We start from the raw sequence: 115,343 nt of genomic DNA on the forward strand, positions 1-115,343 counted from the left end.
GTGCGGCCGTTCCGCGCGGGCGGCTTCGCCGCGGCGTGCCGCGTCGGCGCGGAGATCGTCCCCGTCGGCCTCGCCTACGGGGGCGCGGAGTCGTCCTACCTCGACGAGTCGTTCGCGGCGCACATGGCCCGGGTGAGCCGTGCGCGACGTATCCCCGCGGCGCTCGAGGTCGGAGCGGCCATCGCCACGACGGACCGGGACGTCGACGCGGTCCGTGACGAGTCGCACCAGGCCGTCCAGGCGCTGGTCCACCGCGCCCGCGCGCGGCTCGGCCCCGACATATAGCGCGGCGCGCCTCGCTCCGGCGCCGCTGGCTTCTGCGATCGGCCCTCGCTACGATGCGGCCGGCCGTCGAGACATCATGGAGCGCGACAGCACCCCTCCCGAGACCGCCATGTCGTGGCAGGTCCTCAAGCCTCCCCGCGGCGGGGCGATCCATAATGAGCTGATGTTCCTGGCGGACGCGAGCGAACAGCTCACCGGATCGCTCGATCCACACACGATCCTCGAGCGGCTCGCGCGCCTGTCGGTCCCCTACATGGCCGACTGGTGCACGGTCGATCTGATCGAGCGCGGCGCCGCGGACACGATGGGCCTGGTCGACACGACGCCGCCCCCGCCGCCGCCGCCGTCCGTCGAAGCCGGCCAGGTGCCGCCGTTCGCGCCCGGGGTGAGCGCGCTCGACCTGACGCCCGGGCCGGCGGCGCAGCACGGGCGGCGCCAGCGATCCGCGGGCGGGTCCGCGATCGACGAGGCGCGCGCGCGCGGCGAGCGCGGTGAGACCATCTTCGGCCGCGCGGGCCAGGGGGGCGGGTCGAAGAGCACGTTCTGCCGGGTCGCGGCGAAGCACGTGAACCCCGATCGCGAGGGGCTCCTGCGGGCGATCTCGCCCGACGCGGAGGAGCGCCTCGGCATCGCGAAGGTGCTGCACAGCGGCGAGTCGGAGCTGCTGCACGAGGTCGACGGCGAGCAGAGCGACGAGGCCAAGGAGCGCGCGGCCGCGCTGGAGCAGCTCGGCACGCGCTCCGCGATGGCGGTGCCGCTCATCGCGCGGGGCCGCAAGCTCGGCGTGCTCTCGTTCGGCGTCTCCGAGTCGAACCGCGTCTACTCCGCGGACGATCTCGTGCTCGCGGCCGAGCTCGCGCACCGCGTGGCGCTGGCGCTCGACAACGCCTACCTCTACCGGAAGGCCGAGGAGGCGCGCCAGTCCGCGGAGCGGAGCGCCGACCGCGCCGCCTGGCTGTTCGCGGTGACGGCCGCGCTCTCCGACGCGATCACGCCGCCCGCGGTGCTGCGCGTGCTCGCGAGCGACGTGGTCGCGGCCGCCGGCGCGATGACGGCCATGGTGGCGCTGCGCGCCGGGCTCGGCGGCGAGCTCGAGACGGTGCGCTCGACGGGCTACCTGGAGGCGCAGATCGCGCGCTTCAAGACGTTCGATCTCCACGCCGAGCTCCCGCTCGCGCGCGCCGTCCGCGAGCGGCAGCCGATCTTCTTGGAGTCCGACGAGCGGATCCGCCGGTTCGATCCGGGCTTCGTGTCCTGCTGCGCCGCGACGGGCGAGCACGCGTACGCGGCGATCCCGCTCTTCCTGGAGGGGCGCGTGCTCGGGGCGGTGGGGTTCGGCTTCTCGGCGCCGCAGTCGTTCTCCGAGGACGACCGGGCGTTCATGCTCGCGCTGGTGCAGCAGAGCGCGCAGGCGCTCGAGCGGGCGCGCCTCTCCGCGCTGCAGACCGAGGAGGCGATGCACCTCTCGCACGAGGTGCTCAAGCAGATGCCCGAGGCCATCCTCGTCACCGACGTGGAGGGCAACATCCGGTACTGGATGGGCGAGGCCGAGTCGATCTTCGGCTACCTCTCCGAGGAGATCGTCGGCAAGAGCATGGGGCTGCTCCACCGCGAGGACGTCCGGGAGGAGTCCACGGCGAGGATCCTCCAGCAGATCGAGGCGTCGCGCACCTACGTCGGCGAGGTCCCGTGCGTGCGGCGGGACGGCTCCGAGGTGCCGATCGAGGTCACGGCGTACGCGGTCCACGACCAGGAGGGCCGGCCGCTGTTCCTGGTGGGCATCCACCGCGACATCACCGATCGCAAGCGGGCCGAGGAGGAGCGCGCGCGGCTGATCCGGGTGCAGGCGGCGCGCGCCGAGGCGGAGGAGGCGGCGCGCCGCTTCGCGTTCCTCGCCGAGGTGAGCACCGCCCTGGCGGCGTCGCTGGATTTCACGGCCACGCTCCAGTCGCTCGCGCGGCTCGTGATCCCGATGCTCGCCGATTTCTGCCTGGTCGACGTCGACGACGGGCTCGGCCTGCGCCACGTCGCGGTGGCGCACGTGAGCCCGCTGAAGGAGCCGCTGCTCCGGTGCTTCCACCCGAGCCGGCTCGACGGCGAGCCGGGCCCGGTGGCGCGCGTGCTGCGCACCGGCCGCTCCGAGCTGTACCAGGACGTGCGCGGCGACGTGCTCCAGCACGAGGCGATGACGGCCGAGGAGGCGACGGCGACCCGGGAGCTCGCGCCGCTCTCGTACCTCGTGGTGGCGCTGCGGGCGCGCGGGCGGATCCTCGGGGCGCTCTCGCTGGTGTCGTCCGAGTCCGGGCGGTTCTTCGAGCGGGCCGACGTCGCGTTCGCCGAGGAGGTCGCGCACCGCGCGGCGCTCGCGCTCGACAACGCCCGGCTCTACCGCGAGGTGCAGGACGCGAACCGGCTGAAGGACGAGTTCCTCGGGACCGTGTCGCACGAGCTGCGCACGCCGCTCAACGCGATCCTCGGCTGGGCGCGGATGATGCAGGCCGGCTCGCTCGACCGGGTCGCGGAGACGCGGGCGCTGTCGGCGATCGAGCGCAACGCAGAGCACCAGGTGACGCTGATCGACGAGCTGCTCGACGCGTCGCAGGTCGTGACGGGCACGCTGAAGATCGAGCGGCTCGCGGTGGAGCTGACGCTGCCGGTGCAGACGGCGGTCGAGTCGATCCTGCCGTCCGCCGCGGGCAAGGGCGTGGCGATCGAGACGCGGCTCGACCCGGAGGGCGTGTTCGTGGAGGGCGATCCGGCGCGGCTGCAGCAGGTCGTGTGGCACCTCCTGTCGAACGCGGTGAAGTTCGCGCGGCCCGGGGGGCTCGTCCAGGTGCAGCTGTCGCAGGACGACCGGTTCGCCGAGATCAAGGTGATCGACGACGGCGAGGGGATCTCGGCGGATCAGCTGCCGCACGTGTTCGAGCGCTTCCGGCACGAGGACCACAGCGGGGGACGCCGGCACGGCGGGCTCGGGCTGGGGCTGTCGATCGTGCGGCACGTCGTGGGGCTGCACGGGGGGACGGTGCGCATGACGAGCGCAGGGCCCGGGCGCGGGACGACGTGCACGGTGCAGCTGCCGCTGTCCACCGGGGCGGCGGCGACGGCGCTGACGAGCGCGGGGATCGCGCCGGATCCGAAGAACCCGTTCCCGAGGCTGACCGGGGTGCGCGTGCTGATCGCGGACGACGATCCCGACACGCTGGCGATGCTGTCGTCGGTGCTCCGGCGCTGCGGGGCCGAGGTCAGCACGGCGACGTCCTCGACCGAGGCGATGAAGCTGCTCGAGACGTCGGAGCCGGCGCTGCTCGTGGTCGACATCGGGATGCCCGGGGAAGACGGGTACTCGTTGATCCGGAAGGTGCGGGACCTCTTGCCGCGCAAGGTGGGGCGGACGCCGGCGCTGGCGCTGACGCCGTACGCGCGGACCGAGGACCGGGTGCGGGCGCTCGCGGCGGGGTACCAGATGCACGTGCCCAAGCCGATCGAGCCGATCGAGCTGGCGGCGGCGGTGAAGAGCCTGGCTACCGGGCTGCTGCCGTGGTCACGAGAAGAGTGACGGGGGATCCTGGGGGCGCGAGGGGCGGGGTGGGGGTGTGCGCGGCAGCGCGCGGGGGGCGCTGGCCATCCGCCTAGGCGGGCGGCGGGGAGCTTGCGCATGAGGACACCGCCCGGCATGTCTCACTTCGGGCCTTGATGACTGAGACGTTATGGTGCGCGCCACACAAGGCGCGCCTGGGGCGTCGAGACTCCTGGGACCTTATGGCACCTCGTTCGGTGCTACAGCGCGCCCCCCGCGCGCTGCCGCGCACACCCCCACCCCGCCCCTCACGCCGCCGGACGACCGTTGGATAGACAAGGGGGCGCGTCGCGGCGGCGGCGGATGGGGGTGAGAGCGACGTGAGGCGGGAAGAAGGAGCGCGGGAGCACCGCGGAAGCCCGGGGGAGCCACGGGCTTGAGGCGGTCGAGGCTTCAAACCCGGGGGGGACCCGGGGTCTGAGGCGGTTCAGGGCAGCGGTGAGGCGGTTCAGGGCAGCGGTGAGGCGGTTCGGGGCAGCGGTGAGGCGGTTCGGGGCAGCGGTGAGGCGGTTCGGGGCAGCGGTGAGGCGGTTCGGGGCAGCGGTGAGGCGGTTCGGGGCAGCGGTGAGGCGGTCAAGGCGGAGTCGATCACGCTGCGGAACTTCGACCTCGCCGAGGTGCGAGAGCTCTACGCACAGCACACGACGGAGACAGGGCAGGTGTTCCTGCCAGACGCGGCGGAGCGCGCGTTCTCGCTGACCCAGGGACAGCCGTGGCTGGTGAACGCGCTCGGACGGCAGATCACGGAGGTGCTGGCGCCGGACCGAGCGCAGCCGATCACGGCGTGATCAACGGCGGATCCGAGACCTGACCGCTTCCCTCCCGACGTGGAGTTCGTGCTCCGGTGAACAGGCATGCTTGCGGATCCGGAACTGCCATTTTACGGTGCCCGCTTGCCACTGAAGCAAGGGAGGAGAAATCAATGCCGTCTAGGAAGAAAGATTCGAATTGGAGCAGCTGGGAAGACATGCCGATCGAGGAGTTCCGGGCGCGCGCCGAGAAGGCCAAGGCGCTGGCCGCCGAGCTCGTCGAGGAGCTCGATGGCCTCTTTCCGGGGCTCGTGACGCTGACCAAGGAGCAGCGGCAGACCGCGCCGAGGCTGCGCGACGGCGAGCACGCGATGCTGAACAAGGTGCTCGACGTGGTGGACATGAAGCCTGCCCTGTTCGAGTCGCTCGCAGACCAGGACGAAGGCATGGATCCGAACCGGTTCGAGACCGCGCTGCTGCGTGAGCGGATCGAGAAGCACCTGCTCTTCAGCAAGCTCGCGGAGAGCCTCGCGCCGGTCGGCGGAGAGCTCGGCGACTCGACGCTCTACACGGCCATCAAGTTCCGCGAGACGCTCTATGCGGCCTACCGGATCGCCAAGACGCACGCGCAGACCGATCGGAAGGTCATGGACGTCCTCGCGCCGGTCATCGACTTCATGCGGAAGAACGTCGTCGCCGGGGCCGCGGCGAGGAAGAACCGCAAGCCGGCCACGAGCCCGCTCCCCGTCGCGGAAGAAGCATAACCTCGAAGAGGGCGGGGGAGCCCGCCGCGCGTTCATTCCCTCCTCGGCCCGCTCGCGGTCGAGGAGGAGATCCCGGCCATCACATCGATTCGACCGACTTGAGCATCTCCGGGACGAAGTGGAGCCTCGGCCGGAGCAGCCTGTCGCGACGCCCGGGCTGCCGGACCTGGAGCACGGCGCCGGACGCGGCGCTGTTCGAGGCATCGAGAAGGTCGTCCGTGAACGTGTAACTGTAATTCTCTTGCTTGGATGGGGTCTTGTCCTGCGCGGCGGCCTCGGGAATGGAGACGCAGAGGACCAGCAACACGGCCTTGGCCGAAAAGAGCGATCGTGACTTCATCATGCCTCCTCGCTTTTATCGGACACGAGCGAGGACCGCGCATTGGGACCCTTTTGACGAGCGCGATGTCGACGTGCAGAGCACGCCTGCGGCGGTGGCGCCCGCGGCCCGCCGGCCCGCCGGCCCGGGCCCGCTCCGGGTACCCGTCCCAGGTGCGCGATGCGCCTCTGTACGGACAGAGGCGCTCGCCGTCGTCATACGAGGTGGTACGAGGTGGCTCTGGACGGAGCGCAGGAGCCGGCGACATCGCGGGTGACATCGCCCACATTCCGCGTAGAATCAGCCCCGATGCGCATCCGCAGTCGAAGGAGCACGGCTGGCAGCCTCATCGTCGCGGTGGTCGCGGCGCTCGCCGTCGTTGTCCCAGGCGGAGCGGCCGCCGCGTCCGAGGAGGCGGCCGCGACGGCGTCGGACGGCCTCGCCGTCGGCGCGCAGCTGGAGGCGCTCGCGGACGTCAAGGTCGCCCGCGCCGAGGTCGCCCGCGGCTCCCGGGTGAGCATCACCCGGCTCATCGAGCGGCAAGGCCACGTCGCGGCCGTCGATGTCGAGCTCGCCGACGGCCACATCGCGCGCGTGGCCGTGGCGACGGTCCGCGCCTCGTTCCGCATCCTCTCCGACTAGCGCGGCGCACCCGCGCGCGGCGCACCCGGACGGCCGCCCGTTTTTCGCCTGCGCGCCCGATCGCGGCTACGGTGCCGCCATGCGGAACCCTGCCAAGACGCGCGTCGCCGTGCTGTTCGGCGGGCGCTCGGCCGAGCACGAGATCTCCCTGCTCTCCGCGCGCTTCGTCGTCGAGGCGCTCGACCGCGACCGCTTCGAGCCGGTGCTCATCGGCATCGACAAGTCCGGCCGCTGGCTGCTCCAGGAAGAAGCGCTGCTGCGGAGCGCGGCGCGCGACCCCCGCCTCGCGCGCCTCAACAACGCCATGCCCGAGATCGCCCTCGACGCCCACCCGGGCGCCGCCGGCGAGGCCACCCTGACCGCCCCCGGCGGCGCGCGGTCCACGATCGACGTCGTCTTTCCCGTGCTGCACGGACCCACGGGCGAGGACGGGTGCGTCCAGGGCCTGCTCGAGCTCGCCGGCGTCCCGTACGTCGGCTCCGGCGTGCTCGGCTCCGCCGTCGGCATGGACAAGGACGTCATGAAGCGGCTGCTCCGCGACGCGGAGATCCCGATCGTGCCCCACGTCGCCCTCCGCCGGTCCACGTGGGAGCGCGACCGCGCCGCGTGCCTCGAGCAGATCGCCGCGCTCTCGCCCGCCGGGAGCGGCGCCTTCGGGCCGATCTTCGTCAAGCCCGCGAACCTCGGCTCGTCCGTCGGCGTCCGGCGCGTGACCGCGCGCGCCGAGCTCGAGGCGGCCGTCGAGCACGCCTTCGAGTTCGACCTCAAGATCGTCTGCGAGCAGGGCATCGACGGCGTGCGCGAGATCGAGTGCGCCGTGCTCGGCGACGACGACCCCATCGCCTCCACCCCCGGCGAGATCGTCGTGGGCCACGCCGACGGCTTCTACTCCTACGCCGCCAAGTACATCGACGCGGACGGCGCCACGATCAGGATCCCCGCCGACCTCTCACCGGCCGAGCAGAACGCCGTGCAGCTGCTCGCGCTCCGCACCTTCCGCGCGCTCGAGGCCTCCGGCATGGCCCGCGTCGACCTGTTCCTCGCCCCGGACCGCTCGCTCTACGTGAACGAGATCAACACCATCCCCGGCTTCACCGCCATCTCGATGTACCCGAAGCTCTGGGAGGCGAGCGGCATCCCCGCCCGCGCCCTGATCGAGCGCCTCATCGCGCTCGCGCTCGATCGCGGCGCGCGGAAGGCCTGCCTGAGGACGAGCGCCTAGCCCGCTCGGGATCCCCGCCGCCCCGGCTCACGTCCGGCGGTCCCCGGAACCAGGGCCGCGCTCAGCCAGGCTCGCCCCGCACCCCAGGCGCCCCGAGCGCCGGCCGCCGCACGACACACGGCCCGAGCGCGTCCAGGATCCGCGCGTGCCGCTCCGCAGGCGCCCACACGAGGACGTGACCGCCGCCGCCGGCGCCGCACACCCGGAGGACCTCCACCCCGAGGCCGTCGAGCCTCTGCCCGAGCGCGAGCGCGAGCGCGCTCGCCGGCCCCGAGAGGCGCACCTTCGCCGCCGCCCCGCGGCGCATGCCCGAGAGCACCAGCGGAAGCGAGCCGATCTCGAAGCCGCGCGCGACGTCGCCCGCCGCGGACACGAGCTCGCCCCGCGCGCCTCCCGCCGCGTCGGCGTCCATCCGATCCAGGACCTCGCCGGACACGCGCCGCACCTCGGTGTCCACGAGCAGCAGCCCGGACGAGAGCGCGGACACGAGATCCGCCGAGCCGACCGGGAGCGGACTCACCCCCGAGCAGCCGCGGGCGTCGAAGGTGAGATCGAGCAACCCCCCGAACGCCGCGAACACCTGATCCTGCGCGCCGCACGCGTTGCTCAGGCGCTCGCGCTCGATCGCGACCGCCTCGCGCGAAAGCTCCTCCGGCGCGGCCGCCTCGCCGACCGACGCGCGCAGCGCGAACAGCGCGGCCACCGCGGCCGACGCGCTGCCGCCGAGGCCTCCGCCGGGCGACATCTCCGTCTCGATCCGGATCGCGACCCCGTCGCCGACGCCCGCCACGGAGAGCGCCGCCTCGATCAGGCGGAACGTGACGTCGTCGCGCGGCGGATCGCCCCGGCGCCGCGTGATCACACGCGCCGCCCCGGCGCCGGCGTCCTCGGCCGGGTGGCCGGCAGCTCGCGCGGCGCGGAAGGCCGGAGAGGCCGACTCCATCCGCACCCAGCCCCGATCGAACGGCTCCACCACCACACGCACGCGCAGATCGATCGCCGCGCCGACGACGCGCCCGCCGCCCTGGCGCGCGACGCTCGGCAGATCGCTGCCGCCTCCGGCGAACGAGACGCGCATCGGCGCGCTCGCGACCGCGCGCCGATGCGGGCTCCGCGGCGGGCGCGGGGCGGGGAAGCAGGCGGCGCAAGGGGTGGTCATGTCATCCTTCAGCGCGGGCGCGACCCGTCAGCGCGGGCGCGACCCGCCGGCATGCAAGGCAGGCCCAGGGGCCGCGACGGAGCGCCCCGCGGCGGCACGTCGTGCAGGGAGCGAGCCAGCCATGGAGAGCCCAGCGTGCACGCACGCCCGCGCAGGCCCCGGGCCGCGGCCCGCCCGCGCAGACCCGGCAGCGGCTCACCCGCGGCGCGCGCAGCAGGCGCATGCGCGCCGCGAGCCTCAGGCGCACGATGGTCCCCGCGACCTGCCCCGCGATCGACGGCGCGGACGGAGCGCGCGGAGCCGACTCCGAGGCGCGCGATCGCCGTCCGGCGCGGGCGCCTCAGTTCAGGTCCTTGCTCGCGGGCTCGCTCCGCGGCATCGGCTGCGCCCGCGCGGCGTCGAGGATCCGGTCGATCACCCTGAGCCCGGCCGTGAGCATGTCCCGCTCAGCGCGCTCGCCCCCCGAGTGCACCTCGGCCGCCTTCTCGCGCAGCGTGAGCGCGTCGCGGCGGACGACCGGGAGGCGCCCGGCGGCCGCCGCCTCGGCGATGCGCCCGGCGAGGTCGTAGACGAGGAACGCGTCCTCCTCGCTGATGCGGGGCTCCGCGCGCTCGCGGATCACGCCCGCGCGCGCCCGCAATCCGCCGCCGCGGTTCCCGCGGACGAGCGCCTCGACCTCGCCCTCGTCGTCGTCTCCGATCGACCCCGCGGAGACGCGATCGAGCAGGCACGTCAGCTCGACGCGGTAGGAGGCGAGGACCAGCGCGCAGAGCGCCCCGCGATCGCGCAGCGAGAAGAGGATCAGCTCAAGGAGCCGGTCGGACCGGGTCGCGCAATTTTGCATCGCCGCCTTTTACGGCCTTCCCCCTCGCGACCTCAATCCTGAACGCCACCGCCCGCGGCGGATCGGGCGCGGCTGCCAGGCGCGTTACACCCGGGAGGCGCCCGCGTGGCGTGGCCGCCGCGGCGAGAGCACCGCCTCGGCGGATCGACGGCGTGGGGGGGCCCACGCGGCGGTTGCGGAGCCCTGCCGGATCGGTCAATAGCTCCGGCCCTCCTGCGCCGTCGGGCCGCGATGTGGACCGCTGGCGCGCCGTCGCACGCGCTCGTGCCTGTCCCCTGAGCATCGCATCGGCATTCCCGTGACCGCGAATCGTCCTACGAGCCCCACCCTCACCGCCACGACCGCCACGACCGCCACGGCCCACCACGCGCAGCCCGCCGGGCCGACCCCGGCCGCGCCTCAGCCCGAGCCCGCGCGCGGGGACGGCGCTCCCGGCGCGCAGCTGAGCGAGGGCGGCGCGGCGATCGTCCGCGAGGAGGAGGCCCTGCTCGCCCGCGTGGCCGAGCACCTCGCCGCGGCCGCGAACAAGCCGTCGCGGCCCCCGCCGGTCGAGAACTACGAGGAGCAGCTCCTCTCGCTCCGCGATCAGATCGCGGCGGCGCGGCTCGAGGACGTGCCGGCGCTCGTGCAGCAGATGGAGCGCCTGCAAGGGATCGCGGCGCGGCGGAACGAGAACGTCGTCGAGCCCGTCGACCCGAAGTCGCCCTACTTCGGCCACCTGCGCCTCCGCGAGAAGGGCCGCCCCGAGCGCGACGTGCTCATCGGGCGGACGACGCTCATCGACGCGAGCGCGGGCGTGCGCATCGTCGACTGGCGCCACGCCCCGGTCAGCCAGATCTACTACCGCTACGAGGAAGGGGCGGAGTACGAGGAGACCTTCGGCGAGCGCGAGGTCGAGGGCACCGTGCTCGTGCGGCGCACCGTGACCATCGACGAGGGCGAGCTCTACCGCATCTCGGCGCCGCAGGGGACGTTCGTGCGCGCGCCGTCGGGGAGCTTCCGCGAGATCGCCACGCGGGCGACCGAGCTCGCCGGCGGCCAGGGCACGGCGGTGCGCCCCGAGGACATGCGCGACATCGCGCTCGCGGGGACGGCCGGGGCGCGCGGCGGCCTCGGGACCGGGGCGACGTTCCACGCGCGCGAGGACCGGCACCTGCCGGAGATCGCGGCGCTGCTCGACCCGCGCCAGTTCGAGCTCATCTCGAAGCCGGACTCGGGCATCGTCGTCATCCAGGGCGGCGCCGGCAGCGGCAAGACCACGATCGGCGTCCACCGGCTCGCCTTCCTCGCCTACAACGGCGGCCGCCGCTTCACGGCCGACAAGATGCTCGTCATCGTCGGCAGCCCCGCGCTCCGCGCGTACATCAGCGAGGCGCTCCCCGCGCTCGGCCTGGCCGGCATCGCGGTGGAGACGTTCTCCGAGTGGGCGCGCGCGGCCAGGAAGCGCGCGTTCCCCTGGCTCGAGGCGCCCGTCGAGGAGAACACGCCCTCGGTGGTCACCCGCTACAAGACCCACCCGGCGATGCTCCACCTGCTCGAGCAGCGCGCGGCGGAGCTCAAGGACGACGCGCGCGCGCGGCGCGACTCGCGCGGCACCCTCGCGTTCTGGGCGGACCTGCTCACGGATCTCGATCGGGTGATGGCCGCGTTCGAGGCGGCGGGCGACCCCGAGTTCGGCCCCGAGCAGGTGAAGCGCGCGTGGCGCTGGTGCGCGGATCGGTGCCCGGCCGTGCTCGAGCTCGACCCGGGCGACCGCGCCGAGCGCAAGGCGGCGATCGCCGACGAGCCGGCCGAGGACGACGACGAGCGCGGCGCGGACGCGCGCGAGGTCGGGGGCGACGACCGCGCGGTGCTCGATCCGGAGGACGACGCGCTCCTCCTGCGGGCGTACCAGCTCCTCCGGGGCGAGCTCCGCAAGGGGAAGAACGTGCTCGTCTACGAGCACCTCTTCGTGGACGAGGCGCAGGACCTCGCGCCGATCGATCTCGCGGTGCTGCTCGGCGTGGTCGCCGAGCCGCGCAGCGTGACGCTGGCGGGCGACACGGCGCAGCGGCTCTTCATGGACTCCGGCTTCCGCGACTGGCGCGCGACGCTGGACGACCTCGGCCTGTCGCGGGTCGACGTCGAGCCGCTGCGCATCGCGTACCGGTCGACGCGCGAGGTGCTCGCGTTCGCCCGGGCGGTGCTGGGCCCGCTGGCGGATCCGACCCCGCCCCTCGCGCCCCGCAGCGGCGCGCCGGTCGAGCACCACCATTTCCCGAGCGCCGGCGCGGCCGTCGCCTTCCTCGCCGACGCGATCCGCCCGCTCTTCGGCCGGGAGCCGCGCGCCACGCTGGCGATCCTGGCGCGCCACCCCGAGCAGGCGGACGTCTACTACGACGCCCTCAAGATGGCGGAGATCCCGAACCTCCGGCGCGTGCGCGCCTACGAGTTCGCGTTCCGCCCCGGGGTCGAGGTGACCGAGATCCGGCAGGTGAAGGGCCTGGAGTACGACTACGTGGTGCTGGTCGACGTGAACGCCTCGACCTACCCGGCGGACGACGAGTCGCGGCACCTGCTCCACATCGGGGCGACCCGCGCGGCGCACCAGCTCTGGGTGGTCTCGACGGCGGCGCCGTCGCCGCTCGTGCCCGACTGGCTGGGCTGAGGCGCCGCGGCCCGGGCGGCTCGCGCGCGGCGGGGCTCGCTCGGCCGCCCGCGGGCGCCGCCGGGCTCCGCCGAGGTGGAGCGCTCGCGGAACCGGCGCTCGACAAGATCGACATGGTGCCGTGAGAGAATCCTTGACCGGCGCGGAGCTGTGAGTAGATTCCCTCTCGCGCGGTGGAGCAGCCTGGTAGCTCGTCGGGCTCATAACCCGAAGGTCGTGGGTTCAAATCCCGCCCGCGCAACCACGACCCAAGCAGCACAAGAGGACGCGAGGACTGGCCGAATCTGGCCACCTCGCGTTTTTCGTTTCTGCTGGCCGAGGAAGGCCTGGGTTCCGGCCTGATGGGTCCTGTCCAGGACCGCTGCTGCGCCTGGCTTGCAGGGCGAGGCGCCCCCCTCACGTCATCATCGCCCGAGCACCCGGGACAGCACACTTCGATAACCGGCAACGGCATCACCTTCCGCCCGGTCCAGCTCAGCGGGGCGCGGCGCTCGGAAAGCGGCGGGCGCGACGGCCCTCATCGTATGCCTCCAAGGAGCTTTGTGTGCCCTGAGCCTGAGCGTGAGCTGCGCCGCGGCTCGGCGAACGCCGGTTCCCGGGCACGTGGTACAGGCCACCCGACGGAGCCAGTGTCGGGGCTCCGGGCGTGGTGCCGGCCAAGGCATCTTCGGCGGCGGTCATCTCTTCCACGATGTCTTCTGGCCGCTCAGGGCGACACCTGTTCTGAAGAACTCGACGGCAGCGCCGCTCGCCCGGTCTGGCGCTCGATCGCGAAGGGCAGCGGAGGCGTGGAGCCTCGACCCGCGAGGTCGGGCTAAACACGGTGAACGTCCACCCCGCTGCCTCTCCCCCGCGGGTCGCCGGCGAGAGGCGGCGAGTTGTCGAGATGAACGACCCCCGCGCGGCGGCTCCGCTCGGGATGTGTGCTCTGCGTCGTCATCGGCGCGCCGCCGGCGCGCCGCCGGGCAGCCATTCACCAGGCGGCCAGCCGCACTCGCCGCGCTGTCGACGGCCGCCGCGCTGTCGACGGCCGCTGCGCCGTCGGCGGCCGCCGCGCCATCGACGGCCGCTGCGCCATCGACGGCCGCTGCGGCGCGGGCTGCCGCCGGCGCCGCTGCCCCGGCACCCACGCCGCCGTCGGCGTGTGCCCACCGGCGCGCGCTGCCGCCGTCGGGCGCGCCCTCGCGTCGTGACGTAGGCAGGCGGCGGCCTCGTGATGTAGGATGGTGGTAGCGGCGGTTCCTGTGCCCTGAACTCGCGCGCCAGCGCGCGCATCCCACCGAAGCACTCCCCGTAACCCCCAGCGGACAAGTGACGATGGCGAAACCGAACGATCCCTTTGCGCCCCCGACGAACACGCGCGGCCCTGCGCCGGCTGGGGACGCGGCCAAGCCGCAACGCGGAATCAGCGTGCCCGCCCCACCGCGCGGCGCGTCTGCCGCAGCGGGGCCCGCCACGCAGCGAGGGCCGGGCGCCTACGGCGCGCCCGAGTTCGTGAACAAGGCGGCGCGGCCCGCCCCGGCGGCCGAGCTGCTGAGCGCGCGCACCATCGAGCTCGTGCAGTGGTCCTGGGCGAAGGTGATGCCCATCTCGGACGCCGCCGCGGCGCTCTTCTATGAGCGGCTGTTCGCGCTCGATCCGTCGGTGCGGCCGCTGTTCAAGAACGACATGGCCGAGCAGAAGAAGAAGCTCATGCAGACGCTCGCCGTGGCCGTCGACGGGCTGAACAACCTCGGCAAGCTCGTCCCCGTGCTCCAGGCGCTCGGCGTCCGGCACCACGGCTACATGGTGGCCGAGCACCACTACGACGTGGTGGGCGAGGCGCTGCTCTGGACGCTGCGCGAGGGGCTCGGCGACGCGTTCTCGAGCGACATCGAGGCGGCGTGGAAAGAGGTCTACGGCGTGGTCGCCGACGTCATGAAGAAGGCGGCCGCGGCGCACGCGGCGGTCGGCAGCACGCAGGCGCTCCCCCCGCCCGCCGCGACGCCGTCGCCCGGCGCAGGCGCAGGCGGCGGCGCCGCGCGCGGGAACGCCCCGGCGCCGGCGCGGAGCCCCTCGCCGCGCCCGACCGCCGCCGAGCCGGCGCAGCGGCCGAAGTCGGTGCCGCCGCCGTCGTCGGCCAAGATGGCCGCGAGGACGCTCGTCGGCGTGATGCCGCCCTGGCAGCAGAGCGAGCCGCCGCCGCCTCAGCCGGCCGCCGGGTCGGGCTCGCCGATCAGCCCGCGCACCATCGAGCTCGTGCAGCGGTCGTGGGCGAAGGTGATGCCCATCTCGGACGCCGCCGCGGCGCTCTTCTACGACCGCCTCTTCGAGCTCGATCCGTCGGTGCGGCCGCTGTTCAAGAACGACATGGCCGAGCAGAAGAAGAAGCTCATGCAGACGCTCGCCGTGGCCGTCGACGGGCTGAACAACCTCGGCAAGCTCGTGCCCGTGCTCAAGTCGCTCGGCGTCCGGCACCACGGCTACATGGTGGTCGATCGCCACTACGACGTGGTGGGCGAGGCGCTGCTCTGGACGCTGCGCGAAGGGCTCGGCGACGCCTACAACAGCGACGTCGAGGCGGCGTGGACCGAGGTCTACGGCCTCGTCGCCGACGTCATGAAGAAGGCGGCCGCCGAGCACGTCGCCGGCGCGCCCGGGGGCAAGGCGGACGGCAAGGCAGACGCCGCGCCCGCCCGCGAGCAACGAGCGCCCGCGCAGCGGCCGCCGCTGTCCGAGCCGGTCCCCCCGCAGAGCGTCACCGAGGTGATGAAGCAGCCGCGGCGGCGCCCGAGCCCCATCGACGAGGACGCGGACACGCTGCACTACCAGACGAACCCGGCCCACGAGGCCCTGTTAAATGCGGCGGCCGAGGAGCCGCGCCGCGACAGCGACTGGTCCCCGCGCGCCGGCGCCGGCGCCAGCGCGGCCCCGGCGCCGGCGGCCCCCCAGGGGATCGTCATCCCCTGGGCAGGCCAGGAGATGGTCGTCAACGTGCACGTCAAGCTGGACGGCCCGCTCGTGACGGTGCCCGCGGCCGCGCCCGCCGCTGCGCCCGCGCCGGTCGCCGCGCCGGCCGCGCTCGAGGCGACGGGGCCGAGCGGCCTCGCCGCCGGGCTCGCGATCGGCTTGCTCTCCATCGCCGCGTCGATGGCCACCGCCATCCTGCTCACGGTGGGCGGGGCGGACAGGGTCGCGCCCGGCGCCTCCGCGGCGGCGGACAGGGCGGCCTCGCTCAACGCGGCGTCGCTCGCGACCTACGCCGTGCCGATCATCGTCACGGTCCTCGTCCTCTCCGCGTTCACCATGGGACACATCCTGGGACGGGGCCGCTCGCGGGGCGGCGCGGGCCTGCGGTGAGGTGAGCGGCGTCGAGATCCCGGGCCGACGTGTGGGCCCGGCGAGCGCAGGGGTTGGATGACACCATGGGGAATGAGAGGCCGATGCTCGCGGATCCTGCGATGACGCTGACCCACCTGGCAGGACAGTGGCTGGGGCCATTCCAGCTGATCCAGCTGCTCGGCACCGGCGCCATGGGCGCGGTGTACCTGGCCAGGGACAGCGTCCTCCAGCGCGACGTCGCGGTGAAGCTCATCGCCAAGGGGAGCGGCGAGACCGACACCGAGCGGCGCGACCGCTTCCTGCGCGAGGCCCGCGCGGCCGCGCGGCTCCTCCACCCCAACGTGGTGCAGATCTTCCAGGTCGGCGAGGACGAGGACGTCCGCTTCATCGCGATGGAGTACGTGCACGGGCTGACCACCGCGCAGGCGGCCAAGCAGCACGGGGGCCGGCTGCCGGAGCAGTTCGGGATCGAGAAGATGCGCGAGGCCGCGGCGGCGCTCGAGCTGGCGGCCTCGTTCGGCATCACCCACCGCGACATCAAGCCTGCGAACCTGCTGCTCACCGCGTCGGGGACGCTCAAGATCGCGGACTTCGGCCTGGCGTCGCACCCGGGCGGCGGCAGCGGCGCCCTCGGGAGCAGCGCCGCCGCGCGCACGCTGGAGGGCACGCCGTTCTACATGAGCCCCGAGCAGTGGACGGGCCAGGACATCGCGCCCCCTTCGGACATCTACAGCCTCGGCTGCACCTTCTATCACCTGCTCATCGGCCGGACGCCCTACTCGGCGAGGGATCTCGCCGGCTGCTTCCAGGCGCACTGCCACGCGGCCGTCCCGGATCCGAAGCTGTCGATGCCGGACATCGATCCGCTGCTCGCGGAGCTGCTGCGCCGCTGCATGGCGAAGAAGCCCCAGGAGCGGCCGTCCGCCGCCCACATCGTGGCGTTCCTCGAGGACATGCTCATGCTCCGCCGCAGCAGCGTCCGGCCTCGGGAGCTGCCGGAGGCGAGGAGCTCGCTCCTCGGGTCGGTCGATCTCTCCGAGCGGATCAGCCAGCTCTCGCTCCCGCCGCGCGGCTCGTTGCCCACGCCGACAGGCTCGCTGGCCGCGCCGACGGGCTCGCTGGCCGCGCCGACGGGCTCGCTGGCCGCGCCGACGGGCTCGCTGCCTGCGCCGACGGGCTCGCTGGCCACGCCGACGGGCACGATCCTGGTGAGCAGCTCGAGCGCGCTCGGGGGCGCCACCGGGCAGTACGGCTACCGCGAGCACTTCGGCCTGACCGGGTATCCCTTCAGCGACATCCGGCAGCCGAGCTTCTTCTGGGACGCGGGCCCTTACGCCTGGATCCTGAGGACCCTCGCGTCGCAGATCGTCGCCGGGCAGCGACCGGCGATCCTCGTGGGCGAGCCCGGGAGCGGCCGGACCTTCGTTTGCGAGATGATCAAGAACAAGGTGCCCCGGATCCAGGTCTTCACGGTGGAGCCGCAGCTGCTCTTCGGGACGCGGCCGCTCGTGGCCCTGTGCAGGCAGGTGGGGGCGACCGGCGTCTCGCCCACCCTGAGCCAGCAGTTCCTCGTCGACGCGTTCCTCGGGCAGGCGCTCCTCCGGGCGGGGTCGGACGCGATCGCGGTCCTGGTGGTCGACGGCGTCGATCCGGAGGATCACGAGCTCGTGATGGAGCTCCACGACATCCTCCGCTGCGCCCCGCAGGGCCGGCTCTCGATGATCCTGGTGGGCGCCCCGGATCTCCCCTCGATCCTCTCGTCGAACGGCGCGCCGCGTGAGCTCTACTCCGGCGCGCAATCGCTCCTGCTCCCCGGCATGACGCAGCAGGAGATGATCGAGTACATCGACTTCAGGATGCGGTCGGTCGGAGGCAGCGGGCGAGGCCTCCGGCTCGATGTCGCGTCGCAGCAGCTGCTGCACGCGAGGAGCGGCGGCAGCCCGAAGCTCATCAACATCTTTTGCCACAACGCGTTGACGCTCGCCGCGCTCCAGGGCGAGCCCGAGGTGGGCCTCTCCTCCATCCGCCTCGGGATGAAGAGCAAGAGCTATCTCACCGCCGAAGCCGCCGCGAGCCTCCTCCGGGGCTGATCCGCGCACCCCTTCGTGAGCCGATCTGCTGCGCTGCCCGCGGACGCCGACGGCGGCGCTGCGCGCTCTCCTGTGCCGCTGCGTGCCACCCGGGCGCGACCCTGACAAAGCTGTCTCGGAGCGCGTCGCCGACATCGACCCTCACGCGCGCGCGCTCGATCCGCGGCGGCGCGATTCCCCGCGCGATCCGGCCGCGCTCCGCTGCGCGCGGCGGGCGAGGCCTCTCCCCGTGTCGCGATCGTGCCGCGTCCCCCGGCGGCACGTCGCTTGCTCGATAATACCGGTTCTCGAGTTGGGCGATCGGGTCTTTGGCAATGTCGGTTCACTACGGAGGCATGGCTGCATGAAGCTGACGAGACTTGCGGTGCTGGCGACGATGGCCTTGGCGGGGTGCTCGGGCGCGCCGGTGGGGGAGGAGGAGACGGTCGGCGAGGTCGAGCTGAACCTCCTCGGCTTCGCCCCGTCGGGCAACCAGTACCGTCTTCGCGACGCGACGGTCATGGTCCAGGGGCCCGACAGCACGTTGTTCTTCAACACCGAAGACGACCCGAACCGCTTCAGCCTGAGCGCGTCGGTGACCGCGGGCAGCTACTTCACCTGGCTGCAGGAGGGCTGGCGCCTCGAGCGGCTGAACGGCGGCGCGCCGCAGACGGTCGAGGCCGAGCTGCTCTCACCGAACCCCACCTACTTCGACGTGTTCCCGCAGCAGACCACCCCCGTCGTGCTCCGCTTCCGCGCCGGCGGCGATGACGTCAGCCTGAACCAGGGCTCGTTCGAGATCTTCATCGACGTCGAGGAGGGGCCGGCCGAGTCGACGCTCTGCCGCGACGACAGCGAGTGCGGCCCGGGGCAGACCTGCTGTCTGGCGGGCTTCCTCGGCACCTGCACGAGCCTCGAGGCGGGCGAGGCGTGCCCGCTGCCCGACCTGACGGTCTCCGCGGACGTCGCGCAGTCGAGCCTCTACATCAACCGCCAGTACTTCCCCGCGGACAGCTGCGCGATCGCGGAGAGCTGCATCGACGCCCCGGGGGAGCGCCGCCTGCTCAACTTCTCGACGCAGACGCCGAACATCGGCGAGGCCGACATGGTGCTCGGCAATCCGCTCGACGTGCAGGACTTCGAGTTCTCCTCGTGCCACGGCCATTACCATTTCGAGGGGTATGCGAGGTATGAGCTCGTCGATCTTGTCGGCAACGTCGTCGCGACCGGCCACAAGCAGGCGTTCTGCCTGCTCGACAGCTCGCCCGTGGGCATCCCGGGCTCGCCGTCCACGCCCCGTTACCACTGCGAGTTCCAGGGGATCCAGCGCGGCTGGAGCGACGTTTACGGCGCCGGCCTCGATTGCCAGTGGGTCGACATCACCGACGTCCCCAGCGGCGACTATGCGCTCCGCATCATGATCAACCCCGATCAGACGCTGCCGGAGAGCGATTACAGCAACAACATCATCGAGGTCCCGGTGTTCATCCCGGACGACGGGTCGACGGGCGGCCCGACGGGTCCGCTCTCGCCCTGCCCCCCGGGCACCAGCGGCGCCGGCCGCGACTGCGGCTGGTCCATCGCGGCGGGCGCCCAGAGCCTCGCGTGCGAGCCGGGGGCGCCGGTCACGGTGGGCTGCGGCTGCGCGACCGGCGGCGCCTGCGCCGGCGACCCGATGATCCGCGTCTGCGAGGGGGCCGAGGGGTGCACCCTGAGCACGTCCCTCGCCGACGAGGACGACACCTGCGGTCGTTGCCCGGAGACGATGTTCATCTGCCCGCCGAGCGGCTCCTATACGGTGCTCGTGGCGCCGTACAGCACGTTCTCCGCGGCCACGTGCGAGGTCGCCGTCGCCCCGTGACCCGGCGTGTGTAGAAGCGCCGGCCGCGCGGCAGGTGGCCGCGCGGCCGGCTCCGGCCGCGCGGCCACCTGCCGCGCTCAACCGATCAGTCTGTCCATTGATGGGTCTCTTCCGGCCTGCCGCCGAACGTGGCGAGCGGGACCGTCCAGGTGCGTGGCCGCCGATCGCTGCGCACGTACTCGCGCACGCCGTCCGCCGCGAAGAACGCGTTCATCGCGCGGTAGAGCTCCGGGAACTCCTTGAGGAGCCCGGTGTGCAGCGGGAGGGTGGACTCCAGGGCAAAGGCCATGGCCGCGTCGGCCATGGTGTAGCGGCCGGGGAGGACCCAGTGATCTGCGTCGGCGCGCGTGCGGAGGAAATGGCCCTCGAGGAGCTCGAGCTTCTTGCCTGTGGCGGAGCGATGGTCGGCGCGGAGCTCGTGGAAGCGCGGGTTCCAGAAGAGCATCCCGAGATCCATGGTGAGATCGTTGGCCGTATCGACCACCTCGTCGACGCGCGCGTTCTCCTCGAGCGTCTCGCCGTAGAGGCCGAGCTTGCGCGCCAGGTACCGGGTGATCGCCACGGACTGGCAAAGGGTGAACACCCCGTCCCGCAGCACGGGCAGCTGCCCGAACGGCGTACAGCTCAGGATGCGCTCCTTGCCTTCCGGCCCCATCCACTTCTCCAGGGGAACGGCCTCGATGTCATAACGCGCACCGACCATCTCCATCATGAGCCGCGCGGGCTCGATCCGGCCGCGCGCGGAGAAATAGATCAGCTTCATCATCGTCCTTTCGGTTGGCTCTCGCCGCGACTCTACAGGGCTTCGCGCCAAACGAGTACTACGATGCTAGTTCGGCCTGTCAGAAATCTTGGCAGGGATCACGGCGAGAGAAGAGAGATTTCAACGCGAGCGCGCAAGGACGCAATAATCCAGAGAAAATTCTGGTTTGCGCCTTTGCGCCTTTGCGTTGAAATCTCTCAGGATCCTTGGCCAGCTTTGTGAGGCGCGGAGCTAGCTGTCGTTTCCGGCGGGGACCGGCGCGCTCGGCGGAGCGACCGGAGCGGGCTTCTGCGCCGACGCGAGGATCTCCGCGTCCGTCATCGGCGAGCGCGCGACGCTCTGCGCGCGCCCGATGCGCGCTCGCGACAAGCGATCATTGACGATGCACCTGCCGCGCGTGTACGCGCTGAGCCGGTCGCGCGGGTCCTGCTTGCGGCACGCGCCGAAGGAGCCCTTGATCAGGCGGAGCCCCGCGCGAAAACACTTCTCGCGGTCCGACACGAGGTCCTCGTGCGTCCACCCCTCCGGCGTCTTGCCGGCGCCGACGCGGATCTGGAGCAGGCAGGAGTCGGTCCCCGAGCCGCGCGCGAGCTTCCCCAGGCCGAGATCGACGTCGCGGCGGAAGCCGCTCTCATAGGACGCGATCGCCAGGAGGAGCGCCATCGTCTCCGCGCGTCCGCGCGGGCCGCCGAAGAGCGGCTTCAATTCGGGATCATACGCCACCTTGGCCGCCGCGCGCGCGATCTCCTGGTAGCGCGCGCGGCCTTCCTCGGGTGTCTCGATCGCGTCCTTGATTAAGCTCGATCCGGGCGGGGCCCATGTCACCATGAGGCCGACAGCCCACGCGATAATGGCATCCATTGGCCTATGTAAGGTCGTAGATTCCCGCGGCGTCAAGCAATTCGGCCAGCTTGACTGGTATTATCGTCGTGTATTGTACGACCGCATGCCGCCCAGCGCGCACGATAACGTCCTCGTCAAATTGGTAATTGTGCGGAATGTGGTACGCGGTGCGTAATAATTTGCGCACTGGAGTCGTCTCGCGCGCTCCTCGCGGCGGCCCGGCGATGGATTCGATGCTTGTGCTCGTCCGGAGAGCGACTGGCCCTCTGCGGTGGAGTGGTGATGCGTCGCGGCGCGCGCGCTCACCACGGCCGCGCGCTCGCCGCGGCGGCGGCGCGCGTCACGCCGCGCTTTGGGCGCCCTCTCCGGAGGTCGCGCGCACGTCCTCGAGCCGGTCCACGGCGCGCAGCTCGGGGAACAGCCGCGACCAGAGGAGCACGACCGAGATCGTCCCGACGCCGCCGAACACCACGGCCGGCACGGTGCCGACGAGCGAGGCCAGGGTGCCCGACTCGAACTCTCCGAGCTCGTTCGACGCGCCCACGAACACCATGTTGACGGCGCTGACGCGCCCGCGCACCTCGGGGGGCGTGGCGAGCTGCTCCAGGGTCATCCGCACGACGACGCTCACCATGTCGGCGGCGCCGAGCACGGTGAGCGCGGCGAGCGAGAGGTAGAAGCTCTGCGACAGGCCGAAGGCGATCGTGGCGAGCCCGAAGACCCCGACGCTGAAGAGCATCTTCGCCCCGGCGTGGCGCGCGATCGGCCGGAACGCGAGGAGCACGGCCATGAGGCCCGCGCCCACCGAGGGGGCGGCGCGCAGGAAGCCGAGCCCGCGCGAGCCGACGTGGAGCACGTCGGCGGCGTAGGCGGGCAGCAGCGCGACCGCGCCGCCCAGGAAGACGGCCATGAAGTCGAGCGAGATGGCCCCGAGGAGGAGCTTCTTCCGGAAGACGTAGCGCAGCCCGGCGAGCGCCGTGGCCAGCGACGGCGGCCGCTTCTCCAGGCGGCCCGTGCGCACCCGCACGGCCAGGATGCCCGCGCTCGCGGCGGCCAGCGCGACGCTCGCGGTCAGGTAGACGGGCGCGGGCGCTCCCCAGGCGCCGTAGAGCAGCCCGCCGAGGCTCGGGCCGCCGATCGCGCCGACCTGCCAGAGCGTCGACTGCCACGTGGCCGCGTTCTGGAAGTGGACCGTCGGCACCAGAGAGGGCAGGAGCGACGAGCCGGCGGGCCCCTGGAAGGCGCGCGCGGTGCCGATGAGCACGAGGGCGGCGTAGATCGCCGGAAGGCTCGGGCTGGGCGAGCGGGCGATGAAGAACAGCGCGAGGGACGCGAGCGACAGCGTCAGGTAACAGAGGACGAGGATCCCGCGGCGATCGAAGCGATCCGCCGCGTGCCCGGCGACGAGGGACAGCCCCGCCACGGGGAGGAACTGCGCGAGCCCCACGTACCCGAGCGCGAGCGGGCTGCGGGTGAGGCTGTAAATTTGAAAGCCCACGGCAACCGACTGCATCTGAAACGCCACCGTGGCGAGCAGGCGGGCGGGCGCGTACACGCGAAAATCGCGTGACTTGAAGGCGTCGAAGGGCGACGGGGGCGTCTCGGCGGTCTCGGCGGGGGGAGCGGCGGTCATGAACGCGTCCGGAGAGCGTTCATGGCGCATTCCGGCGGGAGTTGCCAGGGCGCGAGTCCCTCCATCGCGGCGGAATGACAGGTTGCGCCGAGGGGCGCGGTTCCTTGACGCAGAAGCTGGCGTTCCGCCCACGATCCGTGGTAATCGGCGGCCGCCATGATGACGATCCAGGAAAACGACACGTCGCCGGGACGGGCGCGCGACCTCGCCGAGCAGGCGCGGCGCGCCTGGACGCTCTTGGGGAGCCGCTCGCGTCGCGGACGTGATGGGCGGCGCGATGACGACGACGACGACGATATGCCGCGGCCTAACGCGATCGTCACCTTGTTTCCGCTGCTGGGGCTCGGCGTCGCGCCGCTGCCTGCCTGAGGCGCGATTCGCGCCGGGCGCGCGCGGCGCGTGACGTGGCGTGTCCGCCTCGCGGCGAGAGCACGTCGCGGAGGCCGCCGACGCGAGAGAACGGCTCAGCGCGCGGCGGAGGCTGGGGGGATGCCCAGCCGAACGCGCCGGCGGGTGGGTCCGCGCTCGCCGACGTGGCGCGGGTGGGCGCTGGCCATCCGCCAAGACTGGGACACGAGCGCTTGCGCTGGGAACTCCGCCCGGCATGTCTCCCTTCGGGCCTTGAAGACTGAGACGTTATGTTGCGCGCCACACGAGGCGCGCCTGGGAGGTGTCGCCTCCTTTTAGCTTATGGCACCTCGGTCGGTGCTTGACGCGCCCACCCGCGCCACGTCGGCGAGCGCGGACCCACCCGCCGGCGCTCGCGTTGGACATGGGGAGAAGAGGGGGAGGGCGGCCAGGGATATCCTCACGGCACCGGGGTGACCCGGAGCGCGCCGTCGCGGAAGCTCACGACGCGGTCGGCCGTGGCCACGCGCGACCAGCGGAAGTCGCGGAGCAGCTCCGCGGGGGTGCACGGCTCGGGACGGTCCAGCAGGCCGACGCAGCAGGCCAGCGCGCCGCAGAGAGCGGGCGCGGCAGAGAGGAGACCGGCTGCCCGCGCCGAGCCGTGCGTCTTCGCCAGCTTGCCGCCGCGCTCCTCCAGGAGGAGCAGGTGGTGACGGTAGACGGGAGACGGGAGATCAAGCAGCGCCTGAAGCGCCGCCTGGGTGGCCGTGCTCGGCGCGATGTCGCGGCCGCGGACCACACGCGTGATCCCCGCGACGCCGTCGTCGACCACCACCGCGAGCTGGTACGAGAACGCTCCGTCGCGCCGGCGCACCACCGGGTCGCCCATCACGAGCGCTGGCTCCTGCGAGAGATCCAAACCGCCCTCGTCCACAGGACGGAACACGCCGCCGGGGAGGCGCGCCCGGATCGGCTCGGCGGTCGCGCGCCAGCCGCCCGGCGGCAACACGCGGTCGCGCTCGCGGTTGTCGTACGCCCAGCCGCCGTCCGGCGCGCGCCGGCCCGCCGCGCGCACCTCCTCGCGCGTCGCGGAGCTGGGGTACAGCGCGCCGCGCGCCTCCAGCAGGTCCATCGCCGCCTCGTGGCGGGGCCGCGACGTGTGCTGCTCGACGCGCTCGTCGAAATCGAGGCCGAGCCACGCGAGATCCTCGGCGATGGAGCGCGCGAGCTCGGGCCGACAGCGGTCAGGATCGAGATCCTCCAGCCGGAGGATGAGCCGCGCGCCGCGCGACCGCGCGTCGAGCCAGCAGAGCAGCGCCGCGGCGAGCGTGCCGAGGTGGGCCGAGCCGGTCGTCGACGGGGCGAAACGGCAGACGTCGCTCATCGCTCTCCTCGCCGCCGCGGGCCGGGCGCCGGCGCCGCCCTGCGGCGGGCGCGGCCGCGGCCCGCGCGCCGTCACGGCCGATCAGAGGAAGCGGGCGATGCGGGCCCGCACGCGCGGCTCGCCCATCACCGCCATGACCTCGGCGAGATCGGGGCTGTTCCGCGTCCCGCAGATCGCGACCCGGAGCGCCATCGAGACGTCGCCGACATGGCCCTTGAACGACTCCGGAGAGGCCTTGTACTGCTTCACCTCGCCGGCGTACCCCGAGGCCACCGCGATCTGACGGATCTTCTCGAACCAGGCCTCCTTCGAGTCCGCAGGATCGAAGACCTGGAGCATCTGCCCGAGCAGCGGCTTGCGCTCGGCCTCGGGGATGTTCTCGGGGAAATCGAACGCCTCCACGCGGGCGTAGAGCTCGTCGTAGAAGAAGAAGAGCTGGTCGCGCAGGTCCTGCCACGTGACGATGCGCTTGTTCGACTTCTTGCCGCCTCGCTCGATGCCGAGCGCGCGCTTCGTGTACTCCGGATCCCGCTCCATCAGCGCGGCGAGCTCCTTGTCGTACGCCCTCGCCCACGCGAGGCCCTGGGCATAGACGTCCTCGGCGCTCATCCGGCTCACGACCTGCTGGCTCACGCTCTTCAGCTTGACCAGATCGCTCAGGGCGCCGCCGGGGGCGAGCTTGTTCAGCTTGAGGGGGAACGCGGCGTACGGCTTGTCGAGGTTCGCCTTGCGCCAGTCCTCGAACGCGGAGTTGGCGATGTTGAGCAGGTACTCGATGGTGGCCGCCTCGGGGACGCCGATCTCCCGATAATAATCGATGTTCGCCTCGGGGTCCTTGCGCTTGCTCAGCTTGCGCCGCGCGTCGGACACCTTCGTCTCGCCCGTCTCGGGATCGGCCTCCTCGACGCGATCGAGCTTCTGGATCGGCGGGACGTGGGCGTACTCGACCGGCTTGAAGCCGAGCACGCGGAAGAGCTGCAGGTGGAGCGGCATCGACGAGATCCACTCGTCGCCGCGGATGACGTGCGTCGTGCGCATCAGGTGATCGTCGACGGCGTGGGCGAAGTGATAGGTCGGGATGCCGTCCGACTTGAGGAGGATGGTGTCGAGGTCGTTGACGGGCATCGAGATGACGCCCTTCACGCCGTCCTTCCACTCGACCCGGCCGGAGACGTCGTCCGGGGCGCGCAGCCGGAGCACGAACGGGGTGCCGGCCGCGAGCGCCTCCTTCACCCGGTCGAGCGGCGCGTCGCGCCACTTCGCCCACCGGCCGTGGTAGCCGGGCTTCACCGTGAGCGCCATCTGCTCCTGCCGGATCGCGTCGAGCTCCTCGACGGTGCAGAAGCAGGGGTAGGCGAAGCCGCGACGGATGAGGTCGATCGCGTAGTCGCGGTAGATCGCGACCCGCTCCGTCTGGACGTAGGGGCCGTAGCTGCCCTGCTGCACGAACGCGCCGCCGGGCGGCTCGGCGCCCCCGTCCCCCGCCGCCGGCGGGGCGCGGAGCACGCCCTCCTGGGGGGAGAGATCGAAGCGCGCGAGCGAGTCGACGATGGTGTCGAGCGCGCCGGGGATGGCGCGCTTCACGTCGGTGTCCTCGAGACGGAGGTAGAAGACGCCCTCGCTCTGGGCGGAGAGCCGCTTGTTGATCAGCGACACGAAGATGCCGCCGATGTGCATGAACCCGGTGGGGCTCGGCGCGTAGCGGGTGACCATCGCGCCCTTGGGCAGCGCGCGCCGGGGATAAAGCGCCTCGTACTCCTCCGGCCGCTTGGCCGACCCGGCGGCGTCGCCGAACAGGAGCCGCACGAGCTCGTCCCGGTCCTCCCCCGGGCCCGGCTCGCGGACGGTGACGGGCAGCGTCGTCTCGTTCAAGGCCTGTCTCTGCATGCGGCGCGTCGCTCCTGGTCTGGTCTGAGGCGGGGCGCAGCCATTGCACGCCCACCGGGGCTTGTCAATCGGCCGGGCGCGGGCCGCGGGGACTCGACAGGAGCCCTCGCCGGGCGCGGATGGCGCGCGGCGTCTAGGCGCGCGTCCCGCCCGGGTGGCGCGGCGCGGCGTGACTCGGCTGTCCTCGCGACGAGCAGCCGATAGGTCACCATCGCGCCCTGGCCCTTGACGGTCGCGAGGCCCCGCTCCTTTGAGGAGGGAATCGCCTGCCAGCAACGCATGAGTCGCTCGCTCACCCGGATCGGGCCGGGCCCTCGGCCCGACAGCCATGCGGCGCGCAAGGTTCGCCGAGCCGCCGTGCAGGTCCTCGCTGAGCATCCGCTCACCGCACGCCGCGCGATGAGATCGCCGTTGTCGACGCCGAGCCCGAGCCGGAGCGGCTCGCCGTGTCCACCGGGAGGCGAGGCGCGAGAGCACGTCCGTCCCCGGCAGGGCGATCCGCGCCGACAGGTCGGCCGGGTCGTCAATGCGCGTAACCCCCTGTTCTTCGGCGACGGCTATTCTACCGGAACGCCGGCCGGCGCGGAAGCGGGCGGAGCGGCCTCTGCACTTCGTCACGCAATGGCCAGCATGTGACCAGGGACGTCCCGCGTCGACTCTGACGGAAATCCGGGGCTCTGGTAACTGATCTAACTCCACGGGCGGCTGCTGCCGCCGGTGAGCCATGCTCGGGGCGCGGTGTCCGGCTCCGTCCGGATGGCTTCCTTGGACCACTTCCGCGAGAGCAGATAGAATGCATGAATGCGAACGCCCGGCCGGCTGCTCCTGCTCCCCACGCTCTGTTTGACGCTCCTCGCCTGCGCCACTGGAACCGACGACTTGTTGCCTGGCTATGAGGAACAGGTCGGCGGAGGCGGCGGTGGAGGCGAAGGCGGCGGCGGCGGTGCGGACCAGTCCGCCAGCTCGAGCTCAAGCTCGAGCTCGAGTTCGAGCTCCACTGGAACCGGCGGAGAGGGGGAGGGTGGGGGCGGCCACGGCGGCGACGGCGAGGGCGGTGGAGGAGGGAGCCCTGTCTGCGACTACGGCGCGCCGACGACCTGCACCGGGGCAGAGTCGCTCAGCGACATTTCGGGTGATTACGGATCGAGCGCTGTGACCAGGACCGGAAGTACGTCCAGATGGTTCAAGATCAATATCACGGATCACGGGAACTCGACTGACGAGATAAGCTACACCGCCAGCCTCACTTCACCGCCCGGGATGGACTTCGATCTTTTTGTTTACACCGGCGGTCGCTCAGCGCCGGACTGTCTGGCGTCGGGTGTGAAGGGAACCGGCTCGCCGGAGGAGTCGGTCACGGACGTGTGGTCCGACTTCCCCGCCTTGGAGACGAATCTCTGGCTCAGCATCGAGGTCCGCTACGTGTCGGGCACCGCGTGCGGCAGCGACGCCACCTGGACACTGAAGATCATCGGCAACACGGCGGCGAACCCTTGAGCCAGCCCACGTGACGACGCAGGACGCGATAGGCGCGGTGCTCAGGGCGACAGCCGCGCGATCACCACGCTGAGACTATTCATCTTCAGCGCCGGGTCCGTCAGGTCGAGCGCGCCGTCGCTCATGCCCGCCACGACGATCTCGCGCGTCTCCGCAAGAACGGCCGCGGACGTCGCGACCTGCGACGCCGCGCCGCTGCCGTACCGGTGACTCCAGCGGTGCGCTCCCGCGGCATCGAACTTGGCGATGAACCAGTCGGTGTCTTCCGCGGTCAGCTCCCCGCCGCCAAAGTCCACCTTGCCGCGGAAGCCGCCAGCGACGACGACCTCGCCCTCGCTGTCGAGCGCGACGCCGTGTATCGGCACGTCCCAGCTCTGGTCGGCCGCGTCCCCAATCTGTTTCGACCACGAGTGAGCGCCAGCCTCTGATAGCCGGACAACAAACAAATCTACATCGTCCGCGCCGGTCGTTTCGCGCGTGACGGCGACGCTGCCCGTGCCCCGGAACGTGACAGTCCCCGAGAAGACCCCGAGAATGCCAGCATTGCCCGAGGAATCGACGTCCACGCCGCTGATGTCGACGGTGCTGTCGTCGTGATAACCAAAGGCCGTGCTCCAGAGCAACACCCCTTCCGCGTCGTACTGAGCCACCCAGGCGGATGCTCCCGTGCTGCGGCGCACGTAGCCGGTGCCGAAGTCGACCGAGTTGAAGAACGTGCCGGCGACCACCGCACGGCCCATCGCATCGACCCCGACACCCTTGCCGAGTTGATAGCCCGGGGTATGGCCCGCGCCGTCCCCGATCCGGATACTGTAGACATGGCCGCCGTCCTCGCCACGCAACCGGACCAGAAAACCGTCCCCGTCCGATGTACTGGCGGCCTCGAGCGTCGGACCGCCGAAGCTGACGTTCCCCCTGAAAAAGCCGGTGAGCACCGGATCGCCGTCCGGCGCCATGGCGATGTCGATCGCGTCGGCTTCCCGCGTTTCCGGGCCGCCGAACTGCTTGCTCCACACGTGCCCGCCGTTCGCGCGGAGCTTGGCGACCAGAAGGTCGCTGTCTCCGCTGGACGGGAGATCGTCGCCGCCGAGGTTCACGGTACCCGTGTAGCTGGTCGCGAACAGCACATTGCTCTCGGCGTCCACCGCGGCCACAGGCCAGATGTCCCCGCTGATCGGCACGCCGCGGCTGTACACGTGGTTGCCCTCGCCATCGAACACGGCAAGGAAGGCGCCGCTCGGGTGCTCCGGCAGGGCCGTCGTGGCATCCGGGCCGAAGTTGCTCGCACCGTGGTAGATGCCCGCCACGGCGATACGATCCCCCCTCGGGCTGACCGCGACCGACGTTGCCCGTTGCTCGGATCCCGATTCGAACCTCCTGGCCCACGCGACGTCGCTGCACCCCACACCGTCGCAGTCCTCGTCGCCTCGCCTGTTGCAGTCCTCCTCCTCAGGGAGGACCTGCCCCTCGCAGCCACCCCACCTGCCATCCTCGTCGCAGCTCTGCTTGCCGGGCTTGCAGAGGCCGACGCCTTCGGTCTCGCTTTCGCCCTCGTAACACGCCCGTGCGTCTCCCGCCTCGCAAGGCGTCGCACCGCCGCCCCCGGATCCTGGGGACGCGGCGTCGGTGAAGTCGTCGAGGCCGAGCAGCGCGCCGCACCCGGAGATGAGCAGCGCGGTGAGGGCGAGGGATGAGAGGGGATGACGTGAGAGACGCACGCCGGAAAGGTACTCGAAGCCGCGTGCGTTAGGATAGAGGGGGGCAGGGACCGTGCGTCGTGCACCGCGCGCGGCGCCGTCGCCCGAGGGGCGTCGTCGGCGGCCACGGGCGCGGTGCCCCGAGCCTGCGCGTCCCACGTCAGCCCGCGCTGATCGGGATCTGACGGGGCTTGAGCGAGGCGCTCTTCGGGAGGTGGATCCGAAGGACGCCGGCCTGGAGCTCGGCGGAGATCTTCTCCGCGTCGATGCCCTGCGGGACCACGAAGCTGCGGCGGTAGTCCGGCAGGCTCTCGGCGCCCTTCTCGCGCTCGGCGGCCTCGGCGCGCCGGCCCTCGAAGGTGAGCTCGCCCTTCTCCAGGCGAATGGCCAGATGGTCCTGCGTCACGCCCGGGAGATCCGCCACGACCAGGAGCTCCTCGGCGTTCTCGTAGATGTCGACCGCCGGGGGCACGGCAGGGCGCTGCTGGATCTTCTCAGGGCTGCTCTCGTCACGGTTCGTCAGGTTGCGATCGGTGCTCATGGGTGTTGCTCCTTCCTCATTCCTCGATACATGCCGGTCCGCGTCTCGCGGCACCTCGTTGCTCTCCTGCGATGGCGCGCTCCCTCGTCACCGCGCGGTCACCGCGATCTGCCGCGGCTGCGCCTCAGCCGCTTTGTTCAGCGTCAGCGTCAGCACGCCGTTCTTGAGCACCGCCGAGGTCCTCTCGGGATCGACCTTGCTCGGCAGCGTGAAGCTCCGGCTGAAGCGCACCGCGCCCCGCTCCTTGCGGTGGACGAGGTACCCCTCCGGCGCGTCCGACCTGCGCTCGCCGCTCAGGGTCAGCACGTCCTGGTTCAGCGAGATCTGCACATCCTTCTCCGTCAGGCCCGGCAGCTCGGCCTTGACGACCAGGGCCTTGCCCGTATCGAAGAGGTGGATACGCGGGCCCGACGTGTACCGGGGCACCTGATCGAACTCGCCGCGGAGCGACGCCCGAGGCGCATCGTAGTCCTCGAACATCCGGTCCATGCGCCGGCGCAGCTCATCCATGACAGCGAACGTGCGATCGAAATCCGTGTAACGGTTGTACATGACGACTCCTCCGTGACCCCCGCGCGCGGCGCGCGCCGGGGACACCTCCCGCGGCGCCGTCACCCTGCTCGCGACGGCCGGTTTGTTGTAGGGTTACGGGACCTTGGCTCCGGGAGCCGGTCTCTTCGCACCGCCCAATCTTCGCACGGCGCCCGGGGTGTCAAGAGCAGGACCAGGACGCCTTTCCCGAAGAACGCCGGCAGGAAAGGCTGATACAACAGAACGCGCGAGCCCTCGGCCGAGTCCGCCGGGCCCCTCCCGCCGACCCCGCCGGGCGACCGCCGCTGAGCCCGTCCAGAACTGCCGCCGACCCTGACAAGTATCCATTCTCAGTAACGATCAGGCTGAACAACCCTTGGACAAAACTTAGGAAAATGTTACAAACTATGGACATGCAGAACCGTGCTTCCGTCTCGCGCCGCTCCTGGCATGCCCGCCTCCTCTCCGTCGCCTCGGCCGCAGCGCTCTCTGTCGCGCTCGTGTCGGGCGCCGCGCTCGCGCTGCCTTCCGAGGGCGACCGGGCGCCGAACGCGCGCGTCGAGGACGCCGACGGCCGCGAGCTCCAGCTCAAGGCGCTGCGGGGCAAGCCGGTCCTCATCGTCTACGAGGACAAGGACTCGGCGATGCAGAACAAGCCGCTCAAGGACGCCCTGGGGAAGCTCGCGAAGGGCGGCAAATACCGGCAGGCCATCGCGCTCGCGGCCATCGCCGACGTGAGCTCGTACGACTTCTGGCCGGTGAAAGGGTTCGTCAAGGACGCCATCCGCGAGGAGTCGAGGAAGTTCGGCACCACCATCTACTGCGACTGGGACGGCACCTTCCGCTCGACCTACCGGCTCCGCCGCGGCGTCAGCAACGTCATCCTCGTCGACAAGGGCGGTCAGGTGCTCTTCTCGGCCGAGGGCGCGCTCAAGGCCGAGGCGCAGCAGCGGCTCCTCGACCTGCTCCGCAAGCTGGTCGAGGGCTGAGCGCCGCGAGGGCCCCGGCGGACGCGCGCGCGGGTGCGCGACGCGCGCGCCGACCGCGACGCCCGCGCCCGCGGCGTCCCCCGCGCCCGCGGCGTCCGCCAACGCGCAGGCTCAGTTCGTGTCCTTGCGGCGCCGGCGCGCGAGCAGCGCGGACTCGACCTGCGCGCGGATCTCCGAGATCTCCGAGGACGCCACCAGGCCGCCGCGCGCCTCGATGAACGGGCGGAGCGCGGCCGCGGCCGCGCCGCCCACGATCCAGGCCGCGTCGCGGCAGGCGTCCGCGTAGGCGTCGATGAGCTCGCGCGCGCTCGAGGGCGGCGGAGGGATCGAGACCGACAGCGCGACGAGCTCCGGCGCGAGCGACTCGACCGCGCGCGCGATCGCGGCGGGCGGGGTCCTCGGGCCGAGCACGACCGAACGGAAGCCCCACGAGCAGAAGCGCAGGCCGATGCCGAACAGGCCGAGCACGTGATCCTCGTCGGCGAAGCTGGCGAGCAGGACCCGCCGGCCGCTCTCGCCGGGCTGCGCCAGGCGCAGGAGGTGCTGCAGCGTGGCGCCGAGGACCTGCGAGGCGAGGTGCTCCTGCGCGACCGTGATCTTGCCCTCGTGCCAGAGGTCGCCGATGCGCTCGAGCGCCGGGCCGAGCGCGCGCTCGAAGATCGTCACCGCGGGGCCGAGCGAGAGCGCGCGGTTGACCTCGGCGTCCAGCGCGTCCGGATCGAAGCGGATCGCGGCCTCGACGATGCGCTCGCTCGCGCCCGCGAACGCGTCGCCGCCGTTCGTGTGCGCCGCCGCGTGCGGCATCGCCGTCTCCAGCACCATGCGCGCCGCCTCGGCGGCGGCCACGCCGCCGTTCACGTAGTCGCGCATCTTCTTGATGATCGCGACGTCCTCCTCGCTGTAGAGGCGGTACGCAGACGCCGTGCGCGCCGGTGACGGCACGCCGTAACGGCGCTCCCACGCGCGCAGCGTCGCCGACGACACGCCACACATCTTCGAGACGGCATGGATTCTGTAGCGGCTCAACTGGACAACCCTGTTCAAGGTTCGCCGCACCGTGCGCCGTCCGCGCAGGCCCGGACCCCCGGACCGACGGACAGCGACGCGCACGCTGACCGGCATTGGAGTGCGTTTTCGCCTTTGTCAAAGGCTGCGACAAACATTATACTCGGCCTCATGCAAAACACCAGCGCTTCTTCAGCGCACGCAGGCGGGGAAAGCGGGCAGCCGGGGGCGGCGCCAGGGAGGGGGGAGCCGACGCGCGGGCCGGGGCGGCGGGCGGCGGGGGCTCGCGGGGGCAGGCCGCACGCGGTCGTGATCGGCAGCGGGTTCGGGGGGCTGGCGGCGGCCGTGCGGCTCGGGGTGCGCGGCTACGACGTCACGGTGGTCGAGAAGCTCGACGAGCCGGGCGGGCGAGCGTACGTGCACCGGCAGGACGGCTTCAGCTTCGACGCGGGGCCGACCGTCATCACCGCCCCGTTCCTCTTCGAGGAGCTGTGGAGCCTCTGCGGCCGGCGCATGGCGGACGACATCGACCTCCGGCCGGTGACGCCGTTCTACCGGATCCGCTTCCACGACGGCGCGACGTTCGACTACACGGGCGACGCCGCCGCGATGCGCGCGGAGGTCGCGCGGCTAGCCCCCGGGGACGTCGAGGGGTACGAGCGCTTCGTCCGGATGAGCGAGGCGATCTTCCGCGTGGGGTTCGAGGAGCTCGCGCACGTGCCGTTCGGGTCGTGGACCGACATGGCGCGCATCGTGCCGGACATGGTGCGGCTCGAGAGCTACCGCACGGTGTACGGGCTCGTGGCGAAGCACGTGAAGGACGACCGCCTGCGGCAGGTGCTCAGCTTCCACCCGCTGCTCGTCGGCGGGAACCCGTTCTCGACCACGTCGATCTACAGCCTCATCGCGTTCCTCGAGCGCAACTGGGGCGTGCACTTCCCGATCGGCGGCACGGGGGCGCTGGTCAAGGGGCTCGTGTCCCTCATCGAGGGGCTCGGCGGCGAGGTCCGGTGTGGCGCCGAGGTGCGGCGGATCACCGTGGAGAACGGGCGCGCGCGCGGGGTCGAGCTCGCCTCGGGGGAGCGGATCGCGGCGGACGTCGTCGTGTCGAACGCGGACTCGGCGTGGACGTACCGGCACCTCGTGGCGCCCGAGGCGCGCAAGCGCTGGACCGACCGGCGCATCGAGCGGCAGCGCTACTCGATGAGCCTCTTTGTGTGGTACTTCGGGACGCGAAGGCAGTACCCGGACGTCGCGCACCACACCATCCTCCTCGGCCCGCGGTACAAGGCGCTGCTCGAGGACATCTTCCAGCGGCACGTGCTCGCAGACGACTTCAGCCTCTACCTGCACCGCCCGACCGCGACCGATCCGGCGCTCGCGCCGCCCGGCTGCGACGCGTTCTACGTGCTGTCGCCGGTGCCGAACCTGCTCAGCGGCACGGACTGGCCGGCGGTCCAGGAGCGCTACCGGCGCTCGGTGTCGGCGCTGCTCGAGGCGACGGTCCTGCCGGGGCTCGAGGCGTCGCTCGCGACGTCGCGGCTGCTCACGCCGCAGGACTTCCAGGACCGGCTGCTGTCGTTCCGGGGGGCGGCGTTCGGGCCGGAGCCCGTGCTCACGCAGAGCGCCTTCTTCCGGCCGCACAACGCGAGCGAGGACATCGAGCACCTCTACCTCGTCGGCGCAGGGACGCACCCGGGGGCCGGGCTGCCGGGGGTGCTCTCGTCGGCGCGGGTGCTGGATCGGGTGGTGCCGGATGCATCGAAGCTCCTCTGAGGTGTCGGCGGCCGACTTCGCGGCGTGTCGGGCGCTGCTGCGGAAGGGGTCGAAGAGCTTCGCCGCGGCGGCGCTCCTGCTCCCCGCGCGGGTGCGGGAGCCGGCGGCGGCGTTCTACGCGTTCTGCCGGGTCGCGGACGACGCGGTCGACGAGCTCGGGGAGCACGCGGCGCCGACGGCGGCCGCGGCGGCGGTCGCGGCGCTCAGGGAGCGGCTCGGCCGCGCGTGCGCGGGCGCGCCCGACGACAGCCCCGTCGACCGGGCGCTCGCCCGCGTCGTCGCGGAGCACGCGCTGCCGCGCACGTTCCTCGAGGCGCTGCTCGAGGGGTTCGCGTGGGACGCGGAGGGGCGGCGCTACGAGACGCTCTCGGACCTGAACGCCTACGCGGCGCGCGTCGCCGGGACCGTGGGCGCGACGATGTCGGCGCTCATGGGGGCGCGGGGGCCGGACGCGCTCGCGCGGGCGTGTGACCTGGGCGTCGCCATGCAGCTCACGAACATCGCGCGCGACGTCGGGGAGGACGCCCGGCGCGGGCGGGTCTACCTGCCGCTCGCGTGGCTGCGCGAGGCCGGGATCGATCCGGACGGCTGGCTCGCGCGGCCCGCGTTCGACGAGCGGCTGGGGCGCGTCGTGGCGCGGCTGCTCGCCGAGGCGGAGGCGCTCTACCGCCGCGCGGGCGCCGGGATCCCGATGCTGCCGCGCGACTGCCGCGCGGCGATCCAGGCGGCGCGGCTCATCTACGCCGACATCGGGCGCGTCATCGCGCGGAGCGGGTTCGACTCGGTGTCGCGGCGCGCCGTGGTGTCGCCCGGGCGCAAGGCGTGGCTCGTGCTGCGGGCGCTCCTTCGACCTTCCGGCGCGGAGCGCGAGCACGGCGCGGCGCCCCCGCTCGACGAGGTGCGCTTCCTCGTGGAGGCGGCGCGATGAGGGCCGGGGCCGGAGGGGCGCCGGGCATCGCGGCGCGCGAGCTCGACGCGGCGCGGGCGCGCGTGCGCGAGGCGGGCGGCGAGGCGCTGCTGGCGCGGCTCGAGCACCTCGACGCGGCCCGGTGCGCGGCGCCGGGGCGCGCGCGCGATCATGCGCCCGATTGCGCGCCCGATTGCGCGCGGCCGGGCCCCGCGCTGCGGGCGCCGGATCGGGGCGCGGCCGCCGACTACGATGTGGTCATCGCCGGGGGCGGGCTGTCGCTGCTGCTCGCGCCGCTGCTCGCGGCGGCCGGGCTGCGCGTCGCGGTGCTCGACCGGGCGCGGATCGGCGCCGCGCACCGCGAGTGGAACGCCGGGACGGCGGAGGTCGCGGCCCTGTCGGCGTCGGGGCTGTTCTCGCCGGCCGAGGTCGAGCGGCTCGTTCTGGCCCGCTACGCCGAGGGGCTGTGCCGCTGGTACGGCGGCGGGACGTACCCGGTCCGCGGCGTGCTCGATCACGCGATCGACGCGGCCGGGCTGCTCGCGGCGGCGCGGGCCCGGGCCGAGGCGCTGGGCGTCGCGCTGCTCGACGGGCACGCGCTCGTCGAGCACGCGGAGGGGCCGGACGCGGTCGCGCTCGCCGTGGCCGAGGCGCGCGCGGGGGCGGCGCCGCGCGGGCTCTCCGCGCGGCTGCTCGTCGACGCGCGGGGGGCGGCGAGCCCGTACGCGACCGCGGACCTCGTGTGCCCGACGGTCGGCGGCGTGCTCACCGGCCTCGCGGAGGGCGACGGGGAGCGGCGGATCCGGCCGGACGTCGGCGAGATCCTCGCCACCACGGAGAACGTCGAGGAGGGCCGGCAGCACCTCTGGGAGGCGTTCCCGGGGCGGCCGGGCGAGACGACGGTCTACCTCTTCTACTACGCGCGCGCGCAGGACGTCGGGCCGGGGGCGCTCCTGTCGCTCTACGGGCGGTTCTTCCGGCTCCTCTCGCGTTACAAGGAGGGCGACGCGCGGCTCGTCCGGCCGACGTTCGGGTTCATCCCCGGCTGGTCGCGGCTCTCCGCGGCGCCCCGCGCGCCGGGGCGGCGGGTGCGTCTCGTCGGGGACGCGGCGGCGCGTCACTCGCCGCTGACCTTCTGCGGCTTCGGCGCCAACGTGCGCGAGCTCGCGACCACGGCCGCCGATCTGGCGCGGGCTGTGGAGGATCCGGGCGCGCCGAGCGCCGCGCGGGACGCGCCGGTGCACGCGGGCACCGGCGCGCTCGCGGCCCTCATGGCGAGGCCCGCGGGCGGCGCGAGGGCAGGGGAGATGAACGCGCTCCTCAACACGGCGTTCGCCGTGCTCCACGCGATGGGCAACGACGTGTACGCGGCGCTCCTGCGCGACGAGATGCAGCCCGCCGACTTCGTCCGTTTCCTCCGGGAGACGGCGGCGCGGCGGCCCGAGGTGTACCGCGAGGTCGTGGGCGCGCTGCCGCTCCGGGCCGTCGCCCGCTGGGGCGCGGGGCTCGCGCGGGAGCTCTACCGGGCGCGTTGAGCCGGCGCGATGCGCTCGGCCGGCGCGATGCGCTCGGCCGGCGCGATGCGCTCGGCCGGCGCGATGCGCTCGGCCGGCGCGATGCGCTCGGCCGGCGCGGCGCGCGCGGCCCGGCGAGCGAGGGCGAGGGGCCCGAGGAACAGACCGAACGGCGGGCCCCCGGTGCTGTGGTGGACGCGGTGCGCGTCGCGGACGCGCGCGAGGTACGGGATGCGCGCGAGGCCCGAGACCGGGAGCCGCCGGTGGACGAGGCCGTCGTGGACGAGGATGTAGGCGACGCCGAAGGCGGTCATGCCGAGCCCGAAGCCGAAGGCGACGTCGCGGAGCGGGCCCGGCGCGCCGGCGCAGCCGTACAGGATGAGGCCGGTCGCGATGGGGGCGTGGAGGAACGAGAGCGCGTCGTTCTGCTCGAAGCGGCCGCGTCGCTTGGCGTGGTGGGAGCGGTGGATGCGCCAGAGGGCGTGGTGCCAGACCCGGCCGTGGAGGAACGCGGCCCACCCCTCCATGGCCGCAAAGGCGGCGAGCGCCGTGGCGATCCAGATCCAGGACGAAAGCGTCATCGCGCGGTCTCCTCCGGCAACGTGTAGGCTCCCGGCCGGGAGCCAGGGTGATTCCAGCGCGCAAACATCGGTGGTTCAACGCCTGGTTCGCGGCGCACGCGCGCTCGCGGATCCAGGGCACGTTCGGCGCGGTGCTGGCGCGGGGCCTCGAGGCGGCGCGCGCGCTCTCGGCCGAGGCGCCGCTGCTGCTCGTCGTGAACCACGTGTCGTGGTGGGATCCGCTGGTGATCCTGCACGCGTCGCAGCACCTGCTCGAGGTCGACGGCCACGCGATGATGGCCGCCGACAACCTCCGCCGGCTGCCGTTCTTCGCGCTGGTCGGCGCGTTCGGCGTCGACCTCGACCAGCCCTCGGACGGCACGGCGGCCATCCGGTACGCGGCGCGGCTGCTCGATCGGCCGGGCCGCGCCGTGTGGATCTTCCCCCAGGGGCAGGAGCGGCCGTCGGACGAGCGCCCGCTCGGCTTCCGCGCCGGCGCGGCCCAGGTCGCGCGCGTGGCGCGCCGGGCCGCGGTGGTGCCGGTCGCGCTGCGCTACGAGCTCGCCGGGGAGGAGCGGCCGCGCCTCTACATGGCCTTCGGCGAGCCGGTGGCCGCGCCGCGCGACCGCGGCATCGAGGCGGCGCGGGAGGCCCAGGAGCTCGCGGTCACCGCGGAGCTCGACCGCATCCACCGGGCGATCGGCAAGGCGGCCGGGGCGCCGGGGTCGCCGCTCGACGTGGACGGCTTCCGGTGGGTCCACCGGGCGGCGCCCTCGGTCGTGGGGCAGGCGGCGGAGCGGCTTCTGGCTCACTGGACGAGGCCCCGCGCGCCGCTCACGCCCCGGCTTCCCGGAGGAGGCCGCGGCGATCGATCCTGAACCGGCCGGTCCGCCAGACGACGGTGCGCGTCGACAGCGCCCGGAGGAACGCCGCGCCGAGCACGAGGTCGGCGAGGAGCGCGTCGGCGGCCGCGGCGCGGAGCGGCGCGCGCCGGCCGGAGAGGCGCGCGGCGAGCGCGGCGACCGCGACGCGGGTGGGGACGGCGACGGCCACGGCGAGCAGCGCCGGCGCCGCGGCGATCGGGGCCGAAAGCGCGGCGAGCGCGACGATGAGCGGCGTCGCGAAGAAGAGCGCCGGGTAACTCGCGAGGAGCGCGGGCCGCTGCGCGCGGATGACGGTGATCCAGCGCGCGTAGCGGGCGATCACGTCGCGGAGCGCCCGGCCCGAGGCGAGCGACGGGGCGACGACGGCGGCCGCGCCGATGGCCCCGCGCCGGGCGAGGAGGCGGCGCGAGAGCTCCATGTCCTCGCCGAGGTGCGCGGTGAGCGCCGCGAAACCGCCCGCGCCCGCGAGCGAGCCGGCCCGGACGGCGAAGAGCTTGCCGACGAGGCCGCGCGGATCGAGCCCCGCGAGCAGGGGGAAGGCGTGCAGCGATCCGCCGAGCACCGCGGCCGAGGCGCGGTCGCCGAGCGAGCGCGCCGGGGCGACCTCGACCGGCGGCGCCCACACGGCGTCGAGCGGCGCGCCTCCGCCTGGGCGGGCCGGGCGCGCGCCGTCGGAGCGCGGGCCGAGCGGGCCGATGAGGGCGTCGAGGTCCACGCCGTCGAGGTCGACGTCGCTGTCCGCGACGAGCACGGCGTCGAACGGCGCGCTCTCCCGGGCGACGACCGCGGCGATCTGCGCCGCCTTGCGGTTCGGGCCGGCGGGCGCGGTGATCGCGACCTCGGCGGGGATGGCGGCGGCGCGGAGCCGCTCGGCCGCGGCGGTCGCCGCGGGCAGGGCGCCGTCGGCCGTGTCCGCCACGGCGAAGACACATCGCGCGGGCGCGGACAGCCGAGCCCCGGCGAGCGAGCCGAGCGTCCTCTCGAGGTGAGGCTCGGGGCCGGCGCAGGGGCGCACGACGAGGACGCGGAGGGCGCTCCCCGGGGCGCCCGGCGGGGCCGCGTCGGGCGCGCAGGCCTCTGGCGAGCGCGCGCCGGGCGAGGGGGCGCCTGGCGGGGGGGCGCCGGTAACACGCGCCCCCGGCGAGAGCCGCCGCCCCGCGCGCCGGGCGGCCTCGGCGGAGACGCTCGCGACGGCGAGCGCCCAGGCGAGGGGCAGGAAGGCGGCGGCGTGGAGCAGCGCGCTCACGCCGATCTCCTCATCCGGAACGGCAGGAGGAACTGCACCCAGGGGCTGGCGAAGCGGTCGAGCGAGAGCGCCTCGTGCACGACCGTCGCCGGCGCGCCGCCGAACGTCGCCGCCGCCAGGGAGCGCGCGTAGAACGGCGTGTCCTCGTAGGTGCGGAGCAGCCGCGGCGCCGAGCCCGGGTCGGCCGCGATCTCCCGCGCGATGCCCCAGGTGGTGTCGCCGAGCGGCCGCGGCGCGAGCGGCGGGAGCTCGCGCGCGCCGCCGGCCGCGTCGCCCGCGTTGAACGCGCGCGCGATCAGCAGGCGCGAGCCGTCGCGGCGCCGGACGTCGTAGGTGAGGGCGATGCCGTCGGCCCCGAGCGCGCGCGACCACGTCCAGCGCTCGAAGGCGCGGTCGAGCGGCTCGTCGCCGGCGTTCGTGTCGAGGTAGGCGCTGCCGGAGAAGCGCATCGCCGGGTGGGTGAGCTCGACCTCGGCGCGCGCGACCGGCGCGATCGGCGCCCAGCGGTGCCGCCCCCCGCCGTCGAGCGCGAGCTCGGCCCGGGCGCCGCGCGCGCCCGGCTCCGGCGCGCCCGCGCGGAGGCGCACCGTCCCGGAGAGCCGCGACGGCAGCGGCGCGGTGGTCTCGTCGAAGGCGACGCGGAGCTCGTCCCCGGACCAGTCCATCAGGCTCGGGCCGATGGCGAGCGACCGCGGGGACCTGAAGACGGCGCCGCGCGGGCGCTCGGTCAGCGCCCACCGGTCGGCGCGCGGCCCGTACAGCGCCACGTTCATCGCGCAGTGCATGAGCGGGTCCGCGGGGCCGCGCTCGCGCGCCCTGGCGTAGTACGGCGAGAAGACGCTGCCGAGCATCGCGATGATCGTGATCGCGTGCCGGCGGTCGTCGCTCACCGCGTCCAGGTACCACCAGGCGTAACCGCCGTTCGGGATCTCGAGGTCGAAGCGAGGTCCTCCAGCACGCTCTGCGCCGCGAGCCGCCCGCTCAGCGCCGCCATCGGGACGCCCGCCCCCGGGTGCGCGCTCCCGCCCGCGAAGTACAGGCCCCGGAGCTTCGAGCGCGACGGGGGCCGCGCGAACGGGGAGTTCCACCCGTGCGAGGCCGGCCCGTACAGCGCGCCCCCCGTCGCCGGGAACAAGCGCTCGAAGTCCGCCGGCGTGGTCACCACCGGCGAGGGGCCCGCGATCTTCAGCGAGAGGCCGGACCGCTGCAGTTGATGGAACAAGCGCTGCTCGCATGCGTGGATCTCCGTGGATGAGGGGACGTGGTTATCACCCGTCGCAGGTGCGTTGACGATGAAGAACAGGCGCTCTCCGGCGGCGCGCGCCGGCGCCGTAGCGCCTCCCCCGCCCGGCCCGGCGGCGGGCCCGCCGGGCTCGAGCGACGGATCGTTCCAGCGGTCCTCGGCGCAGACGTAGACGGTGGGGTCGCGGGGGACGGCGGAGCGCTCGAAGAGGTCGCTGAACTCGGCCTCGTAGTCGCGGGAGAAGAAGACGTTGTGCCGGACGAGGGGGAAGCCGCTGACCTCGGCGACGAGCGCCCAGGTCATCGCCGAGAGCGAGCGCGGGGCGTCGGCCGGGGCCTTGCGGGCGGCGCGCTGGCCGAAGAGGCCGCTCCGCAGCGCCGCCGGATCGGCGTTCAACACGATCGCGTCGGCCGGGAGGCGCTCGCCGTCCTCGAGCACGACGCCGGCGGCGCGGCCGCGGCCGTCCTCGATGGCGGCCACGTGGGCGCCGCAGCGGATCGTCGCGCCGGCGCGGGTCGCGGCCGCGGCGAGCGCCTCGGCGACCCGGTACATCCCGCCCTCGGGGAACCAGACGCCCTCGCGCTCGACGTGCGCGATCACGCTCAGCGTCGCCGGCGCGAGGAACGGCGAGGAGCCGCAATAGGTGGCGTACCGGCCGAACAGCTGCCGCAGGCGCTCGTCCTGGAAGAAGTCGCAGAGCGCCCGGTAGAGGGTGCGGTGCCCGTCGATCTTCATCACCCCGCCGAGGCCGAGGCTGCCGGCGGTGCTCAGGAGGGTCGTCAAGGTGGGCCGCTCCGCGCGCAGGAACGGCCCCTCCACGACGTCGAAGATCTCCCGCGCGTACCGGCAGAACCGGCGGTATCCGTCCGCCTCCCGCGGCCCCGAGAACGCGCCGATCGCGTCCGCGGTGCGCTCGACGTCGGCGAACAGGTCGAGCGTGGCGCCGTCGGGCCAGGCGTGGCGCGCGAGCGTCTCCGCCGGGCGGAGCGGCACCTCGTCCTCGAAGCGGAGCCCGAACGAGCCGAAGAGCTCGTCGAAGACCCACTTCATGGTGAGCACCGTCGGCCCCACGTCGATGCGGCGGCCGTCGAGCGACACCTCGCGCATCTTTCCGCCGACGCGAGCCGCCCGTTCGAGTAGCACGACCTCGAGCCCGCTCGACGCCAGGAGCGCCGCCGCGGTCAGCCCGCCGATGCCCCCGCCGATCACCACGACGCGCCCTCTCCTGTCCTGCATGGCTCCGGAGTGTACCCGCCGCGTTCGCTTTGTCTAGGCTTTGTTTAAAGGATGTTCAAACCATTGACGATGTCTCGAACATCATGTAAAGCTGGGTGATGGATTCCGACCGTCGGATCGAGCGTGTTCTTCTGGTCGCGATTGAGTCGCTCTCGTCCCCCGCGTCGCCGCCCGGGCTGCTGGCGGCGACGCACCACGCCGTCTTCCCCGGCGGCGCTCGCATCCGCCCGCGGCTGTGCCTGGCGGTCGCGGCGGCGTACGGCGATCCCGCGCCCGAGGTGACCGACGCCGTGGCGGCGGCGGTGGAGCTCATCCACTGCGCCTCGCTCGTCCACGACGATCTGCCGTGCTTCGACGACGCGCCGCTCCGGCGCGGGCAGCCGTCCGTGCACCGCGCCTTCGGGGAGCCGCTCGCCGTGCTCACCGGCGATCAGCTGATCGTGCTCGCCTTCGAGGCGCTCGCGCGCGGCGCCTTCCACGCGGTGGCGAGCGGCGTGATGGACGCGCGCAAGGCGGTCCGGTTCTTCGAGGTGCTCGCGGCCGGCGTGGGGATGCCGCAGGGGATCATCGCCGGGCAGGCGTGGGAGTCGGAGGGGAAGGTGCCGCTCGCGACCTACCGGCGCGCGAAGACGGGCGCGCTGTTCGAGGCGGCGGCGGTCCTCGGCGCGCTCTCGGCGGGCCAGGACGGGGGGGCCTGGGGCGCCCTGGGGCAGCGCATCGGCGAGGCGTACCAGGTCGCGGACGACGTGCTCGACCTGATCGGGCAGCCGGAGGACATGGGCAAGCCGGCCGGGCGCGACGGCGCGCTCGGGCGGCCCAACACGGCGATGGAGCTCGGGCTCTCGGGGACGACCCGGCTGCTGCAGCGGCTCATCCAGGACGCGCTCGAGTCGGTGCCGACGTGCCCGCGGGCGGACGACGTGCGGTCGTGGGCGATGGAGCTCGGGGACAGGCTCATGAGCGCTTGCCGGAGCCGGGTGGCGGGGGTGGCGGCGGCGAGCTCCGCGTAGGGAGGGGTCGCCCGGAGCGGCCCGGCCCCCGGTGAGGGTGTTCATCGCGCGGTGTGGGGCCCCGCCGAACTCGTCTGGGACACTCGCTGTCCAGCGTGCGGGGCACGCTGAACAGCGAATGTCCCAGACTCAGACACGGCCCGTCCCCACACCGCGCGATGAACACCCTCACCGGGGGCCTACGGTTGTTGAAGGGGGAGGGCGTCCGGGACTGCTGAGGTAGGGGCGGTCCGAGATTGCGCAACATCCTCGCTGGGGGCTGCGGTCGTAACGGCCGTCCGAGACTGCTGCGGTAGGGGGGCGTCGTTCGTGGGGTGGGGCGCCCTGGCTCGACGAGGGGGCCTGAGGGTGGCATTCTCGGCGGGCCTTTCCGCTCCTGTCGCGGTGGGCGTGGGACGGGGAACTGCGCGGGGGGCGGCAGCCGGTCAGAGCGGCTCGGGCCGTGATCCGCCACGGGGAGGGGGGATGAGGGCGATCCGGGAGCAGCACGCCACCATCGTGTCGCGCACACTCGAGGACGAGAGTCCAGGGGGGATGCGCGAGGCGATCTCCTCCGTCGAACAGCTCGCGCGGGTCGCGCGAGGGCGCTTGAGAGATCGGGTGGTGGACGTCGGCGCCGCGGCGAGCGCAGGGATCCGAGGGGCGCCCAGGAACGGAGGGTTCTCCAGGACGGGGAGCGGCGCGGTGCCGCTGCACGTGTCGCGGCCGCTGCTCGATCGACACCAGCTCGCAGGGCACGCGCTCGCCCACCTCTACGCGGAAATCGAGGCGTGCCGCGCGCTCGACGGGTGGGCCCGCGAGGTCGGCGGCGCCGCCAGGGCCGTGGCCGAGGCGCACGCCGGCGCGCTGCTCCTCGCGCTGCGCGGCGGCGTCGACCTCGGCGGCGGCGAGATCGCGCCGCTCGGAGAGCTCGAGCTGCGCGACGACGAGGTCGCCAAGGCGATCGGACACCCCGCCATCGCGGCGTGGGCGCGCGACGCCGGCTCGGGGGCGGCCGTCAGCGGGCTCGCGCGCCTCGCCGCCGAGCAGGGGATCCCCGAGGGGGGCGGCGTCGAGGACGAGCGCGTCGGCTGGATACGGCACAACATGCGCGACTTCGTCGAACGCCTCGTCGAGCCGCTCGCGCCGGAGATCCACCGGCGCAACGGGCTCATCCCCGAGTCGATCATCCGCCGCATGGGGGACTTCGGGGTGTTCCGGCTGGCCATCGCGCCCGACCACGGCGGCGACGGGCTCGGCGTCGCCGCCATGGTCGCCGCCGTCGAGGAGCTCGCGCGCGGCTCGCTCGGGTTCGGCGTGCTCGCCATGACCACCTGCATCGCGGCAGACCTGCTCGCCCGCGCCGGGACCGAGCTGCAGCGCCGGACCTGGATCACCCGCATCGGCGCCGGCGAAGCGCGCTGCGCCCTCGCCTTCTCGGAGCCCGCGTACGGGTCGGACCTCGCCCGCGTCGCCACGCGCGCCGAACGCCAGGGCGACGGCAGCTACGTCCTCACCGGCAAGAAGGCGTGGGTCACCGGCGCGTCCCGCGCCGACCTCGTGCTCCTCCTCGCCAAGACCACGGCGCCGAGCGGGCAGGGGCAGCAGACGCTCGGGCCCAGCCTGTTCGCGGTCGCCAAGCGGCGCGGGGCGCCGGGCGACGACTTCCCGGACCCAGGGCTCGGCGGCGCCGAGATGCGCGCCCTCGGGCAGCGCGGCATGGGCCACTACGAGCTCCGGATCGAGGGGCTGCACGTCGGGCGCGAGGCCCTGCTCGGCGAGCGCGAGGGCGAAGGGATCGCCCAGATCCACCGGGCGCTCGTGGTCGGGCGCATCTACGCGGCCGCGTGCGGGGTGGGCGTCGCGCAGGCCGCGCTGGAGCAGGCCCTCGCGCGGGCCAGGGCGCGCGTGCAGTTCGGGGCGCCGCTGCTCTCCTTCCCGCGCGTGGGGCACCGGCTCGGGGGGATCGTCGCGCGCGTCTCGGCCGCGCGGCAGCTCACGCGCGCCGCGGCGCAGGCGGCGGACGCGGGGCGGCCGTGCGAGCTCACGTCGGCGATGGCGAAGCTCTTCTCGGTCCGCGCCGCCTGGGACGCCGCCGACGCCTGCATGCAGATCCACGGGGCCAACGGGTACGCCGAGGCCTCGCCCCCGGCCCGCCTCCTGCTCGACGCCCGCGGCCTCTTCGTCCACATGGGCACGCAGGAGGTGCTCGCGCACGGCATCGCGCGCGCCCTGCTCGAGGGCGCGCACCCCTGAGCGCGCCCGCTCCGGCGGCGCGGCCAGCTCGCCGGCGCGCCGCCGGCGCGCCGGCGGCGCTGTCGCGGCGCGAGCGCGCGTGCCATGCTCGCGCTGGCCGATGGTCCGCTCTCCCCGCTACGGTCGCAAGCTCGACGACTTCACGGTCGGCGCGGTGTACGCGCACCCCTGGGACGTCACCGTCGACGAGGGCATGCTCGCGCTCTTCGCCGCCTCCTTCCAGGACGCGCTCCCGACCTACGCCAGCCGCGTCGCGGCCCGCGCGGCGGGGCTCAAGGACAGGCCGGTGAGCCCGCTGCTGCTCCTCAACCTCGGCATCTCGTTCAGCGTGCACGACGTGAGCGAGCAGGCGATCGCGCACCTCGCGTACATCGACGTCCGGTTCCCGGACGCCTGTTACCCGGGGGACACGCTGCGCGCGAGCTCGATGGTCATCGGCAAGAAGCCCGCCTCGACCGGCGACAAGGGCGTCGTGCACGTCCGGACGCAGGTGGTGAACCAGGACGGGCTGCTCGTGTGCTCGTTCGAGCGGAAGGCGCTCGTGCCGCCCGGCTGCGTCGCGGAGCGCCCCGCGGACGCGCCGCACGACGTCGCGCAGCCCGCCGCCACGCCGGCGCGCCTGCCGAAGGAGCTCGAGGGGCCGCTGCCGCCGCCGCCGCGCCGCGGCGGCTTCGCCGGCTTCTGGGACGACTTCGAGGTGGGCGACGTGTTCACCCACGAGGTCGGCCGGACCATCGGGGACAGCGAGCACATGCAGCTCGCGACGCTCCTGCGCAACTCCCACCCGCTGCACCTCGACGAGCAGTACTGCCGCTCGAGCTCCTTCGCGAAGACGCGGGTCGTGCACGGGGGGCTCGTGCTTTCCTGGGTGCTCGCGCTCACGAGCCGGGACACGGCGGGCAACGCCGTCTGGGACCTCGGCATGGACGACGGCGCCCACCCGAGCGGCGTGCTCGCGGGCGACACGCTCTTCGCCGCCTCCAAGGTGGTCGCGCGGGAAGAGGCGGGCCCGGGCGCCGGGCGCGTCACCTTCCGGATCGTCGGCGTGAAGAACACGCCGCCGCGGGCGCTGCTCGCGCAGGGGGCCGACCTGTTCACCCCCGAGCTCGGCAAGACCGACGGCAGGGTCAAGGAGAAGGTCGTGGAGATCACGCGAACGCTGCTCGTGCGCCGGCGGGGATGATCCCGGGGCGGCGGGCGCGGGCGAGAGGCGCGAAGGCGGCAGGGCGAGGCGATGCTCAAGATCAAGAAGATCGATCACGTGGCGGTGGCGGTGTCCGACGTCGACGAGGCGCTCGCGCGCTACGAGCGGCTGCTCGGCGTGGAGGGGCGCTCGCGGGAGGTCGTGGCGTCGCAGAAGACCGAGGTCGCGCTGCTCCCGCTCGGCGAGACGTCGATCGAGCTCATCTCGCCGAAGGGCAACGAGGGGCTCGCGCGGTTCCTGGAGAAGCGGGGGCCGGGGCTGCACCACATCGCCGTCGAGGTCGAGGGCATCGAGGCGGCGCTCGCCGCGCTGAAGGCGCTCGGCGTGCCGCTCATCGACGAGGCGCCGCGGATCGGCGCGCGAGGCCACAAGGTGGCGTTCGTACACCCGAAGGCGACCGGCGGCGTCCTGGTCGAGCTGGTCGAGGAAGCGCCGCCCGGCGAGGCCTGAGCCAGCGCAGGCGGCGCAAGCGCAGGACGGGTGCAGGCGCAGGACGGGCGTCCGCGCAGCCACGGACGCAGGCGCAGCACGGGCGCAGGCGCAGCACGGGCGTACGCGCAGCCACGTACGCAGGCGCAGCCGCGGACGCAACCGCGGCCAGGATCACAGCCGCGTCCGGTGTCGCAGAAGAGGCACCCCCGGGCGGCCGCCGCGGCATACAATGCGGCGCCATGAGCATCGCCGCGCCCGAGGCAGGAGCACAACGGCCATGAGCTCGGCGACGAGCCGGGAGCTGGACGCCCTCCGCGCGCGCGTCGCCGAGCTCGAGCGGGAGCTCTCCCGCCTCCGCGCGGCGGGCCCGCCGCCCATCGACGCGCCCACCGCGGGGGAGGCGCAGCGCGACGAGGGCGAGCGCGCGGCGCAGATGGGCAACTGGATCTGGGAGACCGGCCAGAACAACATCACCTGGTCGAAGCAGCTCTTCCGGATCCTGGGCTACGACCCGGAGCAGGAGCGGCCGTCGATCGCGGCCTTCATCGAGGCGGTCCACCCCGACGACCGGGAGCGGATGCGGTTCGCGCTCCAGCGCGCGCTCGACACCGGCGACGCGTCGGGCGCGATCGCGTTCCGCGTGCTCCGCCGGGACGGCGCGGTGCGGGAGTGCCTCCTGAGCAGCCTGCCCATCACCGACGGCGCGTCGCCGCCGTCCCGCTACGTCGGCGCCGTCGTCGACCTCACCGACCGCCGCCGCGCCGAGCAGGAGCTCCGCCGCAGCGAGCGGATGCTCCGGGAGGCGCAGCGCATCGCGCACGTGGGCAGCTGGTCCTACGACCTCGCCTCGCGGACCGTCCGCTGGTCCGAGCAGCTCTTCCACATCCTCGGCGTCGACCCGTCGGTGCGCCCGACGTTCGAGCTCTTCGCGGGCCTCATCCACCCCGAGGACCGCCACCGGGTCTTCGGCGGCGCCGAGAGCTCCTCGCCGCTCGGCATCGCGAGCCCCGTCGAGTGCCGCGTCGTGCGCCCGTGCGACGGCGAGCTGCGGCACGTGCAGATGGCGGCGGAGCTGCTCACCGACGAGGACGGGGCGGTCATCGGGCTGCTCGGCACGAGCCTCGACATCACCGAGCGCCGGCGCCTCGAGGAGCAGCTCCTCCACAGCCAGAAGCTCGAGGCCATCGGGCGCCTGGCGGGCGGGGTCGCGCACGACTTCAACAACATGCTCACCGCGATCTTCGGGCACCGGGAGCTCGCGGTCCGCAAGGTGCCGTCGGCCTCGCCCATCGCCGAGCACCTCGCGCAGATCGGCACCGCGGCGGAGCGCGCCGCGGCGCTCACGCGGCAGCTGCTCGCCTTCGCGCGCAAGCAGCTCATCCAGCCGACCGTGCTCGATCCGAACGGGCTGATCCTCGGGGTGGAGCCGCTCCTGCGCCCGCTCGTCGGCGAGGACGTGCAGCTCGACGTGGCGCCGGGGAACCAGATCTGGCCGATCCGGATCGATCGCGGCCAGTTCGAGCAGCTGCTCATGAACCTGGCCGTGAACGCGCGCGACGCGATGCCCGGCGGCGGCCGCCTCACGATCGAGACAGCGAACGCCACGTTCCGCGCGGAGGACGCGGAGCGGATGCCGGAGATCGAGCCGGGCGACTACGTGCAGCTCACGGTCACGGACACCGGGCAGGGCATGGAGGCGGCGATCCAGCAGTACGTGTTCGAGCCGTTCTTCACCACGAAGGAGCCGGGCAAAGGGTCGGGGCTCGGGCTCGCGACGTGCCACGGCATCGTCAAGCAGCACGGCGGCCACATCTGGTTCTCCAGCGCCTCCGGCCAGGGCACGCGCTTCACCATCTGCTTTCCGCGCGTGCGCGGCGCGCCGACCGAGCAGGCCCCGAGGATGTCGCCCGCGGTCGCCGGCGGCGGCGAGACCGTGCTCGTCGTGGAGGACGAGGAGCAGGTGCGCGAGCTCTGCGTCGCCGCGCTGCGCTCGCTCGGCTACTCGGTGCTGGCGGCGCGCAGCGGCAAGGAGGCGATCGCCCTCGCCGCGGCCTATCCCGGCCCGATCCACCTGCTCGTGAGCGACGTCGTCCTGCCGGACGAGCGCGGCCCCGAGCTCGCGGCCGCGCTGGCCCGCGTGCGCGCGCCGCTCCCCGTGCTCCACACCTCGGGCTACATGGAGGACTCCCTCTTCCAGAGCGACCTGCTCGAAGGCGCCGTGAACTTCCTCCCCAAGCCGTACACGCCCACGCAGCTCGCGAAGGCGGTGCGCGCGGTGCTCGACGCGTCCGCGCCGGGCCGCCGTCCGCAGGGGCCCGCCGACGCGGCGCCCGCCCCGGTAGCCGAGCGCCTGCCGTGACGGCACCCGCGCGCGGCGGCGGCCGCGCCCGCGAGGCGGGCGAGGCGCGCGGGTGGGACAACGACCGCCGAGGTCGGGCGTGGCGGTCTCCGCGGTCCGGGCTGGCCCCCGCCGCTGGGGTGCATCTATCCTGACCGGGCGGCTTTCGCGATGAAGATCCGGGGCTCAGCGCTCATGCACGCGAGGACCTACCTGACGACGCGGTGGGGCAGCCAGGCCATGGCGATCCTCGACGCCAAGCTGCCCGCCGCGGCCCGCGCGGTCTTCACCTCGCCCGACCTCGTGGCGCACAGCTGGTACCCGGTCGCGGTCTGGAACTCCGTCGCCGACGAGATCTCCCGGTGGCCGAACAAGTCCGGCGTCATCCGCGATCTCGCGGCCTACGTGGCCGAGCAGGACCTGACGCTCACGCACAAGGTGCTGCTCAAGCTCGGCACGCCCGCGCTCGTCATGCGGCAGGCGAGCGTGATGTGGGGGATGTACTTCAACGGCGGCCGGCTCGCCCCGTTCGCCGAGGGCGAGCGCTTCTTTCGGCTGATTCTCTACCTCGGGGTCGATCCCCTGTCCGACCCCGGGCGCCAGACGTGCCGGGAGGCCGTGCCGGGCTGGCAGGAGAACGCCCTCCGCCTCGCGGGCGCGCGCGGCGGGCAGAGCCTGCACGCGAAGTGCCGGTTCGAGGGACACCCCACCTGCGAGTACGAGGTGCGCTGGCTCCGCTGAAGCGGCCGGGCGGGACGGCGCCGCGGCCCGCGCGGCGCACAGCGCGCGGCGTGGCGCACAGCGCGCGGCGTGACGCACAGCGCGCGGCGCGGCGCACAGCGCGCGGCGTGACGCACAGCGCGCGGCGCGGCGCACAGCGCGCGGCGCGGCGCGGCGTGGCGCACAGCGCGCGGCGCGGCGGCGCTCAGGTCTTGGTGCAGAAGGCGAACAGATTCACTTGCGCCTCCTCGGCGCGCACCTCCACCGGGGTGTTCCCGAACTTCGAGCGGGCGAAGAGCGCCCGGAGATCCTCGGGGCTGCGGTGGATCAACTCCCACTCGAGGACGTGGTCCATGAAGGCCTTGTTCGGGTTGTTCACCCCGAAATTGCCCACGACCGCGGTGCCTCCGGGGAGCAGCTTGTCATACATGCAGTTGATCAGGGTCACGACGAGATCGTCCCGCAGGTAGTCCGTGAGCCCGATCGTGTAGATCAGGTGCTGGGGCTTGAGCACCGTCTTGCCGCGGCCGTGGGCGAGCCTCACCGCGTTGTCCTGGGCGAAGCTGAAGCGGTCCATCACGCCGAGGTTGTCGGCGATGCCGGCGGAGTAGGCGAGCGCCTGGTTGTCGATATCGATGCACGTCGCCTTGATGTCGGGCGGGTCGCTGCCGTCCGCGAAGAGGTCGAACAGCTCCCGGGCGGGGCCGCTCGCCAGGCTGGTGACGAGGAGCGGGCCGGGCGCGTGCGCGCGGCAGGCGTCCCGGATCGCGCGGCACATGAGGCTCCGCCGGTTCTTCACGGCGCGGCAGGCCTCGAGCTCCAGGCCCCACTGGTCGATGTAGCGGCCGAGCCGGCCGTCGCCGGCGGGCTCGTCGTTGTACATCATCTCGATGGTGTAGAAGTCGCCGGCGTAGCCGCGCGGCTTCGTGTAGCACCGGTCGACGGTGCGGCTCAGCATGAACAGCGAGAACGTCTCGCGGAAGACATAGGCGCCGATGCCCTTCTCGAGGTGGCGCTCGCGCTCGATGTGATCGCGCAGCGCCGACACGACGGTCTGGCACGCGGCGCTCACCTTGTCCTGGATCTCAGCCTCGGGGTGCTTGCCCTCCTTCACCATCCTGTCGGCGATCATCATCTCGAACTTGAACTGTTCGATCGTGTCGATGAGCTTCGGAGGGATGTTGTTGGTGCCGGCCTGGCCCGTCCTCGCGGCGTGGAACCGGTTGACCTGCGGCACGTCCTCGACGAGGAGCGGGGGCAGCATCGCCGTGTTCTCGCGCAGGCGCTGCGCGAGCATGATCGCGAGCGACTGGTAGAAGCGCGCCGCGAGGCCGGGGACGGAGGCAAGGAGGGAATGGACATACGGGCCTTCGATCACGTCGAGCGTGCACTCCTCGCGGGCGACGACCGAGGCGCTCGCGGCGGCGCTCTCCAGGAACGACATCTCCCCGAAGATGGCGCCGGGCCCGAGCTGGCGGAGCGCCACGCCGCGCCCGAGGTGGGCGACCTCGACCCCGACGAGGCCGCTGCGCACGATGAAGATGCCCTGCCTGCGCGAGCCCTCCTCGAGGATCTGCTCGCCCGGACGGTAGGTGACGCAGGTCGACTTCTCCAGCAGCAAGCGCTCGTCATCCTGGGTCAAGAACTCGAAACCTGTAGTCATGGTGCCTCCCGACCAACGTAAGCGCCTCGACGTCGCGGAGTTCCGGGTCTCCCCCCCGCCGCGGCGACAGGACGTCTACGCGTGGGCCCCTTCTACCACGGCGCATCGGGCCTTCGCTGCAGCATGGCGGGCGCCCGCGAGCGTCCGCCGGCGTTCGCGGGCGCTCGCGGGTGCACGCGAGCGTCCGCGAGCGCCGCGGCGTTCGCGGCGGAGACGCGCGCTCCGATCAACAGGTCACGGCGGCGCGCAGGCGGCGAGGCCGCCGTCGGGGGCGAGCAGCAGCACGCAGGCGCGGAGCACATCCATGCCGACGAATCCGTCGGTGGGGCAGGCCGCCCGCGGCTCGCCGGGCAAGAGGTCGATATCCGCGGCGGCGTCGAGCCCCGCGAGCTGTAGGCGCACGCCGGAGAGGACGGGCACGGTGTGCTTGCCGGAGGCGGCGTAGGCGCTCCTGCCGCCGCGGGCGCGGGGCGACAGCCTCTTCCCCGCGGCCGAGGCGGCGAGCAGCGAGCTCTGCGACGCCCCCGAGTCGACCTTCAGCGTGACCGCGAGCCCCTCGACGTTGGCCTTGGCGGTGAGCTCGAGTCCCTGGTTCGGTCCGCCGCAGCGGCCGAGCTCGACGATCGCGGCCTCCCCGAACCGCTCCCGGAGGGAGCGGGCGGCCTGGTCGCGCGGCGCCTCGGTCATCAGGCCGCTGCGGAGGTCGAGCACGACGGCGCGGCCCGGGGCCGCCAGCGCCTGCGGCGCGAGGAAGCCGCCGATCCCGATGCGCCGGAGGACATCGGGGACGGGGACGACGAGCAGCGCGGGGGTCTCCACCGTCCCCCAGCCGGAGAGCGCGACCTTCGCGTTCTCGGCCCGGGAGATCGACACGGACCTGCCGGCGTGGTCGACGCCGACGTCGCCGGCGGTGGAGAGCGGCAGATCGAGCTCTTCGGCGAGCCAGCGGGCGAGGACGTGGTGGGAAGCGCCGGTGTCGACGATCAGCGCGGTCGGCTGGCCCGAGACGACGGCGTCGACGAGCGGGGAGGGGAACGGGCGGTCGTTGAGCTCGAACTGGAGGCTTGCCCGGCGCGCGGCGGCCGCGGTCGCGGCCGGCGCCGGCGGCCCGCCCCGGGAGGGCTCGCCGGCGAGCGCCGGCCGCGCGGCGCTTCGCTCGCCGCTCTGCTCGGCCGGCCGCGGCGACCCCGGCGCCGCCGCGCCGACCGCGGCGGGCGCGGCGCAGCCGGCCGCGGCGATCGCGCCTGCTGCGAGCGCGCCTGCTGCGAGCGCGGCCGCGAGGACCCCCCGTGCACGAGCGCGCTGCCCCGGCATCACCGGCGCGAGGCGGGCTCCGGCGCGCGCTGGCCGGGGTGGCCCGCTTCGCCGTCTTCCCGTCCTTCCTCCCGAGCTGAAGAGAGCCTCCAAGGCATGTTCACCGAGCCATCATTGGCCGGCGCTCGACCTCGGTCAAGCGGCCCCTGCGGAGAGGCCCCGGGCCGCGCGGCCCGACTGTCTACTTCTGCCACACGCCGCGTTCTGCCACACGCCGCGCGCCGAACGTCCATGCGAGTCGTCGCGGCGAGGCACCTGCGGTATTCGACGTCGGCGCGCGCCTCGGCGGTTGTCAGCCGCTGCTTCCGGCGGCAAGGTGCGCCGAGGAGAGGGCAATCGCATGATGCAGATCGAGGCGAGGCACCTGATTCACTGCGGCGAGGACACCTTCTGGGAGCTCTTCTTCAGCGGCGAGGTCAACGATCGGATCTACAGCGACATCCTCAAGTTCGCCGCGTTCGAGGTGCTGGAGGAGCGCGACGACGCGCGCGCCCGGGTGCGCAAGGCGACCGGGCAGCCCCGCATTCAAGCGCTGCCCGCCGCGGTCCAGTCGCTGCTCGGCCCGAACTTCCGCTACGTCGAGGACAGCGTGTTCGACAAGGCCTCGCGGACGTGGCGCTGGACGATGACCCCGAGCCTGCTCCAGGGCCGGCTGCGCAACGAGGGCACGCTCCGGGTCGAGCCGTCGGGCCCGGGCCAGGTGACGCGCGTCGCCAGCGCGACCATCGAGGCGAAGGTCTTTGGCCTCGGCAAGATCATCGAAGGGCTCATGGAGAAGGAAATGCGCGCGGGCTGGGACAACAGCGCGGCGTTCCTCAATCGATGGATCGCGGAGCACCCGCCCGAGCGGGCGGCGAGCTGAGGCCGCACGGGCAATGGCTCGGCCGCGCCCCGGGCGACGGCGAGCCCGCGCGTCGTGGTGAATCGTTCCCCGTCCCGAACGGCCGCCGTCAATGGCAAGCTCAGCGGGCGCGGGGGTGTGCTAGCTTGCGCCCATGCGAGGACTGGTCGAGGCGCTGTGCTCCGAGGAGTGCGCGGGGAGGGCCGCTGGTTCGCCGGGGGGGCGTGTCGCGCGCGCGCATATCGTGGAGGCGCTCCGGGACGGGGGGCTGGATCCTTTCGAGCAGGACTTGCCGGCGTGCGGCGGCGCGAATGTGATGGCGGTGCTGCCCGGCGAGGTCGACCGGTACGTCCTCGTGGGCGCCCATTACGATCACCTCGGCCGTGCCGGTCGGTCCACGTATTGGGGCGCGGACGACAACGCCGCGGCGGTCGCGATCCTCGTGGAGGTCGCGCGGGCGCTCGCCGGCGCCCGCCAGCGCGGGCGCGGCGTGATCCTCGCGGCGTTCGACGCCGAGGAGCCGCCTCATTTCATGACGACCGGGATGGGCTCGAAGCGCTTCGCGGCCGAGCCGTGCGTGCCCCTCGACAAGATCGACATGGCCGTGTGCATGGACCTGGTCGGCCACGCGTTCGGCAGCCGGGATCTTCCGGCCGAGGTGCACCGGTCGCTCTTCGCGCTCGGCGCGGAGCGGAGCCGCGGTACGTCCGAGATGGTCGACAGCCTCGCGCGCGCCGAGGACGGCGTCGTGGTCCGGCGCCTCGACGCGGAGGTCATCCCCCCGCTGTCGGATTACGGGCCTTTCTGGGAGCGCGACGTCCCGTTCCTGTTCCTCACGAGCGGGATATGGCGCTACTACCATACTCCGTACGACACCCCGGAGCGCCTCGATTACGAGAAGATGGCGGGGACCGCGCGCTGGCTCGAGCGTTTCGTGCGCGAGACCTGCGCCCGTCCCGAGCCGCGCGTCGCGTTCCAGCGCGGTCGCCGGGACGACCTCTCGACGGCGCGCGCGCTCGCCGACGTGACGGCCGCGCTCGGCGCGAGCACGCCGGAGGCCGCGCAGGGGCACGCGCAGGCCAGGGCGCTGCTCGCCTCGTGCGACCGCGAAGGCCGGCTCCCCGAGGGCGCCCTGAGTGAGGCGCAGGCGCTCGTCAGCAACATCATGGCGCAGCTCGCCTGAGCGGCGGGGGGCCAGGGGCGGGTGAAGACGTGAATGGATGAAGGGAATGGGGGAGAGGAAGGGGGCAGGCGCCGGCGGCTAGGGCGCGCCGTCCTCGCCGACGCACGGCCCGGAGCTCCCCACGTCACGTGGATTGGCGAGCTGGTGTTGCCGTCCTGGCTCCTCGATTAAGGATCTGCAGAGCCCCTCATCCGACGCTCGACCTCGGCGCGCGTCGGATAGGAAGGCTGGCACCCCTCGCGCTCCACCGAGATCCCCGCGGCCGCGATCGCGAGCCGCAGCGCCCCCTCGAGCGCCATCCCGGAGGCGAGGCCGCCCGCGAGCACCCCGGTGAGGGCGTCGCCCGCGCCCGTCGTGTCGACCGCGCGAGCCGGCAGCGCGGGGAGCTCCTCGCCCGAGGGCAGCAGCACCGCGCCGCGCGCGCCCCGCGTGAGCACCACGCGCGCCGGCAGGTGGCCCCGCAGCGCCTCGTGCTCGTGCTCGTTGACCACCGCGATGTCGAAGCGGCCGACGAGCGCAGGATCGATGGCGTTGACCGGCGACGGGTTGCAGATCGACAGCGCGCCGTCGGCCCGCGCGGCCGAGAGCACGCCGGCGATCGCCTCGGTCGGGATCTCGCCCTGGCAGAGCCACACCGCGGCCCCGCACGGCGAGGGCGGCGCGACGAGCGCGTTGGCCCCGGGGATCGCGAGGATCTGGTTCTCCCCGGCCTCGTCGACGCAGATCAAGGCGACCCCCGTCGTCGCGCCGCGGTGGACCGTCACGGCGGAAATGTCCACCCCGTCGGCGGCGAGCGCCGCGGCGCAGAGCTCCCCGTGGGCGTCGTCGCCGCGCGCGCCCACGAGCCGCACGCGGGCGCCCGAGCGCGCCGCCGCGACGGCCTGGTTCGCGCCCTTGCCGCCGGGCGCCACGAGGAAGCGGCGGCCCAGCACCGACTCGCCCGGGCGCGGCAGCCGCGGGCCATAGCCGATCAGGTCGGCGGTGATCGAGCCGCAGATCGCGAGCAACCCCATGCCCCCGCATACCATGAGCGGCTCGCCGGCCGAGGGGCGCTCTTGATACGCTCGTTCTTCACGGAGGCCCCGCATGTCCAACCTGTCCGAGATCGACGAGTCGAATGTCCAGCTCCTCACCGCCTGGAAGTACTTCAGCCGCGACCTGCCTGCCCGGCGCATCGAGGAGATCGACGGCGCTTGCCTCGTCTCCTCGGGGACGCAGATGGCCATGCTCAACATCGTCGCGCTCTCCTCGCCGGCCCGCGACGCCGGCGATCTCGAGCGCCGGGCGCGCCAGGGCCTCGAGCGCGCCCGCGCGGCGGGCGTCCCCTGGTTCATGGTGGTGTCCGACGGATGGTCGCCCGGCGGCGACCCGGCGGTGACCGCCGGGGTGCTGACCAAGCTCGGCTTCCAGCCGGTGCTGGCCATGACGGGCATGGCGACCGACGCGCTCTCCCCGCCGCGGCACGAGCCTGTCGGCCTCGAGCTCCGGCGCGTGTCCGACGCCGAGACCCGCGCCGCCGTCGCCGACATCAACGCCGGCTGTTACGGCACCTCAATCCCGGACACCCGCGCCACGATCGGACACGCATCGAACTGGACCGACGCCGCGTTCGGAAGGGTGGGTTACCTCGACGGCCAGCCCGTGTGCTGCGCGGGGACGTTCCTCGTGGACGGCGTGCGGTACGTGGGCTTCGTCGCCACCGCGGCCGAGCACCGGCGCAAGGGGTACGGCGAGGCGGTCATGCGCCGCTGCCTCGACGACGCCGAGGAGGCCACCGGCCTCCGCCGGACGGTCCTGCACGCGACGGACATCGGCAGGCCTGTGTACGAGGCGATGGGCTACCGCAACGTCACGCGCTTCGTCTTCTTCGCGCCGCCGCAGGCCTGAGCGCACGCCGCCGCAGGCCTGAGCGCACGCCGCCGCAGGCCTGCGCGCGCGCCGCGCAGGCCTGCGCGCGCGCCGCGCAGGCCCGAGCGCGCGCCGCCCGAGGCCTGCGCCGGCCGGCGCTCACTTCAGCGCTTCCGGCAGCTCCTTGAGCACGCAGAGCGCGAGCTCGGGATCGCAGGTGACGCGCTCCTCCAGATCGGGGTTGATCCCGCTGCCGAGCAGCCTGCCGGCCGCGGGATCCGCCTGCGGATCGCAGAGGCTCGGGTCCGTCGTGGGCCCCTCCGCCCCCGCGACCCCGCAGCCGACCGCCGGCGCGAGCCCCACGACGCTGTAGGACGCGGTGCAGCCGTCCTTCGTGTAGGTCAGATCCGCCGTCATCTGCGTCCCAGGGAACGCCGCCGTCACGTAGACGCGGACGTTGCTCCACTCGTAGCGGACGCTCGTCGCGGGGTTGTCCTCGAGCGCCGGGACCTCCAGGGCCGCGGGGCTGAGCGACGGGACCGAGCACACGTCGCGCTCGTCCGGGTCCACCGACGTGAACTCGCCCATCGAGACCACAGCGCCCTTGTCGATCGCGACGCCCGCCGCCTCCGCCCCGCCGGCGAGCGCGCCGAGCCCGGTCGCGCGGATGGCGAGCAACGCCCGCGACAGGTCCTGCACCTTCGGGTCGCCCGCCGAGGAGGGGTTGTATTTTTCCAGTCCGATGACCTCTCCCCGCAGCGCGTCGCAGTCGCCTTCGCCGCGTTTCGAGCCCGGCTTGAGCGTGTACGTCGCGGCGAAGCCGGTGTGCGCGGTGGTGCACTCGACCCTCGGCTGATCGCAGGAGGCGAGCAGCGCCGCGAGGACGACCATCCCACCGAGTTGGATTCCGCTGGTTCGTTTCATGGGGTCTCCGCCTCCGGCGCTGGCTAGAAGGTCACCTTGGCGCTGAGCCGGAACGTGCGCGGCGCCTGGTATGCGACCGGATGACCGAAGTTCGGGTTCTTGTTGACGGCGTCGAACGGCGTCCCGTCCGCGTTCTGAAGCTGGGCGAGATCACCCTTGGTCCCGCCGGGGATCGGCAGCACCTGCGCCGCCGTGTACCGCTCGTCGACCGCGGTCACGGCCTGGAAGTTGAAGACGTTGAACGCGTCGACCGCGAAGAGCAGCGCGCTGTCGCGCGCGAGCTGCACGCCGACGCCGAGGTGGACGTCGATGTCGTGCACCCAGGGCAGGCGCTCGCCGCTCCCGCGCGGCAGGATGAAGATCTCGTCGGGGCCGTATTGCAGGTGGGCGCCGAGGTGCGACGTCGGCGCGCCGGAGCGGGCGCGGTAGGCGCCGCCCAGGTTCACGACGAACCCGGGGCCGAAGACGAAGTCCTTCGCGCCGTACAGCTTGATCTGGTGCCGGCGATCCCCCGGCAGCGGGCCCTCGCGGTTCGGCAGGAGCGACAGCAGATCGAAATCGGTGTTCATGTTCGGGTCGATCTGCTGCGTCTCCGGGCGGAAGAGCCCGGACCAGTTGCCGCGCAGGGACGAGATGCGGTAGCTCGCCTGCCCGAGCCAGCCGCCGGAGAACACCTTCTCCGCATAGAGGGTGAACGCGTCGTAGTTGCGCACGGCCTCCGGGAAGTCGCTCGCCGCGCCGTGCCCCGGGTTGGCGACGAAGTAGGATTTCGCCTCGTCGCGGCTGAGATCCTCGATGATCCGGTTCTGCCAGCGCTTCGTGTACTCGGCGCCGATCCGCAGCTTCGGCGCGATCTCGTACTCGGCGCCGACGACGATCTCGTCGGACGACTGCGGATCGAGCTCCGGATCGACCGGCGTCCTGTCGGCCCCGACGACGCCCCACTTCTGGTTCGGCGCGTGGGGGCCGTCGATCACGACCCGCGAGTCGTCCGACTCGCACGCTCCCTGGATCTGCTCGTCGCTCCTCGGATCGCACAGCGCCGGATCGCGCACCGAGACGACCAGCCGCTCGCCGGGGAACATGCGGTCGGCGATGTTGAGCGGCACGCTCTCGTAATACCGGGCATAGTTCGCGTACAGCTTCGACCGGCCCGACTGCGTGACGTCGTAGATGACGCCGACGCGCGGCGACCACTGGTTCGGCAGGCTCATGCCGAGCTCGCCGTCGTACCCGTAGATGAGCTGCGCGTCGTAACGGACGCCCGCGTTGAGGGTGACGCGGTCGACGATGCTCCAGCTGTCCTGCACGAAGCCGCCGATCGTGAGCGACGTCGACTCGGCCTTGTACGTCGTGAGGTGGACCGGGTCGTCGGGGCCGTTCAGGAACCCGTGGCGGCGGTAGTCGTAGAGCACCGACCCGTCCGGGGCCTCCGTCAAGATGGTGCCGCCCGACTCCCCGCGCTCGCTCGCGTACTGCATGACCTCGACGTCGACGCCGCCCTTGACCACGTGGTGGCCGAGCGCCGGGAACAGGCTCGTCAGCATGGCCTTGGCCTGGTAACGATTGAAGACGGCCTCGGTCAGCACGCCGGGGCCGCCGGAGTAGTAGTAGCCGGGCACCGGACAGCGCGTCTCCCCCTCGGGATCTCCGGGCGCGCAGCGCTCGGTCGCGTCGCTCCCCTCGAACTCGTCGATCGAGCGCGGCGGGGAGCGCTGCCAGAGCACCTGGACGACCTCCGAGAGCCCCTTTCCGCTCCCGATCTTCTCGCCGTCCGAGGCGCGGACGGCGTTGACTTCGTGGTGCATGCCGAGCGTGACGTCGAGCAGGTAACGCTTGTTGCTGAACGCGGAGGACCACTTGAGCGCGGCGTCGGTCGCGCTGGTCACGTACTTGTGCGCGATGGCCTCGAAGGGGCCGTTGATGATGCCGCCGTTGTAGGAGTTGTCGATCTCGATCCTGCCGTCCCGCGGGTTCATCCCGAAGCGCCCGTCGCCGCCCGACGTCGTCGGCGTGCCGTAGACGGACAGCGACACGGTGTTGTCCGGATCGACGAGCAGCGTGAGCTTGCCGAGGTACTGCACGCTCTCTTGCGCGGCGTAGTAGACGTCCGTCGTCCCCGGCAGCCGCTCCGAGCCGAGGGCCCCGCCGCCCGCCGCGTTGTTCGCGGGCCCGAGCAGGTTCAGGTTGCGCTCGAGGCGGTAGGTCGCGAACGACGGCGACACCCCGGCGTAGAACCACAGCCTGTCCTTCAGGATCGGGCCGCCGAGCTCGAACCCGAAGTCACGGAGCGAGGACAGGCTCACGTCCGTGGTGATCGCGCTCCGCTGCTGGACGACGCGGGTCCGCGCGCCCTCGAAGATCCCGGGCGTGATGCTGAAGAAGGCCGCGCCGTGAAACTCGTTGGATCCGGACTTGGTGGCGACGTTGTAGTAGCCGCCCGTGGAGCGGCCGTACTCCGGCATGTAACCGCCGGTGATCACGTTGACCTCGTCGACGAACTCGACCGAGAGCGGCGTCCCGAGGATGCCGAACCCCGGGTTGTTCACCGACAGGCCGTCGATGACATATTGATTCTCCGGCGAGCTCGTCCCGCTGATCGACACGCCGTACCGGTCGGCGACCGCGCCCGGCGCGATCTCGGCGAGCGACTCGAACGATCGGGTGGCCCCCCCCTTGGTGCTCGGCGGGTTGAGCGGGATCCGGCTCACGAAGTCGGAGCTCACGTTGACGCCGGTCGCGCTCGAGCCGACATCGACCGTCGGCGGGGAGGCGACGACCACGATCTCCGGCGCCTGGATCGCCTCGGGCAGGAGCTGGGTGTTCACCCGGATCGTGCTGTCGAGCCGAAGCTCGACGCCGCCGCGGCTGTACGGCCGATAGGCCTCCTTGTCGAGACGCAGCGTGTAGGTCCCCGGCGGGAGGTTCGGGATGCGGTATTGACCGGAGCCGTCGGTCACCACCGTCTGCTCGCCCTGCAGGGCGGGAGACGTGACGGTGACGACTACGTCCGAGGCGGGCCGGTTCGTGGCCGCGTCGACGACCGTCCCCGTGAGGACAGCAGAGCCGGCCGCGAGCGCCGTGGCGGGCGCGATCGCGCTCGCGAGCGCGAGCAGGGGCGCGGCCCAGCGGGCGCGCCTCGGACACGAATGGATCATGCGGGCTCCTCGAAGGCGTTCAATACAAGCTGCCGTCGGTCACCATACACGCGGTGTTGCGCCGAGCATAGACCCACGCCGCGTCGCGCCCTGCGCCGGGCGCGGCGCGCTTGAACCTCGCGCGCGTGAAGCTGGGTGTGAGATCCGGAGAGGCGGGCGCAGGATGGAGGCCGAGCGGCGCCGCGCCGCGCCGCGCCGCGCCGCGCCACACCGTGCTCGCGGCGGGGCGCGCGCGGCGACGCCGGGGCGCGGGGGCGCGGGTCAATTCGTGGTCTTCGACGCCACGGCGTCCGTCCTCCCGCCGGCGATCGCGCCGGCGCGCCGGACGAGGGCGATGAGCTCCTGCTGGTCGCCCTTGCTGGACGCGGCGCCCCGCGCGATCCGCTCGACGTCGGCGAGCCGCCACGCCCGCGCGTGCGGGCTCCTGCGCAGGATCTCCGAGAAGCCGGCCACCGCGGCCGCGAAGCGGAGATCGGCCGGCGCGGCGTCGAAGGTGGCGGCGACGGCGCCCGGCGCCATCTTGAACGTCGTCTCCTCGGCCCGGTCCGAGCCGAGCGGCGCCTTGTGGCGCAGGCGCACCACGATCGGCGACGCGCCCTCGCCCCGCGCCGCGGGGCCCTTCAGCTCGACGTCGTAGAGGGCGGTCACGCTGTGCCCGGCGCCGATCTCGCCGGCGTCCACGCGGTCGTTCCGGAAGTCCCGGTCGGCCACGTTCCGGTTCTCGTAGCCGATGAGCCGGTAACTCTTGACGACGTTCGGGTCGAACTCGACCTGGATCTTCACGTCGCGCGCGATGACCTCGAGCATCCCGCCGGCCTGCTCCGAGAAGACGCGCCGCGCCTGGGCGTCGCTGTCGATGTAGGCGTAGTTGCCGTCGCCCTGGTTGGCGAGCTGCTCCATCATCACGTCCTTGTAGTTGCCCTGGCCGAACCCGACGGTGGACAGCGTGATGCCCTTGTCCCGCGCGCGCTTGATCGTCTTCAGGATCTCCTCGTGGGAGGTCGGCCCGACGTTCGCGTCGCCGTCGGAGAGCACGATGACGCGGTTCACGTGCCCCTTCACGAGCGTCCGCTCCGCCAGGCTGTACGCGAGGTCGATCCCGCTCGCCATCGCGGTGGAGCCGCCCGCGGTGAGGTCGTCGAGGGCGGCGAGGATCCGCCCCTTGCCCTCGATGCCCGTCGGCGCGAGCACCTCGCGCACGCTGCCCGCGTAGGTGCAGAGCGCGACGGTGTCGCCCGGCTTGAGCGTCTCGGTGAGCATCTTGAGGCTCTTCTTCGCGAGCCCGATCCGGTCCGGCGCCTGCATGGAACCGCTCGTGTCGACGAGGTACACGAGGTGCACCGGCGTCCGGTCCTTGGCCGCGACGCGCTTGCCCTGGACCGCGACGCGGACGAGGTGGTGGCCCGCGGTGAACGGCGAGGGCGCGGCCGCGAGGTGCACGGCGAAGGGGCCTGTCGCGGGCGACGGATACCCGTAGTCGAAGTAGTTGAGGAACTCCTCGGCGCGCACGGCCTGGTACGGGGGCAGCGCGCCGTCGAGGATCTTGCGGCGCGCGATGGCGTACGAGGCGGTGTCCACGTCGATCGCGAACGTCGAGAACCGGTCCCGCTGGGGGTCCTCCACCGGGTTGACGCCGTAGTCCTGGTACGACTCGCTGCTCTGGGGCTCGGGCGCGGGGACGGCGACCGCCGCGGACGCACCGGCCGGTCGCGTCGTGACCACGTGCGGCGGGACGGGAGCGGCCTTCTTGGGCGCCGGCGCGGCGGTCGCCTGGGAGGGGCGCGGCGCCGGGCTGCCGGCCGTGGTCGCCCTGCCGCCCGGGGCCACCGGCGCGGGGGCGATCGGCGCGCGGGCCATCGGCGCAGCGGCCGGCGGGGGCGGGGCCGGCTGGGCCATCGGCGCAGCGACCGGCGGGGGCGGGGCCGGTTGGGCCATCGGCGCCGCGTCGTCCGCGACGGGCGCGGCTGCCTCGGCCTGCACCTGCGCCCCCTCGGCGCGGGCCTCGCTCTCCGGCGCGTCGTACTCCGGCTGCGCGGCGCGCGTGGGGACGGCGTCCCGCGCCGGCGCGGCGGCAGGGCCGGACGCGCTGCAGCCGACGAGCAGCACGGTCAAGAGGGCAGGGGCGACGAGGTGGTTGGGCCGGGTGCGCATGGAAGTCCTCCTTCAGGGGATCGCGAGCGCAGATCCCCGCATCACGTTCTCGTGCGGCGTCATCGCCGTGCCCCACGCGCGCTGTCGCGGGGAGCAGACGAGAGACGTCTCGCGGCCGGGGCTCGCGACGGCGAAGCCCCGTTGCGCCCGAGTGCCGAGGAAACGCGGCCGCCTCGGCCGACCTTACAGCGCGCGATCGACGATGCTCGACGGCGAGCGCGGCGCCGCGCCCCGCGCCCCCGGGCGGGCCGCGCGCCGCCGTGCGGGCCGCCGAAACCCGCCGCGCCGCGGCGGAGCGGCGGGAGGAACGGGCCATAACCAATCGAAAGAATTATAGTTTTTTCTTTTGCTCGGCGCCCGCGGCCGCCCCGCGTACCTCGCGGGGAGGATAAGAAGGTCGATCGGTGCTTCAGCCAAGAGGTCCGCGATGAACACGACGAGCCGCGAGCGCTTCCAGTCCACGTTGGCCCGCTCCAAGAAGATCGCCGTCCTGACGGGCGCCGGCGTGTCGGCGGAGTCGGGCATCCCCACGTTCCGCGGCGCCGGCGGGCTGTGGCGGCGCTACGAGGCCACGAGCCTCGCCTCGCCCGAGGCGTGGCAGCGCGATCCCGGCCTCGTGTGGGAGTTCTACAACCACCGCCGCGAGCGCGCGCTCGGCTGCAGCCCGAACCCGGCCCACCGCGCGCTCGTGCGCCTGGAGGATCGGTTCCGGGACGCGGGCGGCGCCTTCACCCTGATCACCCAGAACATCGACGGCCTGCACGAGCGGGCGGGCTCCCGGAACGTGGTCCGGCTTCACGGCTCGCTCTGGCAGGTGCGTTGCCTCTCGTGCGCGCGTGTGACCGAGAACCGCGAGGTGCCGATCACGCCCGCGTTCGCGGGCAGCGGCTCCCCCGATCCGGAGGCCGGCGACCGCCGCTTCACCGCGGCGGAGCTGCCCCGCTGCCCCTGCGGCGGCGTGCTGCGCCCGCACGTGGTCTGGTTCGGCGAGCCCCTCGACGCGGGCGACATCGCCGCGGCCACCGCCGCGGTCGAGGGGTGCGACCTCCTGATCGTCGTCGGCACGTCGGCCGTGGTGTACCCCGCCGCCGGCTTCGTCCCTATGGCCAAGCGCCAGGGCGCCCGCATCGCCGAGGTCAACGTCGAGCCCAGCGCGGTCACCGGCCTCTGCGACTTCGTGTTCACCGGCAGCGCGGGCGAGATCCTCCCCTCCCTGCTCGACGTGGCGCCGGCGCGCGCGTGACGCGCGGCGCCCGGTCGCCGAGCGGCCGGCGGGCGTCACGCGCCCCGGCGCAGGCCCCGGCGCGAAGCGCGCCCCAGGCGAGCCGCCTCATCCTCGGCGGGCCGACGGCGTCAGCGGCCCTGCGCGACGCCCGCCGGCGCGCGCGCGCTGCACGCGGCGCGCGGCGCGGACCGTGCTTCTCCACGCGCCATGGAACAGGTCAATCGTGGGAGAATTTCAGGGCTGACGTGGGCTGCGATCGCGCTCGTCGTGATCGGCGCGATCAACTGGGGACTCTTGGGGCTGTTCGACTTCAACCTGGTCTCCGCCATTTTCGGTCCGCTCAGCGTGATCAGCCGGATCATCTACGTGCTCGTCGGGCTCGCCGGGCTCTACCTCCTCTACGCCGCGACCCAGCTTGAGCGGCGCGCTCGCGTCTGAGCGCCGGCCCGCGCGGCGGCGCCCACCGCGGCTCCGGCGCGCGCCGCGCGCGCCCCGCGCGCGCGCCGGGAGCGGGGAGAGGTCCGGGCAACCTGGGTATCAGGCGACTCCTGAGGTCGTGCTCCATGTCGGCGCGGGCTTCACGGGCTGCGTGGAACACGTAAACTACGCACAGCAAGCAGAACAGCGCGCCTGCCGGGAGGACAGCACCGGAACCGTGAACCCATGAGAACAGCGAGCTCAGCGGCGAGTGATTGCGCTCCTGGCGATTGCGCTCCTCGTGCGTCACGGGCTTCGAGTCGCCTGGCGCGGCGTCCGGAGCCGCGCCCCGAAGGAGCTCAGGCCGCGACAGCGCAAGGAGTGAAGCGATGCCCACCTCACGAGAACCCGTGATCGCCCTCGTCGGCGACGCCGCCCGCCCGCTGCGCGGCGTCGCGCGAGACTACGACGGCCTGATCGACGCCATCGGCGAGAGCCGGTTCGTCCTGCTCGGCGAGGCGACGCACGGCACGCACGACTTCTATCAGGCGCGCGCCCAGCTGACGCGGCGCCTGATCGCCGAGAAGGGCTTCACGGCGGTCATCGTCGAGGCGGACTGGCCGGACGCGTACCGCGTGAACCGCTACGTCCGCGGCACGGACGACGATCGCAGCGCCGAGGAGGCGCTCCGCGGGTTCAAGCGGTTCCCCCAGTGGATGTGGCGCAACCAGGACGTGCTCGAGCTCGTCAACTGGCTCCGCGAGCACAACGCCGGTGTCCCGCGCGGGCGGCCCAAGGCGGGCTTCTACGGTATGGATCTTTACAGCCTGTATGCGTCCATGGACGCCGTCCTCAGCTACCTCGATCGCGTCGATCCCGAGGCCGCCAGCCGGGCGCGGCGCCGGTACGGGTGTTTCGAGCGGTTCAGCGAGGATCCGCAGGTGTACGGGTATGCGGCCGGCTTCGAGCTGAGCGGGTCGTGCGAGCGCGAGGTGGTCGAGCAGCTGACGGAGCTGATGAAGAAGCAGGCCGAGTACGCGAGGCTCGACGGGCGCGTCGCCGAGGACGAGTACTTCCAGGTCGAGCAGAACGCGCGGCTCGTGCAGAGCGCCGAGGAGTATTACCGCACCATGTTCCGCGGCCCGGTGTCGTCGTGGAACCTGCGCGATCGCTACATGGTCGATACGGTCGAGGCGCTGGTCGCGCACCTCGACCGGTTCCACCCGCCGACCAAGGCCGTCCTCTGGGCCCACAACTCGCACCTCGGCGACGCGCGCGCGACGCAGATGGGCGAGGGCGGCGAGTGGAACGTCGGCCAGCTGATGCGCGAGCGCTTCGGCGACGACGTCTTCCTCGTCGGCTTCTCCACGCACGCCGGGACGGTGCTGGCCGCCTCCGAGTGGGGTGGTCCCGCGGAGATCAAGCGCATCCGGCCGTCCTTGCCGAACAGCTACGAGCGGCTGTTCCACGACGTGGGCCAGCCGCGCTTCTGGCTGAACCTGAGGCCGCGGGCGGGCGCGGGCCGCGAGCTCGTGGGGGCGCTGCGCGAGCGCTCCCTCGAGCGGGCCATCGGCGTGCTCTACCTGCCGGAGACCGAGCGGACGAGCCACTACTTCGAGGCGAAGCTCAGCGAGCAGTTCGACGCGGTCATTCACGTCGACGAGAGCACCGCGGTGCGGCCGCTGGAGTGGACGGCCGAGTGGCGCGAGAAGGAGGCGGAGGCGTTCCCGACCGGGATGTGAGCGCAGGGGACAGGCGCGCTGTTGGGCGGCGGGGAGGCGGGCGGCGGAGGCGGAGGCGGGCGGCGACGAGGAGCAGGCCGCCCGGGCGGCGCGCTCAGGACGCCGCGCTGGTCTGGCTGCCCGGCCCCTGCGCGCGCGCGGCGGCCGAGCGCGCCTCGATGAACCGCGACACGGTGTCGACGAACGCCTCCGGGTTCTCGACCTGCGGGCAGTGCCCGGTCGCCGGGATGAACGTGAGCTGCGAGCCCGGCAGCGACGCGTGCAGCTTCTTCGCGTCGTTCGCGGTGGTGCCCGCGAGCCGATCCGCCTCGCCCCACACGAGGAGCGGCTTGGCGTCGAGCGGAGCCCTGGCGCCTCCCTGGAGGACGACGTCCAGCATCACGTCGAGCTGGGGCGGAGCCGGGTGCTCGAGCACCTCGCGCAGCGCCGCGGGGGCGCGCCGCGGGTCGGCGTACGCGCGGCCGAGGATGCCGGGGCTGTACGAGAGCTTCCGGACCAGCGCGCGCAGCATCTGGCGCGGCAGCGGCTGTTTCCCGAGCCAGCCGACGAACCGCGGCAGCTCGGGGAGGGGAGCGCCGTTGACGAGCACGAGCCCTCGGCAGCGCGCCGCGCGCTCGACCGCGAGCCACGACACGATGGCTGCGCCGATCGAGTTGCCGACGCACCACGCGCTGGAGACGCCGAGCCCGTCGAGGAGCCGATCGAGCCAGCGCGCGTAGGCGCCGATGGATCCCAGCCCCTCTTGGTCCGAGCGCCCGATGCCGGGCAGGTCGGGCGCGATCACCTGGTACCGCTCCGCGAGCTGGTCCCAGACGGGCGCCCAGTGCATCGACGCTCCGCCCCAACCCCCGTGCACGAGGAGCAGCGGCTCGCCCTGACCCCCCGTGTACGCGCGGGCGGGTCGGCCGTCGACCGCGAGCTCCTTCAGCGACACCGTGCTCATGGCTCTCTCCTCCGCGGATCCACCGCGGCGCATCCTGCCTCCCGCCGGCGGCCATCGGCAACAGAAACCCAGGCGTCTTCCGCTTGCCAGGAGGGCGTCGGGCCGGGGTATCGTCGCGCCGTGTCCCCCGCCCAGAAGCTCCGCGCGCTCCTCGACACGCCCGGCCTCCTCGTCATGCCCTGCTGTTTCGACGCGCTGTCGGCGCGGCTGATCGAGCAGGCCGGCTTCTCGCTGACGTTCATGAGCGGCTTCGCGGTCTCCGCCGCGCGGCTCGGGGCGCCCGACACGGGGCTCATCTCGTATGGCGAGATGGTCGACCAGGCGCGGGCGATCTGCGCCGCGGTGTCGATCCCGGTGATCGGCGACGGGGACACGGGTTACGGCAACGCGATGAACGTGAAGCGCACGGCGCGCGGCTACGCGCAGGCCGGGCTCGCCTGCGTCATGATCGAGGATCAGGTGGCGCCGAAGCGCTGCGGCCACACGCGGGGCAAGCAGGTCGTCCCCCGCGACGAGGCGTTCACGCGCGTGCAGGCCGCGGTCGACGCGCGCGACGAGGGCGCCGGCGTGCTCGTCATGGCCCGCACCGACGCCCGGCAGACGCACGGCTTCGAGGAGGCCCTCTCCCGGGCCAAGGCGTTCGCCGACCTCGGGGCGGACATCGTGTTCCTGGAGGCGCCCGAGAGCGTCGAGGAGATGCGCGCGTTCTGCCGCGAGGTGCGCGCGCCGACCATGGCGAACATGCTGGATCACGGCAAGACGCCCGTGCTGCCGCCGGCGGAGCTCGCGGCGATAGGCTACAAGATCGCGGCGTACCCGCTCACGCTGCTGTCGGTGGCGGCCGCGGCCATGCGCGACGCGCTTTCGACGTTGCGCGGCGGCGGGCACCCGGACCCCCGGATGAGCTTCGAGGCGCTCCAGGGGATCGTCGGGTTCCCCGAGTACTACGCCGAGGAGGAGCGGTATGCGAAGCCGCCGGCCAGCGGCGGCTAGCTCCGCCTGTCAGAAGTCGTGGCAGGGATCACGGTGAGACAAGAGAGATTTCAACGCAAAGACGCAAAGACGCAAAGACGCAAAGACGCAAACAAACACAGAGAAAATTCTGGTTTGCGCCTTTGCGCCTTTGCGCCTTTGCGTTGAAATCTCTCGGGATCCCTGGCCAGACTCGTGACGCTCGGAATTAGGCCTGGGCCGCGCGCGTCAGGCGAGCGGGAGATCCACCCAGCGCTCGAAGCCAGGCCGGCGCTTGATGCGGCCATACCACGCATCGACGTGCTGGAGCGCGGGCCGCTCGATCGGCAGATTGTACCACCGCTGCGCGGCCACCCCGAGGGGGATGTCGGCGAAGGTGAAGTACTCCCCGGCGGCCCAGGGGTGGCGAGAGAGCTCCTTGTCGAGGATGGCGAGCGCGGCGAGCGCCGCCTTGTGCGCGGCGCCGATGGCGTCCTTGTCGCGGCGCTCCTCCGGCGTGCGCACGAGCTGCACGAGGAGCGCGCGGACCGGGGGCCACAACGTCCCGAACTGCCAGTCCGTCCAAGCGTCGGCGCGCGCCCTGTCCGCGAGGTCGCTCGGCTGGAGGGGCGGCGAGCCGTAACGCGCGAAGAGATACCGCACGACCGCGTGCGACTCCCAGAGCACCAGGGGGCCGTCCTCGAGCGTGGGGACCAGCCCGTTGGGGTTGAGCGTGAGGTAGTCGGCGTCCCGCACGCGGCCGAACGGCCCGCCGGCGTCGACGCGCTCGAAATCGAGCCGCAGCTCGTCGAGCGCCCAGAGGACCTTCTGCACGTTGGAAGAGTTCTTGTGACCCCAGAGTCTCAGCATGATGTCCTGTCCCTCGCCGCCGCTCAGGCGGCCGTGGCGGCAGCCGGCTTCACGAACTTCGCGTAACGCTCCACGTAGAACTCGACCGGGTTCGCGATGGCGCGGACCGCCGGGCGCGCCTCTACGGCGTCGATCCAGCCCTTGAGCCGCGTGAGCTCCGCGGGGATGGAGAACCCGCGCAGGCGATCCACCGCGGGCAGCCGCTCGAACCACGGGTAGAAGGACAGATCGACGAGGCTGACCTCGGCGCCGAGCCAGTAGGGCCCGCGCTCCGACGACCTCGCCAGCGCCTCCCGCTCGATGAACGCGAGCACCTCGCCGACCGCCTTGCGCCCCTCCGCCTCCTTCTCCGGCGTCTCGGCCCTGAGCAGCTGCGCGAACGCCGGCACGAGGCGCGTGTTCGCATAATCGATCCAGATCCTCGCCAGGGCGCGCTCGCCCGGCTCCCTCGGCAGGAGCGCGGGATCCGGGAAGACCTCCTCGAGGTACTCGTTGATGATCGCCGACTCCCAGATGCGGTGTCCCTCGTGCTCAATCGCCGGGACCTTGCCGTAGAGCGAGGCGTCGACGAACGCCCGCGGCTTGTTCTGGAGATCCACCTCCGTCAGCTCGAAGTCGATGCCCTTCTCCTGGAGCACGAGCCGGGTGCGGTGCGCGAAGGGGCACGCCTTCGCGCTGTAAAGTCGCAGCTTCGTCATCCTGTCCTCCTTCGTGGCGTCCGTCCGCCACGCGAAACGCTGTCCTGTCGCCCGGGCGGCGGGCGCGCTCAACGCGACGAGATGCGCGCGTTGAAGCGATCGTCGAACACCCTCGAGACCTCGATCCCCTGCGGCAGCAGGCCCTCCTGGAAGAAGGCGTCGGCCATCTCCTGCTGCGCCTTCGCGATCCCGTCGTCGATGGGGACGTACCTAGGCTCGTGGTGCGTGAACATGTCCTGAGCGACCTCGAGAGGCAGCTTGGTCACCTCGGCGAACTTGCGCGCCCACACGTCCTTGTGGTCGTTCGCCCACTCCTGGGCGCGGTTCGAGCGGGTCAGGTAATCTGCGATGGCGGCGGCCTTCCCCGGATCGGCGAGGGCCTTCTCGCTGCTCACCTGGAACTGGAGCGCGTCGGTGAGCCCGGTGCCGTCGAGGAGCTTCACCGCCCCTTGCCGCACGTTGTTGGCCACATGGGGCTCCCAGACCGCCCAGGCGTCGACGTCCCCGTTCGCGAAGGCCGGCTGGGCGTCGTTCGGGTTCATGTACACGGGCACGATGTCCGCCATGCGGAGGCCGTCCCGGCGGAGCGCCGCCAGCAGGAGGTAATGGCCCGAGGAGCCCTTGGCCACCGCCACCTTCTTGCCCTTGAGCTCGCGGAACGCCTTGATGCTCGACCCCTGGGGAACCAGGATCGCCTTGTACTCGGGGCGGTTCCGGCTGACGGCGACGATCCGGATCGGGGCCCCGGCGGCCTGGGCGAAGATCGGCGGCGTGTCCCCGACCGCGCCGATGTCCACCGCGTCGGCGTTGATGGCCTCGAGCAGCGGAGGGCCGGCGGTGAACGTCGCCCACTCGATCGTGTAGGGGATCCCTTCGAGCTGACCCGCCACCTCGAGCCCGCTCTTGACGATGCCCGTCTGCTCCCCGACCCGGAGCGTCACCGTCTTGAGGTCGACGGCGGGCTGGTCGCCGGTCCCGGTCGGAGCGGGCGAGTCCTCCGCCTTCGAGCAGGCGGCCATGAGCAGGGCGAGCAGCGCCGCCGCGGCGTGGCGGAGCGGGGCGCGGAGGTCGACGAGGGCGGCGAGGGACATGGGCCTTCCTTTCAGGAGACGGCAGCAGGCCGCGCGAGCTCTTCGGCGGCGGCGAACGAGGCGGCCGCGGCCGCCCTCGGGGGGCGAGGGGCGGAGTCGCTGCCGTGGGCGTCGTCCGGCTCGTCGCCCTCGACGCCGAGCTCGGCCAGGAGCGCGCTGCGCAGCGCCGCGAACCGGCGCCCGCTGCGCCGCCGCGGCGACGGGAGGTCGACGGCGATGTCCGCGCAGATCGCGCTCCCGGCCTCGGGCGAGGGCTTCGCGAGGACCAGCGCGCGGTCGGCCAGGAGGAGCGCCTCGTCGACGTCGTGCGTGACGAGCAGCACGGCGGGCCGGTGCCGGGCGCAGAGCTCGGCGAGCAAGCTGTGCATGCGGATCCGCGTGAGCGCGTCGAGCGCGCCGAACGGCTCGTCGAGGAGCAGGACCTCGGGCTCGCGGACGAGCGAGCGGGCCAGCGCCGCGCGCTGGGCCTCTCCGCCCGAGAGCGTGAGCGGCCAGGCGTCCGCGTGGTCCGACAGCCCCACCTCCGCGAGCGCGGCGAGCGCGCGCCGCCTCGCCTCGTCCGGCGGGCAGGGGAGGCCCAGCGCGATGTTCCGCCATACCCGCTTCCAGGGGAAGAGCCGCGGCTCCTGGAAGACGACGGCGCGCCGCTCCGGGACCGCGACCTCGCCGCTCGCGTGGACGTCGAGCCCCGCGAGCACCCGCAGCAGCGTGCTCTTTCCGGAGCCGCTCGCGCCGAGCAGCGCGACGAACTCGCCGGCCCGGAGGGTGAGGTCGACGCCGCCGAGCACCGGGCGGGCTCCGAACGTGCGCCGGACGTCGCGGAGGCGCACGGCGGGACCGGATTTCGCGCTCATCGCATGGACCTCCACTCCGTTCTTTCTGGCCCTCACCGGCCGGCGAACACCGCGCGCCAGCCGAGGACGTTGCGCTCGAGCCACCGGACGAACAGGTCGGTGCTGAGCCCGAGCAGCGCGTAGATCACGAGACCCAGAACGATGATGTCGGTCCGCAGGAACTCCCGCGCGTTCGTCATGAGGTAGCCAATTCCGGCGGTCGCGTTGATCTGCTCGCTGATGACCAGCACGAGCCAGGCGACGCCCATCGAGTGGCGCAGCCCGACGAGGGCCGAGGGGAGCGCGCCCGGGAGCACCACGTGAGCGACGAGCCCGAGCCGGCCGAGCCCGAGCGTCGCGGCGGCCTCGACGAGCTTGTTGTCGACGCTGCGGATGCCCGCGTACGTGTTCAGGTAGACGGGGAAGAACGTGCCGAGCGAGACCAGCGCGACCTTCGGCGTCTCCCCGATGCCGAACCAGAGAATGAAGAGCGGCACGAGCGCCAGGACAGGGAGGGTCCTGAGCATCTGAATGGGGGCGTCGAGCACGTCCTCACCGAGCCGGAACAGCCCCGCGACGAGCGCCAGCGTCACCCCGGCGCTCACGCCGAGGGCGAGCCCCCGGCTGACGCGGCCGAGCGACACCCAGAGGTGGCGCGGGAGCTCCCCGCTGGCGAGGAGCTCGAGCCCGGTCTGCGCGACGGTGCTGGGCGACGCGAGCACGCGCGGCGACACGAGGCCGAGCGACGTCACGGCCTGCCACGCGAGCAGCAGCGAGAGGAGGACGAGCACCCTGACCCAGCGGACGTCCCTCCAGGTGCGCCGTGAGGCCCTGTCCTGCGGGCCGGCACCGGCGGCGGTCGCGGTCGCGGTCGTCCATTGTGTCTGCTTCATCTCACGCGCTCGCGCTCCGTCAGCGCTGGAGCAGGTAACGTGCCAGATCGCCATCCCGCGAACGGATCGTCCCCTGCGTTGGTGGGCGCGCGCTTGCTGCGACAGGAGCACGACAGTGCTGGAACCCTGTTGCTGGGGCAGCAGCCCGTGAGCCGCTCGGAGCTTCATCGCTCCTTGTTTGTTGCGATGTCGTCCGCGTGTCCGGACGAGCGCCGGTGAGCTCCGGCGGCGCGCCGAGCGCAGCGACCCGGATCAAGAAAAACATCAAGGCGCCAAGAGGTCCCAGAGACTTGCTTCTCCGGGCGTCCTTGGCGCCTTGGCGGCTCGTATCCTTGCTTGTCCGAGCACAGGTTCAGATCTTCATCGTTCCTCCTCGCGTGCTGCTGGCGCGGACGCCACGGCAAGAGCCGCATTCCTGCGCCGTCTGAACGAATGGCTCCTCTCCTCGATCGTCGTCCTCGAGCGTCGGCGCGGACAGGGCCCTCCCTTGGATGTTTCGGGGGGCACGCGTAGGGTCCAGCCTGACGCTCTCATCGCGGAGGGTATTCCGTTATAGTGGACATGTCAAGGCGCTCAGCATGGCGGCTTACATAGTGAGCGCGGATCTGACCTCTTGGAGATGTAGGTTCGGTGTAGATTCGGTGGCGCGACGGCTGATCGACGCCAGCCTCGCGCACTTGCGTCTCGGGCGGCGGTGGACGACGGGAGGCCAGTACGCTCACCCCCGCGGGCGAGCCCCGGGACACGACCCGCGGGCGAGCCCCGGGACACGACCCGCGGGCGAGCCCCGGGACACGATGCGGTGGGAGCGGACGGCCGCGGAAGGCGTGAATCAGCGCCGGTAAGGCTCGGGCCCCGAGGCGCCGCGCGCGCGATCGAGCGCGTCGCGAGCCGTACAGGAGCGGCTTCGAGAGGCGCCGCTCAGAGCTCGAGCGTCATCTCGATCATCGTGCGGCGGAACCCGAGCCGCTCGAAGAGGCGGTGTGCGGCGGCGTTCTGCGTCGCCGTGTGGAGCACGACGCGCGGCGCGCCCAGGGCGCGCAGGCGCGCGATCGTCGCCTCCAGCAGGGCCGCGCCCGCGCCGAGCCGGCGCGCGGGCTCGGCGACGTAGAGGTCGTGGAGGACGCCGCAGGTGTCGAGGAGGCTGTTCCAGTCGCGCGGCTCCCGGCGGCCGTAGGCGTAGCCGACGAGCTCCGGCTCGGCGCCGGCCTGCTCGGCGACCACGATCGCCGCGCCGGGGTTCGCGAGCTCGCCGGTGAGCCAGCGCTCGTAGCCCGGCTCCAGCGGCTCCAGGCACATGAAGCGGTGAGGATCCAGGGCGTGGTGGAGGCGGACGAGCTGCGCGGCGAAGCGCGCCACCGCGGGCATGTCGGCGCGCGCCGCGGGGCGGACCGTGAGGGATGGGCTCATCCGGCCAACATAACGCGCTCGCCGCTCCTCGATGAGGCGCCGCGCGGCTCAGCGCCCCTTGCCCGCCCCGAGGGCCTCCAGCGCCTGCACCGCGTCCCGCCGGTAGGCGTTGTCCGTCGGCGCCGTCTCGAGGAAGCGCTGGTAGTGGTGGACGGCCTTCTCGCGGCTGTTCGTCGCGCGGAGCGCCTCGGCCAGCAGGAAGTGCGCGTCGAACAGCCACGGCGGGGTCGAGCGCTCCGGCGCCTCGGCCAGCGTGACCGCCTGCTCCAGCTCGGCCGCGGCGCCGGCCCGGTTGCCGCGCGACGCGTAGATCTTGCCGAGCCGGTAGTGCCACTCCGGGATCTTGTCGTTCGACGCGATCGCCTTGCGCCAGGCCTCCTCCGCGGCCGGCCAGTTCCCCTGATCCTGGTAGCAGAGCGCCATCGTGGCGTAGGCCTCGTAGCGCGACGGCCGCTTCTCCAGCGCGGTCTGCAGGTCCACGAGCGCGTCGCGGCTCGCGCCCTGCTTCTGGAGGAGCACGCCGCGCTGCCAGTACGCGTCGCCGAGCTCCGCGTCGAGCTCCAGCGCGCGCCGCAGCGCGACCTCCGCGCGCGCGGTCTGGCCCGTCTCGTTCGCGCCCCAGCCGACATAGAGGTGGTACTCGGCGCGGTTCGGGTCGATCTCGGAGGCGCGCTCCAGGAAGCGCAGCGCCTCGGCCATGTTCGTGCCGCGGACCAGGAGCGCGCGCCCGAGGAAGTGGTTCGCCTCGGCGGAGTTCGGGCGATCCTTGAGCACGTCGCGCAGGATGGGCTCGGCCTGGACCGCGTGGCCCGCCATCACCTGCGTCGAGCCGACGCGCAGCTTCAGATCCACGTCGTTCGGGGCCTTGCGGAGCGCGTCGGCGTACATCTCGAGCGCGCGCTCGCTCTGGCCGGTCTCCTCGAACAGGAGCCCCCGCTCCAGCGCCAGGCCGGGGTAGTCCTTGTCGGCCGCCGCGACCTTGTCGAACAGCCGCGCGGCCTCCTCGAACCGCCGCAGCCGGCGGTACGCCACGCCCAGCTTGAACTGGCTGCCGAGGTCCTCCTCCTTGGCGAGCGCCAGCTCGAGCTCCTGCCGGGCCTCGTCGTACCGCCCGGTCTGGAGCGCGACCTCGGCCTTGGCCTTGTGGAGCGCGGGCAGGTCCGGGAACTTCTGCGTCGCCTCGGAGAGCTTCGCCGCCGCCGCCTCGTTGCGGCCCAGGCTGGACAGCAGCGAGGACAGCGCCACGTACGCGTCGACGATCTCCGGGCGGTTCTCGCTCGACTTCACCGCGTCGAGGTACGCCGCCTCCGCTTCCTTCTTGTTGCCCAGCGCGAGCTCGGTGCGCCCGAGCCAGTAGGCGACCTGCGGGTCGCCCGCGTGGGACTTCTGCAGCCCCTTCAGGAGATCCTTCGCCTCCTTCATGCGCTCCTGCGCCAGCCAGGTCTTCGCCTTGCCGAGGTGCGCGGCCAGGTTCTCGGCGTCGGCGCGGACCGCGGCCTCGAAGCGCGCCTGCGCCTCGGAGTAGCGGCCGGACCGGTAGAGCACCTCGCCGTTGCCGATGAGCGCGCGCACCGCCTGCGGGTCGAGCTTGACCGCGGCCGCGAAGGCCTGCTCGGCCGCGCTCATGCGGGACTTCGCGAGGTGGATGGTGCCGAGCAGCGTGTACGCCTCGACGATCTCGGGATCGCTCGCGGCGGACCGGACCGGGCCCTCGCCCGTGACCTTGCCGAGCAGGTCGAGCGCCTCCTGCTCGCGCCCCGGCGTCGTCCAGACGAGCGACGCGATCAGCGTGCGGGCGCCGACGTGGTTCGGCGACGCCTCGAGCGCAGCCCTCCCGCTCGCCTCGGCGTCGGACCTGTCGCCGGCGAGCAGCTGCGCCCGGGCGAGGCCGAAGAGCGTGCGCGCGCTCCGCTGGAGCTCCGCCGCGCGCTGCCACGCCTCGACCGCCTTGGGGCCGTCCTTCGCGGCGAGCTCGATCTCGGCGGCGAGCGCGGCGACGTCGATGTCGTCCTTGAGCCGGGCGACGAGCGCCTGCACGCCCTGGCGGGCGCGCGGGAGCTGGCCGGTCGCCGCGTCCTGCGCCGCGGCGGCGAGGGCGTGCAGGTCGCCGGGGCGCGAGCTCGCCAGCGCGACCATCTCCCGCCCGAAGGCGTCGTCGACGGTCCGGTGCCCGAAGCGGAGGCTGCGCGCGAAGGCGACGTACCCGGCGTAGGCCATGGTCGGCCGGTGCCGCGGCGCGTTCACGCGCGCGGCCTTCGCGTCGTTCAGCGCCGCGCTCACGGCCGAGGCGGTGTCCTCGGCGAAGGCGGCCTGCGATCGCTTCCGGAGGTCCGCGAGCGCCGCCTCGTGCGCGAAGGCGTTGAGCCGATCGCTGACGAGGTTCACGCCGAAGGCGCCGACGTCCGGGACCAGCGCGAGCGCGCCGCCCGCGACGGCCGCGACGGCGAGCGACGCGACGACGTAGCGCTTGATCTTCGACTTCTGCTGCGGCGCCTCCTCGGCCTGCGCGGGCTTCTCGGCCTGCGCCCCCGGTCCGGCGCCGAGGTCGCCGATCTCGGTGCCGGCGCCGGTGAGGTCGACCTCGTCCCCGACGCTCGGGGCTCGCTCGCCGAGCTCGATGCCCCGTTCCTCGAGCTCCGCGGGCGCCTGCGTGAAGTTCGCGGAGCGGTCGGACGGATCGTACGCGGCGGACGCGGCGCCCGGGGCGAGCTGCGTCGCGGCCTCGCCGAGCGCGATCTCGTCGCCGAAGTCGCCGAAGTCGCCGAAGTCGGCCTCGGTCTTCGCGCCGCCGCTGCTCGGGGGCTCGGGCACCGCCGGGGCGGGCGCCGTCGGCGGGAGCGGGCGCGGCCCGGGGGCCTGGAACGCGGCGCCCACGCGCGAGTCGTCGTAGTCCGGCGGGGCCTCGTCGAAGAGCTCGGCGCCGACGATGGTGCCCGGGCCCGCGGGCGCGGCCGCGGGCAGGCCGGGCCCGGTCGTCTTCGTGGGGAGCGCGGGCCCCGTCGCCTTCGTGGGGAAACCTGCCGCCGCGGGGGCGGGGAAGCCGGCGGGCGCGGGGGCGGGGAAGCCGGCGGGCGCCGGGGCGGGATAACCTGCCGCCGCGGGGGCGGGGAAGCCGGCGGGCGCCGGGGCGGGGAGGCCCGCCGCGGTCACCGCCGGGAGCCCGGCGCGGACCGGCGAGGGCAGCGGCGCCGAGGCCGGCACCGGCAGCCCCGTGCCGGACAGCGGGGCGGGCATGCCGACGATGCCCGGGACCGAGGTCGGCAGGTCGCTGGCGACGATGGGCAGATCGTTCGACGACGGCGAGGGCAGCTCGACATCGCCGTCGCCCTCGAGCGGCAGCTCGAGCTCGCCGAAGCCGAACGCCATGGCGCTGCCGCTCTGGCGCTGCGGCGGAGCCGGGGGCGGGTCGTCGTCGAGGTCTCCGAAATCGTACTCGGGGACCACGCGAGGGGACGCGACGTCCCCCATCCCGAGCGTACGCCCGCGGCCGAGCGGCTGCGTCGTGGCGCTCGGGCCCCGGCCGCTTGGCTCCGGGGCGCGCGCGCCGAACCCGGCGTCTCGCGCGCCGAACCCGGCGTCTCGCGCGCCGAACCCGGCGTCTCGCGCGCCGAACCCGGCGTCTCGCGCGGGCTCCGGGGCGCGCGCGCCGAACCCGGCGTCGCGCCCGTCGAACCCGAGCGTGCGCCGGCTGCTGGGAGGGAGCGCCTCGGGCCGCGCCGGCAGGTCGGCCTCGGCGAACGCCGACGGCGTCGCCGGCGCGGTGCGGGAATCGGCGCGCGATCGCGCGGGGGACGCCGGCGGTGCCGCGGGCACATTGCCGTAAACGACCGGGAGATCGCTCGGATCGAGCCCTTGCATCTCCTCCGCGTCGGCGGGGCTCGGCAGCTCCACCATGAGATCGATCTCGCCGAAGCCGCGCCGCTGCGGCACGGTCTTGGCGTTGCGCCGGTCCGCGGAGGAGGGGCGATCGGGCACGTCGGGCAAGCCGATCTCGCCGAAGACCTCCGGCCCCGGCGGCTCCGGGCGCGGCGCGGGCGGTGCGGGCGGCGCGACCGGCTCGCGCCGCGGCGGCGCCGCCGCCGGGCGCCGTGGGGGAGCGACCGCGGGGAACGCGACGTCCGGGGCCGCGACGGGCAGGTCGGCGTCCTCGTGTGATGCCGGCGCGGCCCGCTCCGAGAGCTGGAAGCCCTCCGCACCAGCCCTCGGCGCAGGCGCTGCCGCGGGCGCAGGCGTCGCCGCGCGCGCAGGCGCCGCGGGTACAGGCGCCGCAGGCGCAGGCGCCGCCACCAAGCGCGAGCTTCCGTCCCTCGTCACCAGCAGGCTCGTGCCGCACTTCGGGCAGCGCATCCTGAGCCCCGCAGGGGGAACGCGCCTCTCGTCGACCTGGTACGGCGATCTACATCCGTCGCACTCGACCTTGATCATGCTCCCCGACCCAATGCGGGCGCCTGCGAGTGCCTCCGCATGCGCCACCACGCTCGTTCGGCCCGCGAAAGGCCGGGATGCCCCGACATCCGCTCTCCTTACTAGCAGGGCTTGTGGTCCTTGGATCGCCTCTTCTACGCGCCCTCTTCAAATCGGCGACTTCCTCGACGCCCCCGCCTCTCCTTCCTCCCCCTCTCCTCTTCCCTGCCCCTGTTCCCTGCCCCTGTTCCCTGCCCCTGCGCATCCCGCGTGCCCTGGCTCGCAGAGCGGCGGGACACACGCCGGAGATCAGGTGAGGCCGGATCTATCGAGGCCTCGCCAAGCGTCCTCCACCTGTGCTAACGCGCTGCCGCCCACATGCAGCGGTCGACGGCGCTCATTTACACGCTCTTCTTTGCGGGCGCGGTCGCGTTCGTCCTCGCGAACATCGGCCCGAAGGGGCCAGGCGCGGCCGTCGCGCCCTCCGACGCCGGCGCCGACGCCGACGCGGACGCCGGCCCGCCTGCGGCGCTGGACGACGGCGACGCGGGGCCCGACGCCGGCGGGGACGGCCTCCCGGGCAGCGCCGCGGAGCCCGCGGGGCGGTCCGACGCGGGCGTGACGCTCCTCTCGGGAGAGGCTCCGCCCGGGCTGCCCGCCGAGGCGCCGAAGCGCGTGCGCTTCGGCGTGGTGCTGGTGCAGTACCGGGGCGCGCAGGGCGCGCCGCCGACCGCGCGCTCCCGGGACGCCGCCCTGGGGCTCGCCAAGGAGCTCGCCGAGCTGGCCAAGACGGACTTCAAGGCCGCCATCGACAAGGGCGACAAGGGCTCGACCGACGACCTCGGCTACATCCCGCGCGGCGTGCTCGAGCCGGCGCCCGAGTACGAGCTGTTCAGCCTCCCCAAGGGCGGCGTGAGCGGCCCGGTCGACACGCCGCGCGGCTTTTGGATCGCGCGGCGGATCGAGTAAGAAGGCGTACTGCGCGCGGCGCGTCGCCGCGGGCACGAACGAGTTGGAGACACCGTATGGCGACCATCGACATCCGCCGGCCGCACTCGCTGGACAAGGAAGAAGCCAAGAAGCGGGCGGAAGAGCTCGCGCGGGGCATGGAGGACAAGCTCGGCATCCACTGGCGCTGGGACGGCGATCTCATCCGCTTCGAGGCCCCGAGCGGCGCCGCGAAGGGGACGAAGGGCGTCGTGCGCGTCGAGGCGTCGGCGGTCCAGGTGGAGATCGATCTGCCGTTCCTCCTGAAGGCGATGAAGGGCACGGTCGAGTCGAAGGTCAACGAGAAGCTCTCGGCCGTGCTCGGCAAGGCCTAGCCGCGACGCGCGGCGGGTCGTAGCCCGCGACGCGCGGAGAACCCAGCTGCGACCCTCGGCCAGGCTTGGCCACGCCCGTCGGCCAGGCCTGGCCGCGGCGCTCGAGCAGGCCTGGCCGCGGCGCTCGGCCAGGTTTGGCTGCGACGCTCGTGGTGCTCGCGGTTGCCCCGAGCGCGCCACCTGCCCGGCGAGCTTTACTCCGCGCGCTTCGTTTCGCTACTCTCCGCCAGCGTCATGCGTTGCGCACATACAAGACCCTGTCCGGAGGCGTAGCGAGCGAGATGACGGTCCAGGCACCCGAGGGTCACGCGGAGAGCATGACGGCCCTGATAGCGCGGCTTCGTGCGGAGCAGGGGGATCAACCGGAGCGACAGCTCCAGGCGCTGCTGCTGCACGAGCTCGGCGCGCTCGAGGAGGCGATGGGCGAGGAGCCCACCGCGGCGCGCGATTACCTCGCCGCGTTCAACGCGGATCCGCAGTTCCGCGAGCCGCTCGAGGCGCTCGTCCGCATCCTCACCCGGCGCAAGTCGATCAAGAACCTCGGCAAGCTGCTCGACGCGCTCACGCGCGCCGCGGCCACGCCGGAGGAGCGGGCGCGCGCGTTCTGGGAGCGGGCGGCGTACCTCCAGGACCACGAGCAGAACCTCTCGGCGGCCAAGGAGGCGCTCGAGGAGGCCGCGCTCAGCAACCCCGAGGACGCGACGCCGTGGCTCGAGCTCGAGCTCATCGCGGCCAAGGAGGGGGACCTCGCCGGCCGGATGCGCGCCATCGAGGCCCGCGCGGAGCTCGCGACCGACCCAACGTGGAAGGGGCTGCTCTTCATCGAGCTCGCCGACCTCGCGGCGGCGACCGAGAACGTCGAGCGCGCCTACGAGCTGCTCGACGCGGCCGCGGCGCTGGAGGGGCGGGCGCGCTTCAAGTCGCAGCTCGCGCTCGAGGCCATCGCCCGGCGCGAGGAGGACCTCGGGGCCCTCGCGCGCGCCCTCGAGGGGCAGGCCGAGCTCATCGCCGACGCGATCGACGACGACGCGAGCGGCGACGCGAACGGCGTCCCGCGGTACATGCGCCGCCCCGAGTACGCGGCCGACGCCTGGCTCCGCGCGGCCGAGCTGACGCAGCGCGCGGGCACCGGCGGCTTCGCGTCGCTGCTCGAGCGCGCCGCGGAGCGGCTGCCCGAGTCGGCGCTGCTCGTGCGGGCGCGCATCGCCGCGCTCGAGGCCGCCGGCGAGGCCGAGGCGGCCGCCAGCCTGGCCAAGCAGGAGATCGCGCGCGGCGCGAGCGGGCCCGGCGCGGCGGCGCTGTGGCTGCGCGTCGCCGAGGCGGCGGCGCTGGCGAGCGATCGCGAGGCCGCGCTCGCGGCCCTGCGGAGCGCGCTCGCGGCCGATCCGCAGTGCGTCCCGGCGCGCGCCCTGGAGATCGACCTGCTCGGCGACGGGCAGGATCCGGCCGCCTTCGCGGCCTCGCTCGAGGCGACCGCCGCGTCGTTCGGCGGCGACGAGGCGCGCGGGCGCGCGCTGCTCCTCGCGGCCTACGTCTGGGCGGTGCGGACCGACGACGTCGGCGCGGCGAAGGCGGCGCTCGCGCAGGCGGGCCAGGCCGGCGTCGACCCGGGCGTGCTCGCGCGGTTCGGGCGGTCTTTCGCGGCGCTCCGCGGCGACGCGGCCTGGTACGAGGAGTCGACGAAGCGGCTGCTCTCGACCGGCGTCGACCCGGGCGAGCAGGCGAGCCTGTGGTTCGAGATCGGCCGGAGCCGCCTGCTCCGCGGCGACGCGGACGGCGCCGAGGGCGCCTTCGCCGAGCTCGCCGCCGCCGGCGCGGACGGCGGCGCCGCGCCGAACGCGTGGCTCGGCCGCGCGCTCGGCGCGTTCGCGGTCGACCTCGTCCGGGGCCGGCGCGAGCGCGGCGACGAGCCCGGTGCCCCCGGCCCGCGGCGCTCGCCGACCGTGATCGAGGCGCTGGCCGAGGTCGAGGGCGAGGAGACCGCGCGCGGCCTCTGGCTCGTCGCGGCCCTGCGCAGCGCGCGCGGCGGCGAGATCGATCGCGCGCGGAGCCGGCTCCGCGCGCTCTTCGAGCGATCCGCGGCCGACGAGGTCGTCGCGGTGTTCCTGGCCGAGCTGGATCGGCGCGCGGGGAGCCCCGCCGCCGCGGCCGCGACGCTCTCGACCTGCGCCGCGGCGACCGACGACGGCGATCTCTCGGCGGCGCTGCACATCGAGGCGGCGATCCTGCTCTGGCGCGCCGGCGAGCGCGGGCGCGCCGTCGAGGAGCTCGAGGCGGCGCGCGGCAAGGCGCCCCGCGCGGGCGCGACGGCGCTCACCTGGGCGCTCCGCGGCCACGAGGCCGACGACCTCCAGGGCCGCCGCCGCGCGCTCGAGGTGGCGGGCGAGGCGGGCGAGGATCCGGCGACGCTCGCGCTCTCGCGGTTCGGCCTCGAGGTCGGCGCGACCGAGGGCGACGCGGACGAGGCGCTCGCGATGCTCGAGGCGCTCGAGTCGCAGGCGACCGAGGACCTCGCCCTGGCCGCGGCGCTCGGGCGGCTGCTCTGGCAGCCGGCCCTCGCGGACCGGGGCGCGGTCGAGCGCGCGCTCGACCTCATCGACGCCCACGGCGACGGCGCCGCGTCCATCGCGCACGCCGAGCGCTTCCGCATCGCGCGCACCCTGGATCAGGACCGCGCGCTCACCGCGTCGCGCGCCGCCGCGTGGGCCGCGGCCGATCCGAGCCTCCACGCCGAGCTCGAGTGGCTCGGCGCGGCGCTCGGCGCCGAGGACCGCGAGGCGGAGGTCGCCGCGCTGAGCGCCATGGCGCGGCACCTCGAGGGCGAGGCCCGCGCGGCGCTCGAGGCGTCGGCCGCGATCGTCGGCGCGCTCGACCAGCCGAACCTGCCGCGGCCGTTCCTCTCGGGCGAGTTCGCGCCCGCGCAGCTCGCGAACCTCGAGCTCGCGCTGCCCGGCTGCGACCCGCGGCGGCGCGCGGCGGCCCTGCACGGCCTCGGCGACGTGCTCGGCGAGGACGCGCAGCTCAGCGCGATCGGCCTCGCGGCCTGGTCGGACTTCGCGGCCGGCGATCACGAGCGGGCGCTCGCCTCGTTCCGCGCGGTGGTCGAGCGGAGGCCCGACGACCTCGCCGCCTGGGAGGGCGTGCGCGCGGCCTCGGAGGCGCTCCGCGATCCGGTCTCGACCGCGCTCGCCTCGGCGCAGCTCGGGGCGCTGTGCAAGGACGACGCGCGCGGCGCGGAGTTCTGGGAGAGCGCCGGCCTCCTGCTCCTCCAGCACACCGAGGCCCACGACGACGCGGAGATCGCATTCGATCGCGCCTTCGCGCGCGACCCGCGGCGCGGCGTCGCCTTCGACCGGCTGTTCCGCCGGGTCCGGGCGCGCAACGAGGACGATCGGCTGCTCGACATCATCGAGCGGCGGCTCGGCGTGGCGGACAACGACCTCGAGATCTGCAAGCTGTTCTGGGAGCGCGCGCGCGTGCTCCGCAAGAAGGGCAAGCTCGAGGACGCGCTCGCCGCGCTCGAGAACGTGACGCTGCTCGAGCCGGACCACATCGGCGCGCTGGCGCTGTCGGCGGACATCTCGAAGGCGCAGGGCGACCTCGGCCAGGCCGCGGCCTTCTACGCCGAGCTCGCGCGCGTCGCGAAGGCGCCCGCGGAGCAGCGCCTCATGTCGGGGATCACGGCGGTCGACGCGTACGAGAAGCTGGGCGAGCACGACAAGGCGCTCGAGGTGCTGGTCAGCCTGCACCGGGCCGGGCTGTCGACGCTCTCCGTCCGCGAGCGCCTCGTCCGGGTCGCCGCCCGGGTCGGCGCCTGGGACGAGGCCACGCGCCTGCTCGAGGAGCTCATGGTCGAGCGCGACACCTCCGAGGGGAGGATCGAGGCGGCGCGGCTCGCGATGGCGATCTACCGGGACCGGCTCCGCGCGCCGCTCCGCGCGGAGCGGGCGGTCGCGAAGCTGCTCGACGAGGCGCCGGACGACGGCGAGGCGATCGATCTCGTGCTCACGACGAGCTACGAGCCAGCGTTCCGCACCCGCGTGCTCGGCCGCGCCAAGTCGACGCTGATCCAGGCGCTCGCGGCGAACCCGTGCGACGCGGACCGGGTCGGGCTGCTCGCGAAGATCGCCGGCGCCGGCCAGGACGCGGCGCTCCGCCAGGCCACGCTGGGCGCGCTCGTCGCGCTCGGGCGCAGCGACGAGAGCATCTCCGCGGAGCTCAGGCGCATCGACGGCCGCGTCCCGGCGCGGCCGCAGATCGCGCTCGACGCGGTCGCCATGGCCGAGATCGCCGATCCGCTCGACACCGGGCCGGTCGGCGAGCTGTTCGCGAAGATGGCCGAGACGATCTGCATGGCGCTCGGCCCCTCGCTCGTGTCGCTCGGCGTGGGCAAGAAGGACCGCATCGAGGCGCGCGGCGGCCACCCGCTGCGCGTCGCCGTCGCCGAGTGGATGGGCGCGCTCAGCTTCGAGACGGACTTCGAGCTCTACGTCGGCGGCCCGAGCCCGCGCGGGGCGACGGGCGTCTACGGCCAGCTGCCGGCGCTCGTGCTCGGCCCCGAGATCACGACCCCGCTCGACGCCGCCGCGCGCTCGGCGATCGCGCGCGAGGCGTTCGCGCTGCGCCGGGGCATCTCGTCGCTCCGGACCCGGGACGACAACACCGTCGCCTCGCTCGTCGCGGCGGCGTGCATCGAGGCGGGCCTCTCGGTCCCGCAGCCGCCCTACGCCGTCTTCGGCGAGGTCTCGCGCGCCATCCACAAGGAGATGTCGCGCGCGACCCGGAAGGCCATCCAGGACGTGTGCCAGCGCATCGTCGCGAGCCACCAGGACCCGCACCGCTGGGCGCAGGCCGCGCGCCGGAGCATCGACCGCATGGCCGTCATCGCCGCCGGCGACGTCTCCCTGGTCCTCTCGGACATCCTCGGCGCCCCGCGCGACCAGCTCGGCAGCGCCGTCGCCGAAAGCGAGCGGGCGCGCCAGCTGATCGCGTTCGTCCTGTCGCAGAGCTACCTCGAGCTTCGCAGGAAGCTCGGGATGGGGGTCCGGTGAGCAAGAATCCGCAATCGAAGAGCGCTCCTTCCGGCGGCGACGAGGGCACTCCGTCGCAGGAGAAGATCACGGTCCCCCCGCCGGCGATGTACGGCGCGGCGGTCTCGGAGGCCGACGTCGAGGAGGCCACGCTCCTCGCCAAGATCCCCGACGAGCTCATCCAGTCGATCCGCGGCGCCGAAGATCGCGAGGGCGAGCGCGCGGGCGAGGGCGGCCTGAAGCAGCTGTTCTCCCGCGAGCCGGTGCCCGTGCCGACGAGGCCCGCGCAGAGCGCTGGGGAGAGCGACGCGCTGCTCGACATGCTGTTCGAGGATCAGCGCGCCGACGCCGACGCCGACGACGGCGTCGTGACCTCGGCGCCCGCGCTGCCCGGGGCGCGCCGGACGACGGCGTCGACGCCGATCGCCCCGCCGCGGCCCCCGGCGTCGACGCCCATCGCGCCGCCGCGGCCGCCGTCGTCGGCGCCCGTCGCGGCGCCGCCGCGGCCGCCGTCGCTGCCCCGGCCCGCGAGCCCGCCCCGCTCGGGCAAGCCGGCCGAGGTGGCGAGGGCGCTCGGCCCGGAGAGCACCCCGAGCGCCAGGACGCCGAACGCCCCGCCGCCGGCCTCGTCCGCGAGGCTCTCGGCGCCGCGCCTGCCGACCCCTGCCGTCGCGCCGCCGCCGCTCCCGCCGTCGGTGAGGGCACAGGAGGAGCTGCACGAAGAGGACACGCCGGGCGATCGCGCGACGCCCATCCCCGACGGCGGCGACTCCCCGTTCGAGTTCGCGCCGCCGAGCGTGAGCGGCGGGCCCGCGGAGGCGACGGGCCTCCAGGGCGACGAGACGCCCGCCCTCTACGACGAGGACACGGCGGGCTTCGACGGCGAGAAGACGAGGGCCGTCGACGACCGCGCCGCCACGTCGCGGCCGTCCGCCGGCGGGGCGCCGTCCGCCGCCGTCGTCGATCGCTGGGATCAGGCCGCGATCGAGAGCGACCCGGGCGAGCTCGTCGACGAGTCCACGCTGATCGACGAGGAGACCGAGTCCGAGCTCGCGCAGACGCGCATCGCCGACCGGCCGCTGTCGACCCGCGCGGTCGTCCCCCCCCGCGCGGCCGAGAGCCTCCCGCCGCTGCCGTCGATCCCGCCGCCCGCGTCGGTCTTCAACAACGAGCAGGACGCGAGCGCGATCCTCGTCCAGTCGCAGCAGCGCGACGCCTGGGCGGCGCGCGCCGCGTGGCTCCGCGCCGAGGCGGAGCTCATCGAGGACCCGGCGGCCCGGGCGCGCGCGCTCCTCCCCGTCGCCGAGCTCTTCGTGATGGCCGGCGAGGACGCGACCGCGCGCGCCGTCGCCGCCGAGGCGCGCGACCTCGCCCCGGGCCTGATCTTCGCGCACCGCCAGCTCCGCGGGCTCCTGATGCGCGAGGGGGACATGCTCGCCACGCTCGAGGCGATGGAGAGCGAGACGCGCATCCTCGGCGCGCCCGCGGCGCGCTGCCACAACCTGGCGCTCGGCGCCGAGATCTCCCGCATCGCGCTCGCGGATCCCGAGGGCGCGCACAAGCGCCTGGAGCTCGCGGCCCGGACCCACCCCGCCGACCCGCGCCCGCACGTCCAGCGCTTCTGCGAGGCGCTCGCGGCGCCCGACGCGGACGCGGCGGCCTCCGCGACGATCGCGAAGTTCCGCCTGCCGGACGCGCCCGAGCTCGCGCCGCTCGGCGCGGCGTGCGCCCAGGTGGCCGCGCACCGCGGCGCGCCGGCGCGCCGCGCGCGCGCCGCGCCGGCCACGCCGTACGAGGCGCTGCTCCGCGCCCGCGCGCTGCTCCAGGCCGGCGAGCTGGCCGAGGGCATCGCGAGCCTCGAGCCCCTCCGCGGCACCTCGCTCGCGCCGGCGGCCGCGTGGCTCACCGCCGCGCTGGGCGCCGCGCGCAAGGAGACCCGCCCGGCGGCGCTCGGCGCGCTCCGCGGCGTCCTCTCCGGCTCGCACGGCGCGAAGGCGCGCCGCGCCCTCGCCGCGCAGGCGATCGAGCTCGGCGACGCCGCGGCCGCACGCGCCGCGATGTTCGAGGCCGACGAGGCGGGCGAGGCGTTCTCGCCGGCCGACCGCGTCGTCCTCTCGGCGCTCGCCGGCGGCTCCGCGGAGGAGGTCGAGCCCTGGCTCGACGTCATCGACGGCGATCCGGAGTTCGCGCCGCTCTGCGCCGCGGCGAGCGCGGCCCTGAGCGACCCCCGAGGCTCGAGCGACGGGGAGCCGGCCGACGGCGCGAGGCCGCGCCGCATCGTGCGCTCCCTCGGCGGCCCGAGCGCCCGCGCCGCCGCGGGCCTCGGCCGCGCGCTCTCCCGCGACGCCATCCCGGCCGAGGGCGGGCTCGACGCGAGCGACGCGTTCTCCCGCGCGGTGCTCACGTACGGCGACAACGCGCCCGAGAGCCCGCTGTTCCGGGCGCTCGCGATCGAGCTCGACCTCGACGGCGATCGCGGCGCCCGCGTCGCCAGGGCCGTGGCCGCGCTGCGCGAGGCCGCGTCCGAGCGCGACAGCGCGCTCGCCGCCGCCGTGCTCGCGGAGGCCGCGGGGGATCAGCGGGCGGCGATGAGCGATCTCGATCGCGCGCGCGCCGCCGATCCGCAGCACGAGGGCGCCGCGCGCGCCCGCGCGGCGCAGGAGAGCGGCGTGGGCGCGGCCCGCATCCTCGCGGAGCACGCGCTCGCGCTCGAGGAGGGGCCGCGCGCCGCGGTGCTCGTCACGGAGGCGGCGATCCGCCTGCTCGACGGCGGCGACAACGACGAGGGCGAGCGCCTGCTCGCGCGCGCCGCGCAGCTCGACGCGAAGCTCCCGATCGCGCTCCACCTCGGCGAGCGGAGCGCGCGCGCCCGCGTGGATCGCGAGGGCCTCCTCGAGTGGCTCCGGATCCGCCGCGAGAGCGCGTCCGACCCGCTGGAGCGCTCCCACGACCTCGTCCGGGAGGCGCTGCTCGTCGCCGAGACGGACCCCGGCGCGGCCGCGTCGCTCCTCGAGGCGGCGCACCGCTCGCGCCCGCAGGACGTCGGCCTGCGCGAGCTCTTCGAGCGGCTCGCGCCGGAGCCCCCGCCCGACCGCGCCGCCTGGCGCGCCGAACGCGCGTCCGAGGTGATGCGCGCCCGCCACCGCGCCGCGAGCGAGCCGGGCGCGACCGAGGGAGGCCGGGACGCGGCCGGCGTCGAGGCCGCTCGCCTCGCGCTCGAGGCGGCCCTCGAGTACGAGCGCGCCGGCGATCTGGAGCAGGCCGCCGCGTGCGCCCGGCAGGCGGTCGCCGCGGGCGACACGGCGCTCGCGCCGATCGCCGTCCACCGCGCGGCCGTCGCCGGCCACGGCGCCGGCGAGATCGTCGACGCCCTGATCCCGCGCGCGCGGGAGGCCGCGGATCCGGCGGAGCGCCTCGAGATCTACGAGCGCCTCGCCGAGCTCGACGAGCTCGGGCGCAGGGACGCCGGCAGCGCGCTGCTCTGGCGCCGCTCGATCCTCGAGGAGACGCCGCACCACCTGCCGACGCTCCGCAGGGTCGCCTCCTACCTGATCAGCGAGGGGCGCGACGAGGAGCTCGAGCCGATCGCCCTCGAGGTCGCGCGCGTCCTCGACGGCCCGGAGGCGATCGCGCACGCGCTGCTCGCCGCGCGGCTCCGCCTGCGCGTGCTCCCGTGGGAGGAGACGCTCGAGCCGGTGCGGATCGCGTACCGGAACGAGCCGCGGGGCATCTGGTCGCTGCGCCAGATGGCCGCCCACGCGCGCGCGAAGGGGGACCACGCCCTCGCGATCGAGGCGGATCGCCAGCTCATCGAGCGCACCGACCGCCCGTCCGAGGCGGCCGCCCTGTCCGTGCGCGCGGCCAAGGACGCGCTCCTCGCCGGATCCATCGAGGACGCGGTGGCGTTCTTCCGGCACGCGATCACGCTCGTCCCGCACTACCTCGTCGCGCACCTCGATCTCGCCGACGCGCTCGAGCGCGGCGGCGACGCGGCGGCCGCCGCCGCGGCGCTCGAGTCGGCGGCGGGCGCCAGCGTCGGCTCCGAGGGGCGGGCGCACTCGCTCTACGCCGCGGCCGTCCTCTGGCAGGACAAGGTCCAGAACGCCGCGCGCGCCCGCGACGTCCTCGAGGCGGTCGCCACGGTCGACCCGTCGTACGCCGACGTCTTCTCGCGCCTCAAGGCGATCTACATCGCCGAGGGCGCGCGCGCCGAGCTGGCCTCGCTGCTCGAGCGCCGCCTCGACGCGGTGACCGATCCGGCCGAGCGCGTCGAGATGGAGGTCCTCCGCGGCCGCGCGCTGGCCGACGTCGGCGACGCGGGCGCCGCCAAGCGGGCGCTCGCCGCCGCGCTCGACGCCAACCCCGATCACGTCGAGGCCCTGTCCGCCTTCGCCGACGTCTGCGCCGGCGAGGGCGACTGGACCGGCGCCGAGCAGGCGTGGATCCGCCTCGCGCGCCTCGTGCCCGATCCGGCGAGGCAGGTCGCGATCTACCTCCGCCTCGGCGAGCTCTACGACGAGCACCTGCCGAACGCGGAGCGGGCCGAGCTCGCCTACCAGGAGATCCTGAAGCGCTCGCCGGGCGACGTGAGCGCGCGCGAGCGCCTCGTCGCGCTGTACAAGCGCGCCGGCGACGGCGCCCGCGCGCTCGAGCAGCAGAACCTCCTCATCAACGCCGCGGAGACGCCCGAGCAGAAGTGCCGCCGCACCGCGGAGCTCGCCGAGATCTACGAAGCGATGGGGGACGCGAAGAAGGCCGAGGCCACGCTGCTCACGGCCCGCAAGACGTGGCCGAAGGACGACTTCGCGCTCGGCGCGCTGGCCCGCTACTACCAGCGGACCGAGCAGGCCTCGGCGGCCAACGTCCTGCTCGATCGCGCCCTCGCCGACGCGCGCCGCGCGCTCAACACCGGCCGCTTCGAGCCGTACCTGTTCGCGACGGTCGCCACGGTGGCGGAGCTCCGCGGCCGCGCCTCCGCGTCGAGCGTCGCGCGCGCCACGGTCGCCGCGCTCGACGGCCGCGACGCCGCCATGGGCGGGGCGGGCAACGCCGCCGGCGCGGCCCGCCTGGACAGCCACCTCGCGCCGGAGCTCATGACCCCGGCGTTCCGGGAGCTCCTGCTGAAGACCGGCCCGCTGCTCGACACCGCGGTGCCGTTCGACCTCGACTCGATCCGCGCGACGCCGCTGCCGCCGCACCACGCCGACATCACCGACCTCGCCCGGGGCGTCGGCGCGGCGTACGGCCTGCCCAACCTGCAGGTCTACATGACGAGCGCGCTCGGCGCGGTCTGCGTCCCGGCGTCCACGAGCCCGCCGAGGATCGTCCTCGGCCAGTCGCTCGTGACCTCGCCGCGCGAGGACGTCCGGCTCTACCTCATCCACCGCGCCGTCAAGATCCTGCAGACGAACGGCTCCGCGTTCTCCCGGACGGCGCCGATCGACCTCTGGCCGCTGCTCGCCGCCTACCTGAGGGCGTTCTCCCCCTCCTGGACGCCGCAGGGCGCCGACGCCGCGCGCCTCAACGACTACCAGGGCCGCATCAGCCGGGCCATGGCGGGCGGCCCGGATCCGAAGCTGGGCGTGCTGGCGGCCGACGTCATCGGCACGATCGGCAACCGCGCGTCGACGCTCAACACGGCGATCAACGGCTGGGGCAACCGCGCCGCGTTCCTGGCGGTCGGCGATCTCAACATTGCCCTCACCGGCATCGCCTGGTCGGGCGGCCACACGAACGCGCCGCCGGCATCGGGCAAGGAGCGCATCACCTGGATCGGGCGCAACGCGGAAGCGCGCGATCTCATCGTCTTCGCGGTGAGCGACGGCCTGGCCGAGGCGCGGGAGCAGCTCGGGTTCAACGAGTGACGGCGGGCGGGGCTGCACGAGCGCTCGCGCGCTCGCGCGCTCCTGCGCTCGTCAAGGCGCGCCGTCGCGTTATGTTGTCCGAGCGTCCCCGCGCGCACTTCGCCGTCGCGGAGGCTTGCTCGTCCGCGTATGCTCTGCTGCCTTCCGGCGAGCGTCCCGCCTCTCTCATCCAGCATTGGCTGCCCCCCTCACGATCAATGACGACGACCCTCAAGGCCAAGCCCCGCGTCTCGTACGACTGCTCGAAGTGCCCGGCCTACTGCTGCTCGATCTACGAGCGGGTCGAGGTGAAGCCGCGCGACATGCGGCGGCTCGCCCGTCATTTCGGGCTCACGGTCGAGGAGGCCGCGCAGCGCTTCACGAAGCGCTACGGCGCCGAGCGCATCCTCCGGCGGCAGACCGATCCGCTGCTCGGGCGCGTCTGCCGGTTCCTCGATCTGACGACGCGCGGCTGCACGATCTACGAGGCGCGGCCCGAGGTCTGCCGCGACTATCCGGGCCGGCCGCGGTGCAGCTACTACGACGTGCTCCAGTTCGAGCGCGAGACGCAGGGGGAGCCGGACGTCATGCCGCTCGTCCAGATCACGTTCCGGTCTCGGACGCCAGCGGGGTAGGCGGCGGGCGGGCCGATCTGCCCAGCCCTGTCCGAGGAGGGCCTGCCGTGGTCGTGTCGGGGGAGCAGCGTCAGGCCACCTCGTCCAGCTCCGCGCTTTCTGTTGGCTGTTCGCTCGCCTGCCGCCGCTCGGGGAGCCACTCCTCCGGGTGGTCGGCGGGGTAGATCCGGAGCGATCCGTCCGCTGGCCCGAGCAGGTCCTCGGCGCGGGCGACGCCCGCGATGCGCTGCGCGGCCAGCAGGCCGGACATCGCGGCCCCGGCCACCCCGTGGCTCAGCGTGCTCGCGCCGCACTGGTACAGGCCCGGGATCTTCGTCCCGATGGAGAACGACAGCGGACCGACCTGCCAGGGGGTCTTGGAGGTGCCGTAGGCGGCGCCGCGGTGCGACGCACAGTAGAAGTCGTTCGTCAGCGGGGTCGCGACCGAGCGGAACACGATCGCGCGGGAGATGCCGGGGATCACGTTCTCGGCGGCGGCGATCAGCTGATCTCCGAGCGCCGCCTTGAGCTTCTCGTAGTCCGCTCCTCGCTCTCCCGTGCTGCTCCCCTCCCACCGGTTGAAAGGGCCGTGGGGCACGAGCGTGAACATCTCGATCGTGTGGTGGTCGCCCCGCGTCGGGTGGCCCGGGTCCTTCAGCGTCGTGATCGTCAGGAACAGGCCGTCCACCTCGCCGCGCGGCAGCTGGTATTCGGTGCGCTCGTAGATTCGGCCCACGTCCGCGGTGCGATACCACCAGTAGTTGCCCGAGTCGTAGCCCATCGACCGGAGGTCCATATCCACGGCGCAGAACACGCTGAGCAGGCTGACGGAGTACTCCATCCGCTCGAGCTTGCGGCGCTCGCGGACGGTCAGCTCGGGCGGGAGCAGCTCGCCATAGGTGATCGCCGGGTCCGCGTTCGACACCACGTTGCCCGCGCCGAGGATCTCGCCGCCCTCGAGCTCGACGCCGGCCGCGCGCCCGCGCTCGACGAGGATGCGCTTCACCCGCGCGCGCATCCGGACCTCCCCGCCGAGCCGGCGCAACGCCTTGATCATCGCGAGCGGAATGCGCTTGGCGCCGCCGCGCGGGTAATACCCGCCGTCGAAGTAATGGGACATGACGCTCGCGTGGAGCGGCAACGACACGCGCGACGGCGGGAGTCCATGATCGCCGCTCTGCGCGGACAGGATCGCCCGGAGCATGGGATCGCGGATCGTCGCGTCGAGCAGATCCTCCTGGGTGCAGATCCCCCAGCGCAGCAAGGTCGGCGACCTGAACGGCGCGAGCAGGATCCTCGGGAACTCGAGCATCGTGTCCATGCGAGCGAGCTCGTCGTTCAGCCCGCGGAGGACGCGGAAATACCGCTTCAGCCCTGCGGCCTCGCGCGGGAAGCGCTCCACGAGCCGGTCGAAGAACCGCTCGAACCCCTTGGGCACGTCGAACCGCTCCTTGCCGATGAGCAGGTGATCGAACCCGTCCGGGTTGAGCTCGCAGAACTCGAGATCTCGCGACACCCCGAGCCCTTCGTAGAGCCGCCTCACGGCGCCTCCCGGACCGAGCCCGCCGATGTAGTGGACCCCCGGGCTGAACAGATACCCGTCGAGCGAGAAGCTGTGGGTCCACCCTCCGGGCAGGTAGTGCTGCTCGACGACGATCACCTTCTGCCCCGCACGCGCGAGCGCGAGGGCCGCGGTGAGCCCGCCGGAGCCTGATCCGATAACGACCGTATCCGCGTGCTTCATGAGTTCCCCTCGGACTCCGATGCTCGCGAGGAAAGCCTGGTGGCGCCCGCGCTCTCGGCTACTTGCCGCCGTCCCGCGCTCCGCCGTCGCGCGCTCCGCCGTCCGCCGGCGCGCCCGCGTCCGGCGGCGCCCTGTCCGCCTTCTCCATGTTCGTGAGCGGCAGCGGGCAGATGACCGGCACGGCGCGCGCCGGGGTCTGCGCCGACTCGCGGATACACGTCTTGCCCGTCAGGCGGAGGCGCTCGCCGACGAGGAGGTCAGGCGGGCACAGGACCGTCTGGGACGCCGACACGAGGTCGCCGTCGATCCAGAACGTCTCGCAGCCCTCGTCCGTCCTCCGCAGGTGGTAGTAGCGCGTCGGGCGCCGCGGCGCGGGCGTGCCCTCCGCCGCGAGGGCGGCGCCGCCATCGCTGCTCGGCGCCCCCGCGCCCTCTCCCCCGGCGTCGCTCCGGCACGCTCCAAGCCCGGCGAGTAGCCCGGCGAGCAGCGCGGGCACCAGGACAAGGAGCGATGTGCGCCGGCGCAGCAGCGTCGGCGGCGTGCGGGCGCCCTCCGGAGCGGCCGCGCTCACCGGCTCGGGAAGAAGAGGATGGACATCTTGGTCAGGAAGAAGTCGGCAATCAGGATGGTGATCGACGTGACCACCACCGTGCGTGTCGTCGACTGGCCAACGCCTTCCGTTCCGCCCCGCGTGATCAGCCCGAAATGGCACCCGACGAGCGCGATGATCGCCCCGAAGAACGGGGTCTTGTACATCCCGCTGAAGTAATCCATGAACGTGACGGAGCCGAGCGCCGTCCGCAGGAAGAACCCGGCGGGGATGCCGAACTCCGTCGCGCAGATCAGCATTGCCCCGCCGAACCCGAGCACGAGCGCGAACGCGCCGAGCACGGGCATCACCACCACGCTCGCGAGCAGCCGCGGCACGACGAGCTTCTTCAGCGGGTTGGCGCCGAGCGCGCGGATCGCGTCGATCTGCTCGGTGACCGCCATCGACCCGACCTCGGCCGCGATGCCGGCGCCGATGCGGCCGCCGACGATGACCGCCGTCAGCGTCGGCGCGAGCTCGCGCGAGAAGGACAGGCCGATGATGCGGCCTGTGTACTCCATGCCGCCGAACTTCTGCAGGCCGATGGCGAACTGCACCGCCATGACCATCCCGACGAACAGCGCCGTCACCGACGCGATCGCGGCCGAGCGGACGCCGAGCGACTCCATCTGATACACCGTCGAGCGCACCTCGAGCGGCCGATCGAACATGGCCTTGAGCGTCCCCCAGAACATCCGACCGAACTGGTCGAGGTGCTCGACGAACCCGACCGCCTTGTCGCTGAGCGTGACGATCAAGGAGGGGAGCGCCGGAGGCGCCAGGCTGGCCGATGACGGCGGCGCGAGGCTGGTCGACGACGGCGGCGCCAGGCTGGTCGAGGAGGGGGGCGGCGCCTCCTCGGTCTTTTTGCGCTCAGTCGTCATGGGCCGGCAGGGTCGAGAAGCCGCGGACCATCCGCGTGAACGCCGGCTCGCCGGCGGCGTAACGGGCAGGATCGGCGATGAGGAGCATGTCGTAGACGCAGCCGTTCTTCTTGAGCACCCAGACGTCGAACACCTTCGGCACCCCGTCGAGCTTCGCCGAGAGGACCGTGTGCATCGCCTCGCGGCCGTCGAACGGCACGACCTCCTGCTTCAGCACCTCGCGCTCGGTGAAGTGCAGGAAGAGGTGGTTCGTCAGCGAGACGAGCGGCACGTCCTCCTCGTTCTTGCAGCGCCCGTTCAGCGCGATCGTCGCGCCGTTCTCGTCGTCGCGGTACGCCACCGCGGCGTCGGACACCGCGAGCGGCTTCCAGCTCGCCGGCGCCGGGGGTACGCGGAAGGCCACGTCCGAGCCGCGGTAGACGGTCCCGTCGAACGACGGGCCGCCGCAGCCGGCGAGCGCAAGGGCGAGGGTGAGGGCTCTGGCACGGCGGTCCGCTGTCGCGGCCGCCGGACGCGCGGCGGTGGGGCGCCTTCGAAGGGGTCGTCGCATCGCTGCGGGCCGGACGCTACCACGCTTTTGCATCGTGGGCGAACCGCGAGCGCCCGCGCTCCGTCCGGCGGCGGGCGCGCCGCGCGCCGCCGCTACCAGCTCCAGGGATCGCGCCGCCGCGGCGCTTCCCAGGGGCCGGCGCGGCGGGCCGGCGGGCGCCGCGGCGGCGCGCGCCAGTGCTGCCAGCGCTCGTGCTCGCGCGCGGAGCGCCCGACCATGAACAGGTGGACCAGGATGAGCCCGGCCACGAACCCCCCGAGGTGCGCGAAGAACGCGACGCCGCCGCTGCGCAGGCCGATCGAGCCCAGCCCGTTGAGCAGGTTCGCCACGAAGTACTCGAGGATGACGAGCCACGCCGGCAGCTCCAGGAACAGCCCGAAGACGAACCACAGGAGGAAGATCGGGTTCAGCACCGTGATCGGCGACCGCGGGTAGAGCGACGCGTAGGCCGCGAGCACCCCCGAGATCGCCCCCGAGGCGCCCACCATCGGGATCGTCGACCCCGGGTCGATGACGATCTGCGCGCCCGCGGCGGCGATCCCCGACAGCACGTAGAACGCCGCGTAGCGCAGGCTGCCCATCGCGTCCTCGACGTTGTCGCCGAAGATCCAGAGGAACAGCATGTTCCCTCCGAGGTGCGCCCACCCCGTCGGATCGTGCAGGAACATGCTCGAGAACACCGTCCACCAGGCGTCGGTCGGCTCGCTGAGCAGCTGCACCGGCACGAGGCCCCACACCGAGAGCAGCCGGTCGGGCCTGAACCCGGCCGAGATCATCGACCGCAGCCAGAAGAACGCGAGCAGGTTGAGCGCGATCAGGAGGTAGTTGACGACCGGCACCTTGCGGGTGGGCAGCTGGTCACGGAGGGGCAGCATCGCGGTTTACTTAAGCACGCGGGCTCGTGACAGCATCCGCCCCCCCTTGTGATCGACCCGGCGCTGATGTCCGAGCTGCGCCTCCACGACACGTCGACCCAGAAGCCCGCCCCGCTCGTACCGCGGCGGCCCGGCGAGGTGCGCGTGTACTGCTGCGGCCCTACGACCCACGACGCCGCGCACGCGGGGGCACGGCCGCGCCGCGCTCGCGCCGGACGTGCTCGTCCGTCACCTGAGGGCCCGCGGCCTCCGCGTGGTCTGCGCGCGGAACATCACCGACGCCTCGGCACGACCCGGCAGGCGATCGCGGCGAAGCTCGCCGAGCGCGCCGAGGCGCGGGCGGCCAGGGGCTTCGCGCGGGGCGACGCCATCCGGAGGGAGCTCGAGCGCGACGGCATCGAGGTCGCCGGCGCCCCGACCGGTACGACTTCCGGGGGAGCGTTTGAGGCGCTCCGGCGCGGCGCGCCCGCCGCCCGCCGATCTCTGCACCAGTGGACGAAAACCACAGGTAGATCTAGGTTCTCGCCCGATGCTGGCCGACGGCGGCCCGCGTCCCCGGAACCCACGGCATCCAGGAACGATAACGGACGACCATGGCTCGTGATCTCTACTCCGTGCTCGGCGTCTCGCGCGATGCGGACGAGGACGCCATCAAGAAGGCGTTCCGCAAGCTCGCGATGAAGTACCACCCGGACAAGAGCCCGGGGAAGGCCAACGAGCAGCGGTTCAAGGAGATCAACCAGGCGCACGAGGTGCTGAGCGACAAGACGAAGCGCGCCCTCTACGACGAGTTTGGCGAGGAGAGCCTGTCGCAGAACTTCGACCCCGAGCGCGCCCGCGCCTACCGCCGCTACGCGAACGCCCGGTCTGCGGGCGGCGGCCGCGGCCCTGGCAACTTCGACGTGCAGGAGATCTTCGGCAACGCCCCCGGCGGCGGCGACTTCGGCGACATCCTCGGCGACCTCTTCGGCCGCGCCCGCGGCGGCGGGGGCCGCCGCGGCCAGCCCGCGCGCGGCCGCGGCAGCGACGTCGAGCAGGACCTCACCATCGACTTCGTCTCGGCGGTCCGGGGCACGACGCTCCAGCTCCAGCGCGCCGACGATCCCGAGCCGGTGACCGTGCGTGTCCCGCCCGGGGCCGCCGAGGGGAGCCGCCTGCGGATCCGCGGCCAGGGCAACCCGGGCCTGGGCGGCGGCGAGGCCGGCGACCTGCTGCTCAACATCCACGTCACGCCGCACCCGTTCTTCAAGCGCGAGGGCGACGATCTCCACCTCGAGGTGCCGGTCACCCTCGTCGAGGCCTACCGGGGCGACAAGATCCGCATCCCGACGCCCGACGGCGAGGTGACGGTGAAGATCCCGGCGCGCACCCAGACCGGTCAGATGATCCGGCTGCGCGGCAAGGGCATCGCGCGGAAGGGGAAGGAGCCGGGGGACCTCTACCTGAAGTTCCAGGTGCACGTCCCGACCGTCGACGACCCCGAGGTGGCGAAGGCGATCGAGTCGCTCGAGGGCAAGGTGGAGGCGCCGCGGGGCGATCTCCGGTTCTGAGCGCGGGCGGCCGTCCCCTGCGGACGGCGCGCCTTGGCGCGTCGTTCCGGGCAGGCGCCGCGCTCGGACCGCAACGGCGGTGGACTGGTCTCTCGTGATCGACGCTCGAACCCTGCTCGCGGCGGCCGTCGCGCTCTCCGCGTGCGCCGCCCCGGCGCCATCGCCTCGCGATCCGCGCGCCTCCGCCGCGCCGGCCGCGGCCCCGCTTGCGCCCGCCGCGGCCGGGCCCGCGCTCGCGGGAGCGCGTCCTGCGCCCGCCGGGGCGGGCGTGCCGGCGTCCGCCGCCGCGCCCGGCGATCCGCGTGCGTCCGGCGACCTGCACGTATCCGGCGATCCGCGTGCGTCCGGCGACCCGCACGCACCCGGCGACCCGCACGCGTCGACCGACGCCTCGCCCTCCCCGGACGCCTCGCCCGCGTCGGCCGTCCCGCGCGGCGCGCCGCGGGGGCCCTCGATCGAGATCGACCCGCCCTACAAGCTCGGCCAGCGTCCGGCGCCTCGCGGCCAGGCCGAGACCGCGGAGCGGGACCGCTGGAACGCCGGGGGCAGGGGTGATCCGCCGGCGCCGCCCCCTCCGGCGGAGGGGCACCCGCTGCCGCGGATCATCGTGGACATCGACAAGGTCAAGGGGCCGCTCAAGGCGCGTGACGTCGAGCGCATCGCCCGGCGGCACCTCTGGATCCACGTGTACTCGTGTTATCGCCTGCGCGCGTACAGGGAGCCGTCGCTCCACGGCAAGACGACCGTGCGCCTCACGGTGAGCCGCGCCGGCAAGGTGACCGGCGCGCGCGCGACCGCGTCCACGCTCTCCGCGCCGGACGTCGTCGCGTGCCTCGAGCAGCGCGCGCGCTCGCTCCCGTTGCCCCGGGCCAAGGCCGGCTCGACGGTCGTGGCCTCGCTGCAGGTCTACCCGGGCGACGAGCCGGTCGAGCCGCCGCCGTCCGTCCTCGCTCCCGGCCCGGGCGAGCTCCGGCCCGAGGTGATCACGGCCGCGCTGGCCGACGCGCTCCCCGCGTGGCGCGGCTGCTACGAGGCGGCCCTCGCGGGCGCGCCCGCGCTCTGGGGCCGCCTCGCGATCCGTTTCCATGTGACCGCCGCCGGCGCCGTCGACGAGGCCTTCGAGGTCGAGTCGCACTTCCCGGACGAACGCATGACCCGCTGCGTGCTCCGGCGCGCGCGTGCCCTCACGTTCCCGGCGCCCGAGGGCGGCGACCTTCGTTTCGTCGCGCCGCTCCGCTTCTCGCCCGAGCCGCAGCCCTCCGGACGGTAGCCGCTCCGCGCGTCGGCGCATCCGGTCCGCGCGTCCTCGCCGGGCCGTACCGCGCCGTGAGAACGCTCACGGCGCATTCACCGCCCCGGCCTCGGCGCGCCAGATATCTGCTGCCTGAAATTGCGACCCCCTGACCCTATGTGCAACTTTACCGTGGGGGAGGAGGCTCAGGTACATGGATATCTCACCGGGCACCGTGGTTGGGGGGAAGTACTTGCTTGAGAGGCAGCTCGTGCGTCCTGGCGCGCGGGTCGTGCGCGACCGAGGTTCGGTCTGGGTCGCGCACGACCCGCAGCGAGGCGTGCGGGTCGCCCTCAAGCTCTTCCTCTCCGACCCGCCCGGCGCCGCGGCGGAGCTCCTCCGGATCGAGCGCGGCGTCCGCGCTGCCGCCGGGGTCACGTCGCCGCACGTCGCGCGCGTGGTCGATCACGGCGCCGACGGCGGTGTGGTCTACCTGGCGATGGAGCTGCTCGCCGGCGAGGATCTCGCGGCGCGCCTGCTCCGTCGCAGCCGGCTCTCGCTCCAGGAGGCCGCGCGCGTCGCCGCGCAGGCCGGCGAGGTGCTCCGGCGCGCGCACGCCGCGGACCTCCTCCACCAGAACCTCCGCCCCGAGAGCCTCTTCCTCGCCCTCGACGGCGGCGAGGAGATCGTGAAGGTGCTCGACCTCGGCCTCGCGAAGGGGGTCGCGCCGCGGCTCGCCGACGACATCGCGGCCGAGGCGAACGCGAGCGCGCTCCACTACCTCAGCCCCGAGCAGATCCGATCTGGGCGGACCCTGGATACGCAGACCGATCTCTGGTCGCTCGCCGCGGTCCTGTTCCGCGCGGTCACCGGCCAGCTCCCGTTCCCCGGCGAGATCGCCAGCGTCGTCGCCTCCAAGATCCTGCTCGCGCCGCCGCCCGCGGCCACGCAGCGGGTGCCGAGCCTGCCTGCCGCGCTGGACGGCTTCTTCGAGAAGGCGTTCGCGCGCGACCTGGCGCGGCGTTTCCGGTCGGTCGAGGAGATGGTGGAGTCGTTCGTCCGGATCGCGGAGCTCGCCCCGCCTCCTTCGTCCGGCGTCTTGCGCCCGCCCCCCTCGGCGCGCGCCCTGGCGATCGCGCCCGCTCGCGCGGTGCTCGCGGCGCTCGCGAAGGCGAGGGCGGCGGCCGCGGGCGCGCCGGCGGCCGACGTCGCCGCCGTCGCCGGCGCGCCCGGGGCCGCCGTCGCCGGCGCGCCCGCGGCCTCGATCTCCGCGCCGCCGATCGAGGTCCGCAGGGCGGCTCCGGACACGCAGCTCAGCGCGGAGAGGCCCGAGGTGCCGCTCGAGCCCAGCGCCCCGCCCGCGCGCGGCCGGTGGGTCTTGCTCGCCGGCGCCGTCGCCGTGCTCGGCGCCGCGGCGCTCGCGACCACCTCGCGGCTCCCGCGCGCGACGCCGGCGCTGGCGGCCAGGACCGGCGCCGGTGCGTCCGTGCTCGCCGCCTCGTTCGCCGCGCGCGAGGCCCTGCCGCCCCGCGCCACGCCCGCGGCGGCGCACCCCACGGCGCTGCGGCGAGCGCCCGTCGCGTCGCCTGCGGGCAGCCCCCGCGCAGCGGCGACCGCGCCGCGGCGCCCGGTGCAGCCGCGCCCTGCGCGCCCCGCGCCCTCGGCCGGCGAGGCGGTCAGGGCGACCCCCGCGGACTGACCGGTCCACACGCACACCCGCGGCCCGCGCTTAGCTCCTCGGGAGGCGCCACGTCACGCCCGCGCGGAAGAAGAACACATTGGGGATGTTCTGCCCGCCTCCGGGAATGCCGTCGTCGTCGACGTTCATCGGCTCGAAGCGACGGAGCAGGCTGTGCCCCGCGTGGGCGGTCAGCCACACCGACCCGAACGTCCGCACGCCGAGGGTGACCCCCGCGGTCGCGACCGAATAGGCGATGTGGTCGACGCACCGCTCGGGCAGCGCTGACCGCTCGTCCTGCTCGGTCGCAGGGTCGTCGGCCGGCTGGGCCGCGCAAGGCCACGCGCCCGTCACGCGCGCGTCGCGCACCGCGTAGGCGTTCCCTGCCACGTCCGCGCGCAGGCCGATCTCGACGCGATCCGAGAACGTGAGCTTCGCCGCCGCGAAGCCCGGAAGGAAGGCCTCGAGCCGGAAGTGCGGCGTCGGCGTCCAGTCGACGTAGGCTGCTGGCAGCGGGAGGAACGAGCCGAAGCTGTACGACGCGAGCGCGCCGCCCCCGACGACGAGCTGCTCCGACAGCACGTGGGTCGCCAGCGCGACCGCGCTGACGCGGACGAGCCCGCCGTCGACGCGCTCGAAGTCGCCTGCGAGCCCCGGCGCGACGCGCAGCGAGAGCGACCAGTCGCGGGGGAGGAGCTGGACGAACAGCACGGGGACATCGACGGAGTGAAATGCCCGGAGCTCGTCGAAGCCGGGCAGGGCGCCGGCGTAGGAGACCGCCTCGACGTGGTACGTCGCCCCGGGGATCAGGAAGGTCTTGTCTCCGAGGGGGAGCGGCGCGTTGACGCTCACCTCGTACGACGTGACCTGCGCCCGCGTGGGCCGCGGGTCCTCGAGCGCGGCGCCCGGCATGTACTGCGCGCTCAGATCCACGAGGTCGGGGAGCTGGCCCCACGCCGCGCCTCCCGCGAGGACCCACAGGAGGGGCGCGAGGGCGATGAGCCGCGCGGGCCGCGTGCTCCGGCGGGAGGAGCCACCCCATCGCCGCGCCTCCACGGAGCGCGCGGCGGCGTGATCGCGCCGCCTCATCGCGCCACCCGCTCGTCGAGCCAGTCGAAGAGCCGCGCCTGGGCGAGGAGCTGGTTGCCGCCCTGGCAATGCACCTGCGACGCCGTGCTCGCGTCGAACACCATCATGTGCTTCGGGCACGTGAGCGCGCCGTAGAAGCGCTCCGACTGCCCCGGAGACGCGTCCTCCGCGCTGCGAGCCGGCGCCGGCCCGCGGCGAAGGCGAGCGCGGCCGTGCTGCCCGCGACGACCGTGTGGGTGAGAAATCTCCGCCGATCGATCATCGGTGCACCTCGCACGCCTGGTGAAACGTTCGATTCAAACATATGTTTATATGGTTGACACTCAGGTCGGGTCTCGTCAAGGTGTGTTTGAAACAATTGTATGAACGACCGAGACCGCCCCGCCCAAGCGGAAGACCCACGGCAGCGGCTCGTCGCCGCCGCGATCGATCAGATCGAGAAGCACGGCGTCGGGCAGGCGACGGTGCGCAGGATCGCGGCCGCGGCCGAGGTGAACATCGCCGCGGTGAACTATTATTTCCGATCCAAGGAGGCGCTCCTCGCGGCGGCGCTCGAGGGGACGATCCGCCACATGCTCGCGGACAGCGAGGAGTTCCTCGCCCGGATGCCCGATGATCCCGAGGACGCGCTCAGCGGGCTGCTCGGCTACTACCTCGAGGGCAGCCTGCGTTACCCGAACGTGGGCAGGGCCCACTTGCACGACGCGTTCCACGCCGACGACTACACCGGAGCATTCCCGACGCTCTTCGCGCCGGTGATGGTGCGCCTGCGCGATCTCGTCCGCGCGGCCGTCCCCGGGCTCGAGGAGCGCGCGGCCGCGCGGCGTGTGGTGGCCGCGCTCTCGGCGGTCTTCTTCCCGGCGTTCTTTTCGGGGCTCTATGCAGGGCTGAACGCGCTTGGCTCGCCGGCCGACCGCCTGGCCTACGTGCGCGAGCTGGCGCGGCAGACCCTGGCGCCCTCGGCGCCCCCGCCCCGCAGCAGGCCGCCGAAGCGCGGGTGATCCGCGGATCGAGCGCGCCGGGGTTCACCCTGGTTCCCCCGTCCACCTTCGACCCCGGCGCGCCGCCGCCGGCCCGCGGCGCTCTGGCTGCCTGTGGGGCGATGAGGAGGGCTTGCGCCGTCAGAACCCGATGTCTTCGCGGATGGCGACCACCATCTTGCAGTGGTTCACGAGGTCGGCCGTCGTCATGACCTCGTTCGTGTAGTTGAGGCCATACGGCCAGAAGTGCTGGCGGTCCGCGTGCACGACGTCGCTCTCGTTCCCCGTGATGGCCCTGAGCTGGCCCGTCGCCGTCGCGCCCGTGAAGACGCCGTCTCTCACCAGGGCTCCGAACTCGTTGCTGCCGACTCCGAGCGTATGAGAGATCTCGTGCATGGCGGTGATGTAGTTCATGGAGTCGCGCGAGCCGAACCGGATGGATCCGTTGACGTTGCCGTCGGCCGTCTGGACCGACGGCTCGTAGGACACCGACAGGCGCTTCTCGATGGTCGTGTAGCAGTTGTAGTGCGACAGCGCTTCATCCATGGCGCTCGTGATCCTGTCGTACGCGGCCTGCTGCTCCGCCGTCGGCGCAGTCGCCCTCGCGAGCGTGTAGGTGATTCCGCCCTCTCCCACGCAGCCCGTCGTCGCGCCGCCGCCTTCGCCGCCTTCGCCGCCGGCACCCGCGCCGCCGGTGCCCGCGCCGCCGGTGCCGTCACCACCGGTGCCGTCGCCGCCCGTGCCGCTGCCTGTGCCCGCCGCCGCTCCTCCCGTCCCGGCGTCCCCACCGGCGCTGCTGCTCGCCGACGTGGCGACGCCCGGCCCGGCGCCGCCGCCGCTGCTGTCGGCCGCTGCAGGGCTGTCGCCCGGGTCCGAGCACGCCATCGGTCCAGCCGCCGCGAGTGTCATTGAAACCAGGATCGCCGCCGCGCGCCGCAGCACGCTGCTCCTCGGGTCGCCGTTCTGCTTCATGCGCTCCAATTCCCGTTCGTGCGCTTGTAGATCTCGGGACGGGCAGCAGCACGTCCGCCACCACGCAGCAGCGCGTCTGCGACCCGCGCGACTACGCAGCGCCGCTCTCCCCGCCTCGCGCCGCGTCGTCACCCGCCGCGGCCTTCTCCGCCGCGGCCTTCTCCGCCGCGGCCCTCTCCGCCGCGGCCTTCTTCTCCTCTGCCGCGTCGCGCGCCTTGCGCGCCTCCTGCGCCGCCCGGATCGCCGAGAGCGGGCCGCGCGCGTCGCGGCGCGTCCGTTCGGCCTCCGCGTCGGGGTCGCTCCCGTTCCCGATGCGCGCGCCGGTCATCATCTCGAAGTACCCATGCTCGAGCCAGACGGCGCCGAGCGTGTGCGCGACGTCCGCGCCTGCCTGCCCGAAGTACCCGATCGCGCCGCCGTAGATCTTCCGCGGGCCGTTCTCGAGCTTGCGGGCGAGGGCGCTCGCGCGCGCCGCGGGGGCGCCGATCGCGCTCGCGGCCAGCAGGGCGGCGCGCGCCGCCTCGATCGCCGACGCGCCGCCCGCGCGCGGCCCGGCCTCGTCGCGCTCGGCGCGGACGAGCGTCTCCCCCGACGCGCCCGCGATCGTGAGCCCCGGCGCGAACGGGGACTCCGCGAAGTCGAGGAAGTAGAGGTGCTGCGACGGCGCGAGCAGCCGCAGCGCGCGGTACACGTCGAACGGGTCTGCGCCCCGGAGCGGCGCCCGGAACCTGCGGGCGAGCACGACCTCCTCCGCCGCGCCCGCCGCGATGTGCTCGCGCACGGCGGCCACCTTCGCCGCGTAGGCCTCGTCCGTCAGCTCCGTCTCGAGGTGCTCCGGCAGCGCCTCCGGATCGGGCGTGGGCAGGCTCTGCTGCTCCGGCCCGTGCGACATCTCCCAGGCGCAGCGGTTCACGGCCCCCTGCGACGCGCCGGCGATGGTCATCGTCTGCGCCGCGCTGTCGAACACGACCACGGTCGCCTCGCTCATCGTCCGGCCGAGGTACACCTCCGTGGGCCACGGCTCGACGCCCATGAGCTGGTGCACCGCGTCGTAGCAGAGGAATCCGACCATGGACTGGCTGACGCGGGCCGCCAGCTCCCCCGGCTCGCTCGGCGCGGCGAGGTCTGCGGCCAGGCTCTCGAACGGGTCGAACCCGCTCGGCAGGATGCTCTCGGAGCGCGCCCGGTACCCGAGGATCGCGTAGCGGCCCCAGCGCTCGCCGGAGGGCGCGGACTCGAACAGGAACGATGACCGGCCCGGCGACTGGGCGCGGAGCGCGGCGTAGGCGCGGACCGGCGTCACGTGGTCGGCCGGCAGGGTGCGGATCACCAGGGAGCTCATCGCGGCCCAGGCTACACGACGTTGCGCCGTCGGGCGAAGGGGGCCAAGGTACGCGCGAGATCCCCATGCGACGCGCGATCGCCCTCTCGTCCGTGCTCGCCCTCGCCGCCTGCCTCTCCGCCTGCGGCGGCGCCCAGCCCACCCCGGACGACGCGCGCACCACCGTCGTCTCGCTGCAGCGGATCGACTGCGAGGAGTGCGGCGCCGAGCTCGTCGAGGATCTCCGCGAGCGCCCGGGCGTCTACGGCGCCACCTTCGACCGGCGCCGCGCCGAGATCGCCGTGACCGCGTCGCCCGCGTTCGACGTCAACGGCACGGTGAAGCGGCTCGCCGCGGACGAGGGCTTCGAGGCGGTGATCGGCGCCGGCAAGGGCCAGTACCTCGGCTGGGCCACGTTCCCCGAGGGCGCGGACGCGCAGACGATCGCGGACGGCGGCGCCGACATCCCCGACCTCGGCGTCCACGTCGTCCGGGGCAAGGTCACGGTGATCGACTTCGCCGCCAACTGGTGCATGCCGTGCCGCAAGCTGGACGCCCACATGGCGAAGGTGCTCGAGACCCGGCGGGACATCGCCTACCGCAAGCTCGACATCGTCGACTGGGACACGCCGCTCGCCCAGCGTTACCTGAAGAAGGTCCCCAAGCTGCCGTACGTGATCGTCCACGACGTGAACGGCGCGCCGGTGGAGACGATCGCGGGCCTCGAGATCGAGCGGCTCGACGCGGCGCTCGCGCGCGCCGGCGCGCGCTGACCGCGGCGATCGTCGGCGTCGCGTCGTCGCCCTGGCCCGCTCGGCCGCGGCGAGCGGCGCCATCGCGCGGTCGCGATGTCGCCCTCGCCGCGGGGGAGCGGCGCGCGCCGCCGCCCCGGTGTCGCCTGTCGGCGAGCCTCAGTAATGGCCGAAGAGGTCCTGGATGCGCGACTCGAGCGCGACCGCGATCTTGTAGAGCGAGGAGATCGACGCCGACGACTCGGCGCGTTCGATCTGCGAGAGCAGCGAGACGCTGAGCCCGGTGCGCCGCGCCATCTGCTTGAGCGTGAGGTCCTTGTCCTTGCGGAGGTTCCGGATCGTGTCGCCGATGACGCGGTGGAGCTGCTCCTCGGGCGTCCGCGCGAGGCCCTTCTTGCGCATGACGCGGGCGAGCACCTCGCGGAACTCGTCCACGTTGAACGGCTTTTTGATGTAGTCGACCGCGTCGAGCTTCATGGACGCGACGGCGCTCTCGAGGTTGGGGAAGCCGGTGAAGATGACGACGGCGATGTCGTTGTCGACCTTGCGAATGCGCTTGAGGACCTCGATGCCGTCGAGCTTCGGCATCATCAGGTCGAGGATGATGAGGTGGTAGCCGCCCGCGCGGACCTCCTCTTCGACCGTCGTGGGATCGCCGAGCGTCTTGACCTGATATCCGTCGCGCTCGAGCAGCGTCTGCATGTAGTCACAGATCGCCCGGTCGTCGTCGACGATCAGAATGCGTACAGCGGGGAGCTCAATTGCCACCTGTTCCTCCTCTCACGACCGCCGAAGCCGGTCGCCCTGGTCCGTTCTGGAAGGGCCCGCGACGGCGGTCCCTTGCTCATCGTTGCCGGAGCAGCGCGCGAGGCCCTCACCGGCGCCACAGGAGCCTCGCTCCCTGCTTCCTCTAGGCAACATCGGGATTCCAGTGACACTTTAACACGGCCTGAGCAAGGTCTGCTCGCGGGTTTTTTCTTGCGATCCGCCGATTCCTGGCTTCGTGAAACGTCCGGGGCGCCGGGTGGGGGCGGAAGTCTCTCTGTTTCCGCGGGGTTCCGCCCGGTGCGGTGCGACGGCGTCCATGTGGGTACGGGGCGGTTCACGCGGCGTGTTCACGTGGCGGGCACGTGCCCCTCAACATTTCGTCTTGACAAGAGGCCCGACCTTAGCGATGTTGCGCGCCCGCAGTTCGGCGGGCGTTGCTCTCGCAGCAGCGTACGGGGCGTAGCGCAGCCTGGTAGCGCACTCGGTTCGGGACCGAGGAGTCGGAGGTTCAAATCCTCTCGCCCCGACTCAGTTTCGGCACTCCAGCAGGTGGGATCGTTGCAGGGCGGCCTGACGCCGCCCTTGGTGGCTCGCCGGCCGCGTCGGACGCGGTCGCGTGCTGCTGTGAACGCCCGCCTCGCTGCCGCCGCGAGCCCTGGGCGCTCGCGCCTGTCGCGTCTCTCGGAAGGCCGTAGGCTCGAGGAGAGGGGGGTCTTCGCGCGGCGCGGGGGAGGGCCGTTGCGTGCACGGCAAGGGTCTTTCCGGAGGCCGTAGGCCCGAGGAGAAGGGGTTCTTCGCGCGGCGCGGGGCCCCGCCGCTACCCCGTGCGCCCGGCCAGGTTGGCGATCACCGCCGCGAGCTCCGACGCCTCGATCGGCTTGGGCACGTGCGACTGGAACCCCGCCAGGAGCGCCCGCGTCCGGTCCTGGGCGCTCGCGTACGCCGTCAGCGCCGCCGCCGGGATGCGCCCGCCGTGCTCGGGGCTCTGGGCGCGCAGCCGGCGGATGAGGCTGTAGCCGTCCTCGCCCGGCATCCCGAGGTCGCTCAGGATCACGTCGGGCTTCTCGCGCTCGATCGCCGACAGCGCCTCGGCCACCGTCGCGACCGCGGTGATGCTCGCGCCCTTGCGCTCCAGCACCGTCGTGACGAGCTCCCGCGCGTCCGGCTCGTCGTCGACCATGAGCACGCGCAGCCCTTGCAGCGTCGGCTCCGCCTCGGCCGGCGCGCCGCCGAGCAGCGCGTCGGGCTTCCGGAGCGCCGCCATCGCGCCGCGGGGCGCGAGCGGGATGTCGACCGTGAAGGTCGCGCCCTTGCCCTCCCCGCCGCTCTCCGCCTTCACGGTGCCGCCGTGCAGCTCGATCAGGTGCCGGGCGATCGCGAGCCCCAGGCCGAGGCCGCTGTGCGGCCGCGTGCTCGTGCTGTCGGCCTGCCGGAAGCGGTCGAACACGTACGGCAGGAACTCGGGCACGATGCCCTGCCCGTTGTCGCGCACCTGGATCCGCGCGAGCCCCTCGGCCTTGCTCAGCTGGATGGACACCTTGCCGCCGCGCGGGGTGAACTTGATCGCGTTCGACAGGAGGTTCCACACCACCTGCTGCAGCCGCGTCTGGTCGCCCGAGATCGGGCCCGCGGTCGCGTCGAGCTGCACGGCGAGCTCGATCCCCTTCGCGTCCGCGCCGTGGCGGACCGCGTCGATCGCCGCGTTGATGATCGGCGGCAGGTCGATCAGCATCACGTCGAGCCGCAGCTTGCCCGTGATGATGCGGGACGCGTCGAGCAGATCCTCGACGAGCTGCGCCTGGAGCGTGCCGTTGCGCTCGATCGCCTCGAGCGCGCGCGACTGCGTGTCCGGCTTGAGCGAGCCCTGCCGGAGCATGCGCGCCCAGCCGAGGATCGCGGTGAGCGGCGTCCGGAGCTCGTGCGAGAGCGTCGCGAGGAACTCGTCCTTGGCGCGGTTCACCTGCTGCGACTCGCGGTAGAGCTGGGCGTTGTCGAGCGCGAGCGCGGCGAAGTTGCAGAGCTCCTCGGCGAGCGCGAGGTCGTCGAGGAAGTAGCGACGGCTCGGCTCGGTCGACAGCAGCGTGATCGCGCCGCGCGTCCGGCCGCGCGCGCGCAGCGGCACGATCATCGCCGAGCGCACGCCGAGCTCCCGGAGCACGGTGAGGTACATCGGGTCGTGCGCGCCCGACCAGCACTCGTTATCGCCCTTGGGCTCGCTCCTCGGCTCGGAGCTGGGCCCGGACTGGGGCGGCGAGGCGCGCAGCCACGCCATGCTGTCGACCTCCGGGAGCAGGAGCGACTCGCCGCACCGGAGCACCGCGTGCACCGCGCGCGGCACCTCGGGATCGGCCGGGTAGCGGGCCGCGAGCTCCTTGCCGAGCCCCTGCCGCGAGGCGCTCGCGTGCACGGCGGCGAGGCGGCTCAGCGAGCCGTCGGGCTCCACGATGTCCACGAGGGCGGCGTCGGCGATGTGCGGCACCGCGAGGCGCGCGACGTTGGCCAGCGTGGTGTCGTACTCCAGGCCCGAGAGCGCGAGCTGCCGGCTCGCCTCGCCGATGAAGTAGCGGCGCTTGTCGGCGAGCCGCTTCTCGGTCACGTCGCGGAAGACGAGGACGAGACCGACGAGCTCGCCCTCGTCGCTCCGGATCGGCGCGCCGCTCGAGTCGATCGCGAGCTCCGAGCCGTCCCGGCGCAGGAGCAGCGTGGTGTCGTCGAGCCCGATGATGCCGCCGTAGCGCAGCACCTCGGTCACGGGGGCGTCGAGGTCGTTGCGCGTCTGCTCGGAGATGACCCGGAAGACCTCGGAGAGCCTGCGGTCCTTCGCCTCCTCGAGCGACCAGCCGGTCAGCTTCTCGGCGACGGCGTTCATGAAGTCGATCCGCCCCGAGCCGTCGGTCGAGATCACCGCGTCGCCGATGCTCTTCAGGGTCGTCGAGAACTTGGTCCTGCTGACGCGCAGGTCCGCCTCGAGCTGCTTGAACTGGGTGATGTCGGCGAAGATCGAGACCGCGCCGAGCATCTGGCCGTCCGGCGAGAACAGCGGGGCGCAGCTGCCGAGCAGCATCCCGTGGGAGCCGTCGAAGCGCTGGAAGTGCACCTCCTCGGCGGGGACGGTCTCCCTGAGGGTGAGGCACCGCGCCATCGACCAGTCCTCGGCCGCGAACGGCCGGCCGTCGGGGTGGAAGGCGCGGTAGCGCCCCCAGCCCTCGACGTTGTCGGCGGTGGCGCTGCCGGCCCAGATGCGCTCGGACGCGCGGTTCTGCAGGATCAGCTTCCCCTGGGTGTCGGAGACGATGATGCCGTGCGGGCTCTCGCTGAGGAGCGCGTCGAGCAGCCCGCGGTCGTGCTGGCCGCTCGCGCGCAGCCGCTCCACCTCGCGGCGCAGCGCCTCGACCTCGGTGTCGACTGGCGGCACCGACGCGGTGAGCGGCGTGAGCTCGAAAGAGGCGCTCGCGGTCGGGTCGACGCTCGCGATGACGCGGTCGATCTCGGCGAGCGCCGGGCCGATGAGCCGCCGTTGCTCGGCGCTCCCGGCCGCCTCGTGGATCAGCGCCCGGGCCTGGGAGAGCGCCGCGATGATCGGGGGGTCCGAACGCTCGGGCATGGCTTCAAGGGATCCCACGGCGGCCGTACGCGAACAAGATGCTACGAGCTCGGTACGACACGGAAATTCTCCCGTCCCGGGTTTCACCTCGCTTCGACCTCGCCTCCGCCAGCGTTCGTCTTCGTTGGACGGACTCCCGTGGACGGGCTCCTGCTGTCGATCGGGGTACCGCCGCGCAGCTGGCCGGGGCACCGCCTGCGTGCTGTCCGGGCGGCGAGGCCCACCATGGCGGGCCGGCGTGCGGCCCCGGGCGGGCGGCTGCGCGGCCTCGAGCGGGCGGCTGCGCGGCCTCGAGCGGGCGGCTGCGCGGCCGCCGCTCTGCGAGCGGCCGGCTGCGCGCCGCCCGGGCGAGCGGTCAGCCGCGCGCCGCCTGGATCTGCTTCACGAGCTCGGGGACGGCCGTGAAGAGGTCCGTGACCAGGCCGTAGTCGGCGACCTGGAAGATGGGCGCGTCGGCGTCCTTGTTGATGGCGACGATCACCTTCGAGCCCTTCATCCCGGCGAGGTGCTGGATGGCGCCCGAGATGCCGACGGCGACGTAGAGCGACGGCGCGACGACCTTGCCGGTCTGGCCGACCTGGAGGTCGCTGGCGGCGTAGCCGGCGTCGCACGCGGCGCGGCTCGCGCCGACGGCGGCGCCCAGGACGTCCGCGAGCGGATCGAGCACCTCGTTGAAGCGCTCCTTGAGGGCGCGGCCGCCCGAGACGACGACCTTCGCCTCGGCGAGCTCGGGCCGCTCGCTCTTCACCTGGTCGAACGAGACGAACTCCACGCGCTCCGCGGCCGCGCTGGGCGGGACGACCGCGACCTGCTCGATCGCCGACTTCGCGCCGGTGGGCTCGGCGGCGGCGAACGCGCTCTGCCGGACGCTCACGACGTGGACCGGGGTCGCGACGGTGCAGATCCCGTACGCGTTGCCGGCGTACATGGGCCGCTTGTACTTGAGCGAGGACCCCTCGGAGGGGGCCGCGGACGCGGACCCCCGACCCGCGTCGACAATCAGCTCCGAGATGTCGCTCGCGAACCCCGCCGAGAGCCGCGCCGCGACGCGCGGGAGCAGGTCCTTGCCGTAGGCGCTCGCGGTGCCCACGACGATCTTGGCCCCCTTGGCCGCGGCCGCGACGGTCGGCACGTAGCGCTCCGCGACGTAGTCCTTGAGCGCGCCGGCCTCGGCGACGAGCACCTTCTCTGCGCCGAGCGTCGCCGCCTCCGCGGCCGCCTCGCCGAGCGAGTCGCCGATCACGAGGATCGCGTACGTCCCGCCGAGCGCCGCGGCGGCTTGCCGCGCGAACGTGACCGCGGAGTGGGTGGTCTTCTTCAGCTTTCCATCGGCGGCCTCGGCCACCACGAGAACGTCAGCCATGATCCCTCCTGCACCTCGTCATGTGGTGTCGGTCGGTCCCCCGCGCCGCGCGCGGGGGGACGACCTGCCCTCGTGGTCCCTTCAGAGGACCTTCGCCTCGTTCTTGAGCCGCGTTACGAGCTCGCCGACGTCCTTCACCTTGATGCCGGCCTTGCGCGCCGGGGGCGGCTGGAACGCGTGGTACTGGACCTTCAGCGCCTGGTCGGGCGCGAGGTCCGCGAGCTTCACCTCGGCGAGGGGCTTCTTCTTGGCGGCCATGATCGCGGGGAGCGCCGCGAAGCGCACGCCGTCGTTGTACTTGAACGTGGGCGCCGTCTTCGTCGAGTAGACGCTGGTCGGCGCGACGATGCGGAGGTCGACCGTGACCACGGCCGGCAGCCGCACGCGCAGCGTGGCGACGCCGCCGTCGACCTCGCGCCCGACGAGCAGGGCGCCCTTCTCTTCCTTGAGGGTCGCGGCGAAGGTGGCGAGCGGCCAGTCGAGCAGCTCGGCGAGGATCTGCCCGACCTGGTTCGAGTCGCCGTCGACCGCCTGCTTGCCCATGAGCACGACGTCCGGCTTCTCGCGCTCGACGAGCGACTTCAGGGCGCGCGCCACGAGGTCGCCGTCGAGCTTGTCGTCGGTGACGTCGACGCGGATCGCCTTGTCGGCGCCGGTCGCGAGCGCGGCGCGGAGCGTCTGCTCGGTGTCCTTGGGCCCGAAGGTGACGACGACGACCTCGCCCGCCCGCGTCTTCGGCGCCTTGCCGTCCTCGGTCAGGCGCAGCGCCGCCTCCAGCGCGTATTCGTCGAACGGGTTCGGCTTCCACTCGAGCCCGGTCGTCTCGATTTTGTCCCCCGAGGCGGGGATCTTCACCTTGTTCGCGTTATCCGGATCGGCGACGCGCTTGAGCGGAACGAGGATCTTCACGGCTCGGTTGGCTCCTGTAGCTTGAGGGTGACGCAGAGCGTAGTCCGCCCGGTGAGGGTCGCGCTACACGGCTGGCGGGCTGGCGGACTCCTGTAGGGTGTCCGGCGAGCCTGACTGGAATAGCACGCCTGAGGCGGAGGAAACCGGTCATGGCAGGGCCGACGTGATGCGTCAAGGCGGGCGCGGCGGTTCTGTTGTGTGTGGCGCACGTCGGTGAGGGTGCGGTGTGCTCCGCACCACGGCGCACGCGGCACGGTGCACGCGGCGGGGGGAGGGGCATCGGCGGCGGCGTTGGCCGGGTGCGGCTGGGTCCGGGCATTACGCGTCCACGCCCACCCGACGAGCGCCGGGGCGAAGGTTGGTTGACGTCAAGGCGTGTCGCCGGGCGGGCCCACGAATGCGAACCGTTGTGCGGGGCCTGCCGGCGTGGGCCGTGACAGATGCGAACCGTTATGGGGGCCTGCCGGCGGGGCCGCTACGGATGCGAGCCGTTCCAGGGGGCCTGCCGGCGGGATAGTGCAACGGATGCAAACCGTTATGGGGGGCCTGCCGGCGGGGCCGCGACGGACGCGAACCGTTCCAGGGGGCCCGCCGGCGGGGGCCGCGACGGACGCGGACTGTTACAAGGGGGCTTGCCGGCGGGGGAGCGCAACGGACACGGTCCGTCGCGAGAGCCTGGCGGCGGGGGAGCGCAACGGACGGGGTCCGTCGCGAGGGCCTGGCGGCGGGCGAGCGCAACGGACACGGTCTGTCGTGAGGGCCTGGCGGCGGGGGAGCGCAACGGACACGGTCTGTCGTGAGGGCCTGGCGGCGGGGGAGCGCAACGGACACGGTCTGTCGTGAGGGCCTGGCGGCGGGCGAGCGCAACGGATGGGGTCCGTCGCGAGGGCCCGCCGCCGGCAGGGCGTCGGCTCCGGCGGCGTGGTCGGAGGACACGCGCCGCCGGGACCGGCACGTCAATCCACCGCGGCCACCGGCGCGGCCTCGTCGAGCGCGGGCTCGGCCGCGTCGCCGTCGTCCGGCAGCGCGCCGCTCTCCGTGTCGGCCTCCTTGCTGCCTGAGCGACGGCGCTCTGCCTTGGCCACCTCCCGCTGCAGCGGCGCGAGCAGCCGGCGCGTCGTCTCCGGGTCGGCCGACTCGAGCTCGAGCATCTGAAGCACGCTGCGCACCACCTTGATCCATCGATTGCGCGCCCGGAGCTGGCCGCCGCGCGGGTCGATTGCGCCCTGCTTGGTCTCCCTGTCCTGCCCCGCCAGGTGGATGCGCTGCGCGTCGAGCTGTCCGAGCTCGTCGCCCGCGGCGAACCACGCCTGCACCGCCTTGAGCAGGTTGCCCCCCGGCACCGGCAACGCCTTGAGCGCCGCCTTCGACTCCGGCGTCAACCGGTCGCGCGCGAGCTTCACCTCGCCCGCCTCGTCACTGTAGCTCGCCGAGATGAACTTGAGCCCGTCCGCGAAGAGCTGATCGCGGATCTCGATGTAAATCGCCGCGTCCTCGGGATCGTCGGCGAGGTCCGCGAAGCCGGTGAGCACCGCGTGGGCGCCGCGCGCCTTGCGGTCGTGGATCTGATCGACGGCGACCTGCCTCCGCTGGATGTCGGAGAGCTCGTCATTCGGCTTCTTCTGCTTGCGGTGCGCCTTCAGGATGCCGTCGTGCGCGGCCTCGACATCGTCGATGAGCGGGGCGCACCGCTTCAGCGAGAGGAGGCGCGGCCGCTCGCGCTCCGGGTCGAGCCATGCGGCGGTGATCTGGACCATCTGACGAGGAGAGAGATCTTTGAGAGCCACGGTGCCTCCTTGGTTGTCCTCCGGCGGCGCTCGCCGGGGAATGCACCATCGGCCAGGCTCTCAGGCGCGGGGCCGAGCTGTAAAGATCTCCATGGCGAAGGAAACGTGCCTTCTCCAGCCGCCGTAATAATCCACATCGCCAGCGGACCCCCGAATCCCTGTCTCCCGTCCCCCACCGTCGGCCTCTCGCCTTGCATCGTGCGTCTCGCGTCTTCCGTGCGCCTCCCTGGTCGTTCTCGTGCTCCCGCCTGCGTGCCTCGTATCCAGGGCAGGCGCTCGAGGAGCGCCTGATAGGCTGTCTGCTCGAGTCGAGCATGCCCTCGCGCGCCCGTACACCATGGACCCGCGCGGTCGCTCGTGCGACGTGGCGGGCGGTCGGCAGCGCCTCCAGCGCGCGCTCCTGATCGGGGTGAGATGGCGAGGGCGGCCGGCGCGGGGTCACCGCCGCCCACCGGAGGTCCCGTCGCGGCGGCGCCGGCGCAATTTTGTTGTCCGAACCGTCCCGTGCTCGTGATTGTCCTCCCTGGAGAACGCGCCGGTGGCACGCCGCACCTCAGACATCCCAGGCCCTCTCGACGATGTGAAGGGCGTGCTGGACGGGACCCGGTACCGGGTCCTCCCGGGCGCTCGGGCGCGGGGGGCGGGCGAGGGGGCCGAGGCGGAGCCCCGCGGGCTCCGGAGGGGCGTCGTGGTGACGCTCGTTCACCGCGCGCTCGCTTGCGACCCGCGGTTCGCCGACCGGGGGCGGCTCGAGGGGCCGGCGCTCGTGGCAGTGTCGTCGCCCCACGGTGCGGCGACACCGCCGCCGGCGGCGCGGGGCGGCGCCCGGAACGCAGCGGTGCTCGACCTCGACGTCGCGAGGCTGCTCCCGGGAGCAGCGCCGCCGCTGCTCCTGGCCGGGCCGGCGTACCCGACCCAGGGGGGATGCCTCGTCGGAACACCTCGCACCGCCTCGCCGGGGCGGGGCCGGTGCGTGCCGGTCGACGATCCGGCCGACGTATATGCCGTCGGGCTGTTGCTGTATACGCTCGTGGTGGGGCGCGGCTCGTTCGCCCACGTCGAGGATGCCTTGGACCTGCTGCACGCGGATGTTCGAGAGACGCCGGCGCCTCCGTCGCGCCACGCCGCGCAACGCGTTCTGCCGGCGCTGGACCGGGCCGTCCTGAAGGCGCTCGCGAAGCGGCCGGAGCACCGGTTCCAGGGCGCGGAGGCCGCTCGCCGCGGAGCTCGCGCGGCTCGCCGCCTCGCTGCCGGAAGGGCGGCCTGCGGCGCCGGCGGAGGCGTCGGCCCTGGACGCGCGGCCGTTCGCGCAGCGGACGCTCGCGAGTACGGTCGCCGCGGCGAGGCTGCGCCGGCGGATCGAGGGAGCGCGCACGAGGGCTCGGGCCCCGGCGGTGGGTACAGGCCGCAATTCCGGTCGCTGAGGAGAAGGGTCTTCTGACGA

General features: G+C 73.5%; 85 protein-coding genes and 2 tRNA genes (2 of these 87 only partly in view). 44 read left to right on the top strand and 43 right to left on the bottom strand.

All coding sequences use genetic code 11. The features are described 5' to 3' along the window. The 4 genes from WMF43_RS03840 to WMF43_RS03855 form a co-directional block, all read left to right on the top strand. On the top strand, positions 1-285 hold the end of the coding sequence (locus WMF43_RS03840; protein ID WP_437677570.1) for a lysophospholipid acyltransferase family protein. Its footprint begins 552 nt before the window's first position; 285 of the gene's 837 nt are visible here — the last part of the coding sequence; the start codon falls outside the window, past its left edge; the stop codon is at positions 283-285. 76 nt (positions 286-361) lie between these two features. Further along, the gene (locus WMF43_RS03845) at positions 362-3,844 is read left to right on the top strand and encodes a GAF domain-containing protein (protein ID WP_437677571.1); all 3,483 of its coding nucleotides are present in this window, start codon (positions 362-364) and stop codon (positions 3,842-3,844) included. A gap of 638 nt (positions 3,845-4,482) precedes the next feature. Beyond that, the gene (locus WMF43_RS03850) at positions 4,483-4,653 is read left to right on the top strand and encodes a hypothetical protein (protein ID WP_437677572.1); all 171 of its coding nucleotides are present in this window, start codon (positions 4,483-4,485) and stop codon (positions 4,651-4,653) included. 134 nt (positions 4,654-4,787) lie between these two features. Then, a complete protein-coding gene (locus tag WMF43_RS03855) occupies positions 4,788-5,378 on the top strand; it encodes a hypothetical protein (protein ID WP_437677573.1) in 591 nt (196 codons plus the stop codon). 79 nt (positions 5,379-5,457) lie between these two features. On the opposite strand, the gene WMF43_RS03860 is transcribed toward WMF43_RS03855, so the two are convergent. Beyond that, complete coding sequence (locus tag WMF43_RS03860; protein ID WP_437677574.1) at positions 5,458-5,721, bottom strand: hypothetical protein; 264 nt, start codon at positions 5,719-5,721, stop codon at positions 5,458-5,460. Positions 5,722-6,006: 285 nt separating this feature from the next. Here WMF43_RS03860 and WMF43_RS03865 point away from each other — a divergent pair, with 285 nt between their 5' ends. Beyond that, on the top strand, positions 6,007-6,339 hold the full coding sequence (locus tag WMF43_RS03865; RefSeq protein WP_437677575.1) for a hypothetical protein: 333 nt from the start codon (positions 6,007-6,009) through the stop codon (positions 6,337-6,339). Positions 6,340-6,418: 79 nt separating this feature from the next. Further along, complete coding sequence (locus WMF43_RS03870; protein ID WP_437677576.1) at positions 6,419-7,561, top strand: D-alanine--D-alanine ligase family protein; 1,143 nt, start codon at positions 6,419-6,421, stop codon at positions 7,559-7,561. A 61-nt stretch (positions 7,562-7,622) separates the two neighbouring features. Here WMF43_RS03870 and WMF43_RS03875 read toward each other — a convergent pair whose 3' ends face one another. Next, on the bottom strand, positions 7,623-8,720 hold the full coding sequence (locus tag WMF43_RS03875) for a GHMP family kinase ATP-binding protein (RefSeq protein WP_437677577.1): 1,098 nt from the start codon (positions 8,718-8,720) through the stop codon (positions 7,623-7,625). 340 nt (positions 8,721-9,060) lie between these two features. Further along, complete coding sequence (locus tag WMF43_RS03880) at positions 9,061-9,564, bottom strand: hypothetical protein (protein WP_437677578.1); 504 nt, start codon at positions 9,562-9,564, stop codon at positions 9,061-9,063. A gap of 298 nt (positions 9,565-9,862) precedes the next feature. Here WMF43_RS03880 and WMF43_RS03885 point away from each other — a divergent pair, with 298 nt between their 5' ends. From WMF43_RS03885 to WMF43_RS03905, 5 genes are all read left to right on the top strand, one after another. Then, positions 9,863-12,211 (top strand): ATP-binding domain-containing protein, encoded by a 2,349-nt coding sequence (locus WMF43_RS03885; protein WP_437677579.1) that lies wholly within the window; start codon positions 9,863-9,865, stop codon positions 12,209-12,211. Between the two features lie 167 nt (positions 12,212-12,378). Next, positions 12,379-12,455: transfer RNA gene (locus WMF43_RS03890), tRNA-Met, on the top strand. 1,073 nt (positions 12,456-13,528) lie between these two features. After that, positions 13,529-15,550, top strand: coding sequence for a globin family protein (locus WMF43_RS03895; RefSeq protein WP_437677580.1), 2,022 nt, complete (start codon positions 13,529-13,531; stop codon positions 15,548-15,550). A 65-nt stretch (positions 15,551-15,615) separates the two neighbouring features. Next, positions 15,616-17,622 (top strand): protein kinase domain-containing protein, encoded by a 2,007-nt coding sequence (locus tag WMF43_RS03900; protein ID WP_437677581.1) that lies wholly within the window; start codon positions 15,616-15,618, stop codon positions 17,620-17,622. A 343-nt stretch (positions 17,623-17,965) separates the two neighbouring features. After that, complete coding sequence (locus WMF43_RS03905; protein ID WP_437677582.1) at positions 17,966-19,462, top strand: lysyl oxidase family protein; 1,497 nt, start codon at positions 17,966-17,968, stop codon at positions 19,460-19,462. An 85-nt stretch (positions 19,463-19,547) separates the two neighbouring features. Here WMF43_RS03905 and WMF43_RS03910 read toward each other — a convergent pair whose 3' ends face one another. From WMF43_RS03910 to WMF43_RS03920, 3 genes are all read right to left on the bottom strand, one after another. After that, positions 19,548-20,228 (bottom strand): glutathione S-transferase family protein, encoded by a 681-nt coding sequence (locus WMF43_RS03910; protein WP_437677583.1) that lies wholly within the window; start codon positions 20,226-20,228, stop codon positions 19,548-19,550. Positions 20,229-20,456: 228 nt separating this feature from the next. Next, positions 20,457-21,086: a hypothetical protein gene (locus WMF43_RS03915; protein ID WP_437677584.1), complete on the bottom strand. Its 630-nt coding sequence runs from the start codon at positions 21,084-21,086 to the stop codon at positions 20,457-20,459. Positions 21,087-21,408: 322 nt separating this feature from the next. Further along, positions 21,409-22,701 (bottom strand): MFS transporter, encoded by a 1,293-nt coding sequence (locus tag WMF43_RS03920; RefSeq protein WP_437677585.1) that lies wholly within the window; start codon positions 22,699-22,701, stop codon positions 21,409-21,411. A gap of 156 nt (positions 22,702-22,857) precedes the next feature. On the opposite strand from WMF43_RS03920, the gene WMF43_RS03925 reads away from it, so the two are divergent. Then, the gene (locus WMF43_RS03925; protein WP_437677586.1) at positions 22,858-23,070 is read left to right on the top strand and encodes a hypothetical protein; all 213 of its coding nucleotides are present in this window, start codon (positions 22,858-22,860) and stop codon (positions 23,068-23,070) included. Between the two features lie 439 nt (positions 23,071-23,509). On the opposite strand, the gene WMF43_RS03930 is transcribed toward WMF43_RS03925, so the two are convergent. Beyond that, positions 23,510-24,433, bottom strand: coding sequence for a glutamate--tRNA ligase family protein (locus tag WMF43_RS03930; RefSeq protein ID WP_437677587.1), 924 nt, complete (start codon positions 24,431-24,433; stop codon positions 23,510-23,512). A gap of 81 nt (positions 24,434-24,514) precedes the next feature. After that, entirely contained in the window at positions 24,515-26,320 is a 1,806-nt protein-coding gene (locus tag WMF43_RS03935) for a glutamate--tRNA ligase (RefSeq protein WP_437677588.1), read from the bottom strand. A gap of 801 nt (positions 26,321-27,121) precedes the next feature. On the opposite strand from WMF43_RS03935, the gene WMF43_RS03940 reads away from it, so the two are divergent. After that, positions 27,122-27,817: a hypothetical protein gene (locus WMF43_RS03940; RefSeq protein ID WP_437677589.1), complete on the top strand. Its 696-nt coding sequence runs from the start codon at positions 27,122-27,124 to the stop codon at positions 27,815-27,817. A 41-nt stretch (positions 27,818-27,858) separates the two neighbouring features. Here WMF43_RS03940 and WMF43_RS03945 read toward each other — a convergent pair whose 3' ends face one another. From WMF43_RS03945 to WMF43_RS03955, 3 genes are all read right to left on the bottom strand, one after another. After that, positions 27,859-29,124 (bottom strand): hypothetical protein, encoded by a 1,266-nt coding sequence (locus WMF43_RS03945; RefSeq protein ID WP_437677590.1) that lies wholly within the window; start codon positions 29,122-29,124, stop codon positions 27,859-27,861. A 550-nt stretch (positions 29,125-29,674) separates the two neighbouring features. Continuing rightward, a complete protein-coding gene (locus WMF43_RS03950; protein ID WP_437677591.1) occupies positions 29,675-30,055 on the bottom strand; it encodes an Hsp20/alpha crystallin family protein in 381 nt (126 codons plus the stop codon). Between the two features lie 87 nt (positions 30,056-30,142). Next, positions 30,143-30,607 (bottom strand): Hsp20/alpha crystallin family protein, encoded by a 465-nt coding sequence (locus tag WMF43_RS03955; protein WP_437677592.1) that lies wholly within the window; start codon positions 30,605-30,607, stop codon positions 30,143-30,145. Between the two features lie 392 nt (positions 30,608-30,999). Here WMF43_RS03955 and WMF43_RS03960 point away from each other — a divergent pair, with 392 nt between their 5' ends. Next, positions 31,000-31,575, top strand: a complete 576-nt coding sequence (locus WMF43_RS03960) for a YtfJ family protein (protein WP_437677593.1) — start codon at positions 31,000-31,002, stop codon at positions 31,573-31,575. Positions 31,576-31,686: 111 nt separating this feature from the next. Here WMF43_RS03960 and WMF43_RS03965 read toward each other — a convergent pair whose 3' ends face one another. Continuing rightward, positions 31,687-32,697, bottom strand: coding sequence for a MerR family transcriptional regulator (locus tag WMF43_RS03965; RefSeq protein WP_437677594.1), 1,011 nt, complete (start codon positions 32,695-32,697; stop codon positions 31,687-31,689). A gap of 54 nt (positions 32,698-32,751) precedes the next feature. Here WMF43_RS03965 and WMF43_RS03970 point away from each other — a divergent pair, with 54 nt between their 5' ends. Genes WMF43_RS03970 through WMF43_RS03980 form a run of 3 tightly spaced genes read left to right on the top strand, consistent with a single transcriptional unit; the run spans position 32,752 to position 36,798 of the window. After that, the gene (locus tag WMF43_RS03970) at positions 32,752-34,356 is read left to right on the top strand and encodes a phytoene desaturase (protein WP_437677595.1); all 1,605 of its coding nucleotides are present in this window, start codon (positions 32,752-32,754) and stop codon (positions 34,354-34,356) included. Next, a complete protein-coding gene (locus WMF43_RS03975) occupies positions 34,337-35,284 on the top strand; it encodes a phytoene/squalene synthase family protein (RefSeq protein ID WP_437677596.1) in 948 nt (315 codons plus the stop codon). Before WMF43_RS03970 ends, WMF43_RS03975 begins: the two co-directional genes overlap by 20 nt. Then, complete coding sequence (locus WMF43_RS03980; RefSeq protein ID WP_437677597.1) at positions 35,281-36,798, top strand: lycopene cyclase; 1,518 nt, start codon at positions 35,281-35,283, stop codon at positions 36,796-36,798. Before WMF43_RS03975 ends, WMF43_RS03980 begins: the two co-directional genes overlap by 4 nt. Here WMF43_RS03980 and WMF43_RS03985 read toward each other — a convergent pair. Next, on the bottom strand, positions 36,783-37,358 hold the full coding sequence (locus WMF43_RS03985; protein WP_437677598.1) for a sterol desaturase family protein: 576 nt from the start codon (positions 37,356-37,358) through the stop codon (positions 36,783-36,785). The two genes, WMF43_RS03980 and WMF43_RS03985, sit on opposite strands and share 16 nt — an antisense overlap. Before the next feature lie 47 nt (positions 37,359-37,405). Between WMF43_RS03985 and WMF43_RS03990 the strand changes: the two genes are divergently transcribed. After that, positions 37,406-38,215, top strand: a complete 810-nt coding sequence (locus tag WMF43_RS03990; protein WP_437677599.1) for a lysophospholipid acyltransferase family protein — start codon at positions 37,406-37,408, stop codon at positions 38,213-38,215. On the opposite strand, the gene WMF43_RS03995 is transcribed toward WMF43_RS03990, so the two are convergent. Genes WMF43_RS03995 through crtD form a run of 3 tightly spaced genes read right to left on the bottom strand, consistent with a single transcriptional unit; the run spans position 38,172 to position 41,946 of the window. Next, the gene (locus WMF43_RS03995; RefSeq protein ID WP_437677600.1) at positions 38,172-39,467 is read right to left on the bottom strand and encodes a glycosyltransferase; all 1,296 of its coding nucleotides are present in this window, start codon (positions 39,465-39,467) and stop codon (positions 38,172-38,174) included. The two genes, WMF43_RS03990 and WMF43_RS03995, sit on opposite strands and share 44 nt — an antisense overlap. Then, positions 39,464-40,357, bottom strand: a complete 894-nt coding sequence (locus WMF43_RS04000; protein WP_437677601.1) for a carotenoid 1,2-hydratase — start codon at positions 40,355-40,357, stop codon at positions 39,464-39,466. Before WMF43_RS04000 ends, WMF43_RS03995 begins: the two co-directional genes overlap by 4 nt. Beyond that, on the bottom strand, positions 40,354-41,946 hold the full coding sequence (gene crtD / locus WMF43_RS04005; RefSeq protein WP_437677602.1) for a 1-hydroxycarotenoid 3,4-desaturase CrtD: 1,593 nt from the start codon (positions 41,944-41,946) through the stop codon (positions 40,354-40,356). The genes WMF43_RS04000 and crtD overlap by 4 nt, the downstream gene beginning before the upstream one ends. A 98-nt stretch (positions 41,947-42,044) precedes the next feature. On the opposite strand from crtD, the gene WMF43_RS04010 reads away from it, so the two are divergent. The 6 genes from WMF43_RS04010 to WMF43_RS04035 all read left to right on the top strand — a co-directional run bounded on the left by WMF43_RS04010 (position 42,045) and on the right by WMF43_RS04035 (position 49,906). Beyond that, positions 42,045-42,956 (top strand): polyprenyl synthetase family protein, encoded by a 912-nt coding sequence (locus WMF43_RS04010; RefSeq protein ID WP_437677603.1) that lies wholly within the window; start codon positions 42,045-42,047, stop codon positions 42,954-42,956. Positions 42,957-43,421: 465 nt separating this feature from the next. Beyond that, on the top strand, positions 43,422-45,191 hold the full coding sequence (locus WMF43_RS04015) for an acyl-CoA dehydrogenase family protein (RefSeq protein ID WP_437677604.1): 1,770 nt from the start codon (positions 43,422-43,424) through the stop codon (positions 45,189-45,191). A 100-nt stretch (positions 45,192-45,291) separates the two neighbouring features. After that, entirely contained in the window at positions 45,292-46,374 is a 1,083-nt protein-coding gene (locus tag WMF43_RS04020) for a MaoC family dehydratase (protein WP_437677605.1), read from the top strand. Positions 46,375-46,425: 51 nt separating this feature from the next. Further along, positions 46,426-46,845 (top strand): methylmalonyl-CoA epimerase, encoded by a 420-nt coding sequence (gene mce / locus WMF43_RS04025; RefSeq protein WP_437677606.1) that lies wholly within the window; start codon positions 46,426-46,428, stop codon positions 46,843-46,845. Positions 46,846-47,104: 259 nt separating this feature from the next. After that, entirely contained in the window at positions 47,105-49,186 is a 2,082-nt protein-coding gene (locus WMF43_RS04030) for a PAS domain-containing protein (protein WP_437677607.1), read from the top strand. A 150-nt stretch (positions 49,187-49,336) separates the two neighbouring features. Next, positions 49,337-49,906, top strand: coding sequence for a hypothetical protein (locus tag WMF43_RS04035; protein WP_437677608.1), 570 nt, complete (start codon positions 49,337-49,339; stop codon positions 49,904-49,906). 184 nt (positions 49,907-50,090) lie between these two features. Here WMF43_RS04035 and WMF43_RS04040 read toward each other — a convergent pair whose 3' ends face one another. Together WMF43_RS04040 and WMF43_RS04045 are read right to left on the bottom strand one after the other, a co-directional pair. Further along, complete coding sequence (locus WMF43_RS04040) at positions 50,091-51,548, bottom strand: Crp/Fnr family transcriptional regulator (protein ID WP_437677609.1); 1,458 nt, start codon at positions 51,546-51,548, stop codon at positions 50,091-50,093. A gap of 234 nt (positions 51,549-51,782) precedes the next feature. Continuing rightward, a complete protein-coding gene (locus tag WMF43_RS04045; RefSeq protein WP_437677610.1) occupies positions 51,783-52,862 on the bottom strand; it encodes a retropepsin-like aspartic protease in 1,080 nt (359 codons plus the stop codon). 340 nt (positions 52,863-53,202) lie between these two features. On the opposite strand from WMF43_RS04045, the gene WMF43_RS04050 reads away from it, so the two are divergent. Together WMF43_RS04050 and WMF43_RS04055 are read left to right on the top strand one after the other, a co-directional pair. Beyond that, complete coding sequence (locus WMF43_RS04050; RefSeq protein WP_437677611.1) at positions 53,203-53,724, top strand: DUF2505 domain-containing protein; 522 nt, start codon at positions 53,203-53,205, stop codon at positions 53,722-53,724. 133 nt (positions 53,725-53,857) lie between these two features. Beyond that, positions 53,858-54,886: a M28 family metallopeptidase gene (locus WMF43_RS04055; protein ID WP_437677612.1), complete on the top strand. Its 1,029-nt coding sequence runs from the start codon at positions 53,858-53,860 to the stop codon at positions 54,884-54,886. Between the two features lie 167 nt (positions 54,887-55,053). Here WMF43_RS04055 and WMF43_RS04060 read toward each other — a convergent pair whose 3' ends face one another. Further along, positions 55,054-55,899 (bottom strand): ribokinase, encoded by an 846-nt coding sequence (locus WMF43_RS04060; protein WP_437677613.1) that lies wholly within the window; start codon positions 55,897-55,899, stop codon positions 55,054-55,056. Between the two features lie 73 nt (positions 55,900-55,972). Here WMF43_RS04060 and WMF43_RS04065 point away from each other — a divergent pair, with 73 nt between their 5' ends. Beyond that, complete coding sequence (locus WMF43_RS04065) at positions 55,973-56,773, top strand: GNAT family N-acetyltransferase (protein WP_437677614.1); 801 nt, start codon at positions 55,973-55,975, stop codon at positions 56,771-56,773. 120 nt (positions 56,774-56,893) lie between these two features. Here WMF43_RS04065 and WMF43_RS04070 read toward each other — a convergent pair whose 3' ends face one another. The 3 genes from WMF43_RS04070 to WMF43_RS04080 all read right to left on the bottom strand — a co-directional run bounded on the left by WMF43_RS04070 (position 56,894) and on the right by WMF43_RS04080 (position 62,967). Continuing rightward, positions 56,894-57,658 carry a hypothetical protein gene (locus tag WMF43_RS04070; RefSeq protein ID WP_437677615.1) on the bottom strand — a complete coding sequence of 255 codons (765 nt, stop codon included), beginning with the start codon at positions 57,656-57,658 and terminating at the stop codon, positions 56,894-56,896. A gap of 23 nt (positions 57,659-57,681) precedes the next feature. Further along, positions 57,682-60,816, bottom strand: a complete 3,135-nt coding sequence (locus WMF43_RS04075; protein WP_437677616.1) for a TonB-dependent receptor — start codon at positions 60,814-60,816, stop codon at positions 57,682-57,684. 261 nt (positions 60,817-61,077) lie between these two features. Continuing rightward, the gene (locus WMF43_RS04080) at positions 61,078-62,967 is read right to left on the bottom strand and encodes a vWA domain-containing protein (protein WP_437677617.1); all 1,890 of its coding nucleotides are present in this window, start codon (positions 62,965-62,967) and stop codon (positions 61,078-61,080) included. Between the two features lie 427 nt (positions 62,968-63,394). Between WMF43_RS04080 and WMF43_RS04085 the strand changes: the two genes are divergently transcribed. From WMF43_RS04085 to WMF43_RS04095, 3 genes are all read left to right on the top strand, one after another. Further along, on the top strand, positions 63,395-64,210 hold the full coding sequence (locus WMF43_RS04085; protein ID WP_437677618.1) for an SIR2 family NAD-dependent protein deacylase: 816 nt from the start codon (positions 63,395-63,397) through the stop codon (positions 64,208-64,210). A gap of 189 nt (positions 64,211-64,399) precedes the next feature. After that, positions 64,400-64,630 (top strand): DUF378 domain-containing protein, encoded by a 231-nt coding sequence (locus WMF43_RS04090; protein WP_437677619.1) that lies wholly within the window; start codon positions 64,400-64,402, stop codon positions 64,628-64,630. A 368-nt stretch (positions 64,631-64,998) separates the two neighbouring features. Then, the gene (locus tag WMF43_RS04095) at positions 64,999-66,351 is read left to right on the top strand and encodes an erythromycin esterase family protein (protein ID WP_437677620.1); all 1,353 of its coding nucleotides are present in this window, start codon (positions 64,999-65,001) and stop codon (positions 66,349-66,351) included. A 94-nt stretch (positions 66,352-66,445) separates the two neighbouring features. Here WMF43_RS04095 and WMF43_RS04100 read toward each other — a convergent pair whose 3' ends face one another. After that, positions 66,446-67,294, bottom strand: coding sequence for an alpha/beta fold hydrolase (locus WMF43_RS04100; protein WP_437677621.1), 849 nt, complete (start codon positions 67,292-67,294; stop codon positions 66,446-66,448). Positions 67,295-67,414: 120 nt separating this feature from the next. Here WMF43_RS04100 and WMF43_RS04105 point away from each other — a divergent pair, with 120 nt between their 5' ends. Next, entirely contained in the window at positions 67,415-68,287 is an 873-nt protein-coding gene (locus tag WMF43_RS04105) for an isocitrate lyase/PEP mutase family protein (protein WP_437677622.1), read from the top strand. 207 nt (positions 68,288-68,494) lie between these two features. Here WMF43_RS04105 and WMF43_RS04110 read toward each other — a convergent pair whose 3' ends face one another. From WMF43_RS04110 to WMF43_RS04140, 7 genes are all read right to left on the bottom strand, one after another. Beyond that, entirely contained in the window at positions 68,495-69,115 is a 621-nt protein-coding gene (locus WMF43_RS04110) for a glutathione S-transferase family protein (RefSeq protein ID WP_437677623.1), read from the bottom strand. 23 nt (positions 69,116-69,138) lie between these two features. Beyond that, the gene (locus WMF43_RS04115; RefSeq protein WP_437677624.1) at positions 69,139-69,813 is read right to left on the bottom strand and encodes a glutathione S-transferase family protein; all 675 of its coding nucleotides are present in this window, start codon (positions 69,811-69,813) and stop codon (positions 69,139-69,141) included. A 68-nt stretch (positions 69,814-69,881) separates the two neighbouring features. Beyond that, the gene (locus tag WMF43_RS04120) at positions 69,882-70,904 is read right to left on the bottom strand and encodes an ABC transporter substrate-binding protein (protein WP_437677625.1); all 1,023 of its coding nucleotides are present in this window, start codon (positions 70,902-70,904) and stop codon (positions 69,882-69,884) included. Positions 70,905-70,915: 11 nt separating this feature from the next. After that, positions 70,916-71,758 carry an ABC transporter ATP-binding protein gene (locus WMF43_RS04125; RefSeq protein ID WP_437677626.1) on the bottom strand — a complete coding sequence of 281 codons (843 nt, stop codon included), beginning with the start codon at positions 71,756-71,758 and terminating at the stop codon, positions 70,916-70,918. A gap of 32 nt (positions 71,759-71,790) precedes the next feature. After that, positions 71,791-72,630 carry an ABC transporter permease gene (locus tag WMF43_RS04130; protein ID WP_437677627.1) on the bottom strand — a complete coding sequence of 280 codons (840 nt, stop codon included), beginning with the start codon at positions 72,628-72,630 and terminating at the stop codon, positions 71,791-71,793. A 921-nt stretch (positions 72,631-73,551) separates the two neighbouring features. Further along, positions 73,552-74,040 carry an N-acetyltransferase family protein gene (locus WMF43_RS04135; RefSeq protein WP_437677628.1) on the bottom strand — a complete coding sequence of 163 codons (489 nt, stop codon included), beginning with the start codon at positions 74,038-74,040 and terminating at the stop codon, positions 73,552-73,554. Between the two features lie 48 nt (positions 74,041-74,088). Further along, on the bottom strand, positions 74,089-78,465 hold the full coding sequence (locus WMF43_RS04140) for a tetratricopeptide repeat protein (protein WP_437677629.1): 4,377 nt from the start codon (positions 78,463-78,465) through the stop codon (positions 74,089-74,091). Positions 78,466-78,822: 357 nt separating this feature from the next. Here WMF43_RS04140 and WMF43_RS04145 point away from each other — a divergent pair, with 357 nt between their 5' ends. The 5 genes from WMF43_RS04145 (at position 78,823) to WMF43_RS04165 (ending at position 91,274) form a co-directional block, all read left to right on the top strand. Then, on the top strand, positions 78,823-79,413 hold the full coding sequence (locus WMF43_RS04145) for a peptidyl-prolyl cis-trans isomerase (protein WP_437677630.1): 591 nt from the start codon (positions 78,823-78,825) through the stop codon (positions 79,411-79,413). A 56-nt stretch (positions 79,414-79,469) separates the two neighbouring features. Continuing rightward, positions 79,470-79,766, top strand: coding sequence for a polyhydroxyalkanoic acid system family protein (locus tag WMF43_RS04150; RefSeq protein ID WP_104977443.1), 297 nt, complete (start codon positions 79,470-79,472; stop codon positions 79,764-79,766). A 317-nt stretch (positions 79,767-80,083) separates the two neighbouring features. Next, positions 80,084-84,817 (top strand): hypothetical protein, encoded by a 4,734-nt coding sequence (locus tag WMF43_RS04155; RefSeq protein WP_437677631.1) that lies wholly within the window; start codon positions 80,084-80,086, stop codon positions 84,815-84,817. Beyond that, positions 84,814-90,660: a hypothetical protein gene (locus WMF43_RS04160; RefSeq protein WP_437677632.1), complete on the top strand. Its 5,847-nt coding sequence runs from the start codon at positions 84,814-84,816 to the stop codon at positions 90,658-90,660. Before WMF43_RS04155 ends, WMF43_RS04160 begins: the two co-directional genes overlap by 4 nt. Before the next feature lie 197 nt (positions 90,661-90,857). Then, entirely contained in the window at positions 90,858-91,274 is a 417-nt protein-coding gene (locus WMF43_RS04165; RefSeq protein ID WP_437677633.1) for a YkgJ family cysteine cluster protein, read from the top strand. 70 nt (positions 91,275-91,344) lie between these two features. Here the strand turns inward: WMF43_RS04165 and WMF43_RS04170 are convergent, their stop codons facing one another. From WMF43_RS04170 to WMF43_RS04190, 5 genes are all read right to left on the bottom strand, one after another. Further along, positions 91,345-92,997, bottom strand: coding sequence for a phytoene desaturase family protein (locus tag WMF43_RS04170; protein WP_437677634.1), 1,653 nt, complete (start codon positions 92,995-92,997; stop codon positions 91,345-91,347). 58 nt (positions 92,998-93,055) lie between these two features. Then, positions 93,056-93,568 carry a hypothetical protein gene (locus tag WMF43_RS04175; protein ID WP_437677635.1) on the bottom strand — a complete coding sequence of 171 codons (513 nt, stop codon included), beginning with the start codon at positions 93,566-93,568 and terminating at the stop codon, positions 93,056-93,058. After that, a complete protein-coding gene (locus WMF43_RS04180; protein ID WP_437677636.1) occupies positions 93,565-94,470 on the bottom strand; it encodes an MlaE family ABC transporter permease in 906 nt (301 codons plus the stop codon). Before WMF43_RS04180 ends, WMF43_RS04175 begins: the two co-directional genes overlap by 4 nt. Beyond that, positions 94,460-94,873 (bottom strand): hypothetical protein, encoded by a 414-nt coding sequence (locus WMF43_RS04185; protein ID WP_437677637.1) that lies wholly within the window; start codon positions 94,871-94,873, stop codon positions 94,460-94,462. The genes WMF43_RS04180 and WMF43_RS04185 overlap by 11 nt, the downstream gene beginning before the upstream one ends. Before the next feature lie 239 nt (positions 94,874-95,112). Then, positions 95,113-95,895: a rhomboid family intramembrane serine protease gene (locus WMF43_RS04190; protein ID WP_437677638.1), complete on the bottom strand. Its 783-nt coding sequence runs from the start codon at positions 95,893-95,895 to the stop codon at positions 95,113-95,115. Positions 95,896-96,488: 593 nt separating this feature from the next. On the opposite strand from WMF43_RS04190, the gene WMF43_RS04195 reads away from it, so the two are divergent. From WMF43_RS04195 to WMF43_RS04205, 3 genes are all read left to right on the top strand, one after another. Further along, complete coding sequence (locus WMF43_RS04195; RefSeq protein ID WP_437677639.1) at positions 96,489-97,445, top strand: DnaJ C-terminal domain-containing protein; 957 nt, start codon at positions 96,489-96,491, stop codon at positions 97,443-97,445. 94 nt (positions 97,446-97,539) lie between these two features. Next, entirely contained in the window at positions 97,540-98,715 is a 1,176-nt protein-coding gene (locus WMF43_RS04200; RefSeq protein ID WP_437677640.1) for an AgmX/PglI C-terminal domain-containing protein, read from the top strand. Positions 98,716-98,890: 175 nt separating this feature from the next. After that, a complete protein-coding gene (locus WMF43_RS04205; protein WP_437677641.1) occupies positions 98,891-100,375 on the top strand; it encodes a protein kinase domain-containing protein in 1,485 nt (494 codons plus the stop codon). A 30-nt stretch (positions 100,376-100,405) separates the two neighbouring features. On the opposite strand, the gene WMF43_RS04210 is transcribed toward WMF43_RS04205, so the two are convergent. Next, positions 100,406-101,443 carry a DUF6268 family outer membrane beta-barrel protein gene (locus WMF43_RS04210; RefSeq protein WP_437677642.1) on the bottom strand — a complete coding sequence of 346 codons (1,038 nt, stop codon included), beginning with the start codon at positions 101,441-101,443 and terminating at the stop codon, positions 100,406-100,408. A 362-nt stretch (positions 101,444-101,805) separates the two neighbouring features. Between WMF43_RS04210 and WMF43_RS04215 the strand changes: the two genes are divergently transcribed. Then, positions 101,806-102,444 carry a TetR/AcrR family transcriptional regulator gene (locus WMF43_RS04215; RefSeq protein ID WP_437677643.1) on the top strand — a complete coding sequence of 213 codons (639 nt, stop codon included), beginning with the start codon at positions 101,806-101,808 and terminating at the stop codon, positions 102,442-102,444. A 120-nt stretch (positions 102,445-102,564) separates the two neighbouring features. Here the strand turns inward: WMF43_RS04215 and WMF43_RS04220 are convergent, their stop codons facing one another. Together WMF43_RS04220 and WMF43_RS04225 are read right to left on the bottom strand one after the other, a co-directional pair. Next, positions 102,565-103,395: a hypothetical protein gene (locus WMF43_RS04220; RefSeq protein WP_437677644.1), complete on the bottom strand. Its 831-nt coding sequence runs from the start codon at positions 103,393-103,395 to the stop codon at positions 102,565-102,567. Between the two features lie 91 nt (positions 103,396-103,486). Further along, positions 103,487-104,737, bottom strand: coding sequence for a chorismate-binding protein (locus WMF43_RS04225; protein WP_437677645.1), 1,251 nt, complete (start codon positions 104,735-104,737; stop codon positions 103,487-103,489). Positions 104,738-104,802: 65 nt separating this feature from the next. Between WMF43_RS04225 and WMF43_RS04230 the strand changes: the two genes are divergently transcribed. Then, positions 104,803-105,489 carry a TlpA family protein disulfide reductase gene (locus tag WMF43_RS04230; protein WP_437677646.1) on the top strand — a complete coding sequence of 229 codons (687 nt, stop codon included), beginning with the start codon at positions 104,803-104,805 and terminating at the stop codon, positions 105,487-105,489. Between the two features lie 138 nt (positions 105,490-105,627). Here WMF43_RS04230 and WMF43_RS04235 read toward each other — a convergent pair whose 3' ends face one another. Then, entirely contained in the window at positions 105,628-106,236 is a 609-nt protein-coding gene (locus tag WMF43_RS04235; RefSeq protein WP_020732843.1) for a response regulator, read from the bottom strand. A gap of 453 nt (positions 106,237-106,689) precedes the next feature. Here WMF43_RS04235 and WMF43_RS04240 point away from each other — a divergent pair. Next, a tRNA-Pro gene (locus WMF43_RS04240) sits at positions 106,690-106,763 on the top strand. A gap of 290 nt (positions 106,764-107,053) precedes the next feature. Here the strand turns inward: WMF43_RS04240 and WMF43_RS04245 are convergent. From WMF43_RS04245 to WMF43_RS04260, 4 genes are all read right to left on the bottom strand, one after another. Then, entirely contained in the window at positions 107,054-109,840 is a 2,787-nt protein-coding gene (locus tag WMF43_RS04245; RefSeq protein ID WP_437677647.1) for an ATP-binding protein, read from the bottom strand. 355 nt (positions 109,841-110,195) lie between these two features. Then, positions 110,196-111,203: an electron transfer flavoprotein subunit alpha/FixB family protein gene (locus tag WMF43_RS04250; protein ID WP_437677648.1), complete on the bottom strand. Its 1,008-nt coding sequence runs from the start codon at positions 111,201-111,203 to the stop codon at positions 110,196-110,198. 81 nt (positions 111,204-111,284) lie between these two features. Then, positions 111,285-112,112: an electron transfer flavoprotein subunit beta/FixA family protein gene (locus WMF43_RS04255; RefSeq protein ID WP_437677649.1), complete on the bottom strand. Its 828-nt coding sequence runs from the start codon at positions 112,110-112,112 to the stop codon at positions 111,285-111,287. A gap of 956 nt (positions 112,113-113,068) precedes the next feature. Then, positions 113,069-113,899 carry a hypothetical protein gene (locus WMF43_RS04260; protein WP_437677650.1) on the bottom strand — a complete coding sequence of 277 codons (831 nt, stop codon included), beginning with the start codon at positions 113,897-113,899 and terminating at the stop codon, positions 113,069-113,071. Between the two features lie 589 nt (positions 113,900-114,488). Here WMF43_RS04260 and WMF43_RS04265 point away from each other — a divergent pair. Beyond that, entirely contained in the window at positions 114,489-115,340 is an 852-nt protein-coding gene (locus WMF43_RS04265) for a hypothetical protein (protein ID WP_437677651.1), read from the top strand. A 2-nt stretch (positions 115,341-115,342) separates the two neighbouring features. Further along, on the top strand, position 115,343 holds a 1-nt sliver of the coding sequence (locus tag WMF43_RS04270; protein WP_437677652.1) for a hypothetical protein. It continues 1,013 nt past the right edge of the window; only 1 of the gene's 1,014 nt is visible here; only part of the start codon is in view: it crosses the right edge, with 1 base visible at position 115,343; the stop codon falls past the right edge of the window.

This window comes from Sorangium sp. So ce131, assembly GCF_051519095.1.
GTDB lineage: Bacteria > Myxococcota_A > Polyangia > Polyangiales > Polyangiaceae > Sorangium.

What these genes read in the sequence shown, in the direction of transcription:
- WMF43_RS03845 (WP_437677571.1), top strand. Translation starts at nt 362, where the DNA reads ATGGAGCGCGACAGCACCCCTCCCGAGACCGCCATGTCGTGGCAGGTC.
- WMF43_RS03855 (WP_437677573.1), top strand. Translation starts at nt 4,788, where the DNA reads ATGCCGTCTAGGAAGAAAGATTCGAATTGGAGCAGCTGGGAAGACATG.
- WMF43_RS03860 (WP_437677574.1), bottom strand. Translation starts at nt 5,721, where the DNA reads ATGATGAAGTCACGATCGCTCTTTTCGGCCAAGGCCGTGTTGCTGGTC.
- WMF43_RS03865 (WP_437677575.1), top strand. Translation starts at nt 6,007, where the DNA reads ATGCGCATCCGCAGTCGAAGGAGCACGGCTGGCAGCCTCATCGTCGCG.
- WMF43_RS03870 (WP_437677576.1), top strand. Translation starts at nt 6,419, where the DNA reads ATGCGGAACCCTGCCAAGACGCGCGTCGCCGTGCTGTTCGGCGGGCGC.
- WMF43_RS03875 (WP_437677577.1), bottom strand. Translation starts at nt 8,720, where the DNA reads ATGACCACCCCTTGCGCCGCCTGCTTCCCCGCCCCGCGCCCGCCGCGG.
- WMF43_RS03880 (WP_437677578.1), bottom strand. Translation starts at nt 9,564, where the DNA reads ATGCAAAATTGCGCGACCCGGTCCGACCGGCTCCTTGAGCTGATCCTC.
- WMF43_RS03895 (WP_437677580.1), top strand. Translation starts at nt 13,529, where the DNA reads ATGGCGAAACCGAACGATCCCTTTGCGCCCCCGACGAACACGCGCGGC.
- WMF43_RS03900 (WP_437677581.1), top strand. Translation starts at nt 15,616, where the DNA reads ATGGGGAATGAGAGGCCGATGCTCGCGGATCCTGCGATGACGCTGACC.
- WMF43_RS03905 (WP_437677582.1), top strand. Translation starts at nt 17,966, where the DNA reads ATGAAGCTGACGAGACTTGCGGTGCTGGCGACGATGGCCTTGGCGGGG.
- WMF43_RS03910 (WP_437677583.1), bottom strand. Translation starts at nt 20,228, where the DNA reads ATGATGAAGCTGATCTATTTCTCCGCGCGCGGCCGGATCGAGCCCGCG.
- WMF43_RS03915 (WP_437677584.1), bottom strand. Translation starts at nt 21,086, where the DNA reads ATGGATGCCATTATCGCGTGGGCTGTCGGCCTCATGGTGACATGGGCC.
- WMF43_RS03920 (WP_437677585.1), bottom strand. Translation starts at nt 22,701, where the DNA reads ATGACCGCCGCTCCCCCCGCCGAGACCGCCGAGACGCCCCCGTCGCCC.
- WMF43_RS03925 (WP_437677586.1), top strand. Translation starts at nt 22,858, where the DNA reads ATGATGACGATCCAGGAAAACGACACGTCGCCGGGACGGGCGCGCGAC.
- WMF43_RS03930 (WP_437677587.1), bottom strand. Translation starts at nt 24,433, where the DNA reads ATGAGCGACGTCTGCCGTTTCGCCCCGTCGACGACCGGCTCGGCCCAC.
- WMF43_RS03935 (WP_437677588.1), bottom strand. Translation starts at nt 26,320, where the DNA reads ATGCAGAGACAGGCCTTGAACGAGACGACGCTGCCCGTCACCGTCCGC.
- WMF43_RS03940 (WP_437677589.1), top strand. Translation starts at nt 27,122, where the DNA reads ATGCGAACGCCCGGCCGGCTGCTCCTGCTCCCCACGCTCTGTTTGACG.
- WMF43_RS03950 (WP_437677591.1), bottom strand. Translation starts at nt 30,055, where the DNA reads ATGAGCACCGATCGCAACCTGACGAACCGTGACGAGAGCAGCCCTGAG.
- WMF43_RS03955 (WP_437677592.1), bottom strand. Translation starts at nt 30,607, where the DNA reads ATGTACAACCGTTACACGGATTTCGATCGCACGTTCGCTGTCATGGAT.
- WMF43_RS03960 (WP_437677593.1), top strand. Translation starts at nt 31,000, where the DNA reads ATGCAGAACCGTGCTTCCGTCTCGCGCCGCTCCTGGCATGCCCGCCTC.
- WMF43_RS03965 (WP_437677594.1), bottom strand. Translation starts at nt 32,697, where the DNA reads ATGCCGGTCAGCGTGCGCGTCGCTGTCCGTCGGTCCGGGGGTCCGGGC.
- WMF43_RS03970 (WP_437677595.1), top strand. Translation starts at nt 32,752, where the DNA reads ATGCAAAACACCAGCGCTTCTTCAGCGCACGCAGGCGGGGAAAGCGGG.
- WMF43_RS03975 (WP_437677596.1), top strand. Translation starts at nt 34,337, where the DNA reads ATGCATCGAAGCTCCTCTGAGGTGTCGGCGGCCGACTTCGCGGCGTGT.
- WMF43_RS03980 (WP_437677597.1), top strand. Translation starts at nt 35,281, where the DNA reads ATGAGGGCCGGGGCCGGAGGGGCGCCGGGCATCGCGGCGCGCGAGCTC.
- WMF43_RS03985 (WP_437677598.1), bottom strand. Translation starts at nt 37,358, where the DNA reads ATGACGCTTTCGTCCTGGATCTGGATCGCCACGGCGCTCGCCGCCTTT.
- crtD (WP_437677602.1), bottom strand. Translation starts at nt 41,946, where the DNA reads ATGCAGGACAGGAGAGGGCGCGTCGTGGTGATCGGCGGGGGCATCGGC.
- WMF43_RS04010 (WP_437677603.1), top strand. Translation starts at nt 42,045, where the DNA reads ATGGATTCCGACCGTCGGATCGAGCGTGTTCTTCTGGTCGCGATTGAG.
- WMF43_RS04015 (WP_437677604.1), top strand. Translation starts at nt 43,422, where the DNA reads ATGAGGGCGATCCGGGAGCAGCACGCCACCATCGTGTCGCGCACACTC.
- WMF43_RS04020 (WP_437677605.1), top strand. Translation starts at nt 45,292, where the DNA reads ATGGTCCGCTCTCCCCGCTACGGTCGCAAGCTCGACGACTTCACGGTC.
- mce (WP_437677606.1), top strand. Translation starts at nt 46,426, where the DNA reads ATGCTCAAGATCAAGAAGATCGATCACGTGGCGGTGGCGGTGTCCGAC.
- WMF43_RS04030 (WP_437677607.1), top strand. Translation starts at nt 47,105, where the DNA reads ATGAGCTCGGCGACGAGCCGGGAGCTGGACGCCCTCCGCGCGCGCGTC.
- WMF43_RS04035 (WP_437677608.1), top strand. Translation starts at nt 49,337, where the DNA reads ATGAAGATCCGGGGCTCAGCGCTCATGCACGCGAGGACCTACCTGACG.
- WMF43_RS04040 (WP_437677609.1), bottom strand. Translation starts at nt 51,548, where the DNA reads ATGACTACAGGTTTCGAGTTCTTGACCCAGGATGACGAGCGCTTGCTG.
- WMF43_RS04045 (WP_437677610.1), bottom strand. Translation starts at nt 52,862, where the DNA reads ATGCCGGGGCAGCGCGCTCGTGCACGGGGGGTCCTCGCGGCCGCGCTC.
- WMF43_RS04050 (WP_437677611.1), top strand. Translation starts at nt 53,203, where the DNA reads ATGATGCAGATCGAGGCGAGGCACCTGATTCACTGCGGCGAGGACACC.
- WMF43_RS04055 (WP_437677612.1), top strand. Translation starts at nt 53,858, where the DNA reads ATGCGAGGACTGGTCGAGGCGCTGTGCTCCGAGGAGTGCGCGGGGAGG.
- WMF43_RS04060 (WP_437677613.1), bottom strand. Translation starts at nt 55,899, where the DNA reads ATGGGGTTGCTCGCGATCTGCGGCTCGATCACCGCCGACCTGATCGGC.
- WMF43_RS04065 (WP_437677614.1), top strand. Translation starts at nt 55,973, where the DNA reads ATGTCCAACCTGTCCGAGATCGACGAGTCGAATGTCCAGCTCCTCACC.
- WMF43_RS04070 (WP_437677615.1), bottom strand. Translation starts at nt 57,658, where the DNA reads ATGAAACGAACCAGCGGAATCCAACTCGGTGGGATGGTCGTCCTCGCG.
- WMF43_RS04075 (WP_437677616.1), bottom strand. Translation starts at nt 60,816, where the DNA reads ATGATCCATTCGTGTCCGAGGCGCGCCCGCTGGGCCGCGCCCCTGCTC.
- WMF43_RS04080 (WP_437677617.1), bottom strand. Translation starts at nt 62,967, where the DNA reads ATGCGCACCCGGCCCAACCACCTCGTCGCCCCTGCCCTCTTGACCGTG.
- WMF43_RS04085 (WP_437677618.1), top strand. Translation starts at nt 63,395, where the DNA reads ATGAACACGACGAGCCGCGAGCGCTTCCAGTCCACGTTGGCCCGCTCC.
- WMF43_RS04090 (WP_437677619.1), top strand. Translation starts at nt 64,400, where the DNA reads ATGGAACAGGTCAATCGTGGGAGAATTTCAGGGCTGACGTGGGCTGCG.
- WMF43_RS04095 (WP_437677620.1), top strand. Translation starts at nt 64,999, where the DNA reads ATGCCCACCTCACGAGAACCCGTGATCGCCCTCGTCGGCGACGCCGCC.
- WMF43_RS04100 (WP_437677621.1), bottom strand. Translation starts at nt 67,294, where the DNA reads ATGAGCACGGTGTCGCTGAAGGAGCTCGCGGTCGACGGCCGACCCGCC.
- WMF43_RS04110 (WP_437677623.1), bottom strand. Translation starts at nt 69,115, where the DNA reads ATGCTGAGACTCTGGGGTCACAAGAACTCTTCCAACGTGCAGAAGGTC.
- WMF43_RS04115 (WP_437677624.1), bottom strand. Translation starts at nt 69,813, where the DNA reads ATGACGAAGCTGCGACTTTACAGCGCGAAGGCGTGCCCCTTCGCGCAC.
- WMF43_RS04120 (WP_437677625.1), bottom strand. Translation starts at nt 70,904, where the DNA reads ATGTCCCTCGCCGCCCTCGTCGACCTCCGCGCCCCGCTCCGCCACGCC.
- WMF43_RS04125 (WP_437677626.1), bottom strand. Translation starts at nt 71,758, where the DNA reads ATGAGCGCGAAATCCGGTCCCGCCGTGCGCCTCCGCGACGTCCGGCGC.
- WMF43_RS04130 (WP_437677627.1), bottom strand. Translation starts at nt 72,630, where the DNA reads ATGAAGCAGACACAATGGACGACCGCGACCGCGACCGCCGCCGGTGCC.
- WMF43_RS04135 (WP_437677628.1), bottom strand. Translation starts at nt 74,040, where the DNA reads ATGAGCCCATCCCTCACGGTCCGCCCCGCGGCGCGCGCCGACATGCCC.
- WMF43_RS04140 (WP_437677629.1), bottom strand. Translation starts at nt 78,465, where the DNA reads ATGATCAAGGTCGAGTGCGACGGATGTAGATCGCCGTACCAGGTCGAC.
- WMF43_RS04145 (WP_437677630.1), top strand. Translation starts at nt 78,823, where the DNA reads ATGCAGCGGTCGACGGCGCTCATTTACACGCTCTTCTTTGCGGGCGCG.
- WMF43_RS04150 (WP_104977443.1), top strand. Translation starts at nt 79,470, where the DNA reads ATGGCGACCATCGACATCCGCCGGCCGCACTCGCTGGACAAGGAAGAA.
- WMF43_RS04155 (WP_437677631.1), top strand. Translation starts at nt 80,084, where the DNA reads ATGACGGCCCTGATAGCGCGGCTTCGTGCGGAGCAGGGGGATCAACCG.
- WMF43_RS04165 (WP_437677633.1), top strand. Translation starts at nt 90,858, where the DNA reads ATGACGACGACCCTCAAGGCCAAGCCCCGCGTCTCGTACGACTGCTCG.
- WMF43_RS04170 (WP_437677634.1), bottom strand. Translation starts at nt 92,997, where the DNA reads ATGAAGCACGCGGATACGGTCGTTATCGGATCAGGCTCCGGCGGGCTC.
- WMF43_RS04180 (WP_437677636.1), bottom strand. Translation starts at nt 94,470, where the DNA reads ATGACGACTGAGCGCAAAAAGACCGAGGAGGCGCCGCCCCCCTCCTCG.
- WMF43_RS04190 (WP_437677638.1), bottom strand. Translation starts at nt 95,895, where the DNA reads ATGCTGCCCCTCCGTGACCAGCTGCCCACCCGCAAGGTGCCGGTCGTC.
- WMF43_RS04195 (WP_437677639.1), top strand. Translation starts at nt 96,489, where the DNA reads ATGGCTCGTGATCTCTACTCCGTGCTCGGCGTCTCGCGCGATGCGGAC.
- WMF43_RS04205 (WP_437677641.1), top strand. Translation starts at nt 98,891, where the DNA reads ATGGATATCTCACCGGGCACCGTGGTTGGGGGGAAGTACTTGCTTGAG.
- WMF43_RS04210 (WP_437677642.1), bottom strand. Translation starts at nt 101,443, where the DNA reads ATGAGGCGGCGCGATCACGCCGCCGCGCGCTCCGTGGAGGCGCGGCGA.
- WMF43_RS04215 (WP_437677643.1), top strand. Translation starts at nt 101,806, where the DNA reads ATGAACGACCGAGACCGCCCCGCCCAAGCGGAAGACCCACGGCAGCGG.
- WMF43_RS04220 (WP_437677644.1), bottom strand. Translation starts at nt 103,395, where the DNA reads ATGAAGCAGAACGGCGACCCGAGGAGCAGCGTGCTGCGGCGCGCGGCG.
- WMF43_RS04225 (WP_437677645.1), bottom strand. Translation starts at nt 104,737, where the DNA reads ATGAGCTCCCTGGTGATCCGCACCCTGCCGGCCGACCACGTGACGCCG.
- WMF43_RS04230 (WP_437677646.1), top strand. Translation starts at nt 104,803, where the DNA reads ATGCGACGCGCGATCGCCCTCTCGTCCGTGCTCGCCCTCGCCGCCTGC.
- WMF43_RS04245 (WP_437677647.1), bottom strand. Translation starts at nt 109,840, where the DNA reads ATGCCCGAGCGTTCGGACCCCCCGATCATCGCGGCGCTCTCCCAGGCC.
- WMF43_RS04250 (WP_437677648.1), bottom strand. Translation starts at nt 111,203, where the DNA reads ATGGCTGACGTTCTCGTGGTGGCCGAGGCCGCCGATGGAAAGCTGAAG.